At 66.1% G+C, this 111,954-nt stretch carries 107 protein-coding genes, 1 tRNA gene and 1 riboswitch (2 of these 109 cut by a window edge); of the genes, 59 read left to right on the top strand and 49 right to left on the bottom strand.

Going from position 1 to position 111,954, the window contains the following annotated elements:
• The 11 genes from AC6IY7_RS01685 to AC6IY7_RS01635 all read right to left on the bottom strand — a co-directional run.
• Window positions 1-314, bottom strand: partial view of a PIN domain-containing protein gene (locus tag AC6IY7_RS01685; protein WP_497781275.1) — the 5' portion only. Its footprint begins 106 nt before the window's first position; only the first 314 of its 420 coding nucleotides appear in the window; the start codon lies at window positions 312-314; the stop codon falls past the left edge of the window.
• Complete coding sequence (locus AC6IY7_RS01680; protein ID WP_497781273.1) at window positions 311-562, bottom strand: FitA-like ribbon-helix-helix domain-containing protein; 252 nt, start codon at window positions 560-562, stop codon at window positions 311-313. The genes AC6IY7_RS01685 and AC6IY7_RS01680 overlap by 4 nt, the downstream gene beginning before the upstream one ends.
• 66 nt (window positions 563-628) lie before the next feature.
• Window positions 629-2,131: an amidophosphoribosyltransferase gene (gene purF, locus AC6IY7_RS01675; RefSeq protein ID WP_497781271.1), complete on the bottom strand. Its 1,503-nt coding sequence runs from the start codon at window positions 2,129-2,131 to the stop codon at window positions 629-631.
• Between the two features lie 39 nt (window positions 2,132-2,170).
• Complete coding sequence (locus AC6IY7_RS01670) at window positions 2,171-2,851, bottom strand: CvpA family protein (RefSeq protein ID WP_497781269.1); 681 nt, start codon at window positions 2,849-2,851, stop codon at window positions 2,171-2,173.
• A gap of 530 nt (window positions 2,852-3,381) precedes the next feature.
• Window positions 3,382-3,657, bottom strand: coding sequence for a hypothetical protein (locus AC6IY7_RS01665; protein WP_196409193.1), 276 nt, complete (start codon window positions 3,655-3,657; stop codon window positions 3,382-3,384).
• A gap of 389 nt (window positions 3,658-4,046) precedes the next feature.
• Entirely contained in the window at window positions 4,047-5,465 is a 1,419-nt protein-coding gene (gene radA / locus AC6IY7_RS01660; protein ID WP_497781265.1) for a DNA repair protein RadA, read from the bottom strand.
• Window positions 5,458-6,678, bottom strand: a complete 1,221-nt coding sequence (locus tag AC6IY7_RS01655; protein WP_497781263.1) for an MFS transporter — start codon at window positions 6,676-6,678, stop codon at window positions 5,458-5,460. The genes radA and AC6IY7_RS01655 overlap by 8 nt, the downstream gene beginning before the upstream one ends.
• 70 nt (window positions 6,679-6,748) lie before the next feature.
• Entirely contained in the window at window positions 6,749-7,144 is a 396-nt protein-coding gene (locus tag AC6IY7_RS01650) for an integration host factor subunit alpha (RefSeq protein WP_497781262.1), read from the bottom strand.
• Between the two features lie 232 nt (window positions 7,145-7,376).
• Entirely contained in the window at window positions 7,377-8,366 is a 990-nt protein-coding gene (locus AC6IY7_RS01645) for a beta-ketoacyl-ACP synthase III (protein WP_497781261.1), read from the bottom strand.
• On the bottom strand, window positions 8,363-9,412 hold the full coding sequence (gene plsX, locus AC6IY7_RS01640; RefSeq protein WP_497781260.1) for a phosphate acyltransferase PlsX: 1,050 nt from the start codon (window positions 9,410-9,412) through the stop codon (window positions 8,363-8,365). Before plsX ends, AC6IY7_RS01645 begins: the two co-directional genes overlap by 4 nt.
• A gap of 249 nt (window positions 9,413-9,661) precedes the next feature.
• On the bottom strand, window positions 9,662-10,324 hold the full coding sequence (locus AC6IY7_RS01635) for a YceD family protein (RefSeq protein WP_497781259.1): 663 nt from the start codon (window positions 10,322-10,324) through the stop codon (window positions 9,662-9,664).
• A 250-nt stretch (window positions 10,325-10,574) separates the two neighbouring features.
• On the opposite strand from AC6IY7_RS01635, the gene AC6IY7_RS01630 reads away from it, so the two are divergent.
• On the top strand, window positions 10,575-11,036 hold the full coding sequence (locus AC6IY7_RS01630) for an outer membrane protein assembly factor BamE (RefSeq protein ID WP_497781257.1): 462 nt from the start codon (window positions 10,575-10,577) through the stop codon (window positions 11,034-11,036).
• Between the two features lie 370 nt (window positions 11,037-11,406).
• Window positions 11,407-12,369, top strand: a complete 963-nt coding sequence (locus AC6IY7_RS01625) for a transglycosylase SLT domain-containing protein (protein WP_497781256.1) — start codon at window positions 11,407-11,409, stop codon at window positions 12,367-12,369.
• Window positions 12,370-12,433: 64 nt separating this feature from the next.
• Here the strand turns inward: AC6IY7_RS01625 and AC6IY7_RS01620 are convergent, their stop codons facing one another.
• Window positions 12,434-12,685, bottom strand: a complete 252-nt coding sequence (locus AC6IY7_RS01620) for a helix-turn-helix transcriptional regulator (RefSeq protein WP_497781253.1) — start codon at window positions 12,683-12,685, stop codon at window positions 12,434-12,436.
• A 273-nt stretch (window positions 12,686-12,958) separates the two neighbouring features.
• Window positions 12,959-14,050 carry an AraC family transcriptional regulator gene (locus AC6IY7_RS01615; protein WP_497781251.1) on the bottom strand — a complete coding sequence of 364 codons (1,092 nt, stop codon included), beginning with the start codon at window positions 14,048-14,050 and terminating at the stop codon, window positions 12,959-12,961.
• Between the two features lie 103 nt (window positions 14,051-14,153).
• Between AC6IY7_RS01615 and AC6IY7_RS01610 the strand changes: the two genes are divergently transcribed.
• Complete coding sequence (locus tag AC6IY7_RS01610) at window positions 14,154-15,347, top strand: DUF3047 domain-containing protein (protein WP_497781250.1); 1,194 nt, start codon at window positions 14,154-14,156, stop codon at window positions 15,345-15,347.
• Here the strand turns inward: AC6IY7_RS01610 and AC6IY7_RS01605 are convergent, their stop codons facing one another.
• The 4 genes from AC6IY7_RS01605 to uvrC form a co-directional block, all read right to left on the bottom strand.
• Window positions 15,348-15,806: a molybdenum cofactor biosynthesis protein MoaE gene (locus AC6IY7_RS01605; RefSeq protein WP_497781248.1), complete on the bottom strand. Its 459-nt coding sequence runs from the start codon at window positions 15,804-15,806 to the stop codon at window positions 15,348-15,350.
• Between the two features lie 60 nt (window positions 15,807-15,866).
• The gene (gene moaD, locus AC6IY7_RS01600) at window positions 15,867-16,118 is read right to left on the bottom strand and encodes a molybdopterin converting factor subunit 1 (RefSeq protein ID WP_497781246.1); all 252 of its coding nucleotides are present in this window, start codon (window positions 16,116-16,118) and stop codon (window positions 15,867-15,869) included.
• Window positions 16,115-16,735, bottom strand: a complete 621-nt coding sequence (pgsA, locus tag AC6IY7_RS01595; RefSeq protein WP_497781245.1) for a CDP-diacylglycerol--glycerol-3-phosphate 3-phosphatidyltransferase — start codon at window positions 16,733-16,735, stop codon at window positions 16,115-16,117. Before pgsA ends, moaD begins: the two co-directional genes overlap by 4 nt.
• A gap of 180 nt (window positions 16,736-16,915) precedes the next feature.
• Window positions 16,916-18,898 (bottom strand): excinuclease ABC subunit UvrC, encoded by a 1,983-nt coding sequence (gene uvrC / locus AC6IY7_RS01590; RefSeq protein ID WP_497781243.1) that lies wholly within the window; start codon window positions 18,896-18,898, stop codon window positions 16,916-16,918.
• A 100-nt stretch (window positions 18,899-18,998) separates the two neighbouring features.
• On the opposite strand from uvrC, the gene AC6IY7_RS01585 reads away from it, so the two are divergent.
• The 5 genes from AC6IY7_RS01585 to AC6IY7_RS01565 all read left to right on the top strand — a co-directional run bounded on the left by AC6IY7_RS01585 (window position 18,999) and on the right by AC6IY7_RS01565 (window position 23,198).
• Window positions 18,999-20,303 (top strand): TAXI family TRAP transporter solute-binding subunit, encoded by a 1,305-nt coding sequence (locus AC6IY7_RS01585; RefSeq protein WP_497781240.1) that lies wholly within the window; start codon window positions 18,999-19,001, stop codon window positions 20,301-20,303.
• 55 nt (window positions 20,304-20,358) lie between these two features.
• On the top strand, window positions 20,359-20,862 hold the full coding sequence (locus AC6IY7_RS01580; protein WP_497781237.1) for a GFA family protein: 504 nt from the start codon (window positions 20,359-20,361) through the stop codon (window positions 20,860-20,862).
• A gap of 112 nt (window positions 20,863-20,974) precedes the next feature.
• A complete protein-coding gene (locus AC6IY7_RS01575) occupies window positions 20,975-22,147 on the top strand; it encodes an AI-2E family transporter (protein ID WP_497781235.1) in 1,173 nt (390 codons plus the stop codon).
• 169 nt (window positions 22,148-22,316) lie between these two features.
• On the top strand, window positions 22,317-22,535 hold the full coding sequence (gene infA, locus AC6IY7_RS01570) for a translation initiation factor IF-1 (protein WP_018266249.1): 219 nt from the start codon (window positions 22,317-22,319) through the stop codon (window positions 22,533-22,535).
• Window positions 22,536-22,544: 9 nt separating this feature from the next.
• Entirely contained in the window at window positions 22,545-23,198 is a 654-nt protein-coding gene (locus AC6IY7_RS01565; protein ID WP_497781232.1) for a Maf-like protein, read from the top strand.
• Between the two features lie 377 nt (window positions 23,199-23,575).
• Here the strand turns inward: AC6IY7_RS01565 and alr are convergent, their stop codons facing one another.
• Together alr and AC6IY7_RS01555 are read right to left on the bottom strand one after the other, a co-directional pair.
• Window positions 23,576-24,721 carry an alanine racemase gene (alr, locus tag AC6IY7_RS01560; RefSeq protein WP_497781231.1) on the bottom strand — a complete coding sequence of 382 codons (1,146 nt, stop codon included), beginning with the start codon at window positions 24,719-24,721 and terminating at the stop codon, window positions 23,576-23,578.
• A 97-nt stretch (window positions 24,722-24,818) separates the two neighbouring features.
• Entirely contained in the window at window positions 24,819-25,550 is a 732-nt protein-coding gene (locus tag AC6IY7_RS01555; RefSeq protein ID WP_497781230.1) for a response regulator transcription factor, read from the bottom strand.
• A gap of 518 nt (window positions 25,551-26,068) precedes the next feature.
• Between AC6IY7_RS01555 and sdhC the strand changes: the two genes are divergently transcribed.
• From sdhC to AC6IY7_RS01515, 8 genes are all read left to right on the top strand, one after another.
• Window positions 26,069-26,482 carry a succinate dehydrogenase, cytochrome b556 subunit gene (gene sdhC, locus AC6IY7_RS01550; protein WP_497781229.1) on the top strand — a complete coding sequence of 138 codons (414 nt, stop codon included), beginning with the start codon at window positions 26,069-26,071 and terminating at the stop codon, window positions 26,480-26,482.
• 107 nt (window positions 26,483-26,589) lie between these two features.
• Complete coding sequence (gene sdhD / locus AC6IY7_RS01545; RefSeq protein ID WP_497781228.1) at window positions 26,590-26,982, top strand: succinate dehydrogenase, hydrophobic membrane anchor protein; 393 nt, start codon at window positions 26,590-26,592, stop codon at window positions 26,980-26,982.
• Window positions 26,983-27,018: 36 nt separating this feature from the next.
• Window positions 27,019-28,848, top strand: a complete 1,830-nt coding sequence (sdhA, locus tag AC6IY7_RS01540) for a succinate dehydrogenase flavoprotein subunit (protein WP_497781226.1) — start codon at window positions 27,019-27,021, stop codon at window positions 28,846-28,848.
• Window positions 28,849-28,898: 50 nt separating this feature from the next.
• Window positions 28,899-29,102, top strand: a complete 204-nt coding sequence (locus tag AC6IY7_RS01535; RefSeq protein WP_497781225.1) for a FitA-like ribbon-helix-helix domain-containing protein — start codon at window positions 28,899-28,901, stop codon at window positions 29,100-29,102.
• On the top strand, window positions 29,099-29,956 hold the full coding sequence (locus AC6IY7_RS01530; protein ID WP_497781224.1) for a type II toxin-antitoxin system VapC family toxin: 858 nt from the start codon (window positions 29,099-29,101) through the stop codon (window positions 29,954-29,956). The genes AC6IY7_RS01535 and AC6IY7_RS01530 overlap by 4 nt, the downstream gene beginning before the upstream one ends.
• 9 nt (window positions 29,957-29,965) lie before the next feature.
• The gene (locus AC6IY7_RS01525) at window positions 29,966-30,748 is read left to right on the top strand and encodes a succinate dehydrogenase iron-sulfur subunit (RefSeq protein WP_497781223.1); all 783 of its coding nucleotides are present in this window, start codon (window positions 29,966-29,968) and stop codon (window positions 30,746-30,748) included.
• 136 nt (window positions 30,749-30,884) lie between these two features.
• Window positions 30,885-31,244 carry a hypothetical protein gene (locus AC6IY7_RS01520; protein WP_497781222.1) on the top strand — a complete coding sequence of 120 codons (360 nt, stop codon included), beginning with the start codon at window positions 30,885-30,887 and terminating at the stop codon, window positions 31,242-31,244.
• Between the two features lie 158 nt (window positions 31,245-31,402).
• A complete protein-coding gene (locus AC6IY7_RS01515) occupies window positions 31,403-32,437 on the top strand; it encodes an aspartate-semialdehyde dehydrogenase (protein WP_497781221.1) in 1,035 nt (344 codons plus the stop codon).
• Here the strand turns inward: AC6IY7_RS01515 and AC6IY7_RS01510 are convergent.
• From AC6IY7_RS01510 to AC6IY7_RS01490, 5 genes are all read right to left on the bottom strand, one after another.
• Window positions 32,412-34,166: a SulP family inorganic anion transporter gene (locus AC6IY7_RS01510; protein WP_497781220.1), complete on the bottom strand. Its 1,755-nt coding sequence runs from the start codon at window positions 34,164-34,166 to the stop codon at window positions 32,412-32,414. The genes AC6IY7_RS01515 and AC6IY7_RS01510 overlap by 26 nt on opposite strands.
• Window positions 34,167-34,278: 112 nt before the next feature.
• Window positions 34,279-36,564, bottom strand: a complete 2,286-nt coding sequence (locus AC6IY7_RS01505; RefSeq protein WP_497781219.1) for a TonB-dependent receptor family protein — start codon at window positions 36,562-36,564, stop codon at window positions 34,279-34,281.
• Between the two features lie 74 nt (window positions 36,565-36,638).
• Window positions 36,639-37,523, bottom strand: a complete 885-nt coding sequence (locus AC6IY7_RS01500) for a hypothetical protein (protein WP_497781218.1) — start codon at window positions 37,521-37,523, stop codon at window positions 36,639-36,641.
• Between the two features lie 48 nt (window positions 37,524-37,571).
• On the bottom strand, window positions 37,572-37,706 hold the full coding sequence (locus AC6IY7_RS01495) for a hypothetical protein (RefSeq protein ID WP_497781217.1): 135 nt from the start codon (window positions 37,704-37,706) through the stop codon (window positions 37,572-37,574).
• Window positions 37,703-38,176: a copper uptake system-associated protein gene (locus AC6IY7_RS01490; RefSeq protein ID WP_497781216.1), complete on the bottom strand. Its 474-nt coding sequence runs from the start codon at window positions 38,174-38,176 to the stop codon at window positions 37,703-37,705. The genes AC6IY7_RS01495 and AC6IY7_RS01490 overlap by 4 nt, the downstream gene beginning before the upstream one ends.
• 171 nt (window positions 38,177-38,347) lie before the next feature.
• Here AC6IY7_RS01490 and AC6IY7_RS01485 point away from each other — a divergent pair, with 171 nt between their 5' ends.
• From AC6IY7_RS01485 to phbB, 3 genes are all read left to right on the top strand, one after another.
• Window positions 38,348-38,881, top strand: a complete 534-nt coding sequence (locus AC6IY7_RS01485) for a TetR/AcrR family transcriptional regulator (RefSeq protein WP_497781215.1) — start codon at window positions 38,348-38,350, stop codon at window positions 38,879-38,881.
• Window positions 38,882-38,992: 111 nt separating this feature from the next.
• Entirely contained in the window at window positions 38,993-40,168 is a 1,176-nt protein-coding gene (locus AC6IY7_RS01480) for an acetyl-CoA C-acetyltransferase (protein WP_497781214.1), read from the top strand.
• A gap of 72 nt (window positions 40,169-40,240) precedes the next feature.
• Window positions 40,241-40,966 carry an acetoacetyl-CoA reductase gene (gene phbB, locus AC6IY7_RS01475; protein ID WP_497781213.1) on the top strand — a complete coding sequence of 242 codons (726 nt, stop codon included), beginning with the start codon at window positions 40,241-40,243 and terminating at the stop codon, window positions 40,964-40,966.
• 173 nt (window positions 40,967-41,139) lie between these two features.
• On the opposite strand, the gene AC6IY7_RS01470 is transcribed toward phbB, so the two are convergent.
• The 3 genes from AC6IY7_RS01470 to AC6IY7_RS01460 all read right to left on the bottom strand — a co-directional run bounded on the left by AC6IY7_RS01470 (window position 41,140) and on the right by AC6IY7_RS01460 (window position 46,838).
• Complete coding sequence (locus tag AC6IY7_RS01470; protein ID WP_497781212.1) at window positions 41,140-43,266, bottom strand: PAS domain S-box protein; 2,127 nt, start codon at window positions 43,264-43,266, stop codon at window positions 41,140-41,142.
• 191 nt (window positions 43,267-43,457) lie between these two features.
• Complete coding sequence (locus AC6IY7_RS01465; RefSeq protein WP_497781211.1) at window positions 43,458-45,524, bottom strand: elongation factor G; 2,067 nt, start codon at window positions 45,522-45,524, stop codon at window positions 43,458-43,460.
• Window positions 45,525-45,755: 231 nt separating this feature from the next.
• Window positions 45,756-46,838 (bottom strand): DUF2332 domain-containing protein, encoded by a 1,083-nt coding sequence (locus AC6IY7_RS01460; RefSeq protein WP_497781210.1) that lies wholly within the window; start codon window positions 46,836-46,838, stop codon window positions 45,756-45,758.
• Window positions 46,839-47,055: 217 nt separating this feature from the next.
• Here AC6IY7_RS01460 and AC6IY7_RS01455 point away from each other — a divergent pair, with 217 nt between their 5' ends.
• From AC6IY7_RS01455 to rdgB, 3 genes are all read left to right on the top strand, one after another.
• Entirely contained in the window at window positions 47,056-47,775 is a 720-nt protein-coding gene (locus AC6IY7_RS01455; RefSeq protein WP_497781209.1) for a superoxide dismutase, read from the top strand.
• Between the two features lie 95 nt (window positions 47,776-47,870).
• Entirely contained in the window at window positions 47,871-48,584 is a 714-nt protein-coding gene (gene rph / locus AC6IY7_RS01450) for a ribonuclease PH (RefSeq protein ID WP_497781208.1), read from the top strand.
• On the top strand, window positions 48,581-49,207 hold the full coding sequence (rdgB, locus tag AC6IY7_RS01445; RefSeq protein ID WP_497781207.1) for an RdgB/HAM1 family non-canonical purine NTP pyrophosphatase: 627 nt from the start codon (window positions 48,581-48,583) through the stop codon (window positions 49,205-49,207). The genes rph and rdgB overlap by 4 nt, the downstream gene beginning before the upstream one ends.
• Window positions 49,208-49,229: 22 nt before the next feature.
• Here rdgB and AC6IY7_RS01440 read toward each other — a convergent pair whose 3' ends face one another.
• Complete coding sequence (locus tag AC6IY7_RS01440; RefSeq protein WP_497781206.1) at window positions 49,230-50,456, bottom strand: OmpA family protein; 1,227 nt, start codon at window positions 50,454-50,456, stop codon at window positions 49,230-49,232.
• Window positions 50,457-50,614: 158 nt separating this feature from the next.
• Here AC6IY7_RS01440 and hemW point away from each other — a divergent pair, with 158 nt between their 5' ends.
• Window positions 50,615-51,784 (top strand): radical SAM family heme chaperone HemW, encoded by a 1,170-nt coding sequence (gene hemW / locus AC6IY7_RS01435; protein ID WP_497781205.1) that lies wholly within the window; start codon window positions 50,615-50,617, stop codon window positions 51,782-51,784.
• Window positions 51,785-51,794: 10 nt separating this feature from the next.
• On the opposite strand, the gene AC6IY7_RS01430 is transcribed toward hemW, so the two are convergent.
• The gene (locus AC6IY7_RS01430) at window positions 51,795-54,317 is read right to left on the bottom strand and encodes a TonB-dependent receptor (protein WP_497781204.1); all 2,523 of its coding nucleotides are present in this window, start codon (window positions 54,315-54,317) and stop codon (window positions 51,795-51,797) included.
• A 236-nt stretch (window positions 54,318-54,553) separates the two neighbouring features.
• On the bottom strand, window positions 54,554-55,342 hold the full coding sequence (locus AC6IY7_RS01425; RefSeq protein ID WP_497781203.1) for a tRNA1(Val) (adenine(37)-N6)-methyltransferase: 789 nt from the start codon (window positions 55,340-55,342) through the stop codon (window positions 54,554-54,556).
• Between the two features lie 170 nt (window positions 55,343-55,512).
• On the opposite strand from AC6IY7_RS01425, the gene AC6IY7_RS01420 reads away from it, so the two are divergent.
• Window positions 55,513-55,803 (top strand): YARHG domain-containing protein, encoded by a 291-nt coding sequence (locus AC6IY7_RS01420; RefSeq protein WP_497781202.1) that lies wholly within the window; start codon window positions 55,513-55,515, stop codon window positions 55,801-55,803.
• A gap of 130 nt (window positions 55,804-55,933) precedes the next feature.
• A complete protein-coding gene (locus AC6IY7_RS01415) occupies window positions 55,934-56,950 on the top strand; it encodes a polyprenyl synthetase family protein (protein WP_497781201.1) in 1,017 nt (338 codons plus the stop codon).
• A gap of 79 nt (window positions 56,951-57,029) precedes the next feature.
• Here AC6IY7_RS01415 and AC6IY7_RS01410 read toward each other — a convergent pair whose 3' ends face one another.
• Window positions 57,030-57,533, bottom strand: a complete 504-nt coding sequence (locus AC6IY7_RS01410) for a Spy/CpxP family protein refolding chaperone (RefSeq protein WP_497781200.1) — start codon at window positions 57,531-57,533, stop codon at window positions 57,030-57,032.
• A gap of 188 nt (window positions 57,534-57,721) precedes the next feature.
• Here AC6IY7_RS01410 and acuI point away from each other — a divergent pair, with 188 nt between their 5' ends.
• Window positions 57,722-58,708, top strand: a complete 987-nt coding sequence (gene acuI, locus AC6IY7_RS01405; protein ID WP_497781199.1) for an acrylyl-CoA reductase (NADPH) — start codon at window positions 57,722-57,724, stop codon at window positions 58,706-58,708.
• 77 nt (window positions 58,709-58,785) lie between these two features.
• On the top strand, window positions 58,786-59,253 hold the full coding sequence (gene greA / locus AC6IY7_RS01400) for a transcription elongation factor GreA (protein WP_497781198.1): 468 nt from the start codon (window positions 58,786-58,788) through the stop codon (window positions 59,251-59,253).
• Between the two features lie 63 nt (window positions 59,254-59,316).
• On the opposite strand, the gene AC6IY7_RS01395 is transcribed toward greA, so the two are convergent.
• A complete protein-coding gene (locus AC6IY7_RS01395) occupies window positions 59,317-60,195 on the bottom strand; it encodes a division plane positioning ATPase MipZ (protein ID WP_497781197.1) in 879 nt (292 codons plus the stop codon).
• A gap of 228 nt (window positions 60,196-60,423) precedes the next feature.
• Between AC6IY7_RS01395 and AC6IY7_RS01390 the strand changes: the two genes are divergently transcribed.
• The 5 genes from AC6IY7_RS01390 to AC6IY7_RS01370 all read left to right on the top strand — a co-directional run bounded on the left by AC6IY7_RS01390 (window position 60,424) and on the right by AC6IY7_RS01370 (window position 69,292).
• Entirely contained in the window at window positions 60,424-61,734 is a 1,311-nt protein-coding gene (locus AC6IY7_RS01390) for a replication-associated recombination protein A (RefSeq protein WP_497781196.1), read from the top strand.
• Window positions 61,735-62,250: 516 nt separating this feature from the next.
• A complete protein-coding gene (locus tag AC6IY7_RS01385) occupies window positions 62,251-63,108 on the top strand; it encodes an outer membrane protein (RefSeq protein ID WP_497781195.1) in 858 nt (285 codons plus the stop codon).
• A 167-nt stretch (window positions 63,109-63,275) separates the two neighbouring features.
• Complete coding sequence (locus AC6IY7_RS01380) at window positions 63,276-64,589, top strand: efflux RND transporter periplasmic adaptor subunit (protein WP_497781194.1); 1,314 nt, start codon at window positions 63,276-63,278, stop codon at window positions 64,587-64,589.
• 51 nt (window positions 64,590-64,640) lie between these two features.
• Window positions 64,641-67,883 (top strand): efflux RND transporter permease subunit, encoded by a 3,243-nt coding sequence (locus AC6IY7_RS01375; protein WP_497781193.1) that lies wholly within the window; start codon window positions 64,641-64,643, stop codon window positions 67,881-67,883.
• Window positions 67,880-69,292: a TolC family outer membrane protein gene (locus tag AC6IY7_RS01370; protein WP_497781191.1), complete on the top strand. Its 1,413-nt coding sequence runs from the start codon at window positions 67,880-67,882 to the stop codon at window positions 69,290-69,292. The genes AC6IY7_RS01375 and AC6IY7_RS01370 overlap by 4 nt, the downstream gene beginning before the upstream one ends.
• Window positions 69,293-69,414: 122 nt before the next feature.
• Here AC6IY7_RS01370 and AC6IY7_RS01365 read toward each other — a convergent pair whose 3' ends face one another.
• The gene (locus AC6IY7_RS01365; protein WP_497781190.1) at window positions 69,415-70,377 is read right to left on the bottom strand and encodes a trypsin-like peptidase domain-containing protein; all 963 of its coding nucleotides are present in this window, start codon (window positions 70,375-70,377) and stop codon (window positions 69,415-69,417) included.
• 220 nt (window positions 70,378-70,597) lie between these two features.
• On the opposite strand from AC6IY7_RS01365, the gene AC6IY7_RS01360 reads away from it, so the two are divergent.
• Together AC6IY7_RS01360 and AC6IY7_RS01355 are read left to right on the top strand one after the other, a co-directional pair.
• Entirely contained in the window at window positions 70,598-71,293 is a 696-nt protein-coding gene (locus AC6IY7_RS01360) for a hypothetical protein (protein ID WP_497781189.1), read from the top strand.
• Between the two features lie 97 nt (window positions 71,294-71,390).
• Window positions 71,391-71,948, top strand: a complete 558-nt coding sequence (locus tag AC6IY7_RS01355; protein ID WP_497781188.1) for a DNA/RNA non-specific endonuclease — start codon at window positions 71,391-71,393, stop codon at window positions 71,946-71,948.
• Between the two features lie 3 nt (window positions 71,949-71,951).
• On the opposite strand, the gene ruvB is transcribed toward AC6IY7_RS01355, so the two are convergent.
• A complete protein-coding gene (gene ruvB, locus AC6IY7_RS01350; protein ID WP_497781187.1) occupies window positions 71,952-73,001 on the bottom strand; it encodes a Holliday junction branch migration DNA helicase RuvB in 1,050 nt (349 codons plus the stop codon).
• A gap of 73 nt (window positions 73,002-73,074) precedes the next feature.
• On the opposite strand from ruvB, the gene AC6IY7_RS01345 reads away from it, so the two are divergent.
• Window positions 73,075-73,659 carry a Uma2 family endonuclease gene (locus AC6IY7_RS01345; protein ID WP_497781186.1) on the top strand — a complete coding sequence of 195 codons (585 nt, stop codon included), beginning with the start codon at window positions 73,075-73,077 and terminating at the stop codon, window positions 73,657-73,659.
• 194 nt (window positions 73,660-73,853) lie between these two features.
• Here AC6IY7_RS01345 and AC6IY7_RS01340 read toward each other — a convergent pair whose 3' ends face one another.
• On the bottom strand, window positions 73,854-74,495 hold the full coding sequence (locus AC6IY7_RS01340) for a transglutaminase-like cysteine peptidase (protein ID WP_497781185.1): 642 nt from the start codon (window positions 74,493-74,495) through the stop codon (window positions 73,854-73,856).
• 310 nt (window positions 74,496-74,805) lie between these two features.
• Here AC6IY7_RS01340 and AC6IY7_RS01335 point away from each other — a divergent pair, with 310 nt between their 5' ends.
• From AC6IY7_RS01335 to argC, 4 genes are all read left to right on the top strand, one after another.
• Complete coding sequence (locus AC6IY7_RS01335) at window positions 74,806-76,020, top strand: cupin domain-containing protein (RefSeq protein WP_497781183.1); 1,215 nt, start codon at window positions 74,806-74,808, stop codon at window positions 76,018-76,020.
• 158 nt (window positions 76,021-76,178) lie between these two features.
• A complete protein-coding gene (gene rplM / locus AC6IY7_RS01330; RefSeq protein ID WP_331937283.1) occupies window positions 76,179-76,667 on the top strand; it encodes a 50S ribosomal protein L13 in 489 nt (162 codons plus the stop codon).
• 2 nt (window positions 76,668-76,669) lie between these two features.
• Window positions 76,670-77,152, top strand: a complete 483-nt coding sequence (gene rpsI, locus AC6IY7_RS01325) for a 30S ribosomal protein S9 (RefSeq protein ID WP_497781182.1) — start codon at window positions 76,670-76,672, stop codon at window positions 77,150-77,152.
• 88 nt (window positions 77,153-77,240) lie between these two features.
• A complete protein-coding gene (argC, locus tag AC6IY7_RS01320) occupies window positions 77,241-78,161 on the top strand; it encodes an N-acetyl-gamma-glutamyl-phosphate reductase (RefSeq protein ID WP_497781180.1) in 921 nt (306 codons plus the stop codon).
• 48 nt (window positions 78,162-78,209) lie between these two features.
• On the opposite strand, the gene AC6IY7_RS01315 is transcribed toward argC, so the two are convergent.
• Complete coding sequence (locus tag AC6IY7_RS01315) at window positions 78,210-79,310, bottom strand: COX15/CtaA family protein (RefSeq protein ID WP_497781178.1); 1,101 nt, start codon at window positions 79,308-79,310, stop codon at window positions 78,210-78,212.
• Between the two features lie 277 nt (window positions 79,311-79,587).
• Between AC6IY7_RS01315 and AC6IY7_RS01310 the strand changes: the two genes are divergently transcribed.
• The 5 genes from AC6IY7_RS01310 to AC6IY7_RS01290 all read left to right on the top strand — a co-directional run bounded on the left by AC6IY7_RS01310 (window position 79,588) and on the right by AC6IY7_RS01290 (window position 82,581).
• Window positions 79,588-80,223 (top strand): MerR family transcriptional regulator, encoded by a 636-nt coding sequence (locus AC6IY7_RS01310; RefSeq protein WP_497781177.1) that lies wholly within the window; start codon window positions 79,588-79,590, stop codon window positions 80,221-80,223.
• Between the two features lie 67 nt (window positions 80,224-80,290).
• Window positions 80,291-80,368: transfer RNA gene (locus tag AC6IY7_RS01305), tRNA-Pro, on the top strand.
• A gap of 134 nt (window positions 80,369-80,502) precedes the next feature.
• Window positions 80,503-80,730 (top strand): GDCCVxC domain-containing (seleno)protein, encoded by a 228-nt coding sequence (locus AC6IY7_RS01300; RefSeq protein ID WP_497781176.1) that lies wholly within the window; start codon window positions 80,503-80,505, stop codon window positions 80,728-80,730.
• A 318-nt stretch (window positions 80,731-81,048) separates the two neighbouring features.
• Window positions 81,049-81,360: a hypothetical protein gene (locus tag AC6IY7_RS01295; protein WP_497781175.1), complete on the top strand. Its 312-nt coding sequence runs from the start codon at window positions 81,049-81,051 to the stop codon at window positions 81,358-81,360.
• Between the two features lie 123 nt (window positions 81,361-81,483).
• Window positions 81,484-82,581 carry an Mrp/NBP35 family ATP-binding protein gene (locus tag AC6IY7_RS01290; RefSeq protein WP_497781174.1) on the top strand — a complete coding sequence of 366 codons (1,098 nt, stop codon included), beginning with the start codon at window positions 81,484-81,486 and terminating at the stop codon, window positions 82,579-82,581.
• 54 nt (window positions 82,582-82,635) lie between these two features.
• Here the strand turns inward: AC6IY7_RS01290 and AC6IY7_RS01285 are convergent, their stop codons facing one another.
• A complete protein-coding gene (locus AC6IY7_RS01285) occupies window positions 82,636-83,961 on the bottom strand; it encodes an OmpP1/FadL family transporter (RefSeq protein ID WP_497781173.1) in 1,326 nt (441 codons plus the stop codon).
• A 257-nt stretch (window positions 83,962-84,218) separates the two neighbouring features.
• A riboswitch (TPP riboswitch) is annotated at window positions 84,219-84,320 on the top strand.
• A 75-nt stretch (window positions 84,321-84,395) separates the two neighbouring features.
• Between AC6IY7_RS01285 and thiC the strand changes: the two genes are divergently transcribed.
• From thiC to cysG, 8 genes are all read left to right on the top strand, one after another.
• Entirely contained in the window at window positions 84,396-86,228 is a 1,833-nt protein-coding gene (gene thiC / locus AC6IY7_RS01280) for a phosphomethylpyrimidine synthase ThiC (protein WP_497781172.1), read from the top strand.
• Between the two features lie 228 nt (window positions 86,229-86,456).
• The gene (locus AC6IY7_RS01275; protein WP_497781171.1) at window positions 86,457-86,699 is read left to right on the top strand and encodes a hypothetical protein; all 243 of its coding nucleotides are present in this window, start codon (window positions 86,457-86,459) and stop codon (window positions 86,697-86,699) included.
• 348 nt (window positions 86,700-87,047) lie between these two features.
• Window positions 87,048-87,590: a molybdopterin adenylyltransferase gene (mog, locus tag AC6IY7_RS01270; protein ID WP_497781170.1), complete on the top strand. Its 543-nt coding sequence runs from the start codon at window positions 87,048-87,050 to the stop codon at window positions 87,588-87,590.
• Window positions 87,591-87,711: 121 nt separating this feature from the next.
• A complete protein-coding gene (gene dapB / locus AC6IY7_RS01265) occupies window positions 87,712-88,527 on the top strand; it encodes a 4-hydroxy-tetrahydrodipicolinate reductase (protein ID WP_497781169.1) in 816 nt (271 codons plus the stop codon).
• Window positions 88,528-88,566: 39 nt separating this feature from the next.
• Entirely contained in the window at window positions 88,567-89,187 is a 621-nt protein-coding gene (locus AC6IY7_RS01260) for a 2,3-bisphosphoglycerate-dependent phosphoglycerate mutase (protein WP_497781168.1), read from the top strand.
• 32 nt (window positions 89,188-89,219) lie between these two features.
• Window positions 89,220-89,843, top strand: a complete 624-nt coding sequence (locus AC6IY7_RS01255) for an alpha-ketoglutarate-dependent dioxygenase AlkB family protein (protein ID WP_497781167.1) — start codon at window positions 89,220-89,222, stop codon at window positions 89,841-89,843.
• 165 nt (window positions 89,844-90,008) lie between these two features.
• A complete protein-coding gene (locus AC6IY7_RS01250; protein ID WP_497781166.1) occupies window positions 90,009-90,404 on the top strand; it encodes a cytochrome c-554 in 396 nt (131 codons plus the stop codon).
• A gap of 209 nt (window positions 90,405-90,613) precedes the next feature.
• Complete coding sequence (cysG, locus tag AC6IY7_RS01245) at window positions 90,614-92,020, top strand: siroheme synthase CysG (protein WP_497781165.1); 1,407 nt, start codon at window positions 90,614-90,616, stop codon at window positions 92,018-92,020.
• Window positions 92,021-92,025: 5 nt separating this feature from the next.
• Here the strand turns inward: cysG and recQ are convergent, their stop codons facing one another.
• Window positions 92,026-93,828 carry a DNA helicase RecQ gene (gene recQ / locus AC6IY7_RS01240; protein WP_497781164.1) on the bottom strand — a complete coding sequence of 601 codons (1,803 nt, stop codon included), beginning with the start codon at window positions 93,826-93,828 and terminating at the stop codon, window positions 92,026-92,028.
• Between the two features lie 305 nt (window positions 93,829-94,133).
• On the opposite strand from recQ, the gene AC6IY7_RS01235 reads away from it, so the two are divergent.
• A complete protein-coding gene (locus tag AC6IY7_RS01235; protein WP_497781163.1) occupies window positions 94,134-96,374 on the top strand; it encodes a multicopper oxidase family protein in 2,241 nt (746 codons plus the stop codon).
• Here the strand turns inward: AC6IY7_RS01235 and AC6IY7_RS01230 are convergent.
• Window positions 96,299-96,976: a thioesterase II family protein gene (locus AC6IY7_RS01230; protein WP_497782761.1), complete on the bottom strand. Its 678-nt coding sequence runs from the start codon at window positions 96,974-96,976 to the stop codon at window positions 96,299-96,301. The genes AC6IY7_RS01235 and AC6IY7_RS01230 overlap by 76 nt on opposite strands.
• Before the next feature lie 315 nt (window positions 96,977-97,291).
• On the opposite strand from AC6IY7_RS01230, the gene AC6IY7_RS01225 reads away from it, so the two are divergent.
• A complete protein-coding gene (locus tag AC6IY7_RS01225) occupies window positions 97,292-98,842 on the top strand; it encodes an NAD(P)H-hydrate dehydratase (protein ID WP_497781162.1) in 1,551 nt (516 codons plus the stop codon).
• Window positions 98,843-99,094: 252 nt separating this feature from the next.
• A complete protein-coding gene (locus AC6IY7_RS01220) occupies window positions 99,095-99,616 on the top strand; it encodes a DUF1269 domain-containing protein (protein WP_497781161.1) in 522 nt (173 codons plus the stop codon).
• Between the two features lie 73 nt (window positions 99,617-99,689).
• On the opposite strand, the gene AC6IY7_RS01215 is transcribed toward AC6IY7_RS01220, so the two are convergent.
• Together AC6IY7_RS01215 and AC6IY7_RS01210 are read right to left on the bottom strand one after the other, a co-directional pair.
• On the bottom strand, window positions 99,690-100,466 hold the full coding sequence (locus AC6IY7_RS01215; RefSeq protein ID WP_497781160.1) for a glycerophosphodiester phosphodiesterase family protein: 777 nt from the start codon (window positions 100,464-100,466) through the stop codon (window positions 99,690-99,692).
• A 3-nt stretch (window positions 100,467-100,469) separates the two neighbouring features.
• Complete coding sequence (locus tag AC6IY7_RS01210) at window positions 100,470-100,955, bottom strand: RidA family protein (protein ID WP_497781159.1); 486 nt, start codon at window positions 100,953-100,955, stop codon at window positions 100,470-100,472.
• 268 nt (window positions 100,956-101,223) lie between these two features.
• Between AC6IY7_RS01210 and AC6IY7_RS01205 the strand changes: the two genes are divergently transcribed.
• Window positions 101,224-102,087, top strand: a complete 864-nt coding sequence (locus AC6IY7_RS01205; protein WP_497781157.1) for a cell envelope integrity EipB family protein — start codon at window positions 101,224-101,226, stop codon at window positions 102,085-102,087.
• A 423-nt stretch (window positions 102,088-102,510) separates the two neighbouring features.
• On the opposite strand, the gene AC6IY7_RS01200 is transcribed toward AC6IY7_RS01205, so the two are convergent.
• From AC6IY7_RS01200 to AC6IY7_RS01190, 3 genes are all read right to left on the bottom strand, one after another.
• On the bottom strand, window positions 102,511-103,089 hold the full coding sequence (locus AC6IY7_RS01200; protein WP_497781156.1) for a beta-class carbonic anhydrase: 579 nt from the start codon (window positions 103,087-103,089) through the stop codon (window positions 102,511-102,513).
• Between the two features lie 108 nt (window positions 103,090-103,197).
• Entirely contained in the window at window positions 103,198-104,835 is a 1,638-nt protein-coding gene (locus AC6IY7_RS01195) for a CopD family protein (RefSeq protein WP_497781155.1), read from the bottom strand.
• A 3-nt stretch (window positions 104,836-104,838) separates the two neighbouring features.
• Entirely contained in the window at window positions 104,839-105,210 is a 372-nt protein-coding gene (locus AC6IY7_RS01190; protein WP_497781154.1) for a copper resistance CopC family protein, read from the bottom strand.
• Window positions 105,211-105,360: 150 nt separating this feature from the next.
• On the opposite strand from AC6IY7_RS01190, the gene AC6IY7_RS01185 reads away from it, so the two are divergent.
• Complete coding sequence (locus AC6IY7_RS01185) at window positions 105,361-106,287, top strand: glycine--tRNA ligase subunit alpha (protein WP_497781153.1); 927 nt, start codon at window positions 105,361-105,363, stop codon at window positions 106,285-106,287.
• 247 nt (window positions 106,288-106,534) lie between these two features.
• On the top strand, window positions 106,535-106,939 hold the full coding sequence (locus AC6IY7_RS01180) for a hypothetical protein (RefSeq protein WP_497781152.1): 405 nt from the start codon (window positions 106,535-106,537) through the stop codon (window positions 106,937-106,939).
• Window positions 106,940-106,943: 4 nt separating this feature from the next.
• On the opposite strand, the gene AC6IY7_RS01175 is transcribed toward AC6IY7_RS01180, so the two are convergent.
• The 4 genes from AC6IY7_RS01175 to AC6IY7_RS01160 all read right to left on the bottom strand — a co-directional run bounded on the left by AC6IY7_RS01175 (window position 106,944) and on the right by AC6IY7_RS01160 (window position 110,577).
• On the bottom strand, window positions 106,944-107,501 hold the full coding sequence (locus tag AC6IY7_RS01175) for a gamma-glutamylcyclotransferase (protein WP_497781150.1): 558 nt from the start codon (window positions 107,499-107,501) through the stop codon (window positions 106,944-106,946).
• A gap of 108 nt (window positions 107,502-107,609) precedes the next feature.
• Window positions 107,610-108,905, bottom strand: a complete 1,296-nt coding sequence (locus AC6IY7_RS01170) for a KpsE/RkpR family capsule polysaccharide export protein (RefSeq protein WP_497781149.1) — start codon at window positions 108,903-108,905, stop codon at window positions 107,610-107,612.
• Between the two features lie 88 nt (window positions 108,906-108,993).
• Window positions 108,994-110,028 carry a hypothetical protein gene (locus AC6IY7_RS01165; RefSeq protein WP_497781148.1) on the bottom strand — a complete coding sequence of 345 codons (1,035 nt, stop codon included), beginning with the start codon at window positions 110,026-110,028 and terminating at the stop codon, window positions 108,994-108,996.
• Between the two features lie 291 nt (window positions 110,029-110,319).
• Window positions 110,320-110,577: a hypothetical protein gene (locus tag AC6IY7_RS01160; RefSeq protein ID WP_497781146.1), complete on the bottom strand. Its 258-nt coding sequence runs from the start codon at window positions 110,575-110,577 to the stop codon at window positions 110,320-110,322.
• A gap of 329 nt (window positions 110,578-110,906) precedes the next feature.
• Here AC6IY7_RS01160 and phaR point away from each other — a divergent pair, with 329 nt between their 5' ends.
• Entirely contained in the window at window positions 110,907-111,521 is a 615-nt protein-coding gene (gene phaR, locus AC6IY7_RS01155; RefSeq protein WP_497782760.1) for a polyhydroxyalkanoate synthesis repressor PhaR, read from the top strand.
• Window positions 111,522-111,575: 54 nt separating this feature from the next.
• Here phaR and AC6IY7_RS01150 read toward each other — a convergent pair whose 3' ends face one another.
• On the bottom strand, window positions 111,576-111,954 hold the 3' end of the coding sequence (locus AC6IY7_RS01150; protein ID WP_497781145.1) for a putative bifunctional diguanylate cyclase/phosphodiesterase. It continues 1,415 nt past the right edge of the window; 379 of the gene's 1,794 nt are visible here — the last part of the coding sequence; the start codon falls outside the window, past its right edge — the gene reads right to left on this strand; it ends in the stop codon at window positions 111,576-111,578.

Raw genomic sequence — 111,954 nt, 5'->3', positions numbered from 1 at the left:
GTGTCGCGGTGGTCCACCGTCGTTCCGCTGCGGCGGCGTGAGGCTGCGAGCCGTCCGGCCGCTTCCGCCGCCCTCGCGTCGAAAGGCGCTATGCGGTCGCCGAATGTCGTTTCCGCCAGCCGGGCGAGCGCAGCGGAGAGTTCCGCCTTCTTTCTGCTCGGGTCGAGAAGCTCCGAGCCGAAATGCAACTCCATCACCGAAATCGAGGATATCCAGACCGAAGAGAGAGGATGGCGATCGAGCCACGCCAGGACCGATGGATGAGGTCTCGCTTTCACGAGCTCGGAGACGACATTCGTGTCGAGCAGGATCACTCGAATTCGGCCGGCCGCGCCGCTCCGCGGAGCTCCAAAGCGGTCGCCTCGTCATCGGAGAAGCCGAATTCGGAGAATTGCGCGGAGAGGCGAGAGGCCCATCCATAGTCTTCGGCCCCTTGGCCGCCGACTGCCGCCTCTATGATGCGGCGCGCCTCTTCCTCCATGCTGCGCCCATGCTCCGCCGCGCGGCGCCGAAGCTTTTGCTTCACGTCGTCGGCGAGATTGCGTACGAGCAACTGAGCCATGCGGAATGCTCCGATGATATCAACGATATCATAGCGCGGCCCGCAGAGGCGTCAATTCATTTCCGTTCAGCTCGCCTCCGCCAGCAGCGACAGCTGCGTGCGCACGCGCTCTTCGGTCACATCGGTGAGCGTCGTCGGATAATCGCCCGTGAAGCAATGGTCGGTGAATTGCGGCCGCACGGGGTCGCGCTTCTCCTCGCCCATGGCGCGGTAGATGCCGTCGATCGACAGAAAGGCGAGGCTGTCCGAGCCGATATACTGCCGCATCTCCTCGAGCGTATGCGTCGCGGCGAGCAGCTTCTCCTTCTGCGGCGTGTCGATGCCGTAATAATCGGGATTGGTGATCGGCGGCGAGGAGATGAGGAAATGCACCTCGCGCGCGCCGGCGTCGCGCATCATCTGCACGATCTTCACCGAAGTGGTGCCGCGCACGATCGAATCGTCGATGAGGATCACGCGCTTGCCGGCGACGACGGAGCGATTGGCGCTGTGCTTCAGCCGCACGCCGATCTCGCGCACCGATTGCGTCGGCTGGATGAAGGTGCGGCCGATGTAGTGATTGCGGATGATGCCGAGTTCGAAGGGAATGCCGGACACTTGCGCATAGCCGATGGCGGCGGGCACGCCCGAATCGGGCACCGGCACGACGACGTCGGCCTCGATCCTCTGCTCGCGGGCGAGCTCGGCGCCCATGGCCTTGCGCACCTCATAGACGGGCCGGCCATGCACGATCGAATCGGGGCGTGCGAAATAGATATATTCGAAGATGCAGGGGCGCATCTGCTGCGGCGGGAAGGGCTTGACGCTCTCGAGCCCGTCCTCCGAGATGATGACGACCTCGCCATTCTCCACATCGCGCACGAAATGCGCGCCGATGATGTCCAGCGCGCAGGTCTCCGAGGCGAGAATATATTTGCCGTCGAGCTCGCCGATGACGAGCGGGCGAATGCCGAGCGGATCGCGCGCGCCGATGAGCTTCTTGTTGGAGAGCACGACGAGCGCATAGGCGCCCTCGATCGAGCGCAGCGCCTCGATGAAGCGCTCGACCAGCCGCGTCTTGCGGCTGCGCGCCACCAGATGGAGAATCACCTCCGTGTCGGAGGTCGATTGGAAGATCGCGCCTTCCTCGATCAGATCGCGGCGCAGCGTATGGGCGTTGGTGAGATTGCCATTGTGGCCGATGGCGAAGCCGCCGGTGTTGAGCTCGGCGAACAGCGGCTGGACATTGCGCAGGATCGTCTCGCCGGTCGTCGCATAGCGGACATGGCCGATCGCCGAATTGCCGGGCAGGCGCTTGATCGTGCTCTCATGCGAGAAATGATCGCCGACGAGGCCGAGGCGGCGCTCCGAGTTGAAGCGCTTGCCGTCGAAGGCGACGATGCCCGCCGCCTCCTGGCCGCGATGCTGCAGCGCGTGCAGTCCGAGCGCGGTCAGAACCGTCGCCTCGGGATGGTCGAATATGCCGAAGACCCCGCAATATTCGCGGAGCCGGTCGCCGTCGAGATCGTCGTCCGACGTGTTCGACATGGAAGGACGCCCGCCGCCGCCGTCCAAGTCCGAACCGCTCATTCGCTTCTCTCCTCGGGCGTCACGCCCACTCGCCCACGCTCAGCGCGCTTTTCGCCCGGAGACGAGGGCGTCCAGTTTCTGTTGCTCGTTCGCGCCATATGTGGCGACGGACGGATGATTTGTAAGATCGCCGCGCTTTTCGGGCGCGGGCTCGGCGTCGGGCTTGTCGCTCTCGGGCTCGGCCGGCGGCTCTTCCGCGCCGACGCCGGCCTTCTTGGTCTTGATCTTGGCGACGAGCCCCTCGATGTCGTCGGGCAGATATTCGCGCAGCTTGTCGCCGGAGGCCTGCAGCACCGGCTTGGTGCGCGCATTCTTGATCCACTCCGGCTGGCTCGCGTCCGGCACCAGCCAAGCATAGAACAGGAAGGCCACCACGGCGAGCAGCATCCCGCGCGCCGCGCCGAACAGAAAGCCCAGCGTGCGGTCCAGCGCGCCGATCTTGGAGTCGAGGATGACATCCGAGAGCTTCACGGTGAACAGCGACACGATGACGAGCGTGGCGAAGAAGACGATCGCCGCCGCTGCGAGCAGGGCGATATTGTCCTTCGGCACATAGGGTTTGACATAAGGCACGAGGAGCGGATGCAAGTAATAGGCCGCCGCTGCGGCCGCCACCCAGGACAAAATGGCCAGCACCTCGCGCGTGAAGCCGCGCAGCAGCGCGAGCAGGCCCGAGACCAGCACCACTATGGTGACGGCGAGATCGAGATAGGACGGCATGTGCAAGGCCTCTCGTGTTTCGTCTTCTCTAGACCCGTTTTCGGTCCGATTGGACCAGAAACCGGTCTAAATTCGATTTGGAGCGAATTCGGTTCGCTCGAACGATTCCGTTCGAGCGAAAAGCGCTCTGGCGTGAATCCCTTGGGGCGCGCTCGGCGCTCGGGCGAGGCTCGCGAAGGGCTCCGCCGAAGGTCGAGGCCGGCGCGTTCGTCGTGCCGTCGGAATCTCGACGCCGAGTATAAGGGAGCGGCCATAGTTCGTCACGTCCCGGCGCGGGCGGCGCTGTTTGTCCACAAGCGCGCGCGGCCGGATACAAACCCCGCGATTGCGGCATTTGCGAGAAACGCGGCGGACGAAGCAGGGCGACCGCCTTTTCTCTCGACGCGTTTCCGACGCCGAACCGGCGCCCGCTTCGGCTGGAAACGCCAGAGTCTTTCCCCGTTTCATGGAAACAGGGAAAGACTCTATGTTTTTGACGCGTTTCCAACGCCGACCCGGCGTCCACTTCGGCTGGAAACGCTATAGAGCGCTCAGGCGGCGCGGCGGATCTCGCCCAGCGTGGAGGCGGCGATCATCAGCGCCATGCCGTGGAGGCGCGCTTCGTCGCGGCCCTGCCAGCGGCGCAGGATCACGCGGAAGAGCTCGTCCATCACCGTCTCGTCTATGGCCTCGAGCGAGCGCTCTTCTATATTGGCGCGCCGGGCGAGGCGCACGAGATCGTCGCGCGCGTCCCTCGCCATCAGCGGCTCCCCTTCGAGCAGGCTTCGCCACATGCGGCAATGCTGTCGTCCGAGAGCGTCCCACATCTGCCGACGTCCTCGAAACCAGGTCTCATAGACACTGAATATTCGATCGGCCACTAATGGTTCACTCCAGCGGGCGATTTCTCTGCTCGTCTCCGCAAATTCCCGAGATTGCATCGTTCGGCCTCGTGGAAACTTGAAAAACGCGTGATTCGCTGAATGAAATCATTATTGCTCATGGTTAATTTTCTGCAACCATCCGCGGGCGGCGCTTCACCGATAAATCTGTGTCTACGTCGTCATTCCTGTGAAGAATGTGCAGAGTCGCAAGCAGAAATACGTATTCATCCGGGCCGCGGCTACGTATTCTGCATTTACGGAAAGAGTTCTTTTGACTCGAGCGGAACATGTCGAGCGACGAGAATTCGCGCGAAAACGAAAAATTCGACGGCTCAGGGGCGTCGCGGCGGGCGGCCGCGCTCGCGCGCGCCGACCGAATCTTTGGCGATGTCGGCGACCAGCGAGGCGACATGGCCGCAATGCGACAGGGCGACGCCCGTGCTCTTGTCTTCGTCGGTCGTCTGCTGGGCCTGCGGGAGAACCGCGCGGCGGAAGCCGAGCTTGCCTGCCTCCTTCAGCCGCGCGCCGGCGTGGATGACCGGGCGAACCGAGCCCGAGAGCGCGATCTCGCCGAAAAACAGCAGCTCGGCGGGCAGGGTCGCGCCGGTCAGCGAGGAGACGAGGGCGGCGGCGGCGGCGAGATCGGCGGCCGGCTCGTCCGCGCGCAACCCGCCGGCGACATTGAGATAGACGTCATGCATGCCGAGCTTCAGCCCGGCATGGGCCTCCAGCACGGCGAGAATCATCGACAGGCGATTCGAATCGAAGCCGACGACGGCGCGTCGCGGCGTGCCGAGCGAGGTCGGCGCGACCAGCGCCTGGATCTCGACCAGCATGGGGCGCTGGCCCTCCATGCCGGCGAGCACGGCGGCGCCCGGCGCGGTGGCGTCGCGGCCGGCCAAAAAAAGCGCGGACGGATTGGCGACCTCGGCGAGGCCGGCGCCGGTCATCTCGAAGACGCCGATCTCGCCGGTCGCGCCGAAGCGGTTCTTGGAGGCGCGCAACATGCGGAAATGATGCGCGCTGTCGCCCTCGAAGGAGAGCACCGCGTCGACCATGTGCTCGACGACGCGCGGCCCGGCGACCTGACCGTCCTTGGTCACATGGCCGACGAGAATCACGGTGGAGCCGCTGAGCTTGGCGTGGCGCAGCAGCGCCTGGGCGCTGGCGCGCACCTGCGTCACCGTGCCGGGCGCCGAATCGGCGGTCTGCGTATGCATCGTCTGAATCGAGTCGATGACGATGAGCGCGGCGCGTTTTCCGGTGGAGCAGGTGGCGAGAATATCCTCGACCTGGGTCGCGCCGGCGAGCTCGACCGGGGCGCTCGACAGCCCCAGGCGGTCGGCCCGCAGCCGCACCTGCGCGGCGGCCTCCTCGCCGGAGATGTAGATCACCCTTTCGCCGCGCCGCGCGAGGGCCGCGCAGGCCTGGATCAGCAGCGTCGATTTGCCGATGCCGGGCTCGCCGCCGAGCAGCGCCACCGAGCCCGGCACGAAGCCGCCGCCGGTCACGCGGTCGAACTCCTCTATTCCGGTGGCGATGCGCGGGGCGGGGCTGGCGTCGCCGGCGAGCGCCTCGAGCGCGAAGGGCCGGCCGCGTCCCGCGCGCGCCGCCGGGCCGAAGCCGCCGCCGGCCGCGCCAGTCTCCTCGACGATGCTGTTCCACTCGCCACAGGCTTCGCAGCGGCCCTGCCAGCGGCTCGTCGCCGCGCCGCAGCTCTGGCAAACGAAGGTCTGGCGCGTTTTAGCCACGGTGGGCGTCGCCTCCGCGCGCCATGGCGGGGATGAGCGCCAGCGGCGCCAGCGCGGCGACCGCGGCGCAGCCATAGGCGAAGCCCTGGCCGCTCGTCTCGGCCAGCGCGCCGAAGGCGACATTGCCGGCGATCACCGCCACCGCGTTGGCGAGGCCGAAGACGCCGAAGCCGGTGGCGCGCAGATGCGCCGGCGCCGCGCGGGCCACCAGCGCCGAGAACGCCACTTGCGCCAGCGCGATATGCAGGCCCCACAGCGCTATTCCCGCAAAGACGACGGCGATGTCCGATGACGCCGCGAGCACGGCCTCCGAAATCGCCAGCGTCACGCTCGCCGCGACGAGCAGCCGGCGCTCGCTCCAGCGGTCGACGATCTTTCCCGCCGGATAGGCGGCGAGCATGGCGACGAAGGACATTGCGACGAGGGTGAGCGGCGCGAAGGCGATGCGCAAGCCCGCGCCCGTCGCCCGCAGCACCAGAAACGCCTCGCCGACGCGGGCCGCGGCGAGCAGCGCGCCGAAAGCGAGCAGCAGCCAGAAGGCGCGCGGCAGCTCGGAAAATCCCGCGAGCAGAGCTTTGCGTCCAGAGGCGGGCGGACGCGTCTCCTCCGGCTCATGGACGAAGACTGCGAGCACGAGCACGCAGACCAGCGCCGGAATGCAGGCCATCCAGAAGACGAAGCGCGTGTCGTCATGCGTCGCCAGCATCAGGCCGATCGCCGCCAGCGGGCCGATCACCGCGCCCACCGTGTCGAGCGTCTGGCGCAGGCCATAGGCGGCGCCGCGCTGCTCCGGCGTGGTGACGTCGGCGATCAGCGCGTCGCGCGGCGCTCCGCGCAATCCCTTGCCGAGCCGGTCGAGCATGCGCGCCGCAATGACTTCCGCCGCGCCGCCGGCGAGCGGGAAGATCGGCTTTGTCGCCGCGGCGAGGCCATAGCCGAAGAGCGTCAGCCCTTTGCGGCGGCCGATCATGTCGGAGACGCGGCCGGAGACGACTTTCACAGCGAGCGCCGTCGCCTCCGCCACGCCCTCGATCCAGCCGATCTCGGCGATGGCGACGCCGAGCGTGCCGGCGAGATAGACCGGCAGCAGCGCGTGGATCATCTCGGAGGAGAAATCCATGAACAGAGAGGTGACGCCTAGCGCCCAGACGGCGGAAGGCATATGCGCCGCGCGGCGGATCGTCTGCGCAGTGTCCGGGGCTCGCTCGCTCATGGGATTGCTCATGGGCGCGCTTGTAGGTCGCCGATCACCGCTTCGGCAAGCGAAAGCGAAGCGCGCGCCTCTATTCTTCGGTCGCGCGCTGCCCGTTGATGCGCGCCCGCAGCACATTCGACGCTTTGAACATCACGACGCGGCGCGCGGTGATCGGCGCGGAGGCGCCGGTCTTGGGATTGCGGCCCACGCGCTCGCCCTTGGAGCGAATGTGAAAGGAGCCGAAGGACGAGAGCTTGACATCCTCGCCGGAGATGATGGCGTCGAAAATCTCGGACAGCACGGCTTCCACGAATTCGCCCGATTCCGCGCGCGACAGGCCGATGCGCCGATGCACGGCGTCCGCGAGATCGGCGCGTGTGACGGTGTGATGCGCTTGTGGTGACGGCGCGTTGCTGGAAATGGCGTTTTCCCTGGAAAACTCTTCGACTGCCGGCGCAGCTTTTTCAGAAACATTTTGAGACATGATCGACCTTATGGATTCAAAACGAAAACTAACATCGTCAGGTTCGATTTCTTTTTCTGATTTGTGACAACTCTCGCGGGAGAAGTTTCGTCGCGGTCGATCGCGACAAGCCGCCGCGGGCGCTCATCGCGAGGAGCGAAAAACTCAATTTGCTTATTTTTCAGAAACTACGCAGGAAATCAAGCGCAGGTTGCAGTTTTCGTGACCCGGGCGACAAGGGGCGCCGGGCCGCTCACCAGCGGATGAGCGCCGATCCCCAGGTGAAGCCGCCGCCGACCGCCTCGAGCATCACGAGATCGTCACGGCGAATGCGGCCATCGTCGCGCGCGACCGACAGAGCGAGGGGGATGGAGGCGGCCGAGGTGTTGCCGTGCAAATGCACTGTGGCGACCACTTTTTCGGGCGCTATGCCCAGTTTCGCCGCCGACATGTCGATGATGCGGCGGTTGGCCTGATGCGGCACGAACCAGGTGAGATCGGCCGCGGTGACGCCCGTCGCCGCGAAAGCATCGGTAACGACATCCGTTACCATTCCGACGGCGAAGCGGAAGACTTCCTTGCCTTCCATGCGCAAATGGCCGACTGTGCCGGTGGAAGAGGGGCCGCCGTCGACATGCAGCTTGGCGCGATGGCGTCCGTCCGAGCGCAAATGCGTCGTCAAAATGCCGCGCTCGGCCAGCGAGCCCTCGCTCTCGCGCGCCTCGAGCACGATGGCGCCGGCGCCGTCGCCGAACAGCACGCAGGTCGTGCGGTCTTTCCAGTCGAGAATGCGCGAGAAGGTCTCCGCGCCGATGACCAGCGCGCGCTTGTGCGAGCCCGAGCGCAGGAATTTCTCCGCCGTCGCCAGAGCGAAGACGAATCCCGAGCACACGGCCTGCAGATCGAAGGCGGCGCCGCGCGTGACGCCGAGCGCGGCCTGGATCTGCGTCGCCGTCGAGGGGAAAGTATAGTCGGGCGTCGAGGTGCCGACGATGATGAGGTCGATGTCCTCGGGACCGAGTCCGGCGTCGGCGAGCGCGGCGCGCGCGGCCTTCTCGCCGAGCATGGAGGTCGTCTCGCCCGGCGCGGCGATGTGGCGCTCCTTTATCCCGGTGCGCTGCGTGATCCATTCGTCGCTGGTGTCGACAGTGGCGGCGAGCTCTTCATTGGTGAGGATGCGGCTCGGCAGATAGCTGCCGAGGCCGACGACGACAGAGCGCAGAGGGCGCGAGGAAAGAGTCACTGAGCGGCTTCCTGGTCGTCGCGGCGGCTCGTCGCCAGCATGTCGCGAATCTTCGAGAGCAGGCCTTGATGCGCCATCTCATAGCCGATCTCGACGGCGCGGGCGAAGGCCAGCGCGTCGGCGCCGCCATGGCTCTTGATGACGACGCCCTCGAGGCCCAGGAACACGCCGCCATTGATATTGCGCACGTCGAGCTTGTCGCGCAGCTCGCGAAAGGCGCCGCGCGCCAGCAGATAGCCGATCTTCGCGAGCCAGGACTTGCCGATCGCCTGCCGCAAATAGTCGACGATCTGCGTCGCCGTTCCCTCCGCCGTCTTCAGCGCGATATTGCCGGAGTAGCCCTCGGTGACGATGACGTCGACGACGCCCTTGCCGATCTCGTCGCCCTCGACGAAGCCGTGGTAGTCGAGATCGGGGAGGTCGTACTCCTTGAGCAGGCGCGAGGCCGTCTTGACCTCCTCGACGCCCTTGATCTCCTCGACGCCGACATTGAGCAGGCCGACGCTCGGCCGCTCTATGTCGAACAGCGAGCGCGCCATCGCCGCGCCCATGACGGCGAGATCGACGAGATGGCGCGCGTCCGCGCCGATCGAGGCGCCGACGTCGAGCACGATGGAATAGCCGCGCGCCGTCGGAGCCGGCCACAGGCAGGCGAGGGCGGGTCGCTCGATCTTGGCCATGGTGCGCAGGCAGACCTTGGCCATGGCCATCAGCGCGCCGGTGTTGCCGGCCGAGATGGCGACGTCGGCCTCGTTCTTCTTCACCGCCTCGATCGCCTGCCACATGGAGGAGACGCGGCGACCCGAGCGCAGCGCCTGGCTCGGCTTGTCGTCCATGCGAACGGCGACGTCGCAATGGCGGACCGTCGCGACGCGGGCGAGGCGCGGATGCACGGCGAGCTCGGTCCGGATCGACGCCTCGTCGCCGAACAGCAGGAAGCTGCTGTCGGGGTGGCGGTCGTGAGCGATGGCGGCGCCGGCTATGGTGACCTTCGGACCATGATCGCCGCCCATGGCGTCCACCGCTATGCGAATGGGCTGCGCCATTCTGCCTCGTCTCCCGACCTGTTACGAATCACGAAAGTCCGCGCGGCCAGCTATGTTCCGTCCCACGAGGCCGCCGGTCGCGCGAAAGACGCGGCGAAGCGGAGCCGTTTTGGTCCGCTCGTTCCTCGGTTCCCCGCGATCTTTCGACACGGACCGGGCTCGCCGCCGGCCCAAGGCGCCAGCGGCTGACGAATTGCCATTTGCGCGGCGCCAGCGCAAGAGCAATTCCTGCCGCAGCTCGCGCTTCCTCTAGTTTCCGTCCTCCTTGTCGAGCGCGTCGCGCAGGCGCGCGAAAGGCGAGGCTCTGGTCGGAGCCTGCGGCTCCTCCTCCTCCTCCGGCGTCGCCGCCTCGGGCGCGGCGAAGCGCGCGCCCGGCTTGCGAGGGTAGGGGTCGAGCGCGAGCGCGAAAAATTCGGCCACGATCGCGCCGAGATCGATTCGCCCGTCGACCAGCGGGTCGGGCGCGTCCTCGTCGAGATCGGCGATATGGCTCGTCCGCGGCTCTTTCGGCTCCTCGGGCTCCGCCTCGCGCCGGCGTCGCGACATGCGTTCTTGGTGACGGTCTTGGCGCCGATCTTGGTGACGATCTTGCGCCGGCGGCGCGGCCTCGGGCGCGAAAGAAACCTCGATCGGCTCGACGACGCGCGCGTCGAATTCCTCGAGCGTGACCACGCAGATCTGGTGCAGATCGGCGGCGAGCTCGCCGGCGACGCGCAGCCCGCCGCGCCCCGCGGGCGTCACCCGCAGCTTCGCCTCGAGGCGGTTCAGCGCAGGCAGGCCATCCGCCTCGGCGAGCGCCGCGCGCTCCTTCGCATCGGCGGCGATGGCGAGCTCCAGCCCGTCCTCGGGAACGTCGACCGCGGCGAGCGGACGTGAGAAAGGCGTTTTTGGCAATTGCAGATCGTCGCTCATTCGCCGCTCCTTCTCTCCGACGCGGTCGCGTCGGCCAGCGCTGTATAAATATAGATGGGCGCCGCGCCCATTGGTCGAAGCTTCGCCATTTTCCGGCCATTGATACGGTCGAAGAGGCTCGGACGCCAGCCCGAGGGTTGCGCCGGAGGCGTCGCCGCTTGCTTTCGCGCGGAGCGAGAGTTAGGCAACGTTTCGAACATTGTCGCGATAGAGGTCGGCCTCGAGAGCGAGGCTCAGCGCGGAGACGGAAATGGGGTCTTTGGGTTCGCTCGTCGTCGTATCGCGACACGCCCGTCGCTTCGCCGCCCTCGCGCTGCTCGCGGCGCCGCTCGGCGGTTGCCTCGGCTATGACGGCGTCATCAATCGCGGAGCGGTCATCGAGGAGCGCAAGGTCGCGCAGGTGAAGGTCGGCATGGCGGCGCCGCAGGTGCTCGCTCTGCTCGGCACGCCGTCGACGACATCGACGATCGGCGGCGACGCCTGGTACTATGTCAGCCAGCGAATCGAGCGCGAGCTCGCCTTCCTGCCGTCCGAGGTCGCCGATCAGCACATTCTCTCGGTCTATTTCGACAAATCGAAGAAAGTGCAGCGCATCGCCGACTATGGGCTGAAGGACGGCAAGGTCGTCGATTTCGTCACCCGCACGACGCCGACCGCCGGCGCCGAGTTCAATTTCATCCGCAATATGCTGGGCAAGCTCACGAGCTTCTGAGCATTCGACAAAAAATCGAGCTTTTTCAACCAGAAGCGTGGCTGTGTCGATTTGGCGCCAATGTGGCGGGCGATTCGGCGGCCGCCCTCCGTACGTAGCGGATCGCTTCATTTTTAAGGGCTTGCGGGAATTACGGAGCCCTGCCCGAATGTGACGCTCGCGTGACGCGAGCAGTCGATTTTTCGCCCCTCGCGGTTGCTAGCCTCTGTCTCGTCCAAACAACAGCGAGGAATGAAACAGAGTGTCTTTCGAAGCGATAGCTCCTGCCGTTCGCGGCGAAGCGTCGGCGCCGAAATGGTCGCGCTTTCTGCCCGTGCTCAACCGCGCAGACGCGGACCGCCCCCTCACGGGGGCCGACGGATCCGTTCACATGCTCCTGCGCGCTTTCGCCATAGCGTCGGCTCTCGCCTTCGCTCTGGTGGCTGCGCTGCTGTCTATGCCGGACGGCTGGGGTCGGTTCAGACTGTCGGAGGCTTCGCGCGCCGGCGCGCAAAGCCGGCGGGCGCCGCCGCCTTTGTTCTTCTTGACCAATCGCGGTCTCACCGATCAACCTCTCGACGCCGATGCGGCCGAGGCCATAGGCGAGGCGGTGAAGGCCTGGTCCGGCTCCGCCGACGCGGCGGACGAGGCTCCATCCGGCATGGCCGGCGCGGCGCCGGCGGTGCTGCAATTTGGTCCGGTGCGCGTCGCCCGCGCCATTGTCGAGCATGTCGTGCAGGCGGCCCGCACCACGGGCTCCGATCCGGCGCTGCTGATGGCCATAGCCGACAAGGAGTCGAGCTTCGCGCCCAAGGCCAAGGCCAGCACCTCTTCGGCGAGCGGTCTGTTCCAGTTCATCGATTCGACCTGGCTCAAGGCCGTGCGCATGTTCGGCCGCAGCCATGGCCAGGAAGCCGCGGCGCAGGCGATCGGCGGCGATTATCGCGTCGCGCCGCAGAAGCGCTCCGAAATCCTCGCCATGCGCAACGACCCTTATCTCTCCGCTGTGTTCGCGGCCGAGATGCTGAAGCATGACGGCGAGCGCATCGCCGAGCGCCTCGGCCGGCCGCTGACGGCGGGCGAGACCTATCTCATCCACTTCCTGGGGCCGGACGACGCCGCGCGCTTCATGGCGAAGGTGGAGGAGGCGCCCAATTCGCCGGCCGCCAAGCTGCTGCCGCGGCCCGCCCGCGCCAATAAGCCGATCTTCTTCGCCCGCGAGGGCCGCAAGATGAAGCCGAAGTCGGTGAGCGAAGTGCATGAGGCCTTCGAGACGATGATGGGCAAGCGCTCCGATCGTTACAAAGGCGTGGAGCGGCAATTGCCGGCCGCGGCGCTCGCCTATACCGAGTGAGCCTCGTTCGAGGAAAGTGAGAAAGGCGGCCCGCGGGCCGCCTTTTTCGTGAGAATCCTAGTTATCAATCAGCCATTGAATTCTTTTGACGCGCGTGTCGTTGTTCTGAAGATGACAGTCTGCTTCCGGCAACCAACGAACATTTTTCAGGAAGATTCTCTAGTGCTAGCAGCGCCAGTTGAACCAATGTTGACGGGGGATATTCAGACTTCTCCCAACCAACGACCGTTTGTCTGGAGACGCCCAGGGCTAATGCAAGCGCATCTTGGGTAAATTTGTTCCTGCGTCTCCACTCCCTGATGTCATCGACCAACATGTTTGTTCCCGAACGGTTCGATGGTGGTTGTCGAATCGCTGGCCTCAAATCGGGCTTTGAGAAAGTTGAAACTGAAACTTCGAGCCCTGTGGATAATCCGATGAAAGCCGTTCCTCGCTACGTTTTGAAGAAAGTCCGGATGTTGGATGTCGGGTTTTTGGACATATTTCGCGCTTTTGGTCATTTCACCCTATCCATGATTCAATAAGGGAGCCTGACCATAGGGGATCAAGTGTTAAAAAATAGATAACACCGCAGTGGTCGCGGGCGCTTTTAAACTGCATGCTGCGTCAGTCTCGATTTCGAAAGCGCCTGTCCATCGGCTCTCGCCAATTCGCGCCAGCGGCTGGGCGCGAGGCCGCTCCAGTGCTCGAAGGCGCGGGTGAAATGCGCCGGATCGCTATAGCCGAGCCGGGCGGCGATCTCGGTGATCGAGAGCTCCGGCCGGCGCAGCAGACCAATCGCGCGGCGCTGGAGCGTGTCGCGCAGGAGATCTGCGTAGCTCAGCCCGAGATCGCCGAGCCGACGCTGGAGCGTGCGCTTCGACAGTCCGGCGCGCCGCACGACGGTCTCGAGCGTGGGGCGGCCGCCGAGCAGCTCCAGCTCGATCAGCACGCCGATCTTGCCGGGAAGATCGTCCGGCGCCGGAATGTCGAAGATGCGGGCGATCTCGTCGGCGCCCAGCCCGTCGCCCGCGCCCAGTCGCGGATTGACCGTCATCAGCAGCCGCTGGTCGAAGACGATCGAGCCCGGGGCGTCGCAGAGCACGATGTCGGCGCCCATCTGCTCGCCGATCGATCGTCGCGCGCTCGCCGGCACGCCGCCGAGCATCACGCGGCGCGGCAGCCAGCGCGCGCCGGCGAAATGCCGCACGAGCGCGATCATATACCAGACGGCCAGCATCTCGTTCTGCGGCCGGCCTTCCGTCGCGGGGTCGTCGAGCTCATAGGACCAGACGACCTCCTCGCCCTGTCGTCGTAGGACTAGCCGCGTCGCGCTCTGCAGCATATGTGGCAGGCTCGTCCCGGCGCGATGGATGGCCTCGAGCAGCGTCGGCGCCTGCGTCACCCATTTGCCATAGACGCCGAGGCCGGCGATCGACGTGCGGCGGCCGAGGCGGGCCGCGAAGGCCGTGTCGCCGAGCTCGCGGGAGGAGGCCGCGAGCAGGCTGCAATGATCGCGCAGCGGCAGCAGCGTGTCCGGCGATTCGAGCAGGCCGATAGGCAGCTCGGCGCGGCGAAACACGCGCTCGATCGAGCCGCCGGTAGCGGTGACGACCTCGGCGATCGGCCCCAGCGTGCTCGCGCGTGTGTAGCCGGTTTGTCGCATCTGCCCTCGCGCGCCATGGCCGGGCGTTTTCGGCATGTCCTGGCAAGCGTCGCCAGCGGCCGGACGATAACATTCCCTATCGGCTCACCAAGGCCGATCGATCGGGGGATTTGCCCGAGTTCGGGGAGGATTTTTGGACATGTGCCTCTATTGTCTCGGACGCGCGTCGGCTGGATTGTCTCGGCGCGAGATGCTGCAGATGGGCGCGCTGGGCGCCGCTCTGCCTTTCATCGCTCCGGCCGCGGCGGCCGAGAGCGCCGAGCGCGAGCGCGCCGATTTCAAGCGCGATATGGCGGCGCTGATCGCGCGCGCCCATTCGGGCGAGCTCGTCTCCTATCGATTGTTCGAGATCGATGGCGACGATCTGCCCTGGATCGACCTCGGCCTCACCGCGGCGAAGGGCCAGCAGGTCAGCTTTCTCGTCACTGGCCGCATGTGGATCGCTCGGCCCTATGACCTCTGGTTCGCGCCGGGCCTCGTCTTTCATGCGCGCACGCGTGGCAAGAGGCCGATGTACAGCCCCGGCGTCGATACGGGCACGATGATCGCCGCCCATGACGGCCCGCTGGAGATCGCCCGCTCCGCCGCGCAATTCGCCGATGCGGATGGCAGGCTATGGACGCCCGAGGCGGAGTATCGCAAGCAGGAGGTGAAAATCCTCGGCGTCGCGCTGCTGTGGAAGGGCGATGCGGCTCGGGGTCTCGAGAGCCTCGCCGCGCATGGCGACGTCGACGGGCTGTTGGCGGCGGAGATCGCGCGGCTGCAACGCGGCCGCAAATTGCCGGAAGGCTGGAACGACCTCTTCAGTCTCGGCGGCGGCGCCGAGGTGTTCGGCCGCGAGGCGAATGGCGAGATCGTCTGCGAGAGCGCCGGCTCCGCTTCCATCATAGAGCGCCCGCTGCCGCTCCCTTTCGCCACGCGTCCCAAGCTCGGCTGGCGCTGGAAGATCGATCAGCTTCCTTCGGCGAAAGCGGAGGATGCGCCGCCCTTTCACGACTATCTCTCGATCGGCGTGAAATTCGAGGACGGGCAGGACCTCACCTATTTCTGGAGCGCCGGCCTGCCGACCGGAAAGGTGTTCCGCTGTCCGCTCGCCGGCTGGAGCGCGGTCGAGACTCATATGGTCGTCGATTCGGGCGCGGCGGGCCTCGGACAATGGCGGGAGCTGGAACGCGACGTCGCCGCCGATTACGCCGCCCATATCGGCGGGCCGGCCAAGGCGATCAGTCACATTTGGCTGCTGGCGGTCACGCCCTTCCAGCGCCGTCGTGGCGCCTGCCGCTATGCCGACATTCGCGTCACGACGGCGGATGGGGCTGTGACGAGGCTCTAGCTACTTGCTCCAGCGTTCGGCGGCGGCGTCGTCCTTGGCCTTGGCCTCGACCCAGTCGCCGACGCTGCCGTCGGCGCGATGCTCCTTCTTCCAGAAGGGGGCTCTGGTCTTCAGATAATCCATCAGAAATTCCGCCGCGGCGAAGGCCTCGCCACGATGGCGCGCGGCCGTGACGACGAGCACGATTCTCTCGCCCGGCAGAATGCGCCCGTGGCGATGGATGACAGTGAGCGCCGATAGCGGCCAGCGGGCGAGGGCCTCCTCGGCGACGCGGGCGATTTCGGCCTCGGCCATGCCGGGATAATGCTCGAGCTCCAGGGCGGTGAGCGTCCCGTCCTCGTCGCGGCACAGACCCGTGAAGGTGACGATCGCGCCTATGTCGCGGCGTCCGTCCTCGATCAGCGCGGCTTCATGGGCCGGATCGAAGGGTGCGGATTGGATGCGGATGGTGGGGGTCATGAGCGAATAGCGAGTAGCGAATAGCGAGTAGGACTATTCGCTACTCGCTATTCGCTCCCCTTATCCTCCGGTCATCGGCGGAAAGAACGCGATCTCCCGCGCTCCGGCAATCGGCGTCTCATGGCGCGCATGAGTCTTGTCGAGCGCCGCGCGAATGACGGCGGCGTTCTCGAAGGCGTAGGCGTAGCTCTCGTCCTTGGTCTTCAGCCAAGCGATGAGCTGGCCGACGGTCGCGACCTCCGGGGGAGGGGAGAGATCCTCCTCGGCGCGGCCGATTCGCTCGCGCACCCAGGCGAAATAAAGGGCCTTCATCGCGCCTCATCCGATCCGAAATGCGCCCAGCCGGCTCTCATATAGTCATAGCCGGTGTAGAGCGTCAGCAGCGCGGCGATCCACAGCAGCACGCTGCCGATGTTCACCGTGCCGGGCAGCACCAGCTCGCCGGCCGGGCCGGCGATGAAGAAGCCGAGCGCGAAGAGCTGCAGCGTCGTCTTCCATTTGGCGATGGCGCTGACCGGCAGCGGCACTTTCAGCTCGGCGAGATATTCGCGCAGGCCCGAGACGAGCATCTCGCGGCAGAGGATGATGAGCGCCGCCCAGATGGTCGGGCCGGAGATCGTCTGATCGGCGACCACCATCAGCAGAGTGGCGGCGACCAGCAGCTTGTCGGCGATGGGATCGAGCATGGCGCCGAGCGTCGACTGCTGCGCCCAGGCGCGGGCGAGATAGCCGTCGAAGAAATCGGTGATGGCGGCGGCGGTGAACACGCCGAGCGCGGCCCAGCGCATCCAATGCTCTTCCGGCCATTGCAGCAGACCCGCGACCACAGGCACGGCGACGAGCCGGCCATAGGTCAGAATATTGGGCAGTGAGAGCGCGCGTCCGCGGCGCGGCGGTATGGCCGTCGATGTCATGCCGGGAAGGAACATGGCCAGCGCCTCACTTGTCAATAGAAGAGACGGCCCTCGGCCGGGCGCGCGGCCGTCCTACGGCCGCCCGACCTGTCGAGTCGCGGCGGGAAACTTCGGCAAATCCGGCCTTTCGGCGGGTTGCGCGGGCAGGCGGGGCCGTCGCCGCGCCGCGCACAAATTTTAGACGGGAGGCGAAGATCAGCCGCCGCGTTGGAAATGATCGAAGACGAGCCGCGCCGTCGCCTTGTTCACGCCCGGCACATTCTCGAGGTCGCAGAGCGCGGCGCCGGCCACCGCCTTGGCGGTGCCGAAGGCGAGCAGCAGCGCCCGCTTGCGCGCCGGGCCGACGCCTGCGATCTCGTCCAGCGGATTTTTGGCGAACTCCTTCTTGCGCCGCGCCCGATGCGTGCCGATGGCGAAGCGATGCGCCTCGTCGCGCAGGCGCTGGACGAAATAGAGCGCCGGATCATGCGGCGGCAGGCGGAAGGGCTCACGCCCTTCCACGAAGAACATCTCGCGGCCGGCGTTGCGATCCGCGCCCTTGGCGATGGAGGCGATGGTCACGCCCTCGAGGCCGATCTCCGCCGCGACAGAGCGCGCCGCGTCGAATTGCCCGCGGCCGCCGTCGATGAGCACGAGATCGGGCTTCGAAGGAAACGCGTCTTGCGCCTCCTCCTCCGGCTTTTCGACGTCCTTGGCGATACGGGCGAAGCGGCGCGCCAGCACCTCGCGCATCATGGCGTAATCGTCGCCGGGCGTGATCTCGGCGCTCTTTATGTTGAAGGTGCGGTAATGCGTCTTCATGAAGCCGGTCGGCCCGGCGACGATCATCGCGCCGATCGCCTGTTGGCCGCCCGTATGGGAATTGTCATAGACCTCGACGCGGCGCGGCGGCGTCTCCATGCCGAACATCTGCCCGAGCGCGACGAGCAGCTTCTCCTGGCTCGCGTCCTCGGTGAGCTTGCGCGTCAGCGTCTGCTTGGCGTTGGTCAGCGCATGATCGACCAGCTCGCGCTTCTCGCCGCGCTGCGGCGTCGCGATCTCCACCTTGCGGCCGAGTCTATCGGACAGAGCCTGCGCCAATAGCTCGCGATCCTCGATTCCATGGGAGAGCAGCACGAGCGGCGCCGGCGGATGCTCGCCATAGAATTGCGCGAGGAAGGAGCCGAGCACTTCTTCTTCCGTCAGGCTCTGGTCGGCGCGCGGGAAGTAGGCGCGGTCGCCCCAATTCTGATAGGCGCGGAAGAAGAAGGCCTCGATGCAGAAGCGCCCGGCCTCCTTGGCGATGGCGAAGACATCGGCCTCCTCGACGCTGTGCGGATTGACGCCCTGCGTTCCCTGGATCAGCGACAGCGCCGATATGCGGTCGCGCAGCCGCGCGGCGCGCTCGAATTCCAGGCGCTCCGCCGCCGCGGTCATCTCCGTCGCGAGCTGCTCGCGCACGGAGCGGCTCTTGCCGGTGAGGAAGTCATGAGCCTCCTGCACCAGCACGGAATAATCCGCGATCGAGATTTCGCCCGTGCAAGGCCCGGCGCAGCGCTTGATCTGATAGAGCAGGCAGGGCCGCGTGCGATTTTCGTAAAAAGAATCGGTGCAGGAGCGCAGCAGAAAGGCCCGCTGCAGCGCATTGAGCGCGCGCCCTACTGCGCCGGCGTTGGCGAAGGGGCCGAAATAATCGCCTTTCCGCGCCCGCGCGCCGCGATGCTTGGTGATCTGCGGCGCATCATGGTCGCGCGCGATGAGAATATAGGGAAAGCTCTTGTCGTCGCGCATCAGCACGTTGAAGCGCGGCTTCATCTGCTTGATGAGATTGGTCTCGAGCAGCAGCGCCTCGGTCTCGGTCTCGACCGAGATGAACATCATCGAGGCGGTTGCCGAGATCATGCGCGCGATGCGATTCACATGGCCGGCGAGGCGCGTGTAGCTGGCTATGCGCTTTCTGACATTCTTGGCCTTGCCGACATAGAGCACCTCGCCATTCTCGGCGATCATGCGATAGACGCCCGGCCCGTTGGGGGCGTTCCTCCAATAGGATTTGATGACGCCGACGCCGCGCTTGACGCTCTCGGGCGTATCGGCGGCGAGCTCGGGCGCGGCGGCGCCTTCGGCCTCTTCCGCGAGGTCCTCTTCGCGTTCCTCTTCCGGGTCGAGGGTTTCGGGGAGGTCGGGCGTATCGCTCATGCGCCGAGATTTATGCCCGGCGCGCGCGAATGGGAAGAGCGCGCGAGGGCCGTGGGCTCTGGCGCGCCGCGGCCTATTTCCTCCGGACGGAGGAGGTCCCATGTCCAAAGGCCATGCGCCGCGCGCGATCTTCTGGGTCGCGGTTCTGCTGTTCGTCCTCGCGGCGGCGCTGTCGCTCTTTTATTATCTGTCCCCGCGAGCGACGCTGCGCATCACCACCGGGCCGGCCATGTCGCCCGCCCAGCGCGCGATCTCGACCTTCATTCATGTCGTCTCGGGGACGCATCCTTTCATTCGCATAGAGGAGGTTCCGGTCGCCGATCTCGAGGCCAGCGCCAAGGCGCTCGAGGAGAAGAAGGTCAATCTCGCGATCGTGCGCGCCGATGTCGCGCCGCCCTCCAATGGCCAGACCATCGCCATTCTGCGCCGCGACGTGGTGGCGATCGTGCTGCCGCATGGCTCCTCGATGAAGGACGCCGCCGGCCTCGCCCGCAAGACCATCGCCGTGCCGGAGGGCTCGCTGCAGACGGAGAATCAGCGCGCGCTCGATGATATCCTCGTCTATTTCGATGTGCCGACCGGCAGCGTGAAGCGCCTCGTCCTGCCGCTCGGCGAGGTCGGCCCGGCCATGCGCGCGGGCCGCGCGGCGGCGGCGCTGGCGGTCGGGCCGATCGGGCCGGGGCAGGCGGTCGATGTCGTCTCCGCCGTGGCCAAGGCCATGAAGAGCCCGCCCTCGCTCCTGCCGATGGATCAGGCCGACGCGATCGTGAAGCGCTTTCCGGGCTTCGAATCTGTGGATATTCCGGAAGGCGCCTTCAAGGCGCATCCGCCCGTGCCCGACGATACGGTGAAGGGCCTCGCCGTCACCTATCGGCTGGTGGCGCCTTTTTCGATGCTGAATGTGGTCGCCGGGGCGGTCGGCCGCTCCATCTTCAAGACCAAGGCCAAGCTCGCCGCTCTGTCGCCGGGCGGCGCGCAGATCGAGGCGCCCGATCTCGACGCGCAGAATCCTCTGCTCCCCGTTCATCCCGGCGTCGCCGCTTATCTCGCGAGCGGCGACCAGAGCTTTTTCGATTCGCTCCAGCAATATTTCTACATTATCGGCATTCCGCTCAGCCTTCTGGGCTCGCTGATCGCCGTGCTGATCGGCCTGTGGAACAATCGCCGCCTCGTCGAGGATCAGAATCGCGTCTTCCGCTTGCTGAGCCTGGCCGACGAGGCGCTCGCGGCCGACGGCGCGGGCCTCGAGCGAATCGAGAAGGAGTTCCGCGACATCGTCGCCGATTGCGTGAACAAGCTGGCCGAGGGCGAGGCGGGGACGGACCAATATCCCGTGTCCTCGCTGGCGATCGACCATGCGCGCCGCTCGATCGAGCGGCGGAAGGACGGTTTGCGGGCGGGGTGACCTTTGCGCCGTCCCCGGTAGAATGATCGCTTCGTTTCATGCTGGGGATTCGACCATGCCATCGCCCTCCCGTGTTTTTTCCTGCGCCTGCGGGCGTGTGCGCTGCGAGGCGGTCGGCGCGCCGATCGTGAGCGCGGTCTGCTATTGCTCCGACTGCCAGGAGGGCGGCCGCAGGATCGAGGCGCTTCCCCATGCGCATCTCCTGCGCGATCCCGACGGCGGCACGCCCTATCTCACCTTTCGCGACGACCGTTTTCGCTGCCTCGCCGGCGAGGAGCTGCTCGAGGATCATAGGCTGAAGCCGGATTCGCGCACCCGCAGGGTGGTCGCCTCCTGCTGCAACACCGGCATGTTCCTGAAATTCGATCCCGGCTTCTGGGTCTCGACCTATCGGCTGAGATATGACGGCGAGCTGCCGCCGATCGAGATGCGCACGAAGATCGAGCGTCGCCGCTCGGACTTGCCGCTGCCGCAGGACGCGCCGAGCTATCGCGGCTTTCCGCTGCGGCTCATCGGCCGGCTGATCGGGGCGCGGCTCGCCATGGCCTTCGGGCGATAGGGTATGACGCAGGCGCGGCCGCAGGCGTGAAACCATTCCCGATCCGCGCTATGTTGTCGCGGGGGAGGCGCGTCGGCAGGCGAGGCGCGATAAAATTTCGAGGAAAGCTCGGGTGGGCGAGGACCAGCGCGAAGCATCCGGCCGCAGGCGGCTGAATGCCACACTCATCGATTTGATCGTCCGGCTCGGCGCGCTCGGCGCGCTGGCCTATTGGTCGCTCTTGCTGGTATGGCCCTTCGTCACCATCGTGACCTGGAGCGCCATTCTCGCCGTGGCGCTCTATCCCGTGTTCGAATGGATGGCGGTCCGGCTCGGCGGAGGGCGGCGTCTGGCGGCCGCGGCCATCACTTTTCTAGGCCTGCTCTTCGTCATCGGGCCGGCGACCTGGCTCGGCCTCGGCGTCGTCGACGGATTGCGCGCGCTCGCCGATCGCATCGACGCCGGCGGCGTCTGGGTGCCGCCGCCGCCAGAGACGCTGCGCAGCTGGCCGTTCATCGGCGAATCGGCCTATGAATTCTGGGAGCTGGCCTCCACCAATCTGCGCAGCGCGCTGGCCCAGGCGTTGCCGCAGCTCAAGCCCTATGGCGAGATCGCGCTCGACGCCACGAAAAACGCCGGCGCCGGAGTCTTCAAATTCCTGATATCGGTGATTATCGCCGGCTTTCTGTTCGCGCCCGGCCCGGCGCTGGTGCAGGCCATCAAGACGGCGGTGACGCGTATCGATTCGAAGCGCGCCGAGCATTTCGTGGAGCTCTCGGGCTCGACGATCCGCACCGTCTCGCGCGGCGTCATCGGCGTGTCGCTGCTGCAGGCGGCGATCGGCGGGCTCGGCCTGCAGCTCGCGGGCGCGCCCGGCGCGAGCCTGCTGACGCTGTGCATATTGGTGCTGGCGATCGTCCAGATCGGGCCGCTGCTCGTCGTGGTGCCCTCGATCCTCTGGGCCTGGACCGAGATGAACACGCTGCCGGCTTTTCTCCTCACCTGCTGCATGTTGACGGTGACGCTGGTCGACAATGTGCTGAAGCCCATCGTCATCGCGCGCGGGCTCACGACGCCGCTGCTGGTCATCATTGTCGGCGTCATCGGCGGCGTGCTGGCGCATGGAATCATCGGCCTCTTCGTCGGCCCGGTGGTGCTGGCCGTCGCTTGGGAGCTGCTCAGCGCCTGGGCGGGGGAGGGCGGGGCGGGCCGCCTCGTCCCGACGGCGCAGGCCGCCGCGCCCGAGCCGCGCGCGATCGAGCCGCCGGCCGCGACCGGCCCGGTCGCCCCTATGCCGGATCGCTGAAGCGCGCCGGAGCGCGAAAGCCCCGGTTCACAAATCGGCCGTACTCGATTAGGGTCCCGCGCGGATTTGCGCGTCCCGGCTTCGATCCCATATTGATGAGCGCCCGCTTCGTCAGCGGGCCTTTCGCTATCCGAGGTCCGCTTCAGCGGCCCTCTGAAGAAGGAACCACATGGCCAAGGAAGAACTGTTGGAATTTCCCGGAGTCGTCACCGAGCTGCTGCCCAGCGCGATGTTTCGGGTCAAGCTCGAGAACGAGCACGAGATCATCGCCCATACGGCCGGCAAGATGCGTAAAAACCGCATCCGCGTGCTCACCGGGGACAAGGTTCTCGTGGAGATGACGCCCTATGACCTCACCAAAGGGCGGATTACCTATCGTTTCAAATAATTTCGATTTATGGCGGAGTCGATCGTGACGTCCCACCCGACTGATGCGCGGCCCAAGCTGGTGCTGGCCTCGGCCTCGCCCCGCAGGCTCGAGCTCCTCCAGCAGATCGGCCTCGACGCCGACGCCCTGCTGCCGACCGACATAGACGAGACTCCGCAGCGCAACGAGCTGCCGCGCAGCCTCGCCCAGCGCCTCGCCGGCGAGAAGGCCGCCGCCGCCATCAAGATCAGGGCCTATCAGCCCCAGCTCGAGGGCAGTTTCGTGCTGGCCGCCGACACTGTGGTGGCGGTGGGACGGCGAATCCTGCCCAAATGCGAGGACATAGAGCAGGCCGAGGATTGCCTGCATCTGCTCTCGGGACGGCAGCACCGGGTTTTTACCGGCGTCACGCTGATCACGCCGCGCGGGGCCGAGCGCCGCCGCCTGGTCGAATCGCGCCTGCGCTTCAAGCGCCTCGGCTCGACCGAGATCGACGCCTATCTCGCCTCCGGCGAATGGCGCGGCAAAGCGGGCGGCTATGCGATTCAGGGGCTCGCGGGCGCTTTCGTGGTGCGGCTCATCGGCTCCTATTCGGGCGTCGTCGGCCTGCCGCTCTATGAGACCGCGGCGCTGCTCGCCGGCGAGGGCTATCCGGTGCTGACGCCCTGGTTCGAGCGGGCGTGAGCGCCGCTGGCCGCGCGCCTATGCTGTGGCGGCTCGACGCCCTGCTCTGCCTTTTGACGCTCGCATCTTGCGCTTATGAGCGGAAATGGGCGTTGAGCTTGCGTCACAGCGCCGCTTTGTCCTTGGCGGCGCTGCAGGCCGCGGCGACGGCACGCATTTCGGCGAGACGCTTCGGAACTGCGTCGCCGCGAACGACCCGGACGCTCTGAGCGATCTCGACGCGGGGTGAGCCTATCCGATCTCGGAGCCTTCGGCGAAGCCCGTGCAATTGCGGGCGGTGATGCGCTGCATGAGGGAAAAAGGATGGGAGGCCGGACCCGTGACCCTCTACGGCTTCTGATCCGAGGAGCGACGCGGAAGCGGTCGGCCGCATTCGCTCATCCGCCGATATAGACCCGCTCATAGCGCCGCCCGAGCCGGGTCAAAATCTCATAGCCGATCGTCCCGCAGCGCTCCGCCAGTTCGTCGACGCCGATCGTTTCGCCCAGAAGCTCTGCGGTCTGGCCGCGATAGACCGCGCCCTCGGGAATGTCGGTCACATCCAGCATGACGAAATCCATCGACACGCGCCCGACGATCGGACAGCGCCGTCCGGCGACGATCGCCTCCGGGGCGGGGCGGCCGGGGCCGGCGACGGCCGCCGGAAATCCGTCGCCATAGCCGAGGCCGAGCGTCGCCAGCCGCGTCGGGCGCGCCGCCGTCCACATGCCGTCATAGCCGACGCTCTCGCCCGCCTCGATCCAGCGCGTCGCCAGAAGGGGCGCCTCGAGCCGCGTCACGCTGCGCATCGGATTGGGCGCGCCGGGCGTCGGATTGCCGCCATAGAGGGCGTAGCCGGGCCGCAGCAGATCGTAATGCGGCTGCTGGCTCAGGAAAATTCCCGAGGAATTGCAAAGCGACGCGGGCGTGCCGGGGAAGGCGCGCCGGGCCTCCTCGAAGGCGGCGATCTGCCGGGCGTTGCGCGGGTCTTCCGCCCATTGGGCGCAGACGAAATGGCTCATCGTCAGAGTGAGGTCGATATCCTGCGCCGCGACGGCCGCGGCCTCGGCGTCGCGTAGCGAAAGTCCCAATCGATTCATGCCGGTGTCGAACTGCAGCGCGGCCGGGAGACGGCGGCCGATGGAGCGGCCGAACGCCGCCCATTCGCGGATCTCCTCAAGCGAAGCCAGAACAGGCCGCAGCCGCGCGGCCGCGAGCGCGCGGGCGCCGCCGCTCGGCAGGCCTTCGAGCACATAGACGATGGCGCGCGGCGCAACGCCGCGAATGCGCTCGCCTTCTCCCGCCGTGGCGACGAAAAAGCTACGGCAGCCGGCGGCGGCCAGCGCCCGCACGGCGGGCTCGGCCCCCAGGCCATAGGCGTCGGCCTTGACCACGGCGGCGCATTCGCTCGCGCTCGCGCGTGCGGCGAGCTGCCGCCAATTGGCGACGAGCGCGGAAAGGTCGATGGTGAGAGCCGTCCCTGCGCGCGCCTCGGCGGGGGCGGTCTCGTTCACAGGCGCTCGGGCCGATCGATCGAATCTCATAAGACATTATTCTAGCGCCGGAGCATGGCGTTCGCATGGCCAATCGCATGCGCCATGCTCCGGCGTCATTAATTTTGCCGATCGTCGCGGCGATCGGTCAACGGCGGGTCGCGGTCACGCCCGGCTCGACGAGCTGCCGCGGGGCCGGGGCCGGCGTCCCGAGGCGGGCGGCCGGATCGGCGGACCGCGGGGCCGGGGTCCCGAGGCGGACGGCCGGATCGGGTCGCGGCGCGCCGAGCGAGATGCGGACGAGATCCGCGACGCTCTTGACCCGCATCTTGGTCATGATGTGGGAGCGGTGCGTCTCGACCGTGCGGGCGCTGATGCCGAGCTCATGGGCGATGACTTTGTTGAGCTTGCCCTCGACGAGGCCGGCGAGCACGTCGTTCTCACGGTTGGTGAGCGTCGCCAGCCGGCCGGGCGTGGTCCGCGCGCGCCCGCGATAGGCCCGGTGATCGACGCGGCGGGTCAGCGCCTGCTGCACAGAGGCGAGCAGCTTCGCCTCATTGACAGGCAGCTCGAGCAGATCGAACGCCCCTTCCTTCATCACCTGGATCGCGCCCCGAACATTGGCCTGCGCGGTGATGACGATGATCGGCAATTCGATCCGCCGCGCCTTGGCGTCTCTGAGCAATTCGATCCCGATCATCTCGGGCATGTCGACATAGATGATGACGCAGCCGCGGCTGTCGGTCTCGACGGCTTCGAAGAAGCGTCCCGCGTCGTCATGGAGGCGAAGGTGATAATCCGCCTTGTCCAGCGTGCTCGTCAAAGACGAGCGAATGATCGGATCGACGTTCAAGATATGGATGGTTTCACTGTAATTCATAGATCGCTCGCGAGATGAGTTGACGAAAAAGTCAATCGACGAGACCAGCAAACTCTCGCCGCCGACGAAATAGTCGGCGGTCCGACGTCACGACGAAAACGACGCTACTTTCGAGAACCGACGCGACAAGGACGCCTCCGACGCGGACCAACCTCGACGCTCACGCTACTCGACACGTTCGCAACCGGTGGAGAAAAAGCCGGCTCCGAACGACGATGCGCCGGCTGGTCCCGGGCAACGTCGGCGAATGCATGTTAACAGATCGTAACGCGCACGCCACGTTTTTCGACTCGAAACCTACGCATCGGCGCATCCGATTGCGCCCGGAGCCCCTACGCGTTACGTAAGTTATGCCTCCGATCGCCGCTCTTGCGAGAGGGCGGCCCGCGCCGCGAAGGCCGTCGCGGTAATTATCCGGGAAGGCTCGTGTCCGGGAAGGCTCGTGTCCGGAACGCTTGTTGCAGCGACGACGCGATTGAACTATCAGTCCAGCCGAGTCTCGAGCGGAGAGAAACATCATGGCCGACGCCGATCCCGTGAGCGAGAGCCTCGCCGCCGCGCGGCCGCTCTCCCCCCATCTTTCGATCTACAAGCCGATCTTCACCATGGTGATGTCGATCGCGCATCGCATCACCGGAGCGGCGCTCTATGTGGGCGCGCTTCTGCTGGCGCTCTATCTGCTGGGGCTCGCGCTCGGGCCGTCCGCCTTCGGCGCCGTGTCCTGGATCGCGGATTCTCTCATTGGCCGCGTCTTCGTGCTGCTGTTCAGCTGGGCGCTGTTTCATCATCTGCTCGGCGGCGTGCGTCACGCGATATGGGACCGCGGCCTCTATCTCGATCGCGAGGGCCGCGAGCTGCTCGCCAAGGCGAGTTTGGGCGGCGGATTGGCGTTGACCGCGCTGTTGTGGATCGCATCCTCGCTCTGGGGCTGATAGAGAGCCGGCGAGCAGAGCGTCATCGCGCTCACATGTTCGCACGCGAGTTTGCGATTGGGCGCGATGCGAGCGACGCCATCGAACAAGGTTAATGGAGAACGGATATGTCGACATCGACGTTCCAGAGCGGCCGCAGCGGCAAGGGAGACGCCTTCGTCTCCGACCGCTCGGGCTCGCTGCATGCGCTGGCCATGCGTCACAGCGCCAGAGCGCTCGCTCCGCTGGCGCTGATCGCGATCTGGCATATCGTCGGCCTGGTCGGCAAATCCTATGAGGCCGCGCGCGCCGAGATCGGCCGTCCGTTGCCGGCGATAGCGCTCATCGCCTTCATCGTCGTCGTCGCCTATCATGCGCGGCTCGGCGTGGAGAATATCATCGAAGATTACGTTCACGACAAATCGCTCAAAGCGACGGCGCTGCTCATCAACAAATGGCTGGCGATCGCGATCGCCGCGGTCTGGACGCTCGCCATCATGCTCATCGCCGCGCCGCGCTAAAAAGCGGTAAGGGCGCTCTTTCGACGAGGATTTGGAATGGCTGCGAACGGCAAGACGACGGTGAATATCGGGGGCAGGGCCTATCCGATCGTCGATCATACATTCGACGTCGTCGTCGTCGGCGCGGGCGGCGCGGGACTGCGCGCGGTCGTCGGCTGCGCCAAGGCGGGGCTCTCCGCCGCCTGCATCACCAAAGTGTTTCCGACGCGTTCGCATACGGTCGCGGCGCAGGGCGGCGTCGCCGCGGCGCTGGCCAATATGGGGCCGGACGATTGGAAATGGCATATGTACGACACCGTCAAGGGCTCCGACTGGCTCGGAGACCAGGACGCGATCGAATATCTCTGCCGCAACGCGCCCGAGGCTGTCTATGAGCTCGAGCATTGGGGCGTGCCCTTCTCGCGCACCGAGGACGGACGCATCTATCAGCGGCCCTTCGGCGGCATGACCACCGATTACGGCAAGGGCCCGCCGGCGCAGCGCACTTGCGCCGCCGCCGACCGCACCGGCCATGCGATGCTGCATACGCTCTACGGGCAGGCGCTGCGTCACGACACGCAATTTTTCGTCGAATATTTCGCCATCGATCTCATCGTCGATGCGGAGGGCGCCGTGCGCGGCGTCATCTGCTTGAAGCTCGACGATGGCACGATCCATCGTTTCCGCGCCGCGCTCACAGTGCTGGCGACGGGCGGCTATGGCCGCACTTATCTCTCCGCCACATCGGCGCATACTTGCACGGGCGACGGCGGCGGCATGGCGCTGCGCGCCGGCCTGCCGCTACAGGATATGGAATTCGTGCAATTCCATCCGACCGGCATTTATGGCGCGGGCTGCCTCATCACCGAGGGCGCGCGCGGCGAGGGCGGATATCTCACCAATAGCGAGGGCGAGCGCTTCATGGAGCGCTATGCGCCTTCGGTGAAGGATCTCGCGCCGCGCGACATGGTCTCGCGCGCGATGACGGTGGAGATTCGCGAAGGCCGCGGCGTCGGCAAATTGAAGGATCATATTCATCTGCATCTCGAGCATCTCGACCCGGCTATTTTGCACGAGCGCCTGCCGGGCATTTCCGAGAGCGCGAAGATTTTCGCCGGCGTCGATGTGACGCGCGAGCCCATTCCGGTGCTGCCGACCGTGCATTACAACATGGGCGGCATACCGACGAATTTTCACGGCGAGGCGCTGCGCCGCATCGGCGACAATCCCGATGTCGTCGTGCCGGGGCTGATGGCGATCGGCGAGGCGGCCTGCGTCTCCGTGCATGGCGCCAATCGCCTCGGCTCCAATTCGCTGGTCGATCTCGTCGTCTTCGGCCGTGCGGCGGGCCAGCGCGCCGCCGAGCTGGTGAAGCCCGGCCAGGCGCAGCCGGAGCTGCCCGCCGATTCCGCCGAGCTCGCTCTGTCGCGTCTCGATGCGCGGCGTTTCGCCTCCGGCGCGCTCGCGACCGCCGATCTGCGGCTCGAGATGCAGCGCGTGATGCAATCGCATTGCGCCGTCTATCGCGCCGGCGAGGTGCTGGAGGAAGGATCGCAGGCGATCCATGCGGTGTGGAAGAAGAGCGACGACGTCAAGGTTTCAGACCGCTCGCTGATCTGGAACTCCGATCTCGTCGAGACGCTGGAATATGACAATCTCATCGTGCAGGCGGTGGTGACGATGGATTCGGCGAAGAACCGCACCGAATCCCGCGGCGCTCACGCCCGCGAGGATTTCCCCAACCGCGACGACGCCGATTGGATGAAGCACACGCTCTCGACGATCGACGAGGCGGCCAAGAGCGTGGCGATCGACTATCGCCCGGTGCACAGCTACACGCTGTCCAATGAGGTGGCTTATATAGAGCCGAAGGCGCGGGTGTATTGAGGGGCGCCTAACGGAGCTGCGACATGGGTAAATTAGCGATCGACGATGACGTGCTCGACGAGGTCGCCGCGGCCGCGCGCGCGCGAGGCGTTTCGAGCGAAAGCTTTGCTCGGGAGCTGCTCTTGGAAGGGCTGCGCGGCCGAAAATCCAAGGAATCTCTTCGACAGCTGATGGAATCGATCGCATCGATGACGCCGCGTGACGTCGAGCAAACGGACTCGGTCGAGCTACTCCGAGAGGATCGCGACCGTTGATCGTCATCGATGCTTCCGTTGCGGTCAAATGGATTGTCCGCGAGGCGCATCATGAGCGCGCGCTCGATGTTCTCGACCAGGAATGGGAGCGGATCGCTCCCGATCTGATACTTCCGGAAGTGGCCAAGGTCCTCAGGAAAAAGCTGAAAAATAGAGAAATTTCTCAGGATCAGATGCCTATCGGACTGGAAAGCGTATCCGTGGCGATTCCGCGCCTTGTTCCATCGAGTGAATTGGCCAACGACGCGATGGCGCTTTCTCTGGAACTCGATCATACGGTCTATGATTGCTTTTATCTCGCCTGTGCATTGGGACGAGGCGTTCTCTTGTCGTCCGACCTGCGGTTCATTCGCAAATGCGTCGAAAGAGGATATGGCGAATCTGTTGCGATTCTCGATGAAGTGGATTTCAAACAGATCGGGGCGCGTATTTCCGTTTCTTCGGTGAAGCAGAACGCGTTCGAATCGATTGAACGACTATCGAAAAAAATTGCAGATACAATCGAAGCATTGATCAATGCCGCGCGGCCGTCCGGCGCTGCACGGATGAGCATAATCAGCCCGGAGACCGTCAAACCTATATTCAGTTCTCCCGCCTATCGGCGTCTCGCTAACGAACTCGAGCGGCTCGACGTCGACCAGTTGGCGGTCATCGTCGCTCCGGGATGGCTGGGCCGGGGTCATTCGGCGACCGAGTGGGTGAACTTGTATGAGAATGCGCGTCATATGACGGCTCGCGGGTTTGGCGCGCATCGCGCCTACTTCATGGCCCAAATGTCGAATGTCCCGGCCGGATTGACAAAGTTGAAGACATATCTTCAAGACGCGTCGTCTGCAGGCCGCAACGGAGCTTGAGGATCGATCATGGTCGAATTCGTCCTTCCCAAATCCTCCCGCCCTGTCGAGGGCAAGGTCTGGCCGAAGCCCGAGAGCGCGAGGCTCAAGGAGTTTCGCATCTATCGCTTCGATCCGGATGAGGCGTCCAATCCGCGTATAGACACTTATTTCGTCGATCTCGACGATTGCGGGCCCATGGTTCTCGACGCGATCATCTGGATCAAGAACAATATCGATCCGACGCTGACTTTCCGCCGCTCCTGCCGCGAGGGCATTTGCGGCTCCTGCGCCATGAACATAGACGGGCTCAACACGCTCGCCTGCACCAAGGGCATGGATGAGATCGAGGGGGCGATAAAGCTCTATCCGCTGCCGCATATGCCGGTGGTGAAGGACCTCGTCCCGGACCTCACCGATTTCTACGCCCAGCACGCGGCGATCGAGCCCTGGCTGCAGACGGTGACGCCGGAGCCTCAGAAGGAATGGCTGCAGGCGCCGGATGATCGCCGCAAGCTGGATGGGCTCTATGAATGCATTCTCTGCGCCTGCTGCTCCACCTCCTGCCCGAGCTATTGGTGGAATTCGGATCGGTTTCTGGGCCCGGCGGCGCTGCTGCAGGCCTATCGCTGGGTGGTGGACAGCCGCGACGAGGCGACGACCGAGCGCGTCGCCTATGTCGACGACGCTTTCCGCCTCTATCGCTGCCATACGATCCTGAACTGCTCCAACGCCTGTCCGAAGAGCCTGCTGCCGGGCACGGCCATCGCCGAGCTCAAAAATCTGGCGATCGCACAAACGACGGGCGAGTGACGACAGGCGAGAGAATCGGGGCCGGCGCCGCAATGGCGCCGGGTTTGTCTCACAATCTTCGCCGCAGATTCGCCGGAACTTGTCTTTTTTCCGGCGTGGGGGCATTTTGGAGCCCGATGCTCGAGGAGTAGCCGCCATGCGATTGCGCCCGCTTCTTCTGGTCGCCGCTGTTTTCGCCTTTTCATCCGCGCTTCCGCTCACCGCGGGAGCGGAGGATACGCTCGACCCGAGCCGGCTGGACCTGTCCGCCGCCGGAACCGCCAAGGCGAAACCGAAGAAAAACAAACAGCAGCAGGCCGCGGCCGGCCCGGCTGCAGCGCCCGGCAAGCCGCCGGCCAAGGCCGAGAACCGCCAATTCGGCGAGCTCGAGGGCTGGTCCCCGGGCAAGTCTCCGCCCAAGAAGGAAAAGAAGGACGACGAGACGCCGCGTTTCGGCGGCCGCGCGCCGGTGAGCATGGGCAATAACGGCAATATGGCGGTCGGAATGCCCTTCTGAGGTCGAGCCCCGGCGCAGAGCCGGGCTCGTTCACAAAGTAGAAGCGAAGCCGTCTCCGGGCCGCCTTCGGCCCGCGGGATTGCTTCGCGCGTTCGATTCTCCCGGCTCGACAAAAGGCGCGCCCGTCGGCATAAGCGGGCGAAAAAGGAGTTCAATCCATGGGTTACAAGGTCGCCGTCGCGGGCGCCACGGGCAATGTGGGTCGCGAAATGCTCGACATTCTGGCGGAGCGCCGCTTTCCGGTCTCGGAAGTCGTCGCCCTCGCCTCGTCGCGCTCCATCGGGACGGAAGTGTCCTTCGGCGACAAGATTCTCAAATGCCGCCATCTCGACACGTACGACTTCTCCGACACGGACATCTGCCTGATGTCGGCCGGCGGCGACGTCGCGCGCGAATGGGCGCCGCGCATCGGCGCGCAGGGCTGCATCGTCATCGATAACAGCTCCGCCTGGCGCATGGACCCGGATGTTCCGCTCGTCGTGCCGGAGGTCAACGCCGATGCGGCGGCCGGTTTCCGCAAGAAGAACATCATCGCCAATCCCAATTGCTCGACCGCGCAGCTCGTCGTGGCGCTGAAGCCCTTGCATGACGCCGCCAAGATCAAGCGCGTCGTCGTCTCGACCTATCAATCGGTCTCGGGCGCCGGCAAGGAGGGCATGGACGAGCTGTTCTCGCAGACGCGCTCCGTTTTCGTCTCCGATCCGATGGAATCGAAGAAATTCCCCAAGCGCATCGCCTTCAACCTCATTCCGCAGATCGACGTCTTCATGGAGGACGGCTTCACCAAGGAAGAGTGGAAGATGGTGGTGGAGACGAAGAAGATTCTGGACCCCAAGATCAAGCTCGTCGCGACCTGCGTGCGCGTGCCGGTGTTCATCGGCCATAGCGAGGCGATCAACATCGAGTTCGAGAATCCGCTCTCGCCGGACGAGGCGCGCGATATTCTGCGCGAGGCGCCGGGCGTGCTCGTCATCGACAAGCACGAGCCCGGCGGCTACATCACGCCGCATGAGGCGGCCGGCGAGGATGCGACCTTTGTCTCGCGCATTCGCGACGATCCGACCGTGGAGAACGGCCTGGTTCTGTGGTGCGTCTCCGACAATCTGCGCAAGGGCGCGGCGCTGAATGCGGTGCAGATCGCCGAAGTGCTGGCCAATCGCAAGCTCATCACGCCGAAGAAGAAGGCGGCGTGAACGCGCGGCTCTTGCGCGGGACGAGCGGGGCGGCGGCGTCTATCTTCAGCGCGACGGCGTTCGGCGCGAGCGCTCGCGTCGCCTCGTCGACGCTGCGAAAGAGCCGCCCTTCGCCGAGCGTCTTGGTCACGCCATAGCGCGCGAGCGCCTGATGCGCGCGCACGGATTCGAGCCGCGCGATCGCGAAATCCGCGCCCGCCGCGCGGCAATCCAGGATCGCATTGTTCAATATGCGCGCCGCCGTGTAATCGATCTCGACGATATTGCTCGCTTCGAGCACGACGAGCTTCGGCTTCTCGTCGCCCGTCTCGATCGCCTCGCGCAGATCGCGCTGGAAACCATAGGCGTTGAGGAAAGACAGCGGCGCCTGAAAGGCGGCGACCAGCACGCCCGCCAGCCTCTCGCCGCAAGGCTCGTCCCCGACGGTCGAGCAGGGCCACCAGATCGAGCTTCCCGGCGCGCGCGCGAAAGTGATGAGGCGCGAGCGCGTCGTCGTCCATACGCCATGCAGCAGCGACGCCAATATTGAGAGCGACACGCCGGTCTGCACCGGCAGCGCCACGACGGCGGCCATGGTCAGCGCGACCAGCGCGAACTCGCCGCGCGTCTTCGAATAAATATCGCGCATCACATGCAGGCGGAAAATGCGCGTGGCGATGAACAGCAGCACGCCGGCGAGCGCGGCGTTGGGCACATGCTCGAGCAGCGAGGCGCCGAATCGCAGCAACGCCACAATGACCAGCGCCGCGAAAATGGAGGAGAGCTGCGAGCGTCCTCCGGTCGAGGTGACGATGGCCGTGCGCGGCGGCGAGGCGTCGACGGCGAAGGCGCCGACGAGGCCGGCCAGCACACAGCCGGCGCCGACGCCGAGATAGTCGCGATCGACATCGGGCGCGCGCCCTTCCTCATTGGGAAAGGAGCGCGAGGTCGCCGCCGTCTGCACCATGATCACGACCGCGATGATGATGGCGAGGCTGACGATATGGGGAACGTCGGCGAGCGCGATCTCGGGGAAGCGCGGATGCGGAAATTCCGTCGAGACGGCGCCGAGCACGGCGACGCCGCGCGCCTCGAGATCGAAATAGCGCACGGCGAGAGCGGAGCCGGCGAGCGCGACCAGCGCTGCCGGCAGCTTGGGGCTGATCTTCTCGCCGATGACGATGGTCGCGAGCGAAGCGACGCCGATGGCGAAGGTGACGGGATTGGCGTCGCGCCAATGCTTCGCCATTTCGTCGACGCGATAGAATTCGCTGCCCTCGACGCTCGGCAGGCCGAGCAGCGCGGGAAGCTGCGAGATCAGAATGTGAATGGAAATGCCGGCGAGAAAGCCGGTCGTCACCGGAACCGAGAGGAGATCGGCGATCCAGCCGGCGCGCAGCAGAAAGCCGAGAATCAGAATGCCGCCGACGAGCAGAGCGAGGAAGGAGGCGAGCGCCATGAATTGCGGCGAGCCGCGCGTCGCCAGCAAAGCGAGAGCGCCGGCGAAGATCGGCGCGATGGTCGAATCCGCGCCCGAGGAGAGGAAACGGTTGGAGCCGAAGGCGGCGAAAGCGAGCGAGCCTGAAAGAAAGGCGAAGAAGCCGATCTGCGGCGGAAAGCCGGCGAGCCGCGCCGTGGCCATTTGCTCCGGTATGGCGATGGCGGCCAGCGTCAGCCCGGCCGCGAGGTCATAGCGCCAGAAAGCCTGAGGCAGGGACGCGAAGATCGGCCAGGAGCGTTGCTGCGGCATGAGGAGCGATCCCAAATCGGGCTGCTTCTCATCTAGGGCGCGGCGTTCAAAATGGAAGAGCGTGAGCGTCGCGACGAAGCGATCCCGACGGATCGCTTCGCGGCAATGATGTTCAAAACGCCCATTTCATGCCGGCATAGACCGCGCGGCCATAGCCCGGATAGAAGGCCGCCGGATTCGACGCCCGCGCGTCGATCACCGTCGTCACATCGCTGATGTAACGCCGATCGGCGAGATTGCGCGCGTCGACATAGAAGATCAGTCCGTACGGCAGCTTCATGCCGGCCTGCATGCCGATCAGCACATAGCCCGGAGTCTGCAGCGTGTGCATGTAATCGACATAGGAGCCTTCCGGAACCCAGTCGATCGACGGCGCGAGATAGAGCCCGTCCGGCCGGCTATAGGCGAGCGTCGTGCGCAGCACATGGCGCGGAATTCCAGCGAGCGGATTATTCCCGTAGTTCGCATCATTCACGAAGCGGAAGTCGCTCCAGGCCCACACTTGCGTGAGCTTCAAGAGATCGCCCGCGCCCGGCGCCGTGATGTCGCGCCAAAGATCGACGCTGCCGGCGAATTCGACGCCCTGATGCATGGTGCGCTTGGCGTTGAAGGTCGTTGCCGGAACGCCCGCGCCGGGGTCGGTGTTGAACTTCAACAGCTCGTCCTGAAGCTCGGTGTGATAATAGGTCACGTCCCAGGCGAAGCGGTCCCATTTGCCGCGCGAGCCGATCTCGCCGGTCCAGGCCTTTTGCGAAGCGAGCGGCGTGAAGGAGGCGCCGGGCGTCGGCGGGAAGAAGCCCTGTGTCAGATCGATGAAATCGGGAACGTCGCGGCTGCCGGTCATATCGGCGAAGAATTGAATGTCCGGCGTCGGCTGGAACATCAGGCCGACTTTGGGATCGATCCCGCGATAATTCTGCTCCCTGTGGTTGGCGAGCGGCTCATAGGGAATTCCGCCCAGCGCCGAATAGCGCCGATCGTCGCTGAAGATTTTCGCGCCGAACATCAGAGCGAGCTGTGGCGCGATATAGAAGCGATCCTCGAAATAGGCCTCGAGATTGAGCGCCGCCATGCGATTGTTGCGGATCTGCGCGCTCAGCCCCGGATTGATGAAGGTTCCGCAGAAGCCGAAGCAGGAGCCCGCGGCGCCGAATTGCGCGAGGCCGTTGAAGGAATAGGGCGGAAAGGAGAAGGCCGCATTGGCGAAATTGGCCGGTATCGCGCCATAGGGATTGAACTTCGCGCCATTGTAATTGGAATACCAATTGTCGGTGGAGCCGCCGCCCCACACGCGCCCGCCGACGGTCAGCTCGTTTTTATGGCCGGCGATCTCGAATTTCGTCGTCAGCTTGGGCGCGACGCCCCAGCTCTCGCCTTCCTGCTCGATGACGACGAAGATCGGATGATAGAGGTAATTGTGGATGAACCAGCTGTCGACGTCGATGCGGCCTATGCCCGTTTCGAATGTCGTCTTGTTGGAGATGCGCTGGTTGCGGACATTGCGCGCCTGATCGGCGCCGAAGCCATCCGCGCCGAAGCCGGCGATATAGGGCAGCGTCGCGAGCATCGGATTGCTGCGCGCATTATCGAGCGTCAGCGTGCCGGGCAATTGCTGATTTGTGTCATAGACGCCGAAGTAGAAGCGCGTCTCGATATTATTGGAGAAGCGATAGCCGAGATTGCCGTTGATCTGCACATAGTCGGATTGCGAATGGGTGCGGAACCCGTCCGAATGCGAGAAGGTTCCGTTGACGAGGAAATCGAAGTCGCCGATGACGCGTGAGACTTGCGCCTGGCCGCGGATGGAGCCGAAGCTGCCGCCGTCTATGGCGAGAATATTGGGCGCGAGCGCGGTATGCGCCGTGGGCGAGACGAAATTGATCGCTCCGCCTAACGTCGAGGAACCGAAGGCGAGCGCATTGCCGCCCTTATAGACTTCGATCGAGCGGAAATATTTGGGGTCGATCTCGTAGAAGTCGCCGCCGCCGTCGGCGTAGTTCATCGGTATGCCGTCCTGCAGCAGCTCGAAGCCGCGCAGATGGTAATCGCGCGTGAGATTGGAGCCGCGCATGGAGAGGCGCAGCTCTTGCCCATAGCGCGTGTCGACGAAGACGCCGGGCACGTCCTTCAGCGCGTCGCGCAGATCGGCGATATGGCGCGTCTGCAGTTCCGGCGAGGCGGCGTCGACGAAGGCGACCGAGCCGACAGTCTGCTCGATGCGGCGCTTTTGCTCCGCGACCGAGGGAGCGGTGAGCGAGCCCGTCTGCGGCGCCGCATTGGCGGAGCGCGTGTCGGCGCCGATGTCGATCGGCGGCAGCGCCGATTGCGCGAAGGCTGCGGGATCGGCGAGAAGAAGCGCGCCGGCGGCGACGCCGCGCGAAAGAAGGCTGCGATACATGGAATGTCTCCTGAGACGGCGTCGCGCTGTTCGAAGCGAAGTCGGAACGCGGCTTTCGCCGCATGGCGTTGCTGTCAGGAGAAGCGTGGCGGCGCGCGTGACGACCAGGATGTCGTCCAGCCGATCGACGCATGTCGCGGGCGATCTGCGGTCGCGCGGATCGGCGTCGCCTGCGCGTCGGCGTCGAGAGCTGTGACGATGAAGGAGCCGATGACGGCGACGCCGTCGCGCAGGCTCCATTCGCAGAGCAGGCAGCAATGCGAATGCGCGCCTTCGCCGTCGGGCGCTTGGCGATGGTCCTGCGTCGCGCAATCGGGCGCGGCGAGCGCGATTTCGGCTCGCGCGCTCGTCGCGAGGGCGAAAGGCGCTGCCGTGAACAGCAATTGCAGCAGCAACGGAAGAACGGCGAGGATCGTGGCGAGCGCGTGCGAGCGGCGCGCCGCTCCTCGGCTTGCTTCGATCACCCGTTTCGCCTGGTTCATTCGCCTCTCGCGCCGCGCGAACCGTCGCTCGGTTCCACTTTCGCTGTCTTGGTAACTGACCAATAATCGCGAGGCAAGCCGAAGCGGCCGCCTGCGGCTGCTCGTTACGGAGATTTCCGAGGGTTGTGACCTCGAGGACACAGTCAGGCGCGTCCGAGGCGCAGGCCCGGCGGCGAAGGATTCGATCGCCGCGGCGACGACATCCTGCCGATCGACGGCGACGAAATGGCGGGCCTCGCGCAAGAGCAGGACGGAGGCTTTCGGCGCTTTGGCGAGCAGGTTGGCGTAAAAGGCCGATATCTCTTCTTCGGCGCGGCCCGAGAGATAGGACTCGGTCGCCGCCAGAGCGAGCAAAGGCGCATCGAGCCGCGCGAGCTCGGGACGTAGATCGGCCGACAACATCTCGACGACATAAGCGGCGGGATCGCTGCGCGTCGCGCGTTCGGCGAAACCCTCGGCTCGCCGCGAATCGTTCATGCGCGCGGCGAGAAAGCCGCGCCCAAGCGCCGCAGGCGAGGCCTGGGATCAGCAGAAGAGGCTCGCCGGCGCCGCTCGCTCGACGGAGAGAACGCCGAATTGCGTCGCGGCGCCGGCGAGAGCGGGCGCGGCGGCGAGAAGGCTCGTTCCGGCGAGCAGCGCGCGTCGGCTGAGCGGGGTCATGGAATCGGGCGATGATGCGGGTCGAGCGGCGTATGGCCGCCGGCGCTGTCCACGGCGACCACGCCGTCGAAGCGCGACATGCGCTCGAGCAGGGCAGGGGAGAGCCGGCGCTCCGCCGTCGCCAGCGAAGCGGCCAGCGCCTCGGCGCGGGGCCGCGCGAGGCCGAGCTTTTCGAGCGCGGCGCTCTGCTTCAGCGCGTCGCCGGCGCAGAGCGAAATCTCCCATTTGCCGTCCTTGCGGCGCAGCAGCGCCCGGCCGCCCTGCTCACCCTGCGCCCAATCGGCGATGGCGATGTCGTCGTCGACGACGATCGGCTCGACGGCGAGCGGCGAGTCGGGACGGTCGAAGGCCCGCATGAGGAGATGCTTCACCGCCGTTTCATCCTCGCCGCCTCCCGCGACGGCGGCGCCGGCGCCGAGGAGAAGAAAAAAGAGCGCCGCGCTCGATCCGCTCCGCGAAAAAAATCTCATCTCGCTCCCCCATTCCGATCGTCAGAAGGTATTGGTAAGTTACCAATAGCGATTTGGCAAGCGCGCGACGAAAGGTCGAGCCCATGCGAAAGATGGCTCGGGCGCGGGGGCGCATTGCCCAAGCGAGCAGGTTTTTGGTAGGGAGCCGTGTCGCGCTCGGAAAGACATGAAGTGACGGCCGAAATCAGCGTCAGACAGCGGATATTGAACGCCGCGCTCGATATCGTCGAACAGGACGGCGTCGAGGCGCTGACCCAGCCGCGCGTCGCCAAGGCCGCGGGCGTGCGGCAGTCGCATCTCACTTATTATTTCCCGCGCAAGGCGGATCTCTTCGTCGCTCTGCTGCAGGCTTCCCATGATCGCGCCGAGCGCGAGCCGGCCGGCGCCGATGAGGAGGATTTGCTCGACACGCTGCGGAACCTGATGCTCGGCCGCGGGCGGATGCGCTTCTTTCTCGCCATTGTTCTGGGGGCGAGCGAGGAGGAGGAGCTGCGGCCAATCCTCGCCGCCCATGCGCAGGGGTTGACGCGCCGCGTCGCCGCCTATTTCGGGCGAGAGGCGGACGACCCTGCGGCGGCCGGCTTCGTCGATCGGCTGCGCGGCCTCGGCCTGCGGGCGCTGCTCGAGCCCGGCCTCGCCGAGATCGAGACGGCCGAATTGGAGCGGCTCGCCGCAGAATTCGGCCTCCGCCGCCCGAAGAATTGACGCGCTGCGTCAACGATGCCCGCGTCCGGCGCTTGACGAGCCGCGACTCAAAATGCTCAACGTGCGCGAGCGGCGTCCGCCGGCGCCAGCCCGACCAATCAGGAGAACGATATGACGACGGAGATCGTGATCGTTTCCGCGGCGCGCACTGCTGTGGGATCGTTCAACGGAGCTTTCGGCTCGACGCCCGCCCATGAATTGGGCGCGGTCGCTGTCAAGGCCGCTATCGAGCGCGCCAAATTGGAGGCCGCCGACGTCGACGAGGTGATCCTGGGTCAGGTCCTCGGCGCGGCGCAGGGACAGAATCCCGCGCGTCAGGCCGCCATCAAGGCGGGCGTGCCGCAGGACAAGACCGCTTTCGGCGTCAATCAGGTGTGCGGCTCCGGCCTGCGCGCCGTGGCGCTCGCCGCTCAGCAGATTCAGGCGGGCGACGCGAGCATCATCGTCGCCGGCGGCCAGGAGTCCATGTCGCTGTCGCAGCACTCGGCTCACATGCGCGCCGGCACCAAGATGGGCGATGTGAAGTTCGTCGACACGATGATCGTCGACGGCCTCACCGACGCCTTCAATAATTATCACATGGGCATCACGGCGGAGAATGTCGCGGCCAAGTGGCAGATCAGCCGCGCCGAGCAAGACGCTTTCGCCGTCGCCTCGCAGAACAAGGCCGAGGCGGCGCAGAAGGCCGGCAAGTTCAAGGACGAGATCGTTCCCTTCACCGTCTCCACCCGCAAGGGCGATGTGATCGTCGATCAGGACGAATACATCAAGCATGGCGTGACGCTCGAGAGCGTCGCCAAGCTGAAGCCGGCCTTCATCAAGGAGGGCACGGTGACGGCGGCCAACGCTTCCGGCCTCAATGACGGCGCGGCGGCGCTCGTCATCATGACGGCGGCGGAAGCGGCCAAGCGCGGCCTCACGCCGCTCGCCCGCATCGCCTCCTGGGCGACCGCCGGCGTCGATCCGACGATCATGGGCTCCGGCCCGATCCCGGCGTCGCGCAAGGCGCTGGAGAAGGCCGGCTGGAAAATCTCCGACCTCGATCTCATCGAGGCCAATGAGGCCTTTGCGGCGCAGGCTCTGGCCGTGAACAAGGACCTCGGCTGGGATCCCGCGATCGTCAACGTCAATGGCGGCGCCATCGCCATCGGCCATCCGATCGGCGCCTCGGGCGCGCGCGTGCTGACGACGCTGCTCTACGAGCTCGGCCGTCGCGGCGGCAAGCGCGGCCTCGCCACGCTCTGCATCGGCGGCGGCATGGGCATCGCTCTGACGATCGAGCGCTAAATATATAAATTGGACTGCGAGCCTCACAGGCTCGCGGTCCAATTCTTCGAAAATTCGATGAAGGAGGACGAGGTGGGCAGAACAGCGGTTGTGACGGGCGGCACGCGCGGCATCGGCGAGGCGATTTCCAAGGCGTTGAAGGCCGCCGGCTATAATGTCGCCGCGACCTACGCCGGCAATGACGAGGCGGCGAACAAGTTCAAGGCGGAGACCGGCATTCCGGTCTATAAGTTCGACGTGTCGGACTATGACGCCAGCGCCGCCGCCATCGCGCAGATCGAGAAAGATCTCGGCGGGGTCGAGATTCTCGTCAACAACGCCGGCATCACCAAGGATCGCCTGTTCCACAAGATGGAGCTGGCGCAATGGCGCGCGGTGATCGACACCAACCTCAACTCGCTGTTCAACGTCACCCGTCCGGTCATCAACGGCATGCGTGACCGCGGTTTCGGCCGCATCATCGTCATCTCGTCGATCAACGGCCAGAAGGGCCAGGCCGGCCAGACGAACTACTCCGCCTCCAAGGCCGGCGACATCGGCTTCGTCAAGGCGCTGGCGCAGGAGAGCGCCTCCAAGGGCGTCACCGTCAACGCCATCGCGCCCGGCTATATCGCCACGGAGATGGTGAAGGCCGTGCCGCAGGACGTGCTCGACAAGCACATCATCCCGTATATTGCGGTCGGCCGCCTCGGCGAGCCGGAGGAGATCGCGCGCGCCGTGGTGTTCCTCGCCTCGGACGACGCCGGCTTCATCACCGGCTCGACGCTGACGATCAATGGCGGCCAGTATCTGACCTGAGCGCTCTCCGCTCGAACGAGCTCGTTCGAGCGGTCGGAGTTCGCTTTAAAAAAAAACGGCCTAGCGTCTTTCCATATTTCATTGAAATACGGAAAGACTCTAGGCTTTTGTTTTGACGCGTTTCCAACGCCGAACCGGTGTCCACTTCGGCGGGAAACGCTGGAGAGGCCGTCTCACTCTCCGTCGGCCGGCTCCTCGAGCCGGTCGTCGGCGAGCGGCAGAGTGAAGCTCAGCCTGGCGCCGCCGCCGGGATTCTGCTCCGCCCACAATTGCCCGTAGTGGGCCTCCACGATCGCGCGAGAGACCGGCAGGCCGACGCCGAGTCCATGCGTCTTGGTCGTGATGAAGGGCTCGAACAGCACATTCACGACATCTTCCGACAGACCTGCGCCTGTGTCGACGATGTCGGTGCGGATCATGCCGCCCTCGACGAGACGGGTCGAGATGACGAGCTCGCGTTTTTCGGCGCCTTGCATCGCCTCTATGGCGTTGCGCTTCAGATTGACCAGCACCTGACGGATCTGAATGCGGTCGACGATCACACAATCGTCCGCCGCTTGGAGATCGAGCGTCGTCGTGACCTTGACATTGCTGCGCGCCATATCGGTGAAGGCGCAAGCGTCCTTGATGACGTCGTGCAGCCGCTGCAACGTCTTGTCGGGCTCGGCGCGGGTGACGAAGCCACGCAAATGGCTGATGATCTGCGCCGCGCGCGTCACCTGCCCGACGGCGCTGTCGAGGATCGCCTCTATGTCCGTCGGCCCTGGCGCGCCGCGGCGCAGCACGCGGCGCGCAGCGCTGAGATAGGTGGCGATGGCCGAAAGCGGCTGATTGATCTCATGGGCGACGCTCGCCGCCATCTGCGCCATCAGATCGAGACGGTCGGCGCGCAGCTTGCGCATCTGCGCCTCCGCCCGTCGACGGTCGGTGAGATCGCGCAGGAACAGCACGAACAGCCGATCCCCGTCCTCGGCGGCTTCGCTGATGGAGAGCTCCAGAGGAAAGACCGAGCCGTCCTTGCGGCGGCCGAGGCGTTCGGGATCGCATTCGGCGGTCGCCGTCTCGTCGGCGCGGAGCCGCTCGAAACGCGCGTCGCGGAGCGGCTCCGGGAACAAAAGGTCGATCGGCAGCCCGATCGCCTCCGCCGCTGCGTGGCCGAAGATCCGCGTCGCCGCGGAATTCAGGGCCTGAATGACGCCCTTTTCGTCGATGATGACGATTGCGTCGACCGCGCCTTCGACGATCGCGCGCAGGCGCGCCTCGCCGGCCCGGCGCTCCTGCTCGGCGCGTGACTTCTCGCTGAGATCGCTGATCATGACGGCGTAGCCGTAGAGATTGTCGGCGTCGTCGCGGAGCGCGGCGATCCGTTCCTCGGCGGGGAAGATCGAGCCGTCCCGGCGTCGGCGCGCGTCCTGGCGCTTGATGACGCCGCGCTCCGCGACGACGCCGGGCAGCGCTTCGTCTCGCGTGTCGGTGGGATGGAGGACCGACAGACGGCGGTTGAGAATCTCGTCTTGGCGCCAGCCGGTGACGCGCTCGGCCGCCTCGCTCCAGGCGACGATGCGTCCCTGCGGGTCCAACGAGAACACCGCCGAGGCCGGCGCGCCCTCGGCGAGCAGACGGAAATACTCCTCGCTCTGCCGCAGCGCCTTGCGCGCGCGTTCATAGCCGAGGCTCTTGATCGTCTCCCAGCGGCCGCCGCGGCGGATCAGCGCGAATTCATGGCGGGCGATCACCTCGACGATCTCGGCGGCGCCGATCAGCCGCAGTGAATAGGAGCAGAGCGTCAACATGCGGCGGGAGCCGTGCATGGCTCCGAGCCCGTTCTCATAGGCCATGAAGAGCGGCCAGTCCGAGGCGTCGAAGTCGAAGGCGTTGCCGCAGGCTCTCAACCCGTCGAAACCATCGCGCAGAGCGGCGTCATGGGCCGCGCGCAAATCCTCGACCAGTCGGTCGCTATCCACTTTTCCGGTACGAAGATACCAATCGTCGCTGGTCACGATATCGATACGGCCGCCAGCGAGATCGGCCTCGAGATCGAGAACCAGCGAGGACAGACGCGCCTTCGCAGCGGCCACCGTCAAAGGCGGTGAAACGATCCACAGGCAGCGCTCATTGGCGCCGAGTCCCGCCGCGAAATAGGGAGCGACAATGTCGAGAAGATCATCGACATCGTCAAAGAACTGGCAGAAATGCGTGCCCCACGGCAATTCTCCCGCGCCTTCTATGCCGGAAGGACGCGACAGCCGCTCGCTCCGCGACCGATGAGTCACGAATTCCGTCGCGGTCTCAGCCTGCATTTATTCATTCCAGTATGGACCGCCGCCGTCTCCGGTCTGCAGGGCGCGAGCCCGCTCGCCTTCGATCCGCCAATCGGATAGGACCAAATGCGAACATTGCCAAAATGGGACAATGCTTCGTCGTCACCTGTGCCGGATCAAGAACCGCGCCAGGAAAGCTCGTCCCGAAACGAAGCGGAGCGGCGCCGTCCTCAGTGGCCGGCGGCGCTGCGCGCGGCGACGACCTCATGCGCCTGGCGGCCGACCATCTCCGTGAGATGATCGAAGGACGCCGCGAAAAATCCGGCGCCCGAGGTGGCCGAGCGCAGCTCGACGATGAGATCGCCGATCTCGGCCTCGGGAATGAGCGCGTCGAGCTCGTCCCAGCCGTCCCAATCCGGGCGCGGCCCGAAGCCCAAAATCTGCCCGCGCCGGGCGGAAACTATGCCGGTGGCGCGGGAAACCGCCTCGCTGGGCGCGAAAATCGACACGGCGAGCATAGGCTCGAGCAGCACGGGCTCGGCCTTGCCCAGCGCCTCGGCCATGCCGATGCGCGCCGCCGTGCGGAACGCCATGTCGGAGGAATCGACGCTGTGATAGGAGCCGTCGACGAGGACGGCCTCCACATCGACGACCGGAAAGCCGAGCGGCCCGCGCGCCAGCGCGTCCCGGCAGCCGGATTCGACCGAGGAGAAGTATTGTTTTGGCACAGTCCCGCCGTGGACGCGCTCGGCGAAAGCGAAGCCTTCGCCGCGCTGGCGTGGCGCGATCTCGAGCACCACATCGCCGAATTGGCCATGGCCGCCCGACTGTTTCTTGTGGCGCCCGCGCACGGTGACCGGATGGCGGATCGTCTCCTTATAGCCGATAGCGGGAGCGTGAGTGGAGACAGTCACCCCATAGCGCGTGGCGAGGCGTTCCAAAGCGACGCGAATATGCATCTCGCCCTGGCCGAGCAGCTTCATCTCGCCGAGCGCCTGATCATGGACGAAGACGAGCGAGGGGTCTTCGTCGATGAGCTTGGCCAGAGCGGCGGCGAGACGCATCTCGTCCTTGCGGTCGCCGACCGAGAGCGCCAGCGCATAGACCGGGCGCGGCGCCGCGATCGCCGCCGGGGCGTCGGGCGCGCTGGCGCGCGCGTCCTGCAGCGCGTCGCCGGCGGCGACGCCGTCGAGCCGGCCGAAAGCGACGGTCTCGCCCGCTTCCGCTTTCGCCTGCCGCATCGTCGTGGCGCCGAGCAGCGACGACACGCCGCTGATTTTCTCTTCGGCGCCGGAGGAGCCCATGACCGACTGTCCGTCGGCGAAGGAGCCGCGCAGCACGCGCGCGAGCGAGAGCTTGCCGCCGTGCAGCGTATGGATCGAGCGGAACACATGCGCGAGGGCGGGCCCGGTCTCGGCGATTCCGAGCCGGGCCCGTGTCGCGGCGACGCTCGGCGCCTCGTGGCGCAGCGCCTTGAGCAGCCGCGTCACGCCGGCGCCGCGCTCCGCCGCGCCGATGAAGACCGGCGCGACATGGCCGAAGCGCAGCTCCTTGGCGAGATCGTCGAAAATCTGGTCGCGCGGCGGCTCTATATCGGTGAGCAGCTCCTCCATCAGCGCATCGTCGTAATCGGCGAGCCGCTCCAGCATGGAGTAGCGCGCCTCTTTCTCAGAGGGCGCTTCGCCGGCGGGCATGTCGACGACCTCCGAGGGCGCATGCTCGCGATAGACATAGGCGCGCTCCAGCGCGAGATCGATGAAGCCGACCGCAATGCCATTGTTCCAGAGCGGGATCTGCCGCAACAACAGCGGCGTGCGCGAGGCCGTCTGCAGCAGCGCGAGCGAGTCTCGCAGATTTCCCGCAGCGGCGTCGATCTTGTTCAGGAACAGAAAATGCGGAACGCGCGCCTCCTCCACCGCGCGCAGCGCGAGCTGCAGCGCCGGCAGCTTGCGCGGATCGGAGTCGGCGACGACGATCGCGGCGTCGGCGACGGAGAGGACGCGGCGCTGCTCATGCGCGAATTCGACGGAGCCGGGACAATCGACGAATGTGTAACGGTCGCCGAGATAATCGGCTCGGCCGATGTTGCATTCGACGCTCATCGCATGGGCGCGCGCTTCCGGCGAGGCGTCGCCGACGCTGGTGCCGTCGCGCACAAAGCCTTGCCGCTGCACGGCGCCGCAGCGCGCGAGGAGAGTTTCGAACAGGCTCGTCTTGCCGCTCTGAAAGGGGCCGACAAGCGCGATCAGTCGCGCGCCTTCGGCTCGCGCCGCGCCGGACGTTCTCGTTTCACTCATGTCCTGCTCCCGTTCCCGGCGCCGGCGAGTGGAAACCTGTCGGCTCCGTCGAGGATGATGCTCCCACCACATGGGTCGGCGCGCAAGCGGCGAAAAGCGCTGCGGCGCCGCATAGCGCGCCGAGCGCGAGCGAGAGCGCGTTCCGATCGAACGGTCTCGTTCGATCGATCAGAATGCGCTCCAGAGAGAGAAAGCCTAGAGCCTACCCGATCCACTCGGATCGGGTAGGCTCTAGGCGGGGCGTTGCGGGAGGACGCCGCTCCAGTCGATCCAGCGCCCATGAAAATCCGCGCGGCCCAGCGCAAAGCTCTCGCCGCCGGGCCAGAGCGTCAGCGTGAGCGCGGCGGAGCGCGTGTCGCCATCCGCCTCCATCTGCAGCCGGGCGAGCGGCGTCTCGCGCGTCGCTGCGGCGCCCGCGGCCTCGAGCGCCGCCATGGCGCTCTGCTTCGTCGCGAGCGGCAGATATTGCCAGACGACCGTGTGATAGACGAAGCGCGCGACGCCTGCCGCCGGCGGCGCCGAAAGACGCGCCGCGAGCCAATCGCCTGCGTCGGCGCGCTCGACGCGCTCGGGCCGCGCGGCGGCGAAAGCGAGCGCCTTCTCCATGCGGGCGAGACGCTCCATCTGATCGGGCCAGACATAGGCGAGCAGGCGCGCGCGATGCTCGGCTTCGCCCGGATCGAGCGGATCGACGTCGCAGCCGGCGCGAGAGATGATCCGCAATGCGGCGTCGAGCGCGGGCGGCGCGCCGCGCCAGTCGCAGGAGAGGCGAAGGGCGGCCGAAGGATCGCCGAAAGCGCCGATGCGAAGATCATAAGCGTAGCGATCGAAATAGAGATTGAGGCCGGCGCTGGCGCCGATCTCGAATGTCTCCAAAGGCAGGCCCGTCGCTGCTGCGACGATCAGCGCGCCGCCGAGAATGACGCTGGAGCGCCCCGCCTCATTGGTCTGCGGCGGACGATCGAGAAAGCCCGCGAGAAAATCGTCATGCGTTTCGATCGCGCGTTCGATCTCGCTCGCGAGCGTCGCTGCGTCGAACGCATGGGGCGGATAGGCGGCGGCGAGCCCGGGCGCTTCGCCCGATCGCGCGAGAAAATGCAGAGCGCCGGCCGCGCGCAGCGCCAGCGCATCCGCCTTGGCGCGCGCGCCCCAGGACGAAATCCGTCGACCGAAGGCGCTGTTCTCGTCGAGGCTCTGCGCGAGAGCCGCGCAGACGGCGGCGGTGAAGGGCGAGGCGAGGTCGCGGCAGGCCTTCGCCTGAAAAGCGAGCGCCTCGGAGATCTCGTCGGGCAGGTGCGGGGTGGAACGCGTCATCGCTCTCGGCCTCCTCTCGCATTCTTCGAATACGGCCGCATCGATGTTCGGCCTTGCGAAAATTCGACGGCAATAAATTCGTCGCCGCTGCAGTCTATTCTGCGATAGCTTTACTTAGACCGGATTCGGGTCGGAATCCGGTCTCGTATTTCATTCGGGGCGCAGAGCGCTCCGGCGCGGAAGGCGAGCGATCGTCGGCCGCTCGAGGAGGTCGAGAATGACGCGTGATTTTCATCGCAGACAATTTCTGGGCGCCGCCGCGACGAGCGCCGCATTGGTCGCCGGCGCTGCGCGGGCGGAGGAGCGCGCGCAGGAGAAAGCCGCCGCAGCGAAAAGCGCCGCGATCGTCCACAAGCCGAAACCGATGGCCTTCGATCCCCAGCGCGTCGAAGGAATGTCGGAGAAGATCCTCGTCTCGCATTACGAGAATAATTACATCGGCGCGGTGAAGCGACTGAACGCGATCGTCGACCAGCTCTCCGGCCTCGATTTCGACAAAGCCCCCGGATTTCAGATCAACGGACTGAAGCGCGAAGAGCTGATCGCCGCCAATTCCATGATCCTGCACGAGGTCTATTTCGACGGGCTCGGCGCCTCCGGCAAGCCGGGCGCGGCGCTCGCCGCGGCGCTCGACCGCGATTTCGGCTCCTTCGACCGCTGGCGCGCCGAATTCGTCGGCATGGGAAAAGCGCTCGGCGGCGGCTCGGGCTGGGTCGTTCTCGCGTACGACAAGCATGGCGGACGGCTGGTCAACAGCTGGGCGAACGACCATACGCAGTGTCTGGCCGGCGGCGATCCGATTTTCGTGCTCGACATGTTCGAGCACGCCTATCAGATGGATTTCGGCGCGAAAGCGGGAGATTACATCAAGATCATCATGGCGGCGGCCGGCTGGTCGAACGCCGATCGTCTCTACGAGAAATACAGCAGAGCCTGACCGGCGGGCCGGCGCCCGCAGGCGCGTCCGCCGGCCCGGCTTCCACTCGCGGCCGAACCGCGTTACTAAGGCTCCCTCTCGAACAAGGAGCCTTCATGCGGCCGAGCAAACGCGCGCCAGACGAAATGCGTCCCGTCAGCTTCGAACGGGGCGTCGCCCGCTACGCCGAGGGCTCGTGCCTCGTCAAATTCGGCAATACGCATGTGTTGTGCGCCGCGACGCTCGAGGACAAGCCGCCGCCGTGGCTGCGTGGGCAGGGGCGCGGATGGGTGACGGCCGAATACGCCATGCTGCCGCGCGCCACGCACACGCGCACGCGCCGCGAGTCGAGCTCCGGCAAGCCGTCTGGCCGCACGCAGGAAATTCAGCGCCTCATCGGCCGCTCGCTGCGCGCCGTCACCAATCTGCCGGCGCTCGGCGAGCGTCAGGTGGTCGTCGATTGCGACGTGATCCAGGCCGATGGCGGCACGCGCACGGCGGCGATCTCCGGCGCCTGGCTGGCGCTGCATGATTGCTTCCAATGGATGCGCTCACGCTCCATCATCAAGGACAATCCGTTGCGCGACCATGTCGCCGCCGTGTCCTGCGGCATGTGCAATGGCGATGCGGTCATCGATCTCGACTACACTGAGGATTCGACCGCCGAGACCGACGCCAATTTCGTCATCACCGGCTCGGGCGGCCTCGTCGAGGTGCAGGCGACGGCGGAAGTCGCCGTCTTTTCCGAGGATAATCTCGGCGCCATGCTGGCGCTCGCGCGCTCGGGCGTCGACAGGCTCGTGCAATTGCAGAAGGCGGCGCTGGCGTGACGCGCAGGATCGAGGGGCGTCTCGTCATCGCGACGCATAATCCCGGCAAGCTCTGGGAGCTGCGCCAGCTCCTGGAGCCGCATGGCGTCGCCGCCGTCTCGGCCGGCGATCTCGGCGTGACGGAGCCGGAGGAGACGGAGACGACCTTCGCCGGTAATGCGCTTTTGAAGGCGCGCGCCTCTTGCGCGGCGACGGGCCTGCCGGCCTTCGCCGACGATTCGGGTCTCTGCGTCGATGCGCTGGACGGCGCGCCGGGCGTCTATTCGGCGCGCTGGGGCGGCGAGAACCGCGACTTTTCCGCGGCGATCCGCCGCGTCGAGCGCGAGCTGCGAGAGCGCGGCGCGACGGGGCCGTTCACGGCGCATTTCATTTGCGCTCTGGCGATCGTCTGGCCGGACGGACATACGGAAGAGTTCGAGGGCCGCGTCGACGGCGTGCTGGTGTTTCCGCCGCGCGGCGAGAAGGGCTTCGGCTATGATCCGATCTTTCTCCCCGATGGGCTGGATCGCACATTCGGCGAGATGATGTCGGCGGAAAAGCACGCGATGCCGGACGACGGCTCGCGCGCGTTGTCGCATCGCGCTCGCGCCTTTCAGGCGCTGGCGCGGGCGTGCCTCGCGTAAGCGGCATCCGGCGCGAAGACCGTCACCGCACCAGCAATTCCACCCGCCTATTCTCCGCCCGGCTGGCGGGATCGTCGCCCGCGACGAGCGGCTGCTCGTCGCCGAGGCCGGCGCTGGTCAGCTTCTCGCGCGGGACGCCGATGCGGCGCAGATGCTCGAAGACCGCGCGGGCGCGGCGCTGCGACAATGCGCGCTTGTCGTCGGGCGAGCCCTGCGCATCCGCATGGCCGCGGATGTCGAGCGTCGCGTCGGGGCATTGCTTCAGCGGTCCGGCGAGGCGGGCGAGGAATTTCTCCGCGCCCGCGCCGAGCGCCACGCTCTTTGCCGAAAAGCGGATTTTTTCCGAGGCCGCGAGAGCGGCGAGCGCGGCGTGGCAGGGCGACGCCTCCGCCTCGGCGGCGGGAGGCGGCGGGCCCGGCCCTTCCGGCGCGGGCAGGGTCGGGTCCTCGGGGATGTGCCAGACCAGAGCCGCAGGCGGCGGCTCCGCGGCGGCGAGCGGCGGGCGTTCGGCCGAGCGGCCTTCGGCGATCTTCTCCTTGCGGCCCTTTTTCACGGCGGGCGGCGGCGCCTCGGCGCGGGGCCGCGCGGCGAGGGCGGCCACGCGCTCCTGCTCGCGCTGCATCCAGGCGGATTCGGCGGCGCGATGGGCGGCCTGCTCGGCGGAGGCGGCGGCCAGCGCCTCCTCGCGCTGGGCGGCGGCCGGCGGCGACAGAGAATCGACGCGCCAGACGATGCGCACGCCCGAGGCGCTGGCGAGCCGCTCGGCCAGCGCCCTGTGGCCGGGAGCGTCGGCCGGCAGAAAGACGTCGCGGCCGCTCACCTCGAAATTCAGCGGGTCGCCGCCCTCGCGCTGCACCAGCGAGCCGAGACGATGCTCGAGCGCGTCCTCGAGGCTGCGCGCCGCCTCGCTATTGGCGATGATGGCGATGAGCGCGACGGCGCCGGCGCCGATCCGCCATGCGTCGGCGCGGTCGCGCGAGACCGGCCCGGCCCACAGGACGACCGCGCCGACGCCGGCCAGAAAGGCCGCATAGAGCGCGAAAACGCCCTCGAGATAGAGCGCGAAGCGGCCGAGCGCGGCCTTGGCGAGAATTATGGCGAGACACAGCGCCAGCGCGAGAAAGAAATCTCCCTCGCGCAGCAGGGCGGGGTCGTCGCCCGCCCGGCGCAGGCCGCCGAAGCCCGAAAGCGCGCCGACGAGAAAGGCGATGGCGAGCCACAGGCCGTAAAAGCTGAGAAAATAGGTCATGTCCGGCGATGATCTCGAGCGGGACACGACCCCGCGAAGCGGCAATTAACGCCGTTTCGTCGGCTTTCAATGCGGCGATGAGAAACCATGGCGGCGGCGAAGCTCGAGACGGCGTTTCCGCAGCGTGACCTTCTCGGCCGGCCGTGGCATAAAGCCCCATGGCTGCGACGATTCGAAACGCGTTCGACCCGGGCTTCGGCGTCTATGTGCACTGGCCGTTCTGCCTGTCGAAGTGCCCTTATTGCGACTTCAACAGCCACGTCCGCAAGGGCGAGGTCGATGAAGATCGCTTTGTCGACGCCTTTCGCGCGGAGATCGCCCATCGCGCCGCGCTGGCGCCGGGACGCGAGGTGCGTTCGGTGTTCTTCGGCGGTGGCACGCCCTCGCTGATGCTTCCCTCCACGCTTGAGGCGATCCTGCGGGCGATCGCCGATCATTGGCCGATGGCGCCCGATGTCGAGATCACGCTGGAGGCCAATCCGACCAGCGTCGAGGCCTCGCGCTTCCGCAGCTTCAAGGCGGCCGGCGTCAATCGCGCCTCGCTCGGCGTGCAGGCGCTCAACGACATAGAATTGCGCGCGCTCGGCCGACAGCATTCGGTGGCGGAGGCGCTCGCGGCGCTCGATATCGCCAATAAGATTTTCGAGCGCACCTCCTTCGATCTCATCTATGCGCGGCCGCAGCAGACGCCGGCGGCCTGGCGCAAGGAGCTGGAGCTGGCGCTGGCGCGCGGGACCGAGCATGTCTCGCTCTATCAGCTCACCATAGAGCCGGAGACGATGTTCGAGCGCATGGTCGACGCCGGCAAGCTCGAGCTGCCCGACGTCGACACGCAGCGCGCGCTGTGGGACGTCACGCAGGAGGTCACGGCGCGAGCGGGGCTGCCGGCCTATGAGGTCTCCAATCATGCGCGGCCGGGCGCCGAGTGCCGGCACAATCTCGTCTACTGGCGCTATGGCGAATATGCCGGCGTCGGCCCCGGCGCGCATGGGCGGCTGATCACGCCGCGCGGCCGGCGCGCCCAGGCCACCGAGAAGCATCCCGAGATGTGGCTCACCTGCGTCGAGACGGAGGGCCATGGCCTCATCGAGGATGAATTGCTCTCCGCCGAGCAGGAGGGCGACGAGTTTCTGCTGATGGGCTTGCGTCTGCGCGAGGGCATCGACCCGACGCGTTTCTTCGCGCTCACCGGCAAGAAGCTGTCGCAGTCGCGCGTCGCCGAGCTCATCGGCGACGGGCTCGTCGAGCTGACGCGCGACAATCGCATTCGCGTGAGCTCGGAGGGCTTTCCCGTGCTCGACGCGGTGGTGGCCGATCTCGCGGCCTGAGGCCTCTGCTTCAATACAGCTTCACCAGCAGGCTGCCGCCGAAGCTGCGCGGCTGATTGGTGAAGGCGACAGTCGCCGGCGTCGTCGCGGAGCCGGGCGACCAGCCGTTATTATTGTTGGCGGCGTTGGTGTTGGTGGAGGTCGTGGCGTTGGTGACCTCGCGGCGATCCAGCAGGTTCTTCACCCAGAAGGAAATGCTCCAGCGCTCGTCGTCGCTGCGCAGTCCGAAGCCTGCGTTGAGCAGTGTGAAGGGCGCTTGCCAATAAGTGTTGGTCGCGACCGGGCTGGTGAAGAGAGTCTTGTCCGACCAGCTTGCATTGACATAGCCGAAAACAGTGACCGGCTGCTTGGTCCACTCGGCCCATTCGCCCCATTCGGCGAATGCGGCGCCGAGCGGATGCTCGTAATTCGCGCCGATGTTGAAGGCCCAGATCGGCAGATTTTCCCAGCGCGTGTCGGAGCGCGAGAGGGTGAGCGGCGGCCTCACGCCGTTGATATTGGTGGTCCAGATCCAATCGGCCGGCGGCGCGGCGTTGGGATAATCGACATAGCGCGCCTCGGTGAAGGCGCCGGAGGCGTTGATCCACAAGCGCTCGATCGGATTCCAGCGCCCGTTGAATTCGACGCCTTTCAGCCGCACATGGGGGACTGAGCCGAGATAGGTCGAGCGGATGGGCGCGCCGGTCGAGTCGACATAATTTGTGTCGGTCTGATTGGCCTGGAAATTATAGAGATCGTTCCAGTAGAGATTGATATTGGCGATGAGCTTGCCGTCGAGCCAATTGGTCTTGGCGCCGATCTCATAGTCCCAGGAGACTTCGCGCTTGGTGAGGATCGGCTGAAATCCCTTGAAGGCGTTGGTCGAGTCGTAGATCGGAACGGCGAAATTGACGGCGGCGGCCTTCTCGCCGCGTCCGACGAGCCCATAGACCAATATATTGTCGTTGTAGCGATAGGACGGATTGAAGATTCCAGTCAGCAGATTTGCGCCTTTCGACGTTCCGCCGGTGTCGAAGAATTGCTGTGTCGAGCTCGCCCCGCGCACGGCGTTGGCCAATTGCTGCAAGGTGAAATTGCCGCTGAGATAGCCGGGCTGTATCCAGCCGAAGTTCGAGCCCTCCTTCACCTCATAGCCATTGCGCAGACCCAAGGTCAGCGCGAGCTGCTCGTCGACGTGATAGGTGGCCTGTCCATAGGCGGCGCCGTTGATCGTCAGCGCCTTGCCGTCCGTATGATAATCGACGCCCCAGAGCAGCCCCTTGCTCGTCGTCGGCGCGCCGAACCATTGCGCGGCGTCCGAGCCATATTCTGTTTCGCTGTAGTTGAAGACCTTCTCATAGAGGCCGAAGAGTCCGACGCTCCATTCGAGCGGCTGATCCTTGGGCGAGGCGAGGCGAAACTCCTGCAGAAATTGATCGGTCCATTGATTGGTGTGGCTGTCGCTGATGTCGATCTCCTGATTGCCCGTATTATTGTAGGGCAGCAGGCGGAACTCGCCCCAGGCGGAGATCGAGGTGAATGTGTTCTCGCCGATCTGCCAATTCAATTCATTGGAGGCGGTGATCGCGCGCGAGCTCAGCGTGCCGAGATGCGTGTAATAGGGCTTGTAGACGTCGAAGGAGAGGATCGGGCGGCCGAGGCGCTTGAACACGGTCGACGCATAGCTCGCAGCGACCGTGCCATTGGCGAAAATCTGCAAGGAATCGGAGAAGGGGCCGTTGTTGTTGTTGTTGTATTCCGCCGAGCGCGCATAGCTGAAAATGAGCCGGTCCGTCACATTGTCGCCGACGTAATATAATTGTCCGCGCGCGCCCCAGCGGTTCGAGTCGGAAATGCCGGCGCCCGTGACCTGGTCTTTCACGAAGCCATTGTCCTTGTCGTAGAAGAAGGTGACGCGATAGGCGAGCGTATCGTCGATGATCGGCCCGGTCACATTCAGCTTCTCGATGAGATGCGTGTGATTGCCGAAGGAGGTCTCGAACGTCGCCTTGCGCTCGAAGGACGGCAATTGCGTGCGCACGATGATATTGCCGACGGTGGTGTTCTTGCCGCCGGCCGTGCCTTGCGGTCCGAGGCCGAGCTCGAAATTCTCGATCTCGACGAAATCCGCCCATTGGAAGCCGACCGCCTTCCAGAACACATTGTCGATGATGAAGCCGGTGTCGTTCTCCGAGCCATTGCCAGTGCCCGCGCCCTGGCCGACGCCGCGGATGGCCGGCCGCGAGGTCTGCGGATTGCTGATATTGGGACGATAATTGGGAACGAGCTGCGAGAAATCCGACAGCCGCTCCAAATGCTCGACCTGCGCTTTCTGGCCGCTGACGAGATCGGCTGCGCGCGGCGTCTTGACGAGAACCTTCTCCTCCTGACGGGTGAGGCCGGCGTCATTGACCTCGGCGCCGACTCTCACGTCCTGGATTTGCGCATTCTCCTCGGTGCGCGCCTCCTTCGAGGCGGAAAGGGCGAGAACGAGCGCGAGGACGAATTTCGAAGTCTCGAGAGATCGGGCAGACCCGGCGTGGGGGAGAGTCATGAACGCGCCTCTTTCCTACTAGTTTTATGTATTAAAATCTGTGACATTGGTGCGATGTCAACAATTTACCTAAGAATAATCACCTAACTGCAAAGGCTGCGCAATCACAAATCTAGCTGTGGTATATACTTACGCGAAATCGCGTGTTCGCCGGAAAAGCCTTCCCGCCCGCTGTCGGATGCGACGAAATATCTCTCCGCCCCTCCGATCTCGGACCGACTTCGCGCGTGATCGGGTCAGGGGAAGAGGATCGGCGGCCAGGGCAATTCGCCTTCGCCGCGATGGAGCGCCTCCGCGCGCGGCGTGAAGGCGCCGTCCGCCGCGTGCAGCACGAGCGGCGGGAGCAGCGACAGCGGCGCCTTGGAGCCTTTGACGCCGCGCAGCAGAATGCGCGTCGCCGCGTCCCCCTCGCGCGGAGCGATCGGCAACAGGCTCAGCGCGCCGAGCCGCGCGCCGAGGCCAGCGAGACACTCCTGCAACGCGTCGGCGCGATGGATCATGACGAAGAGCCCGCCCGAGCGCAGCAAAGCGAGGCAGGCGCGCAGCCAGGGCTCGAGCCCCGCCGCGCTCATATGAGCGAGGGCGCGACGCGGATCCGGCGAGACGCGCGTGCGGCCCGGCGTGAGATAGGGCGGATTGGTGAGAAGGACCTCGGCGCTCTCATTCTCGAGCCCGCCAGCCCGACGCGCCGCGATCGAGAGGAGATCGGCCTCGTGGACGCGGATGCGCGCCGCGAGCGCGTTGTCCGCGATATTCTCGCGCGCCAGCGCGCAAGACTCCGGGTCGATCTCGACGAGGCCGAGGGTGGCGGCGGGCGCGCGCAGCGCTGCGGCGAGGCCGACGGCTCCGGTTCCCGCGCCAATGTCGAGAATGAGCCCGCGCGTCTGCGCCGGCGCCGCCGCCGCGAGAAGGACGGCGTCGGTTCCGGCCCGATGGCCGCGCGGCATTTGGCGCAGACGCAAGCGTGCGCCGAGAAAGGCGGCGGCCTCCGACCGTTTCTCCTTTGTGTTCGGGGGAACGTTCATTCGCGGGAAACGTTCATCGCACTGAAAAAATGTCACAGCTTCTCGCATCGAGCAAGTTCTCGTCTCGAGCAAGCTCTCGCATCGAGCAATCAGCTTCCGCTCTTTTGGAAACGGCCTGAACGAATCGGGCGATGCGAGCTCGGTCGCGTCGTCGTCGAGGAGGAGATGCGATGAAATCGATGAACGCCATGATCCGTATTCTCGCCGCAGGGGCGATCTTGTCGGCCTTTGCCGAAATCGGCGCGCCGGCGCCCGCGCTCGCGCAATCGGGCGCTTTCTCCTGCGACCAGCTCTGGCGAGAACGCAACGCCATCTATGCGCGCGCCGGGCATTGCTTCCAGACCACGCGCGGGCGCTCGGTTTTCGGCGGGGGCTGCTTTCCGCCCTATGGCCAGCTGAGCGGCGCCGAAGCCCGACGGGTTCGGCAGCTCCAGTCCTTGGAGCGCCGGAACGGGTGCTGAATTCTCACGCAGAACAGCGTCGGATTGGCCAGGGGAGGGCTCGCCGGGAGGCGCGCTCCCCTGGCTTGCCGCGCGCGCTCCGAAGCCTTAAGTTCGCCCCAGCATTCCAAGACAAGCCAAAGGGGTCTACGTGGGCATCGTCATTCCGCTGGAAGAAAAGGAAAAGAAGTCCGCCAGCCTCGATACTCTCCTTTCGTTGATCGGCCCCGACCTGCAGCGCGTCAACCAGCTGATCCTGCAGCGCACGGGCTCGGATGTGACGACGATCCCCGAGGTCGCCAACCATCTCATCTCTGCGGGCGGCAAGCGCCTTCGCCCGATGCTCGTGCTCGCCACCGCCGGAATGTGCGGCTATCAGGGCGACGGCCACATCAAATTCGCCGCCGGCATCGAGTTCATGCACACCGCCACTCTGCTGCATGACGATGTGGTGGACGAGAGCGACATGCGCCGCGGCAAGATCGCGGCGCGCATGCTCTGGGGCAATGAGACCTGCGTTCTGGTCGGCGATTTTCTGCTCGGCCACGCCTTCAAGATGATGGTGGAGCCCGGCGTGCTCTCCTGCCTCTCCGTCGTCTCGACAGCGGCCGCCGTCATCGCCGAGGGCGAGATTCTCCAGCTCAACGCCGCCAAGGACACGCAGACGACCGAAGACGCCTATATGGCGGTCATCCGCTCCAAGACGGCGGAGCTGTTCGCCGCTGCGGCCGAGGTCGGGCCCATGCTCGCCGGCCGCTCCAAGGCGGACGAGGCCGCCTGCCGCAGCTATGGCATGAATCTCGGCGTCGCCTTCCAGCTCATCGACGATGCGCTCGACTATGGCGGACAATCGTCCAAGCTCGGCAAGAATGTCGGCGACGATTTCCGCGAGGGCAAGATCACTCTGCCCGTCGTGCTCGCCTTCCGCCGCGGCAGCGAGACGGAGCGCGAATTCTGGCGTCGCACGCTGGAGAAGGGCGAGATTCACGACGGCGACGTCGAGGCGGCCTGCGCGCTGATGAAGAAGCACGAGGCGATCAAGGACACGGTCGAGCGGGCGGGCCATTATGGCGCGATCGCGCGTGACGCGCTGGAGATATTCCCCGCCTCGCCGTGGAAGTCGGCGCTGCTCGAGGTCGTCGACTTCTGCGTCGAGCGCGCCTATTGACGCGAAAACGCCCCGCAGGCGTCGAGCCGGCGGGGCGTGAGGACGGGGGCCTCTGAAGCGTCAGGGGCCTTTCGAAGCGTCAGTCGTGCTCCGGACCTTCATGCGGACCGCCGAATTCATGCTCGTGATGCGGGCCCTTGGCGATCGTATGGAGCAGAATGGCGAAGCGGCGCTTCTGCGCGTCGTCGAGGCTGTCGAACAGCGGCTTGGCCGCCTCGGCGAGCTTCTCCGTCTCGACAGCTTTCGCGGCGAGCGCCTTGGAGCGCAGCTGCAGGCCTTCGATCACGCTGCGATGCTCGTGGATTTCCTTGATTTTGTCCTTGGCCTCGGCGAAGCGCGCGGCGCGCGCCTTGGCGATGTCGCGCAGCGCGGTCTCGACCGCCGGCCAGTTCTTCTCCTGGGCGGGGGTGAGCTTGAGGCCGGCCTTCAGAGCGGCGACCTTGGCGTCGGTGAAGGCGGCGTGATCCTCCGCCGAGAATTGGGGATGATGATGCTCCGCCGGCGCCTGCTGCGCAAAGACTCCGGCCGAGAGCGGGAGGGTGAGAGCCACAGCGGCGGCGGCGGCGAGGAGATGTTTCTTCATGAGCGTTCACCTGGGGGGAATGGGTGGACTTGACGCTCCGACAATTCGTTCTCGAGGGCCGAAAAGCAACTTAATGTTTGGTAATGTCCCGCTTCAGAAACCTTTCGTTTACATAAGCTTTTACGTATTGGACCGGATAGCGGCGCGCATCGCGTCGCGTCGCGTTTCGAGATGAGGGGACCGAAAGAGTGAGCGCATTCACCGCCATACGTATCGACAAGGACGAGGCGGGCTATCGCGCCGCCTATGCGGAGCTCGACGAGAGCGAGCTGATGGACGGCGACGTCGACGTCGAGGTGACGCACAGCACCGTCAATTACAAGGACGGCCTCGCGGTGACCGGCAAGGCGCCGGTGGTGCGGCGCTTTCCGATGATTCCGGGCGTCGACTTCGCCGGCCGCGTGACGCGCTCCGGCCATCCGGATTTTCAGCCGGGGGACCAGGTGATCGCCGGCGGCTGCGGCCTCGGCGAGCAGCATTACGGCGGTTTCGCGCAGCGCGCGCGGGTCAGCGGCGACTGGCTGGTCCATTTGCCGCAGGGGCTGACGCCGGCGCAGGCGATGGCGATCGGCAGCGCCGGCTATACCGCCATGCTCTGCGTGCTGGCGCTGGAGGGCCGAGGCCTCGAGCCCTCGCGCGGGCCGGTCGTGGTGACGGGAGCGGCGGGCGGCGTCGGCTCGGTGGCGGTGGCGCTGCTGGCGGCGCTCGGCTGGCGCGTCGTCGCCTCCACTGGACGTCCGGAGGAGGAAGCCTATCTCAAAGATCTGGGCGCGGCGGAGATCGTCGATCGCGCCGAGCTCTCCATTCCCGGCAAGCCGCTGCAGAAACAGCGTTTCGCTGGCGGCGTCGACACGGTGGGCTCGGTGACGCTCGCCAATGTTCTGGCGCAGACCGCGATCGACGGCGTCGTCGCGGCCTGCGGCAATGCGCAGGGAATGGAGCTGCCGACGACGGTGGCGCCCTTCATTCTGCGCGGCGTCTCTCTCATCGGCGTCGAGAGCGTGCGGCCCAATCTGCCGCTGCGGCGCACCGGCTGGGAACGGCTGGCGCGCGATCTCGACAAAGGGATTCTCGCGCGCATGACGCAGACGGCGCCTTTCGCGCAGGCGCTGGAGCGCGCGCGGTCGATCGTCGCCGGCAAGATCAGAGGCCGGCTGGTGATCGAGATCGGTTGACGCGCGGTCTCCTCGGGCGTTCGAATGAACGTCCGAAAGATCGGCGATTCTCGAGGCGTCGGACAGGACGTGATGACATGAGCAGCGCCTTCACCAAAGAACAGGACGACGACGAGCTTCGCGAAGAGCTTCCCGATCGTCCGATCAGCCCGCATCGCAATCTCGTCACGCCGGAAGGCTTCGCGCAGATCGAGGCGGAACTCGCGCGCCTGCATGTGGAGCTCGATGCGGCGCAGGCGAAGGACGACAAGCGCGCGGTGGCGCGGGCGGCGCGCGATCTGCGCTATTGGACGGCGCGCCGCGCGAGCGCGGAGATCGTGCGGCCGATCGCCGATCACGAGCAGGCGCGCTTCGGCCATCGCATCGTCATAGAGGACGAGGCGGGCAAGCAGCAGAGCTTTCGTCTGGTCGGCGAGGACGAGGCCGATCCCGCCAAGGGGCTGATCCCCTATGTCGCGCCGCTCGCCAAGGCGCTGCTCGGCAAGAGCGTCGGCGACGGCGTCGAGGCGATCCATCACAGCGCCAGGATCATCGAGATCGGCTGACGCCCTCGGCAGGACCGCGTCGGGAGGAACCGCGCGTGAAACCCGCGCGGTTCGTCTTATTTTTCACGCCGCCTTGCGGACCGCGGGCTTGGCCTGCGGCTTGGCGGGTTTTTCCGCGGCGGGCGCGGGCGCAGGAGCGGCGGCCTGCTTGCGCGCGGGCTGCGGCTCTTGCTTGGACGCGACCTTGGGCGCGATCTTGCCGGCGACCTTGCCGGCAGCAGGCTTGGCCTCGATCTTGGCCTCGACCTTGGCCGCGGGTTTGGCCTCGACCTTGGCTTCCGCCTTCGGCTCCGCCTTGACGGCCGGCGCCGGGGCCGCGCCCTTCTTGAGGCGGCGCTTCACCGATTGCCACAATTCGCGCATCTCCTCGGCGGCGACGCCCTCCGGATTGAGCTCGCAGACGCCGAGGCCGAGGCGGGCGGCCTCCTGATAGTCGACGCGGGCCGAGACGAGCGGCGCCAGCAGCGCGCCGATCGACTGCAGCGCCTGGGCGCCCTGGTCGACGCGGGCGTTCTGCTGAGCGGGCGGGCACTGGTTGAGAAGAAAGGCGTAATCCTTCTTCTTGTCCTTGATGCTGGCGCGGGTGAGCTCGCAGGCCCACAAATCGAAGACATTGGGACGCGCCGGGATGATGCAGAGATCGGCCGCGCGAATGGCGGCTTCCGAATATTCGCTGTCGGCGCCCGGCGCGTCGATGACGACGAGCGTGACGCCCTTTTTCTCGAGCGCGGCGAGCGCCTTGCCGAGCTTGGCCGGAGGCACGTGCTCGACCGGGACATCCGTCGCCTCGCGCGCCTTCGACCATTTGACCAATGATTGGAGCGGATCCAAATCGATAATGAAAACACGCTCGCCCGCGCAACTGGCGGCCACGGCGATGCTGCTTGCGAGCGTGCTCTTTCCGGCGCCGCCCTTCTGCGTGACGAATGCGATAGTGCGCATGCTGATCGACCTGTGTTTGAAAGTTAGGCTCCTACGCCGCCGGGACGCCACCAGAAAGAACGCCACGAGAGAACAGGGAGGGTCGGTAAAATTTTACAGAATCGTAATACTCCCCCAATGGTTAACCGGCGGTTAAATCGGCTCGGCAAAGGTAAAGGTTCGGAAAATACGAACTACTGGAACATGGGTCGGCGCGCCCGCCACGCCGATCGGCTATAATGATCCCCCATGAGTGATTTGTTCGCCGCCGCCGGGCTCGATCGCAACGCGCCGCATCCGCTCGCCGACCGACTGCGTCCGCAAAAGCTGGAGGAGGTCGCCGGCCAGGACCATCTCGTCGGTCCGGGCGGGGCGCTGACGCGCGCGATCCGCTCCGGCTCCATCGGCTCGCTGATCTTCTGGGGTCCGCCCGGCACCGGCAAGACGACGGTGGCGCGTCTGCTGGCGCATGAGACCGAACTCGCCTTCGTGCAAATCTCGGCGATCTTCACCGGCGTCGCCGATCTCAAGAAGACATTCGAGGCGGCGCGCGCCCGGCGCGCCATGGGGCAGGGCACGCTGCTCTTCGTCGACGAGATTCATCGCTTCAATCGCGGCCAGCAGGATTCCTTTCTGCCGGTGATGGAGGACGGCTCGGTCACGCTCATCGGCGCGACGACGGAAAATCCCTCCTTCGAGCTCAACGCCGCGCTTTTGTCGCGCGCCCGCGTGCTGGTCTTCAAATCGCTCGACGCCGAGGCGATCGAGAAGCTGCTGCAGCGCGCCGAGCAGAGCGAGGGCCGACCCCTGCCGCTCGACGCGGATGCGCGCGGCGCTCTGGCGACGATGGCCGATGGCGATGGCCGCGCGGCGCTGACGCTCGCCGAGGATGTCTGGCGCGCCGCCGGGGAGGGGGAGGTCTTCGACCGCGCCCGGCTGGCGGAGGTGGTGCAGCGGCGCGCGCCCATCTACGACAAGGCGCAGGAGGGCCATTACAATCTCATCAGCGCGCTGCACAAATGCGTGCGCGGCTCGGACCCGGACGCCGCCCTCTATTATTTCGCGCGCATGCTGGTCGCCGGCGAGGACCCGCTGTTTCTCGCGCGCAGAATCGTCCGCATGGCGGTCGAGGACATAGGTCTCGCCGATCCGCAGGCGCTGGTCGTCGCCAACGCCGCCAAGGACGCCTATGATTTTCTGGGCAGTCCAGAGGGCGAGCTGGCGCTGGCGCAGGCGGTTCTCTATGTGGCGACCGCGCCCAAATCCAACGCCGCCTATGTCGCCTATAAGGCCGCCCGCCGCCTCGCCGAGGAGGGCGGCTCGCCGACGCCGCCCAAGACCATCCTCAACGCGCCGACGAAATTGATGAAGAGCGAAGGCTATGGCGAGGGCTATCGCTACGATCACGACGAGCCGGACGCCTTCTCCGGCCAGGATTACTGGCCCGAGGCGCTCGGTCGGCAGAGCTTCTACCGGCCGGCGGAACGCGGATTCGAGCGCGAGATCGCCAAGCGGCTCGACTATTGGGAGCGGCTGCGCCGCGAGCGGCGCAGCTCCTGACGCGCGCGCGAGCGACGCAACTCCGATCCACGCAAGTCGTTGAAGAAGATTCGGTTTCGCGCGTCGAATCGTCGCTGCGACATGCCGTCTGCGCAACGAATGCTTGTCGCCTCGCCTCTCATCTTTGACAGATTGCTTGGCTCGACGCCGCGACGCCTCGTCGCGAGGCCGCCGACGGGCCCCTCGCCAATGGCTCTGCGGCGATCGAAATTCGAATTATATTATTGATTTTACATTATAAATACGACAATGGCGGCGGCTGCCGATTCGCTTTTCGTCCGCAATTCTCTCGCCGAGTCAAGCGTCTAATTTCGAGAAGCGAGTATTTACTGTCGCTCATTTGTCACAGTGTGAATAAAAACGCTTTCGAGCCCAGCAGGCGGAGCGTCGAGCGTTGACGTAGCTTTGCGCCGAGGCGTAGTACACGCTGGATCGGCAACACCGAGCGGCTGCTCGGACTATTCGGCGTCGGGGGGCGCCGGTCGCGACGGCCGCATTGATCGAGTGAGGAAATCCATGAAGACATTTTCCACTGTCGGCGCGCTGGCGCTGGCTCTCGCCGCGACTCCGGCTTTCGCCGCCGACCTTCCGTCGACCAAGGGCGCGCCGGCCTTTGTCGCTCCCCTCGCTCCCGCCTTCAGCTGGACCGGCCTCTACGCCGGCGTGAACATCGGCTACGGCTTCAACGCCGGGGGCAACGCCACTGGATCGCTCTTCTCGCCGCTCGCGACTCCCAGCGTCTCCGTTTGGAGCCTCGGCCAGAACCTCGAGGGCGTCACCGGCGGCGGCCAGATCGGCTATAATTATCAGGTCAATCCCTGGCTCGTGGTCGGTCTCGAGGCCGACTTTCAGGGATCCGACATCAACTCGAGCTCCAGCGCCTTCGTGAAGGGCTTCTTCCTCGGCGACGTCACCGGGATTTCCTCGACGAGCAGCCTCAACTGGTGGGGCACGGTCCGCGGCCGCGTCGGCGTCACGCTGCCGTCCGTGCCGAACGTGCTGGTCTACGGCACCGGCGGCTTTGCTTACGGCGAGGTCGACAAGTCCGTCAGCGTCCTGAACTTCCCGATCCCGCCGGCCGGCTCGTCCCAGTTCGGCCGCTCGGCGTTCAGCCAGACCGCGACGGGCTGGACGGCCGGCGGCGGCGTCGAGTGGGCGCCCACGGCCTTTCCGGGATGGTCGGTCAAGGTCGAATATCTCTACACCGACCTCGGCGCGACGAATCAGTCCTTCGCCAGCTCCGCCATCGGCGTCGGCGTTCCCTTCGTCGCCTCCCACGCCTCGCCGACCCAGTTCCATACGGTCCGCGTCGGCCTGAACTATCGCCTGAACCTGTTCGGCGCCGCGTCCGCCCCGGTCGTCGCGAAATATTGAGGTCTCCGCCGCTCGGAGAGAGGCGCCCGGCGCGTGTCGCCGGGCGTTCTCGTTTTTCGGGCGCCGGCGCGCTCGAGATCGGCGCGCTCGAGACTTGGGCGCGGCGCCCGCTTTTCCGGCGCGCCGGCGTGGACGCGGCCGGTCGTACGGGTTAAAGAAGTCTCGAAATGCGCGCGCGAGACTTGGCCAATATCCTCCGCCGCCTGGCGGTATCGGACGTCGTTCCGACCGATGCAGGGGAACGACGGCCGAGCTTCGCTTCCGTTTGGAGCTATTCTAATTCGGCGCGCTCGCGCGCGCTGCGCTTGGGCGCGACGCTGCTGGCGGGCGTCATGCTCGGCTCGCTCTTCCCGCAAGTCTCCCTGCCGATCCGGGCGCTGTTCGGCGCCGGCGAGAAAGCCGCCGAGATCGCCGACGCCAAAGGCGCGGACGGGCTCGTCAGGCTCACCGCCGAACAGATCGCCGCCGCCAAGATCGCCACAGTCGCGGCGGCGCCCGGCGTGCTGACGCGCGATGTCGTCGCGCCGGCCGTCGTCGCCGTCGACCCCGACCGCATCGGCCGCGTCGCCGCCAAGGTCGTCGGCGTGGTCGCCGAATTGCGCAAGAAGCTCGGCGATCCGGTCGAGAAGGGTGAGGTGATCGCCATCATAGAGAGCCGCGAGGTCGCCGACGCCAAGAGCGACTATCTCGCCGCCAGAGTGGGGCTCGATCTGCAAACGGCCTTGTTCCAACGCGAGAAGGGGCTGTTCGACAAGAAGATTTCCGCCGAGCAGAGCTTTCTCAAAGCGCGCGGCGCCTATGAGGAGGCCAAGCTCCGCGTCGAGCTGGCGCGTCAAAAGCTCGCCGCGCTCGATCTCTCCGAGACGGAGATCGCCGCTCTTCCGAGCCAGCCGGTCGGCGAGCTGCGCCGCAAGGAGATTCGCGCGCCGTCCTCCGGCAAGGTGATCGAGCGCCGCGCCGATCTCGGCCAGCCGGTCGGCGGCGATGCGCAGCTCTATGTCATCGCCGATCTGTCCACCGTCTTCGCCGAGATCGCCGTCGCCATCGCCGATCTTCCCTCCGTGCGCGAGGGGCAGGGCGTTCGCCTGTCGCATGACGGCGAGGAGGAGGCCGAGGGCCGCATCGTTTTCATCGGCCCCATGCTCGATCACGAGACGCATTCCGGCCGCGCCGTCGCCGCTTTCGCCAATGCGGATTTCGGCTTGCGGCCTGGCACGGCGATGACGGCGCGCGTCGCGCTCGAGGAGACGCCGGCGCGCCTGCGCCTGCCGCGCTCCGCCCTTCTCGCCTTCGAGGGCGAGACGGTCGTCTTCGTGCGCGCGCCGGAGGGCTTTGTGAAGCGCAAGGTGGAGACGGGCGCGAGCGACAATGAGGCGATCGAGATTGTCTCCGGGCTCGAGGAGGGGGAGCAGGTGGCCGCGACCAACGCTTTCGTCTTGAAGGCGGAGCTCGGCAAATCGCGGCTCGAAGGTTTGGACTGAGCGCGCGCCTCGTCGATGACGGCGGCGCGCGACGGGGATGTGTGACAGTAGATGATCGAGCGTTGCATCGCCTTTTCGGTTCGCCAGCGTTGGCTCGTCGCGCTGCTGACTCTGCTCGCCTGCCTCATCGGCGCCTGGTCGCTCGATCGCCTGCCGATCGACGCCGTGCCGGACATCACCAATAATCAGGTGCAGATCAACGCCATCGCGCCGGCGCTGTCGCCGACCGAGGTCGAGAAGCAGATCACCTTTCCGATCGAGAACGCGATCGCCGGCATTCCCGGCCTCGAATATACGCGCTCGCTCTCGCGCAACGGCTTCTCGCAGGTGACGGCGGTGTTCGCCGAGAAGCTCGATATTTATTTCGCGCGCCAGCAGGTGAATGAGCGGCTCGCGGAAGCCAAGGAGAATTTCCCGGTCGGCGTCGAGGCGCGCATGGGGCCGATCGCGACGGGCCTCAGCGAAATCTATATGTGGGCGATCCGCTATGCGCCGAAGACGCCGGGCCGCAAATATCTGGACGGCGAGCCGGGCTGGCAGAATGACGGCTTCTATCTGACGCCCGACGGGCAGCTCTTGCACAACGAGCTCGAGCGCGCCGCCTATCTGCGCACGGTGCAGGATTGGATCGTCAAGCCGCAGCTCAAAACCGTGCCCAATATAGCGAGCATCGATTCGCTCGGCGGCTTCGTGAAGCAGTTCGACGTCCGGCCGGATGCGATGAAGCTCTATTCGCTCGGCCTCTCCTTCGGCGATGTGGCGACGGCGCTCGAGCGCAACAATCAGAGCCGCGGCGCCGGCTATATAGAGCGCAATGGCGAAGGCTATGTGGTGCGCAGCGGCGGAAGGCTGGAGACGATCGACGACATAGAGCGCGTCGTCGTCTCGACGCGCAATGGCGTGCCTTTGCGCGTGAAGGACATAGCCGAGGTCGGCGTCGGCCGCGAGATGCGCGTCGGCAGCGCCAGCATGGATGGCGAGGAGGTCGTCATCGGCACGGCGCTGATGCTGATCGGCGGCAATAGCCGTTCGGTCTCCGCCGCCGTCGGCGCCAAGCTCGACGCCATTCGCGCCTCGCTGCCGCCGGGGATAGAGGCGAAGACGATCCTCGACCGCACCGTGCTCGTCGACGCGACGATCCGCACGGTCGCCTCCAATCTCGCGGAGGGCGCGCTGCTGGTCATATTGGTGCTGTTTCTGCTGCTCGGCAATTTCCGCGCGGCGCTCATCACCGCGCTGGTGATTCCCGTCACCATGCTGCTGCTCGCCACCGGCATGGTCTATGGCCGCATCAGCGCCAATCTCATGAGCATGGGCGCGCTGGATTTCGGCCTCATCGCCGATGGCGCGGTGATCGTCGCCGAGAACAGCCTGCGCCATCTCTTCGAGCGCCGCCATGCGCTCGCGCGCGCGCTCTCGCTCGAGGAGCGATTGCAGACGGTCATCGCCTCGGCGGTCGAGATGATCCGCCCGACCGTCTATGGCCAGGCGATCATCATTCTCGTCTATGTGCCTTTGCTGTCCTTCTCGGGCGTCGAAGGCAAAATGTTTCATCCCATGGCGATGACGGTGATTTTGGCGCTCGCCGCGGCCTTCATTCTCTCGCTCACCTTCGTTCCGGCGATGATCGCCATTCTCGTCTCCGGCCGCGTCGAGGAGAGCGAGAACATATTCATCGCCGCGTTGAAGCGCGCCTATCTGCCGCGTCTCCACGGCGCCATCGCCGATCCGCGCAAGCCCATCGCCATCGGCGCCGGCGCTTTTGTGCTGGCCTTGCTGCTCGTTTCGCGCCTCGGTCAGGAGTTCATCCCGACGCTGGACGAGAAGAATCTCGCCATGCAGGCGGGCCGCATTCCGAGCGCCTCGCTCACCCAGTCGCAGGCGATGCAGAATGACGTCGAGAACGCCATCCATCGCGCGGACGAGGTCGCCTATGTCTTCTCCAAGACCGGCACGGCGGAGGCGGCGACCGATCCCATGCCGCCCAATCTCACCGACACTTATATTTTCTTGAAGCCGCGCGAGGAATGGGCCGATCCCAAGCTCCCCAAGGAGGAGCTGATCCGCCGCATAGACGCAAATGTCTCCAAGCTCCCCGGCAATCTCTATGAATTCTCGCAGCCCATTCAGCTGCGCTTCAACGAGCTGCTCGCCGGCGTGCGCGGCGATGTGGCGGTGAAGGTGTTCGGCGAGGATTTCGAGCCCATGCTCAAGGAGGCCGAGCAGATCGCCGGCGTGCTGCGCGGCGTCTCCGGCGCCAAGGATGTGAAGGTCGAGCAGATCGCGGGCCTGCCCTTCCTCGAGATCAAGATCGACAAGACCGAGATCGCCCATCTCGGCCTCAGCGTCGCCGAGGTGCAGGACGTCATCGGCGCGGCGGTGGGCGGCCAGCGCGCCGGCGTCGTCTTCGAGGGCGATCGGCGCTTTCCCATCATCGTGCGGCTGAAGGACGAATTGCGCCGAGACATTCGCGCGCTCGAAAATCTCCCCGTCTCCGTGCGCGGGCATGATACGGGGCAGATGCGCACCGTGCCGCTGAAGCAGGTCGCCGCCTTCTCCTTCCATGAGGGGCCGAACCAGATCTCGCGCGAGAATGGCAAGCGTCGCGTCGTCGTCACCGCCAATGTGCGCGGGCGCGACATCGCCTCCGTCGTCGGCGAGGCGCAGGAGCGCGTGAAGGCGAAAGTCACACTCGCGGCAGGCGATTGGCTCTCCTGGGGCGGGCAGTTCGAAAATCTCGCCGCCGCGCGACAAAAGCTCGTCGTGGTCGTGCCACTGTGCTTCTTCCTCATCTTCCTGCTGCTCTATTCGGCGCTGGGCTCGGCGCGCGACGCGCTCATCGTGTTCAGCGCCGTGCCTCTGGCGCTGTCGGGCGGCGTCGCGGCGCTGTGGCTGCGCGGCATGCCCATGTCGGTTTCCGCGGCCGTCGGCTTCATCGCGCTCTCCGGCGTCGCCGTGCTCAACGGCCTCGTGATGCGCAGCTATATTCTACAGCTGGTGCAGCAGGGGCGCGCGCCGCGCGAGGCCATCGTCGAAGGCGCGATGACGCGTCTGCGTCCGGTGGCGATGACGGCGCTCGTCGCCTCGCTCGGCTTCCTGCCCATGGCCTTTGCGACCGGCACCGGCGCGGAGGTGCAAAAGCCCATCGCCACAGTCGTCATCGGCGGCCTCGTCAGCGCGACCATTCTGACGCTTTTCGTGCTGCCGGCGCTCTATGCGCTGTTCGGCCGCGACGAGGCGGTTCCTGCGCCTGTGGACGATGTGGTCGTCGAGCCGCAGGGCGCCGACGCATGAGACGCGTTTCGTTCCTCGCATTGGGGCTCGCGCTGCTGGCGCCCGCCGCCGCCGCCGGCGAGACGCTCGCCGGCGCGCTGGCGCGCGCCTATGAGCTCAATCCGACGATCAATTCCGCGCGCGCCGGCCAGCGCGCCAATGACGAGAATGTGCCGCGCGCGCTCTCGCAATTCCGCCCGAGCGTGCGGACCGACGCGTTTCTCGGCGTCGAGCGGCGGCGCTCGGTGCAGAAATCTTTCGAATACGACAATGGCAATTATCTCGAGCCCCTCTCGGTCGAGAGCATTCAGAACAATCGCGGCGGCGGCCCGCCGCGCTCCGCCGTGCTCAGCATCGAGCAGCCTTTGTTCGACGGGTTTCGGACGCGCAACGCCGCGCTTTCCGCGCAGACCAATGTGCATGCGGGACGCGAGCGTCTGCGTCTGCTCGAGCAGCGCGTGCTGTTCGAGGCGGTCTCCGTCTATATGAATGTCTCGCGCGACACGGCGGCGCTGCGCCTGCAGCAAAATCACGTCGCCGTGCTCGAGGAGCAATTGCGCCAGACCAAGGAGCGCTATGCGGCCGGCGAGATCACGCCGACCGATATTGCGCAAGCCGAGGCCCGCCTCGCCGCCGGCCGCTCGCAAGCGGCGACGGCGCGCGCGGAATTGGACGCGAGCCTCGCGCGCTATGCGCAGATCATGGGCGCCGAGGCGAAGCGCCTCGCGCCGGCCGAGCCGATTGATCGCCTGCTGCCGAAATCGCGCGAGGCGGCTGAGCGCATCGCGCTCACCGAGCATCCGGTGGTGCGCGCGGCGCAGCATGACGCCGAGGCCGCCGATCTCGACATAAGGGTGATCGAGAGCGATTTTTTGCCGAGCGTCTCCATGGTCGGCAAGGTGTATACGGAGTCCGATATCGACGGTCGCGGCAATCGCGCCCTCGGCGCGCAATTGCTCGGCAAATTATCGGTGCCGATCTATTCCGGCGGCGGGACCTCGGCGCGGCTGCGCCAGGCCAAAGAGACCGCGGGGCAGAAGAAATTCGACGTCGACGCCGCGCGCGCCGAGCTGATGGCGCTGATCCGCGCCAATTGGGGAGGGCTGCAGGCCGCCAAAGCGCAGATCGCCGCCGCCAGCGCGCAGATCGCCGCCGCCGAGCGCGCGCTCCTCGGCGTGCGCGAGGAGGCCAAGGCCGGCAAGCGCACGACGCTGGAGATTTTGAACGCGCAGCAGGAGCTGCTCGGCGCACGTCTGGCGCAGGTCGTCGCGCAGCGCGACCGCGTCGTCGCCTCTTACGCCGTGCTGGCGGCGATGGGCCGATTGTCGGCGCAGCAGCTCGGTCTCGCTGTCGCCGCCTATGATGCTTCCGCGCATTTCGAGGCCGTCAAGGACTCATTGGGCGGAATCGAAACGCCCGGCGGCCGCTGAGAGCGACGCCGGGCGTTTTGAATGCGTGGCGCGGGATGCGAGCCGGAAGGCTCGCGGTCCGGCGCGCGGCCAAGCCATGAACTTTGGACCGCGAGCCTTCAGGCTCGCAAATCCCTTTCCCGTCAGTCGCGGCCGGCGGAGCGACGCTGATCGCTCTCCGCGGCGGCCTTGTCGCCTTCGGCCGCCTTGTCGCCGGCAGGCGCGGCGTTCGCCGTGGCGGGAGCGCCCTCATGGCCGGCGGCGGCCAGCACCGCCTGGCGGAAGGCGCCTTCGACCGAGACGACGAAATTGTAATTCGTCGTGGAATAGGGGCCGATATGCGAGGGATCGTTGCTGCGCCAGCCGACCAGAATGGCGCCGAGCTTGGCGCGCTGATCGCCCGTGAGAACCGCGCCGCCGGAGGCGCCGTCGCCGGTGCCGCAGTCGAATGCGAATTCGCGCGCGCCGCCCTTCAGCTGATTGGTCTGCGCGCGCAGGCGGCAGGCCTCGAAGGACATGGTCTCCGCGTCGCGCCAATCGGAATGGCCGCGCGAGACGAACTCCACCGTCTGCTCGACGGCGAGTTGATCGGCGAGATCATAGGGCTTCACATCGTCGAGCGGCTGCGAGAGCCGCGCCACCGCCCAGTCGTTGACCGCCTTGACCGCATAGGGCTTGGAGGCGCCGGCGACGATCGACGACATATCCACCGCTATGCGGCGCTTCTTGCCCTCGACCTCGGTGACGAATTGGCAGCTGCGCGCGCGCTTGGCGCCGCGCTCGTCGAAGAAGACATGCGCCGCAGTGGTGATGACATTATTGGCGAGGGTGAGCTGCCCGGCGCCATGCGCTCGGCCGCATTGAATGAGGCCGGAGGCGGCGTGCGCCTGTTTCAGCGAGCCGGCGTCGAGCTTTTGATGCGTGGCGTATTGCTCGGCGTTGGCGCGACGCTCGGAGCCGAGCACTAGAACCTTCGTCGGCTCGAGCCGCGCGGCGGCCGAGATCTTCGCCTGCTGAGTGACTCCGGCTTGCGCCGAGGAGGTGGTAAGTGGCGCAGCCGCCAAGCAAAGGGCGGCCGCGAAAAGACGATATTCGACGTTCTTCATCGCGTCCTCTTGTCTTGTTCGAGACTAGGACTATGCGAGGCCGTTGCGGTTCACAAGCTTGGCAGTAAGCAAAAACACGGACTTCGCCGGAATACCTTCGAACCGTCACAGAGTCGCCACGCCCGAACGCGGCCGCCGCGAAATCGCCGTCGTTCATGGCGCGCGACAGGCGCGCCGTCTTGCATTATTCACTCGGGCGACGAAGGCGAGGAGCGTTTCGATGCGAAGGATGATGAGGCGAACGGCTTTCGCGGGGCTCGCCCTTCTCTCCGCCGCGGCGCCGGCAGGCGCGCGCGCGCCCTGGCCGGATGATTTCATCGGCCGTCTCGAGGCGCTGGCGCTGGTCGAGACGCTGAACGCGGAGCTGCTTGCCGGCCGCAGCGCGACTTTGGTGCTGGAGAAATGGTGCGCCGATCATCATATGGCCGCGGAGCCGAAGATCGTCGCCCATGTCGCCGCCGGCGCCGTCGCGCCGCCGAGCGCGGAGCAGCGCGAGCGATTGCAGATCGGCGCCGATGAGCCTGTAAAATATCGCCGCGTCGCGCTCGCCTGCGGCGCGCATACGCTGTCGGAAGCCGATAATTGGTATGTGCCCTCGCGCTTGACGCCGGAGATGAACCGCGCGCTGGAGACGAGCGACACGCCTTTCGGCAAGGTGATCGCGCCGCTGCGGCCGTTCCGCCGCACATTCTCGGTGGAGATGCGCTGGTCGCCCCTGCCCGCCGGCTGGGAAGGCAAGACGCGCGAGACGCTCATGAGAGAGCGGCCGAAGGGAGAAGAGCTCGATGCGCCGCATGCGCTGTTCGAGCATCGCGCCATCGTGCATGGCGGCGACGGCAAGCCGATCTCGGAAGTGCGTGAGACTTACACCAATGAGCTGCTGGATTTCGACGCTGCGGCCGTGCGGGAGCGGTGAGGCGCTCGAGAGAAAGCAGAAACTCGACGCTCGAGACACGGCTTGGCGCGTCGCGCGAGACGAACTATGATCGCCGCATTATTGCGAGGATAGTTCTATGGCGGTTTATCCATCGATCGATAAATTGCTGGCCGGCGTCGATCCGACCGGACCGGGCGGCGGTTTCGACAAAGATGTCGTTCCTTATCTCATAGATGTCTGGCTCGACGACTATGCGCAGGATTTCGACGCTTCGAATATCGTCGAGACGTCATCGTCCGAATTCTCCTATCTCTTCGACATCACCGCTGAACGACTGATCGCCGCCTGGGGCGTCAGCCGCGGACGGCATGGCGGAGCGCGCGACGCGACGCGCATGCGCGGGCATCCTCTGAGCGCGGGCGCGCACTATCACCGGGGGCATGCGATCGCCCATACGCTCGGCGGTCCGACGGACATTAATCTCGTGCCGCAGGCGGCCAATGTGAATGTCGGCGCTTTTCGTCCGCTCGAGCGCCGCGCGGTCGCGACGCCGGGCTCCTTTTACTTCAGCTATTGGAGCTATCGCGGCGCGGCGCCGGCGCGCGACGGCGGAGCCGGCCAGACGCCGACGGGGGTCGATCAGGGTCTGCTGATCCCCGGACAGAAAGCCGATATACGTCAGCACGGCAATTGAGCGTCAGCTGTCCACTTCGTCTTCGCCGAACAATCCGAATTGCGCCGTCGGCTGCGCCGGCTCGGCGAGGCCCAAATGGCGGAAGGCGTGCGGCGTCAGCAGCCGGCCGCGCGGCGTGCGCTGCAAAAAACCCTGTTGCAGCAGGAAGGGCTCGATAATGTCCTCGATCGCGTCGCGCGGCTCGGAGAGCGCGGCGGCGATCGTCTCTATCCCCACCGGGCCGCCGCCGAAATTGACCGCCACCATTTCCAGATAGCGGCGGTCCATCACATCGAGCCCGATGCTGTCGACCTCGAGCAGAGCGAGCGAGCGGTCGGCGAGTTCGCGCGTGATTTGTCCTGCGTTCTCGACGATGGCGAAATCGCGCACGCGGCGCAGGAGCCGCCCGGCGATGCGCGGCGTGCCGCGCGAGCGCCGCGCGATCTCGCGCGCGCCATCCTCGGTCATAGCGACGCCGAGCACGCGCGCGCCGCGCCGCACGATCGATTCCAGCTCTTGCGCCGTATAGAAATTGAGCCGCACCGGAATGCCGAAGCGGTCGCGCAGCGGCGTCGTCAGCAGGCCGGCGCGCGTCGTCGCTCCGACGAGGGTGAATTTGGCGAGATCGATCTTCACCGAGCGCGCCGCCGGGCCCTCGCCGATGATGAGATCGAGCTGGAAATCCTCCATGGCGGGATAGAGGATTTCCTCCACCGCCGGATTGAGCCGGTGAATCTCGTCGATGAAGAGAACGTCGCGCGGCTCGAGATTGGTGAGCTGGGCGGCGAGATCGCCGGCCTTGGCGATGACCGGGCCGGAGGTGGAGCGGAAGTTCACGCCGAGCTCGCGGGCGACGATCTGCGCCAGCGTCGTCTTGCCGAGGCCGGGCGGGCCGACGAACAGCACATGGTCGAGCGCCTCGCCGCGCGTCTTGGCCGCCTCGATGAAGATTTTGAGATTTTTGCGCGCCGCCTCCTGGCCGGTGAAGTCGCCGAGCGAGAGCGGACGCAGCGAGAGGTCCGGATCGTCGTCGCGTTGTTCGGGCGTCACCAGCCGGCGGGGAGGGGTGGTCAAAGAATCGGGCTCCAATTGTGTCGGATGCGCGGGGCAGGGCGTTATGCTAGCCTATCGCCGAGGAGAAAAGCCCGTGAGCCGCCTCTCGTCGCAATATGAGTATATGTCCCTCGACGATTTCGAGGAACTTCTCGCCGACAAGCCCGCCGATGAAAAATGGGAGCTGATCGGCGGCCGCGTCGTGCGCATGATGGTCGGCGCGCGATGGGAGCATAATTACATCATTCAGAACCTCTCGACCGGCCTTCGCGAGAGGCTGCGGGCGAATGGGTCGTCCTGCCGGACCTTGATCGAGAGCTTCCGGCTGCGCGACGCCTCGATGGAATCGTCCATGCTGCCCGATGTGATCGTGCACTGCCGCCCGCTGGACCCCGGCGCGACGTCGCTGAACGACCCGACCGTCCTCGTCGAGGTCATGTCCGAGGGCAGCAAGGCGCGCGATCGTTTCGAGAAATGGGCGGTCTATCAGAAGCTGCCGAGCCTGCGCCATTACGTGCTCGTCGAGCGCGACCGGGCGCATATAGAGACCTTCGACCGCGTGGGCGAGGTCTGGTCAGGCGTGCGCATTCTCGACGGCCTGGAGGCGGAACTCGATCTGCCGGCGATCGGTGTGAGCGTGCCGCTCGCGGAAATCTATCGGGATGTGATCTCTACATGACGGCGCGTTCCTTCTCCCGCCTGCGGGAGAAGGTGGCCCTCGCGTCAGCGAGGGTCGGATGAGGGCCCGCGCCCGTTAGCAACCTTCTCGAAAGCCGCCCATTACGTCCCGCGCCGCCCGAGAACCGCAGCGGCCCTCATCCGACCTCGCTTCGCGAGGCCACCTTCTCCCACAAGTGGGAGAAGGTGCGGGGGCTAGCGCGCGCCCACCCGCCGCCGTGTCTCGATCGTGACCCACACATTCGGGTCCTCCTGCGACTGCCGCTTGACGAAGCGATAGCCGGTCGCCTCCCACGGCTTCACCTCATCGGTGAGATTGTCGAGGATGAAATCGCCGCGGCTCGTTCGCGCGGTCAGAACGGCGTGGCCCTGGTCGTTCTTGTCGCGCACGATCGTCATCAGCAGCGCCTGACGCGGAAAGCCCATTTCGATCAGCAGCCGGCGCTTCTGCAGCGCATAGATCTTGCAGTCGCCCTTGCCGTCGGTCGGATAATCCCAATGATCGGCCATCGTGCCCCAATGCTCGAGATTGGAGAGCGGCTGGATCGAAGCGTTCACCGCGCGATTGATCTCGTTCAACCGCGTCCACGCCTCGCGGGAAAGATCGAGATCGGCCGCGGGCAGGATCGTTTGCCGGCACTCCTGCGGCTGGCGGCCGCAGAAATCCATCCAGCCATAGGGAATGGAGGTGGGCTCGCCGGCGCCGGCGAAGCTCGCACGCGGGATATCGGCCCTGGCGGCGGAGCCGCCGCCGAATTCGGCCTTTGCGGCGGAGGCGCCGAAGACGATGAACGCCAGAGCGAGCGGACTCAAGACGCGAATGAGAAAATAGACCACGCGACCCCCCGAAACCCCGGCGGGAGCCTGCGGAGAGCGCCTCGCCATCGGGAGTGACAATGCGCGCGGGGTTTTGCCCGGCCGCCAATTCGAATGCTCGCATTTTATCGATCGCGCGCTTTTTGCCGCGCCGTTGACCCTCGCCCGGTCGGCGCAATCTGAGAGGAGCGGTCGCCTTCCCCTTAGAGCGCGTTCCAATCGAACGGAATCGTTCGATCGATCAGAATTCGCTCCAATGAAAGAAAGCGAGAGCGCCATCCGATCCTACTGGATCGGATGGCGCTCTAAGTCCCAGCGGAGAAAGAACCACATGGCCACTGCATCGAAGCGCGAGACGCTCGCGAGACGCCCGGTCCCCTCCTTTGGCAATCCCGACCTTCCGCCCCAGGGCGCGATCAACGCCCAGAACAAGGCGAGCCTCACCGATCCCGGCCCGCGCAGCGAGGCGATCGGCGGGCAATTCCCTTCGGCGCAGCTTCCGCCTCCCACCGACGTCAGCGACATGCCCATGTTCTGGGCCTCGTTCAACAATGCCCCCAAGCGCGTGCAGAACGGCGGCTGGGCGCGGCAGGTGACGCAATATGATTTCGCCATCGCCGAGGAGATTTCCGGCGTCGATATGCGGCTCACCGCCGGCGGGATAAGGGAGATGCATTGGCACCTCGCCGCCGAATGGGGCTATGTCTCCTATGGCTCCTGCCGCGTCACCGTGCTCGACGATCAGGGCCGCGCCTATGTCTCCGATGTGAAGGAGGGGGACATATGGTATTTCCCGGCCGGCCAGCCGCATTCGCTGCAGGGGCTGGGGCCGGACGGCTGCGAGTTCCTGCTCTGTTTCGACGACGGAAAAGCCACCGAATACAATACACTGCTCGTGACCGACTGGATCGCGCACACGCCGCCGGAGATTCTGGCCGCCAATTTCGGCCTACCGGCCGAGACCTTCGCCAATATCCCGCTGAATCAGCTCTATATTTTCCAAGGGGAGGTTCCCGGCCCCCTGGCCGCCGATCAGGCATCCGCCGCGGGAGCGGAGGGGGCGCCGCCCTATCCCTATACGTTTTCCCTGAAAGCGAGCGCGGCCGCCAAGCAGACGAAGGGCGGCGAGGTGCGCGTCGCCGACAGCGACAATTTCAAAGTCTCCTCGACCATCGCCGCGGCGCTGGTCACGCTCGCGCCCGGCGCGCTGCGCGAGATGCATTGGCATCCCAATGGCGACGAATGGCAATATTGGATCAAAGGCCATGGCCGCATGACCCTCTTCGACGCCGGGCCCAAGGCCGTGACCCAGGATTTCCACGCCGGCGACATCGGCTATGTGAAGCGCGCGCATGGGCATTACGTGCAGAATGTCGGCGATGGCGAACTGCAATTCCTGGAGGTGTTCCGCGCCGCGCATTTCCGCGACGTCTCGCTCGTCGATTGGCTGACCCATACGCCGCCGGCCATGGTCGCCCAGCATCTGAACATAGACGAGGCGACGATCGCCAAATTCCCACGCGGCAAGCCGATCGTCATGCCCTGAGATCGCGGGTATCATAATACCTATTGCGGCTATAGCCGGGAAATGCTGGGGTTTGGGGCGCTCGCGGGCGCCCGATTCCGTTTGACAGGGAGGCGCGGCTCGCTTATCACGCCCCATCCCACGGGCGTGGACCCGAGAAGAACGGAAATAGCTCTCCCATGTTTGGCAAGACCTATTCGGCGAAGGCCGCCGAAGTGCAGAAGAAATGGGTGCTGATCGACGCCAAGGGGCTCGTCGTCGGTCGCCTCGCCAGCCTGATTGCGCTGCGTCTGCGCGGCAAGCACAAGGCGACTTTCACCCCCCATGTCGACGATGGCGACAACATCATCGTCGTGAACGCCGACAAGGTGATCCTGACCGGCCGCAAGCGCGAGCAGAAGGTCTATTATCACCATACGGGCTTCCCGGGCGGCATCAAGGAGCGCTCGGCCAAGTTCATCCTCGACGGGCGTTTCCCGGAGCGCGTCGTCGAGAAGGCGGTGCAGCGCATGCTGCCGCGCGGCCCGCTCGGCCGCAAGCAGCTCGGCAATCTGCGCGTCTACAAGGGGCCGGAGCATCCGCATGTCGCGCAGACCCCGGAGCCGCTCGACGTCGCCGCCCTCAATTCCAAGAATGCCCGCAACGGCAAGAACGCTAAGAGCGCCTGACCATGGCCGAGACCACGCTTTCCTCTCTCTCCGAGCTCAATCAGGCGACGGTCGCGGCAGCTTCCGACGCGCCGAAATATGAGCAGAAGCTCGACAAATACGGCCGCGCCTACGCCACCGGCAAGCGCAAGAACGCCGTCGCCCGCGTGTGGATCAAGCCCGGCACCGGCAAGATCACCGTGAACGGCCGCGACATCACCGTCTATTTCGCGCGTCCGGTGCTGCGCATGATCCTTCAGCAGCCGCTCGGCGTCGCCAATCGCGTCGGCCAATACGACCTTGTCGTCACGGTCGCCGGCGGCGGCCTCTCCGGCCAGGCCGGCGCGGTGCGTCATGGTCTTGCAAAGGCGCTCACCCATTATGAGCCCGAGCTCCGCAGCGCGCTGAAGCGCGAGGGCTTCTTGACCCGCGATTCGCGCGTGGTCGAGCGTAAGAAATACGGCAAGCGCAAAGCCCGCCGCAGCTTCCAGTTCTCGAAGCGCTGATTATCTCTCGATCGGCGATACGACGACAACGAAGGGCGGCGCGAGCCGCCCTTTTTATTTGTCTCCTCGGGGATCGGAACGAAGACCAATGGCGAAAATCTTCATCGACGGCGACGCCGGCACCACGGGCCTGGAAATTCGCGAGAAGCTCGCGGGCGAAAAGACTATCGAGCTCGTCTCCATCGCGCCGGAATTGCGCAAGGAGGTCTCCGCCAAGCGCGACATTCTCGCGCGCGTCGATGTCGCTATCCTCTGTCTGCCGGACGCCGCCGCCAAGGAGACGGTCGCGCTCGCCGATGAATTGGGAGAGGCTGGTCCGCGCATTCTCGACGCTTCGACAGCGCATCGCGTCGCGCCCGGTTGGACCTATGGTTTTCCCGAGCTCTGCTCCGGTCAGGCGGAGGCGATCCGCAAGGCGCGTCGCGTCGCCAATCCCGGCTGCTACGCCACGGGCGCGATCGCGCTGCTGCGGCCGCTCGTCGATGCGGGGCTGATCGCGCCCGAGCAGAAGCTCGCGATCAACGCCGTCTCCGGCTATTCCGGCGGCGGCAAGCAGATGATCGAGGCTTACGAGAAAGGCGAGGCGCCGGCTTTCGAGCTTTATGGCCTTTCGCTCGAGCACAAGCATTTGCCGGAGATCGCCGCCTATTCGCGCCTTATTTCGGCGCCCTTGTTCGCGCCTTCGGTCGGCAATTTTCGACAGGGCATGCTGGTCTCGATTCCGCTCTCGCTCGACGCGCTCGCTGCGCGGCCGCGCGCGGTCGATCTCGAGGCGGCGCTGGCGCGTCACTATGCCGGCGCGACGCATGTGCGCGTCATGCCGGCGCCGAAGTCGGGACGGCTCGATCCGCTCGCCTTGAACGGAACCAATGATCTCGAAATCTTCGTCTTCGCGCATGAGGAGCGCAGACAAGCGCTGCTCGTCGCGCGGCTCGACAATCTCGGCAAAGGCGCCTCCGGCGCCGCCGTGCAGAATCTGTCGCTGATGCTGTCGGAGCGCGTGAGCTGACTTCATCCGACCGCGCCGAATGATAGGCGCAGTTTCGAATGTTCGACGTCAGTCGTCGTCTGCCGCGGTCTCGGCCGTGCGCAGGCGACGCGCATGCAGCGTCGCCACAGCCAGCACGCCCATCGCCAGCGCCTGATGCGCGAGCCCGGCCCACAGCGGCACGACGAGCAGAAGCGTCGCAATGCCGAGCACGACTTGCGCGCTCACATGGCCGAACAAAAGCCCGGCGCCGCGCGCGGCGCGGCCGCCCGTCGCGGCGGCGGCGTCGATGAAATGAAACAATGACAGCGCGAGCAGCGCGTAAGCGATCATGCGATGGTCGAATTGCACGAGCGCGACATTGTCGACGAGATTGCTCCACCAGGGCGAGAGCCGCAGCAGCTCATCCGAGGGTGGAATGAAACTGTCGTCCATCAGCGGCCATGTGTTGTAGGCGTAGCCGGCGCGAAGCCCCGCGACCAGCGCGCCGGCGCCGACCTGCACGAAGACGAGGACGAGCAGCAAAGTCGCAAAGACGGAGAGACGCCGGCGCCCGCTCGCGACGATGATGCGCGTCCCATAGCCGAGCCCGCCCGCGACCCACAGACATGCGGAGAAGATGAAGGCGGCGAGCAGCAGATGAATGGCGAGCCGCTCCTGCGCCACCTCGACGCGATTGACGAGGCCCGAGGACACCATCCACCAGCCGACGCCGCCCTGCAGCGCGCCCAGCGCCAATATGCCGACGAGCTTCGGCTTGACGCTCTTGGGCAGGCATCCGCGCAGCCAGAACCAGGCGAGCGGCAGAGCGAAAGCGAAGCCGATGACGCGGCCGAGCAGACGATGGCTCCATTCCCAGGCGAAGATCGTTTTGAACTGCGCGAGGTCCATGTTCGGAAACATCTCGCGATACTGCGGGATTTTCTTGTAATCCTCGAAGGCGGCGGCCCATTGCGCCTCGGAGAGCGGGGGAAGAACGCCCGTTACCGGCTTCCATTCGGTGATGGAGAGGCCCGATTCGGTGAGCCGCGTCGCGCCGCCCACCACCACCATGGCGAAGACGAGCGCGGCGATGATCCACAGCCACAAGCGCACATCGGTGGCGCTCTCCTCGCTCGGCGGCGCGACGATGGCGGGCGTTTGAGCAGGAAACTGGATCCAGTCGGTCATGGGCGCGGCTCGAGGTGAGAGGCTCTAGAGCGCTTTCCGATCGAACGGAATCGTTCGATCGATCAGAATTCGCTCCAATGAAAGAAAGCTAGAGCACGATCCGATCCGATCGGATCGTGCTCTAGCGAGCCAATTAAGGGGAGCCGCGCGCCCTTGTCCACGGGGCTGCGGAGCGGAAACGGCGGCGGCGTGAAAATTCCGGCTGAAAAACGCCACGTCAGGGAGGAAAATAGCAGCGCGCGAATCGTCGCGCGGGCAGGGAGCGGAGCTAAAGACTTTGACCGGCAAGACCGAGACCGGCAAGACCGACGGCGCCTTCCGCACGATCGGCGAGGTCGCGGAGAGCCTCGACCTTCCGCCGCATGTGCTGCGCTTCTGGGAGACGCGCTTCTCCGAGATCGAGCCGGTCAAGCGCGCCGGCGGGCGGCGCTATTATCGGCCGCGCGATGTCGAGCTGGTCGCGGCGATCCGCCATCTGCTCTATGGGCGCGGCTATACGATCAAAGGCGTGCAGCGCCTGTTGCGCGAGCAGGGCGTGCGCGCGGTGATCGAGAGCGCCCGCGGCCCGGGCGCCGGCCTCGAGCGCGCAGAGCGCGACACGGATTTCGACGAGCGCGAGCTGCCGGCGGCCGAGGTCTCGCTTTTCTCCTATGTCGATTCGCCGACGCCAGAGGCGCGGGGACAAGCTCCGGCCTATCTGCGCGAGATCGCGGAGGAGGGGGAGGCGCGGGAGCCGGCCACATCACTGGTCGCGCTCGCTCCGCGCGAGCCGCCGCCCATGCTGACGCTGCCCGCCGTGCGGCTCTCGGAGGCTCCGGCCGTGGGTCTGCGCCCGCAGGACGAGCGGCTTCTGCGGCAGGCGCTGGCCGATCTCGCCGAATGTCACCGCATGTTGGAGCTGACGCGGCGGTGAATTCCTCGCTTCTTCTGTGTGCTGATGCGTTGCCAGCGGCTTCGGCGGCCTCTATAAGAGCGGCCATCGGAGTGTAGCGCAGCCCGGTTAGCGCACTTGTCTGGGGGACAAGGGGTCGTGGGTTCGAATCCCGCCACTCCGACCATTGCTCATCTCGAGCATGTGACTTTCGAGAGTATGAGTGGATAGAGGCCAGCTCGGTCTCCCGAATCGTCCCCCGCCGTCAATCGAAAGTGAGCGCGCGTCGGCGCATGTCGGTCGGCCATATAAGGCAATCCGATGCATCTCGTGTCTACGATATCCTGTCCATTCTGCGGCCATAAATCCGCTGAAACGATGCCGGCGGACGCTTGCGTTGTCTTCTACGAATGCCAGAAGTGCAAGGCGACGCTGCGGCCAAAGGCCGGCGATTGCTGCGTATTTTGCTCTTACGGCGACGCGCCGTGCCCTCCGATTCAGAGATCGACAGAAAGTGCGGATAACGATCCGTGCTGTTCTCGCGGATAGCGCGCGATCGGCGCCGGTCGCAGGGGCCGCTCGACTCGACCGAGCGCACATGTTTGTCGACGATGGGCTCGTCGACGAGCGCCTGCTGCGTTTCTGCTGGTCGCCATTCCGGCAAGCAGGTCGGCGGTCCCGTCGCTTCCCGATCACTCCCCTACGCCGAGAGCCGAGATGGCGAGCGCGGGCCTGTGGGCGGTTCACGCTCGAGCCAGGAGCCCGCGACGAGAGCAATATGCCGCTGTCGGTCCCGGCAGGGTTGATAATCCGCCATCGCGCGCAAGTTCGTTACGGTCGTAATTCGTTAACGGAAAGGCGCAGCCCATGTCGGAGACGCTCATCAATCTCATCATTCAGCTCTTCTCTGGAGCGGCCGGCGGCTCAGGTATCGCAAAGGCCAATAAGAGCTTCGATCTCGGCCCCGTCGCCAACGCCATCATCGGCGCGCTCGGCGGCGCCGGCGGCGGCTCGCTCCTCACCTCGCTCATTCCGGCGCTCGCCGGGGCGGCGGGCAATGGCGGCTTCGACATCGCCGTCTTCGCGGGCCAGCTCGTCGGCGGCGGCGTCTCCGGCGCGATCGTGACCGCCATCGTCGGCCTCATCCGCAACGCTCTCGTTCAGAAGCAGAGAGCGTAGTCGGCCTCGCACGAGCCCGTAGACGCATCGGCCGAATATCGGCATACCGATTGCGTAGAACGCTTCCAAAGACGCCCTCGTAAGAGGGCGTCGGAAAGCGGGTTCGTGCGAAAGGCGAAGACAGTGGCCGATGAAGCATCAGTCTTGAAAGCGCTGGAGAGCGTCGCCGGTCCGGACGGCAAATCGATCGTCGCGGCCGGCCTCGTCAGCGGAGTCAATGTGTCGGGGGCCAAGGCCTTCGTCTCCCTCACCGGCGATCCGGCGCGGGCCAAGGAGCTCGAGGTGCTGCGCGTCGCCGTCGAGGGCGCCGTCAAGACCGTGCCCGGAATCGAGGCGGCGATCGTGACGCTCACCGCGGAGCGCGCTCCGCAGGCGGCCCCGGCCGCGCCGCCGCCCGGTCAGGCGCCGCAGCGGCGGCCCATCGCCGCGCTGGAGAAGATCAAATATATCGTCGCCGTCTCCTCGGGCAAAGGCGGCGTCGGAAAATCGACAACCTCCGCCAATCTGGCGCTCGGCCTCGCCGCGCATGGGTGGCGCGTCGGCCTGCTCGACGCCGACATCTATGGCCCCTCCGCGCCGCGCCTGTTCGGCCTCAGCGGCAAGCCCGAGGTCGTCGGCAACAAAATGATCCCGCTCGAGGCCTATGGGATCAAGATCATGTCCATCGGCTTTCTCGTCGAGGAGGACGTGCCCATGGTCTGGCGCGGCCCCATGGTGGCGCAGGCGCTCGGCCAGATGCTCGGCGAGGTCGCCTGGGGCGAGCTCGACGCGCTCGTCGTCGACATGCCGCCCGGCACTGGCGACGCGCAGCTCACAATGGCGCAGCAGGTGCCGCTCGCCGGCGCGGTCGTCGTCTCGACGCCGCAGGATCTGGCGCTGATCGACGCGCGCCGCGGCGTCGCCATGTTCCAGAAAGTGTCGACGCCCATTCTCGGCATCGTCGAGAATATGAGCTATTTCCTCTGCCCGCATTGCGGCGGCCGCACCGACATCTTCTCCCATGGCGGCGCGCGGCAGGACGCGGAGGCGCTGGGCGTGCCCTTCCTCGGCGAGGTGCCGCTCGATCTCGCCATCCGCCAGACCTCGGACGCCGGCACGCCGGTCGTCGCCTCCGCGCCGGACGGGCCGCATGCGGCGATCTACAAGGATATCGCCGGCAAGGTGAAGAATTTGCTGGAGACGCAGACGCGCCGGGCGCCGCCCAAAATCGTCGTCGGATGACGCAAAAAGGCCGCGGCCGCCGCTCCGGCGGGCCGCGGCCTTCGCGTCTCGTCCTCAGAGATGGGTCGGGATCAGAGAATTGTCGCCGAGGTCGAATTTATAGGTCCAGCCGACCGAGACCTCGAGGCCGCGCAGCCAGAGATTGACATTGGCGGCCGGATTATAGGCGCCGAAAGGCGTCGCCGCCGTCTGCGGCAGCGCTTCGGGACCACGCACATTGTTCTTGAAGGCGTAGACGACGGCGAGGTCGAGCGTCGAATTCTTGGTGACGGCGTAGCTGAGGCCGCCGCTGATGTGATGCGCGTTGATGATCGGCGCGAGTATGTTCAGCGTCACCGAATTCGTCGGGATCGGGTTGGTCACGTAATGATAGCCGGCGCGCAGCGCAAAGCCCGGATCCACGCGCCATTCGACGCCAAACGACGCCGAATCCGTGTCCTTCCATCCGAAGCCGGGGCCGCCGGCCGAGCCGAGCGACCGAACCAGCACGGGGAAGCTCGAATTGGATACGGTCCCCACGCCCGAATAGAAGATATGGCGCCAGTCCGCCATGACGGTCAGGTCCGGCGTCAGATCATAGGCGACGCCGGCGGTGAGATTGGCCGGAATGTCGAAGCTGCCGCCATCGGCGAAAAGACCCGAATATTTGCGGAAGCGGGTCATGAACATCGGCGTCGAGCCGGCGACGCCGATGCGGAACTGGTCGGTCACGCGCCATTGCAGGCCGAGCCGCACGCCGCCGCCGAACGACCAGTCATATCCATTGTCGGACAGGCTGTACATATCGGACGAATAGGGCGAGAAGGATTTGAGGCCCTGCAGATTGATCCTCTGCACCGCTATGGTGGGCGCGACGCCGATCGCCAGCGCGCCATATTTGCGCGCATAGCCGAAGCTGGTGAAGGCCTGCTCGAGATCGACGCCCGCATAGCCGCCGCCGAAGGGGCCGCCGAACGGCGGGTGGTAATGGCCGAAATCGAAGGAAGTGTCGATGCCGCCATTGGCGTAGGAGGCCGTGCCCCAGGCCGAATCCGCGTCGATCGGCGCGGCGTAGGCGTCATTGGGGATGGGGAAGATCGGCCGCCCGCTGCGGACATCGCCCGGCGCGAGGACCTTGGGCAGGCCGTCCGTCGAATAGCCGCGCTCCGGGAACAGAGCGGTGATGCCCACCTGCATCTGCCGCTCGAGATCGACGAGCCCAGCCGGATTGATCGACAGCGACATGGCGTCCCGCGAATCGGCGACGCCCGCGCCGCCCAGCGCCTTCTGACGCGGGCCATAGCCGATCAGAAAATAGCCGTCCGCGGCGAGCGATGGAGTTGCGAGAGAAACCGTGAGAGCAGCCGCCGAGGCGAAAGTACGCCAGGAATATCCGTTCATTATCTATCGCCCCGCCTCAGATCGGTCGCCGTTCACACGCCATTCAGAAGCACTCGGCAACCCGGCGGCGTTCGTATCTCACGACTCACTCTTACCCAAGAATCTATCAGAGAATCTACCAGAGCGGGCGGCGTGAGACAGCGTTCTCGCTCGGACGCTCGTGAATATTTCCGGCGCTGTCACGTTTTTGCCACAGCGCTCGCACGCCGGGCACGAACGCCGGGCTTGCCGCGATCGGGGGGCGCGGATAACATCCGCCCCTTGGCGAGGGGCGCCTCTCCGATGAGGAGCGGCTGAGAAGCACCCATCGAACCTGATCCGGGTAATGCCGGCGCGAGGGAAGGCCAGAGGGACGCGTCGTCCGATGTTTCGGACGACGTCGCCCGACTTCATCGCCTGCCGCCCATCCATCCTCGAGACAAGGGAGCGCGACGATGAACGTGCAGGACAAACGCCCGACGACTCCCCAGAGCGTGACCACCGGCCCGATCGGCGGGTCGCGTAAGCTCTATGCCTCCCCGCGCGGGCGGGAGGACATTCGCGTCCCCGTGCGCGAGATCGCGCTTCATCCTTCGGCTGGCGAGGCGCCGCTGCGCGTCTATGATCCCTCCGGCCCCTATAGCTGCGCGGAATTCGTCCCGGACCTTTCGGCGGGCTTGCCGGCGGCGCGCCGCTGGCTCGAGAGCCGCGCCGGCCTCGAGGCCTATGACGGCCGTATGGTGAAGCCGGAGGACAATGGCTTCGTCGGCGAGGATCGGCTGGTTCCGCCCTGTCCCGCCCCGCGCGCGATCCGCCGCGCCGCCGGCTCCGCGCCGGTGACGCAGCTCGAATATGCGCGCGCCGGCGTGATCACCGAAGAGATGATCTATGTCGCGCATCGCGAGAATCTCGGCCGCGAGCGCGCCTTCGCGCAGGCGGCGGAGCGGATCGCGGCGGGGGAGAGCTTCGGCGCGGAGATTCCGGCTTTCGCGACGCCGGAATTCGTGCGCGACGAGATCGCCCGCGGGCGCGCCATCATCCCCGCCAACATCAATCATCCGGAAGCCGAGCCGATGATCATCGGCCGCAATTTCCTGGTGAAGGTCAACGCCAATATCGGCAATTCGGCCATCACCTCCTCGGTCGCGGAGGAGGTGGAGAAAATGGTGTGGGCGATCCGCTGGGGCGCCGATACGGTGATGGATCTCTCCACCGGGCGCAATATTCACAATATTCGCGACTGGATCATCCGCAATGCGCCCGTTCCGATCGGCACGGTGCCGATCTATCAGGCGCTCGAGAAGGTCGGCGGCGACGCGACAAAGCTCGATTGGGAGGTGTTCAAGGACACGCTGATCGAGCAGGCGGAGCAGGGCGTCGATTACTTCACCATTCATGCGGGCGTGCGCCTCGCCCATGTGCCGCTCACCGCGGAGAGAGTCACCGGCATCGTCTCACGCGGCGGCTCGATCATGGCGCGCTGGTGCCTCTCGCGACACAGCGAGAGCTTTCTCTACGAGCGCTTCGACGAGATCTGCGACATCATGCGGCGCTATGACGTGTCCTTCTCGCTCGGCGATGGATTGCGTCCGGGCTGCAGCGCCGACGCCAATGACGCGGCGCAATTCGCCGAGCTCGAGACGCTCGGCGAATTGACGAAAATCGCCTGGGACAAGGGCTGCCAGGTGATGATCGAAGGCCCCGGCCATGTGCCGATGCACAAGATCAAAGTGAATATGGAAAAGCAGCTGCGCGATTGCGGCGAGGCGCCCTTCTATACGCTGGGCCCGCTCGTCACCGACATAGCGCCCGGCTATGATCACATCACCTCGGCCATCGGCGCCGCGATGATCGGCTGGTTCGGCACGGCGATGCTCTGCTATGTGACGCCCAAGGAGCATCTCGGCCTGCCGGATCGCGAGGATGTGAAGACCGGCGTCATCACCTATCGCATCGCAGCGCATGCCGCCGATCTCGCCAAGGGCCATCCCGCAGCGCAAGAGCGCGACGACGCGATGAGCAGAGCGCGTTTCGATTTCCGCTGGGAGGATCAGTTCGACATCGGCCTCGATCCCGATACCGCGCGCCGCTATCACGACGAGACGCTGCCCAAGGAGGCGCATAAGGTCGCGCATTTCTGCTCCATGTGCGGGCCGAAATTCTGCTCCATGCAGATCACGCGCGACCTGCGTGAGGAGGCGACGGCGATCGCCGAACGCGACAAGGGCTTTGCGGAGAAGAGCGCGGAGTTCCTGGAGAAAGGCGCGAAAATCTACGTCGCCGAGTGAGCGGCGCGCGCGGCCGCGCTCGTCTTTGCGCGGCCGGTCGGGAAACGGTCTTTTACTGCGGCGCAGCAAGACCTTACGCGGCATGAATTTTGCCGTTGGCGCCCTCGACAACAAAATGTCACTTACATTGACAGCCGCAGCAAAAACAGCCTATTTGCGCGTGGGACGAAGCGCCCTGGACAAAAATACGGGACTATGATCCCGGGTTCACAAAGAGGGAAACGGCAAATGAACTTTCGCGCCATTATGACGGCCGCGGCTCTGTCGATCGGCATGATCGGTCCGTCTTTCGCGGGATGCGACACCAAGGATGAAGACAAGCAGGGCGTCTGCGTCGACAAGTGCTACTTCGAGTACATCTCCGTCAAGAATCGCTTCTCGTCGACTCCCGAGTCCATCGAGAAGGCCAAGGAGGCGAAGGGCGCCTGCTATCAGAAGTGCGGCTGCGAGCCGGCTTCGGTGAAGGAATAATCTTTTCGGACCGACGCGAACCCGGTGGGAGAGACTCCCGCTTTCGCGATCGTGACGCCGCCGCCGGGCGCGCGATATTTCGCGCGCCCTGGAGGGCTCCGCATCGACGGGGCTGCGAGCCGGCAGCGTTCGAATTTCATACAGTCGTAGCGTGATCGATCCATCGCCGATGGGCAAAATGATTTCGATCGACGAGTCAATTCGAGCGCCGTTCCACGGGCCGCCGGCGCGATCGTGAATTGTCACGCGATTGGGCGGGCTGTCCTTGCGCGCCGGCCGATTCCCTGTTGCGATCTGCGTCATTAGCTTTCGGTTGTCTCACGCCTCGGACCCGCTATTGTGCGGGGCATGATCGAGAAACAGAAAGCCGTCATCGGCGTCGTCACGGCCTCCGACCGCGCCAGCGCCGGCGTCTATGAGGACATCAGCGGACCCGCCATCGCCGCCTATTTCGAGAAGGTGCTGACGACGCCCTTCCGCATCGAGCGGCGCCTCATTCCCGATGGTTTCGAGAGCGTGCGCGACACGCTCATCGATCTCGCCGATAATATCGGCTGCGATCTCGTCGTCACCACGGGCGGGACGGGGCCGTCGCCGCGCGATCTGACCCCCGAGGCGACGCTCGCCGCCGCGCCGCGTGAATTGCCCGGCTTCGGCGAGCTGATGCGCAAAGTGTCGCTGGCGCAGACGCCGACGGCGATATTGTCGCGGCAATTGGCCGCTCATCGCGGCAAATGTCTCGTCATCAACCTGCCCGGAAAGCCTGCCGCCATCGAGCTCTGCCTCGACGCGGTGATGCCGGCCGTGCCCTATTGTCTCGATCTCATCGGCGCCGCCTATATAGAGACCGATCCGGCGCGCGTCGCGGCGTTTCGTCCCAAAGGCAAATAGCCGCCCGATCGGGCAGGGCGTCTCCCCTTCTCATTCGCGCATCGGGGCTGTATAGACTGGCCGCCGGCCTGCGTGAGGCGGCGTGAATCTTGTTGGGGGCGAGCGTTATGAGCCGAGCGTTATGAGCGATGTGCGGCTGGTCGTCGTCGGCGCCGCCGGCCGCATGGGCCGGATGCTGATCGCCGCGGTGGGCGAGACGAAAGGCGTCGTGCTGACCGGAGCGGTCGCCTCGGCCGATTCGCCCGTCCTCGGCGAGGACGCCGGCATGCTGATCGGGCGTCCCGCCAATGGCGTGCGCCTTTCCGCCGATGCGGCGGCCGCGCTGGCGACGGCCGATGTGGCCATTGATTTTTCCACGCCGGCGACGACCGTGACGCTGGCCGGGCTCGCCGCGGCGGCCGGGGTCGCGCATGTCATCGGCACGACCGGATTCTCGGGCGAGGATCTCGCCGCTCTCGCGGCGGCGGCCGAGCGCGTCCCTGTGGTGCGCTCCGGCAATATGAGCCTCGGCGTCAATCTTCTCGCCGTTCTGGTGGAGCGCGCCGCAAAGGCGCTCGGCCCCGCCTGGGACATAGAGATCGTCGAGATGCATCATCGCATGAAGGTGGACGCCCCCTCCGGCACGGCGCTGCTGCTGGGCGAGGCGGCGGCGCGGGGGCGGGAGATCGCGCTCGGCGAGCACAGCGCCCGCGCCCGCGACGGGCTCACCGGCGCGCGGCGGGAGGGCGACATAGGCTTCGCCTCGCTGCGCGGCGGCACGGTGGTCGGCGAGCATTCGGTGATTTTCGCCGGGGCGGGGGAGCGCATCGAGCTCGCCCATCGCGCCGAGGATCGCGGCATTTTCGCGCGGGGCGCCATCGCCGCCGCTATTTGGACGCGAGGCCGGCCGCCCGGCCTCTATTCTATGGCCGATGTGCTCGGCCTCGCCGGCGCCTGAGCGCGCGCCGCATCGTTCGATTCGAGGGACATAGTTCGCATGGACCGCATTCTCGTCCTCCTCCGCCATGGCGAAAGCGAGTGGAACGCCAAGAACCTGTTCACGGGCTGGAAGAACCCCGATCTGACGCCCAAGGGGATCGAGGAGGCGCGCCGCGCCGGACGCGAGCTGAAGCGTATCGATCTGCGCTTCAACATCGGCTTCACCTCGCTGCTGCTGCGCGCCCAGCACACGCTCGATCTCACCTTTCAGGAGCTCGGGCAGAAAGATGTGCCCGTCATCCGCAGCCGCGCGCTCAACGAGCGGCACTACGGCGACCTCTCCGGCCTCAACAAGGACGAGGCGCGCCAGCAATGGGGCGAGGAGCAGGTGCGGCTGTGGCGGCGCTCCTATGATGTCGCGCCCCCCGGTGGCGAGAGCCTCAAGGATACGGTGGCGCGCGTGCTGCCCTTCTATTGCCAGGAGATTTTGCCGCGCGCCCTGCGTGGCGAGCGCGTTCTGGTCGCCGCCCATGGCAATTCGCTGCGGGCGCTGGCCATGGTGCTCGATCGGCTGACGCCCGAATCGGTGTCCTCGCTCGAGATCGCCACCGGCGTGCCGATCGTCTACCGGCTCAATTCCGATTCGACCGTCGCCGCCAAGGACGTGCTCGACCGGTGACGAGCGGCCGCTCCCCGCGGGACGGAGCGACAATGTCGGAGCTGGAGCCGGGCGTTCGCCTCTATCGCGGCTATTTCGACACGGCCGCGCAGACCGCTCTGCTGCGCGAGCTGGAGAGGGTCGTCGACCGCGCGCCCTTGTTCACGCCGACCATGCCGCGCAGCGGGCGGCCATTCTCGGTGCGCATGACCAATTGCGGCCCGCTCGGCTGGGTCAGCGATCAGGCGCGCGGCTATCGCTATGAAGCGCGCCATCCCGAAACCGGCGAGCCCTGGCCGCCCATGCCGCCGACGCTGCTGGAAGCCTGGGAGGCGCTGGCGGATTATCCGCATCCGCCGCAGGCCTGCCTCGTCAATTTCTATGCGCCGGAGGCGCGCATGGGGCCGCATCAGGATCGCGACGAGGCGGATTTCTCGGCGCCGATTCTCTCCGTTTCGCTCGGCGCCGATTGCCGATTCCGTCTCGGCGGCGTCAAGCGCTCCGATTCGTCGCGCATCTTCGCGCTGTCGTCCGGCGATGTGCTGACGCTCGGCGGACCGGCGCGGCTACGCTTCCATGGCGTCGATCGGCTGCTGCCCGAGCTCGCGCCGAAGCTGGCCTCGCCGCTTTTCGCCGCGGGCGGACGCATCAATCTGACGTTGCGCCGCGTTACCTGACGACGTTTCAGGCGCTGTTCAGCAAGGGGAGCATATTGTCACCAATAGCGCTCCGATATAGTTTCCCGGCCGCGGGATGAACGATCGGCGCTGGCGTTGAGCCCGGGCCGGCAGAACAAAGACAGTCGGTTCCCAGGGGACGACGCTTCGAGGAAAGGAACGAGGATGAAATCTGTGACCAGACTGGCGCTCGCTGCGGGCGTCTTCGCCGCCATGGCCGGCCAGGCGATCGCCGCCGGCGATCCCGCGGCGGGCGAGAAGGTCTTCAACAAGTGCAAGGCCTGCCATCAGGTCGGCGAGACCGCCAAGAACGCAGTGGCTCCGGAGCTGAACGGCATCAACGGCCGCAAGGCCGCGACGGTCGAGGGCTACACCTATTCCGACGCTCTCAAGGGCTCCGGCATCACCTGGGACGAGGCCGTCTTCAAGGAATTCGTCAAGAATCCGAAGGCCAAGGTCGCCGGCACCAAAATGGTGTTCCCGGGCCTGCCCAAGGACCAAGAGCAGGACGACGTCTGGGCCTATCTCAGCCAGTTCGGCGCGGACGGCAAGAAGAAGTAATCCGGACCTTTTGTTCGGTTGGCGAAAGCGGCCCCAGCGGGCCGCTTTTTCTTTTGGCGGATCGGGGCTAAATGCGCAGGTGATAGGGTTTCCGACCGAGCATTTCGGCGCCTTCCCCCTCTCCCCGTTTGCGGGGAGAAGGTGAGGATGAGAGCGCAGCGCGAGCCGCTCGGCCGGAAACCCTATGACGGTGTGGAAAGAGAGCCGAGTTGACGCGCAAGCCTGACGAAGTCCCAGCCGAGCTGATGCAGGAGCTCGCGACGCTCCCGGTGTTCTACGCGCTCGAGGGGCGGCGCGTCGTCGTCGCCGGCGGCTCGGATGGCGCGGCCTGGAAGGCCGATCTCGCCGCCGCCGCGGGCGCCTTTGTCGAGGTCTTCGCCGCGTCGCCTTCGCCGCGGCTCGAAGCCGTCGCCGCCGCGCGCGCGCGCCTCACGCTGATCGAACGCAACTGGCGCGCGGAAGATCTTGCGGGCGCGGCGATGGCGCTCGCCGTCATAGAGGAGGATGCGGAGGCGCAGGCCTTTCGCGACGCCGCCAAGGCGCAGGGCGTTCCCGTCAATCTCACCGATCGGCCGGGGCTCAGTGATTTCATGATGGGCGCGATCGTCAATCGCTCGCCCCTCGTCATCGGCGTCTCCACCAGCGGCGCGGCGCCGGCTTTCGCGCAGGCCGTGCGTGCGCGCGTCGAGACGCTGATTCCATCGAGCTTCTCCGCCTGGACCAAGGCGGCGCGCGCCTGGCGTCCTCATGTGATGGCCTCGGGTCTCGATTTTTTCGCACGCCGCGACTTTTGGCGGCGCTTTACGCGCGAGGCTTTCGCGCGCGTCGAGCATGCGCCGCAGGACGAAGATCTCGACGCGCTGCTCGAGGAGACGCGCCGCGCCGATGAAGCCTCCGCGCGCGGCCGCGTGACGCTGGTCGGGGCAGGGCCGGGCGATCCCGAGCTGCTGACGCTGAAAGGGCTGCGCGCGCTGGTCGGCGCCGATGTCGTTCTCTTCGACGATCTGGTGCCGGCCGCGGTGCTCGATCTCGCGCGGCGCGAGGCGACGCGCATCAATGTCGGCAAGCGCGGCTATGCGCCTTCGGTGAAGCAGGAGGAGATCACCGCGCTGCTGGTGAAGCTCGCCAAGGAAGGCAAGAATGTCGTGCGCCTGAAGGGCGGCGATCCGATGATCTTCGGCCGCGCCAATGAGGAGCTGAGCGCCATTCGCGCAGCGGGCCTCGAGGCGGAGGTCGTGCCGGGCGTGACGGCGGCGCTCGCTGCGGCGGCGGCGCTCGAAGTCTCGCTCACCAATCGCGACACGGCGCGCCGCGTGCAATTCGTCACCGCGCATACGAGCGACGGCAAATTCCCCGAGGACATAGATTGGCGGGCGCTCGCCGACCACCGCGCGACGACCGCCGTCTATATGGGCAATCGCACGCTTCCCGCTTTGTCGAAGCGTCTGCTCGCCGAAGGCATGGACCCATCGACGCCGGCCTTTCTCATCGAGCGCGCGAGCACGCCGCAGCAGCGCATCGTCGCCGGCACGATTGGTGATCTGCCGGAGCGCGTGGCGCAGGAGACGCTCGAAGGGCCTTGCCTAGTGCTGATCGGCGCGACGCTGCGCGGATGATCCGTTCAGCGCAGCGCGTCCGTCAGCGCCTCGAGGAAAGCGTCGCCATATTGCGCCAGCTTGTGCTCGCCGACGCCCTGCACCCGCCGCATCTCGTCGAGAGTCGCTGGACGGCGCGACGCCATCTCGATCAGCGTGCGATCGGGGAACACCATATAGGCCGGCAGGCCCGCTTCGCGCGCGAGCTCCAGGCGCTTTTTCTTCAGCGCCGCGAGCACGCGCTCTTCCTGCTCGTCCAGCGCCTGCGCGCGTGGCGCCTCGCCGCGCTTGCCGCGCGCTTTGGGCGTCAGCGGATCGCGGCGCAACGAAATCGGCGTGCGGCCGAATAAAATCTCCTCGCCCTTGGGCGTCAGGCGAAAGCCGCCGTGCTCGGTGCTCGCCAATGCGCGCGCGGCGAATAATTGGCGAATGATCGCGCTCCAATCCTGCTTGGAGCGATCCTTGCCGACGCCGAAGGTCTTGATGCCGTCATGGCCGTTGCGGCGCACCGCCTCGCTCGCCTCGCCGGTGAGAATATCGGCGAGATAGCCGGCGCCGAAGCGTTGGCCTGTGCGCATGGCGGCCGACAGCGCCTTTTGCGCGTCAATGGCGCCGTCATAGACCTGCACCTGGCCGAGACAGACGTCGCAGCGGCCGCAGGGCGGACTCTCCTCGTCGAAATAGGCGAGCAGCGTCTGGCGCCGGCAGGAGGGCGTCTCGCACAGCATGGCGAGCGCGGAGAAGCGATCATGCTCTATGCGCTTGCGCTCCTCCGGCACCTCTTTCTGATCGATCTGCCGACGGCGGAAGGCCATGTCGTCGAGGCCGTAGAGGGTGAGCGTGTCGGCCGGCAATCCGTCGCGGCCGGCGCGGCCGATCTCCTGATAATAGGATTCGACGCTCGACGGCATGTCGGCATGGGCGACGAAGCGCACATCCGGCTTGTTGACGCCCATGCCGAAGGCGATGGTGGCGACGGCGATGATTCCGTCCTCCTGCAGGAAGCGATCCCCATTGCGGTTGCGCTTCGCCTGCTCGAGCCCGGCGTGGTAGCAGATCGTCTCATGGCCCTGCTCGGCGAAAAAGGCGGCGAGCTTCTCCGTCGCGTCGCGCGAGGAGCAATAGACGATGCCGCTCTCGCCGCGATGCTTGTCCAGGAAGCGCAGCAGCTGGCGGCGAGGGCTGTCCTTGGCGGCGAAGTTGAGCGCCAGATTGGGCCGGTCGAAACTATGCAGGAAGACATGCGGCTCCGTCTGAAACAGGCGCTTCGCTATGTCGGCGCGCGTCGCGCTGTCGGCGGTGGCGGTGAGGCCGACGACCTGCGCGCCGAGCGCCTTCGCCGTCGCGCCGAGCTCGCGATATTCCGGGCGGAAGTCGTGGCCCCATTCGGAGACGCAATGCGCCTCGTCTATGGCGAGGCGGGTCGCGCCGGCGCGGGAGAGCTCGGCGATGAGGCCGGGCATGACCAGCCGCTCCGGCGAGACGAACAGCAGCCGTAATTCGCCGGAGCGTATGCCGCGGCGCGCCTCGTCATTCTCGGCGGCGTCATTCATGGAATTGAGCGTCGCCGCCGGCACGCCATAGGCGCGCATCTGCCGCACCTGATCGCGCATCAGCGCGATGAGCGGCGAGACGACCACTGTGAGCTTGCCGTCGACGAGGGCGGGCAGCTGATAGCACATGGATTTGCCGCTGCCCGTCGGCATGATGGCGAGCACCGGCTCGCCGGCCAGCACGGCGGCGATGATCTCCGCCTGGCCGGGCCGGAAATCCTCATAGCCGAACACGGATTTGAGCAGAGCGCGAGCCTGCGGCGGAAGCGATGGCATGGGGATGGGGTAGCACGGCGAAAGGCAGGGCGCGAGGGGCGGCGCGCGAGGGCGGCGCTGGCGCAGCGGGCGAATCGGGTGACGCTTCCATCATTCAGAGGAGAGCTCGAAGGAGGAGGGAGCGTCTGCGTCGCCTGATGGAACGCCCCCTCGTGTTTCGAGACGGCTGCTGTGGAGCCTTTCGGATATCCTGATTTCCGCCGGGCGAGGAGACGATCCGTCACATTGTTCGCCACAATATGGGCGATCATTCTGCGGTCCGCGGTTTCGCGTTCGATTTCTTTGTCTCTCGAGGACTTTGTTTCATGCTGATCAAATTCGACAATCACCTGCCGCTCGCCACCCTCGACATCATCGGCGCCGGGCAGAGCGGCGGCTGGGGGAAAATCGCGATTTCGGTCGAAGCGCGCAGCGTCAAATATACCGACGCGGTCGCCGCGCCCGCCGCTCCCAACGCCTGGTGCTATATTCGTCAGGGCTCGCCGCAGGAGCGCGTCGCCAGCCTCGAGAATTATCTCGGGCCCATCGTCAATGTCACGCGCGGGCGCCCGCTCGAGGTGGTCTGGATCAATCGAATCGGCTCCATGCCGGCGGAAAAGCCCGGCGACGCGCGCTCGCTCGCCATGCCGCCGATCGACCCGCCGCCAATGGACCTCGCCGAGGACATAGACCAGTATAAATCGATGAATTATCCGGTCGGCGTCGTCGCCCATCTGCACGGCGCCAAGGCGCGGCCGGATTCCGACGGCTGGCCGCTGAGCCCGGCGAGCTTCGAAGGCAATCCTTATGGAATGCCGGCTTATCGCTCCTATTGCTATCCGAACGACCAGCGCGCGGCCATGCTGTGGTTCCATGATCATGGCATGGACAACACCGCCGTGCAGGTGCACGCCGGTCTCGCCGGCGTCTATTTCGTGCGCGACAATTCCGACGCCGAGCTGTTCCATCTCATCGGCGACGAGACGCAGGAATTGCCGCTCGTCATTCAGGACCGCTGCCTGAACGCCGACGGCGCCGGAGTGAGCTACAGCAAAGGCGTGCCGATCGAGAAGGACCCGACGACCGGCAAGCGCGTCTTCATCCGCCCGGAGTTTCTGGGCGACACGATCCTGGTCAACGGCCGGCCGTGGCCGCACGCCCATGTCAATCCGAAGATCTATCGGCTGCGCATTCTCAACGGCTCCAATGCGCGGAGCTATGCGCTGACGCTCGCCGATCCGAACGGCAAGATCGGCGGCAAAATCTGGTATGGCGATCTCCTCACCGCCATCGGCAATGACGCGGGCCTATTCACCCGCGGCGAGGCGCTCGAGGAGAAAGACTATCTGCTGCTCGCGCCGGGCGAGCGTCTCGACGTGCTGGTCGATTTCACCCAGATCGACAATGATGTCCTCGGTTCCCTTCATCTCGTCAATCTGGCGATCGCCGGCTATGATTCGACGCAGCCGGAGCAAGAGCCGATCTTCCAGAATGACGCGGATTCGGTCTTCGCGCCGGGGACGCCGGAGGCGCTGAAGGCGATCTCCTTCACGCAAAAGAGCGACGGGCCGCACGCCGATCTGCCGCTGGCCAATGTGATGGAGTTCCGCATCGTCGACGCCGCGCATACGCATGGCGCGGCGGCTCCCGCCATGCCGGCGATGGTGCATGCGGCCGCGCATCCGCCGCTCGATCGCGCGACGCTCGACAAGATCCTGCTGCGCTACGCCGACGACGAGAGCTTCCGCTGGGACGCCAGCAAGCCGGCGCTGACGCGCGCCAACGCCGACGCGCCGATTGTGCGCAATCGGTTCGTGCTGCTGATGAACGACACCGCCGGCAAGGTGGATGTGGAGCCGGTCAACGCCATCACCGGCGGGCCCTGGCGTGATACGCAAATGTGGGAGCTGCGGCCCTCGACGGCGCCCGCGGGCGATCAGAGCGCCTTCGTCGTTCCCTTCGACGCCCGTCTGGCGACGCCATGGGAGGAGGGCCAGCCTGCGGCCGGCGTCGCCTATCAGGTCTCGCGCGCCTTTTTCTTCGAGCCCGCGGACCCCAATCCGCCCTATGCGCGGCGCAGCGCCGATCCGCTATGGCCGCTCGCCACCGACAATGTCGATCCCGCCGGCTATCCGCCCATCTACCGCTACGCGCATCTCTACCGGCACAATCCGGCGGCGGGGCGCGCCGTTATCCGTCCGCGCGAGGGGAGCTATGAGCGCTGGTATGTGGCCAATATCGGCAATGATCAGGCCGATCTCGCCGGCGGGACGCCCGACATGCATCCGTTCCATATGCATCTCGTCAATTTCGTCGTGCTGCGGCGCTTCCGCCTGCACAAGGACGCGTCCGAGAAATCGGTCTTCGCGCGCATAGAGCGGCGGCTCGATTTCGACGGCGTCGTGCGTCACGACACGGTGCGCATCCAATCCAATGAGCTCGTCGAGCTCTTGGTGCATTTCCCGCGCGGCTATACCGGCGTCTATCCCTATCACTGCCATCTCGTGGAGCACGAGGACATGGGCATGATGCTGCATTTCGACGTGCAGCCGCAGGGCGCGCCGTGACAAAGCTTCGCGCGGCGCCTGTTCCGGCGCCGCGCCGAGACGTTCTCGCTCAGCTGAAAGCGCGTCGGCTCTCGCGTTCGGCGGGCGCGAAGCCGCGCAGCACATTTCGCAGGCTCGCGAGTATGCCGCTCTCTCGGTCCCTGATGACGAAATGGCCGCCGCCGAATACATGCAGGTCGAGGTCGAGCGGCGCGCGCTCGAAACGTCGAAAGCTCGAGCAGACGCCGACATCGGCCCGCAGAATATCGCGTCAGCCGCAGCAGCTCGGGATGCTCGAACACATCCGTCGGCGTGCCGTTGAGGTCCTTCAGCTTCTGGAGCAGCGCCGCGTCCGTGCTCAGCCGCGCGAGCCTTTCCTCGTCGCGTTGCGTCGGCGCCGCGCAGCAGGCGAGAATCGGCGCTCTCGCGCCTCGCTCGCGCAGACGATGCGCGCAGCCATAGGCCAGCAGAGCCCCCATGCTGTGGCCGAAGAGCACATAATTCGTCGGCAGCGCCCCGGCGAGCTCGTCGGTCATGCGATCGACGAGCGAATCGTAATCGTCGATGAGCCGTTCCGCGATGCGCGCGCCGCGCCCGGGCGGCTCGACCGGCTCGACGCCTATCCAATCGGGCGGCAGCCTGCGCTAGCGCAAATAGGTCGCGGCGCTGGCGCCGGTGCAGGGAAAGCAAAATAGCGTCAATGGTTTGGGTTCGATGAGCATAAGCGGTTTCGTCCTGTCGTCTCGCGTGACGAAACGCGCCGCGCGCGTCCCGGGGCGACCCCGACGCGCGCCCTGACGGCGCCGCGCCGCGAGAACCAGAGAGAGGAAGAGCCTCGCCGGCGCGGAACGCGTCAAAAAAGCGCGGGCTTCGGCCGCAGCCGGGCGCCGCTCGGAAAAGGCGTTGCGGAGGCAAGCGCCTTCGGCCACCATCGCGCCATGCCGCTCGGACCCTATCCGCCCGAACTCCTGACCACCGCGCAAATGGCGCGCGCCGACCGCCTCACCATAGAGAGCGGCGTCGCCGGCATGGCGCTGATGGAGAAGGCCGCCGCCGCCATCGCCGCGGCCGCCACGGCCTTTCTGGTGAAGACGGCGGGGCGGCGCGTGCTGGTGCTGTGCGGGCCCGGCAATAATGGCGGCGACGGCTATGTCGCCGCGCGCATATTGCGCAGCCAGCGCTTCAAGGTGCGCGTCGCCGCGCTCACGCCGCCCGACACGCTGCATGGCGATGCGCGCGAGGCCGCGGCAAGCTGGGACGGCCGCGTCGAGGACGCCGCCATTTGCGATTTCAAGGGCGTCGATCTCGTCATCGACGCGCTGTTCGGCACCGGCCTCGCGCGCGACCTGGAGGGGCCGGCGGCCGAGTTGATCCTGCGCCTCAACGTCTGGCGCGAGGAGACCAAGCAGAAGATCATCGCCATCGACATTCCATCCGGCGTCGACGGGACCAGCGGCGCCATTCGCGGCGTCGCCGTGCAGGCCGATTCGACCGTCACATTTTTCCGCCTGAAATGCGGGCATTTGCTGCTGCCGGGCCGGCTGCGCTGCGGGACGATCTCCTGCGCCCATATCGGCATAAGGTCGAATGTGCTGGAGAAGATCCAGCCGCAGACTTTCGTCAACGAGCCCGCCGCCTGGCGCGACGCTCTGCGCCTGCCGAGCGTCGAGGGCCATAAATATGCGCGCGGCCATGCGGTGGTGGTCTCCGGCGGCGCCTCGCATACGGGCGCGGCGCGGCTCTCGGCGCTGGCGGCGCTGCGCGCCGGCGCCGGGCTCGTCACCCTGGCGACGCCGCAGGAGGCCTTCGCCATCAACGCCCCGGCGCTGACCGCGGTGATGCTGCGCGTCGCCGACGGGCCAGTCGGCCTCTCCGCGCTGCTAGAGGACAAGCGCAAGAATGTCGTCGCTCTGGGGCCGGGCCTCGGCGTCGGCGAGACGAGCTGCGCTCTGGTCGAGACCGCGCTCGCGCCTTCGCCGGAACGCCGCGCCGCAGTGCTCGACGCCGATGCGCTGACGAGCTTCGCTCCGGCGCCCGATCGCCTGCGCGAGGCGATCCGCACGGCGCCGGGGCCGGTGGTGCTGACGCCGCATGGCGGCGAGTTCGCGCGGCTCTTTCACGGCCAGCGCTGGGAGAGGACGATCAGCGGCGCGCCCATCTCCAAGCTCGAGCGCACGCGCGACGCCGCCCACGAGATCGGCGCCGTGGTCATCTTCAAGGGGCCGGACACGGTCGTCGCCGCGCCGGACGGGCGCGCCTCCATCATGCCGGCGGCCTCGCCCTGGCTCGCCACCGCCGGCTCCGGCGACGTTCTCACCGGAATCGTCGCCGGCCTGCTGGCGCAAGGAATGGAGCCTTTCGCCGCGGCCTCCTGCGCCGTCTGGATGCACGCCGCCGCGGCCGATGATTTCGGCCCGGGCCTCATCGCGGACGATATCATCGACCGATTGCCGGCGGCCTGGCGTCGGCTGCTTGCGATTCAGCCCTAGAGTCTTTCCGTGTTTCATTGCAACACGGAAAGACTCTCGGCTTCTGTTTCGACGCGTTTCCAACGCCGAACCGGCATCCACTTCGGCTGGAAACGCTCTAGATAAAAAGCAGCGGAAACGATGCGCTCCGTCGCGCGTTTCGCCGATTGGCGGCGGAGCGCGCGTCGTCGCCTCGCATTCGCGCAGTCGTCGCAACGACACGTTCACGCGCTTCAATGAGGATGCGCGTCGTCCGACAAGAGGAGAGCTTTCATGTCCGATCTCGTTGTCATCGTCTATCCGACCGAGGCCAAGGCCGAGGAAATCAGGCAGAAGCTGTTCGATCTGCAGAAGGAATATGTGATCGAGATCAGCGACGCGGTCATAGCGGTGAAGGAGCCGAGCGGCCATGTGAAGCTGAATCAGCTCATCAACACCACCGCGGCCGGCGCCGTGAGCGGCACATTCTGGGGCGCGCTGATCGGGCTCATCTTCCTCAATCCGCTGCTCGGCGCGGCGATCGGCGCGGGCGCGGGCGCGCTCAGCGGCGCGCTCACCGATTACGGCATCAATGATGCTTTCATGAAGCAGCTCTCGGAGACGCTTCAGCCCGGCAACGCCGCTCTCTTCGTGCTGATCCGCAAGCTGACGACCGACAAGCTGCTCGATGCGGTGAAGGGCACCGGCGGCGTCGTGCTCAAGACCTCGCTGGATCACAGCAAGGAGCAGGCGCTGCGCGACGCGCTCGCGGCGCATGTCTCGACGCCGGCGGTGACCGCGCCGTCGACTCCGTGAGTCGACGAAGCGCTCCGTCCCTCACCCTCTCCCGCGAAGCGACGCGCAGCGGGGGAGGGCTGGGGAGGGGGCGCTACGGCGTAAATCCCTCGAAGACGATCTGATCGGCGAAGGCGAGCGCCGCCTTCGCCTGTTCCGCGTCGCGCACGGTCCATGTGGTGACGGGAATGCCGCGCTCCTCGCGGCAGCGGCGCGGAATCTCATGCGGCAGATCGGCGACGTTCCAGGAGAGAAAATCCGGCCGCGTGCGCTCGACATGAGAGAATTGCGTCAGCTCCTCCCGTTGCGCAGCGGTGAGAAAGCTCCAATCCGCCCCTTCATAGGAGGCTTGCGCGACGATCCCGAGCGGCACGCCCGCTATGCCGAAAGCGTCGAAATGCGCGCGCAATTCGGCGATCGGCGCCGGATCGAAGCTCTCGATCGCCGCGACGCCGTGATAATGCGCGACGATCTCCGCGACATTGCGGGCGAGGGCGAGATCGCCGTCGAAACGGCTCTTGATCTCGATGAACAGCGGAACATGTCCGCCGATCGTCGCGAGGAAATCGCGCAAGGTCGGCACGCCCTCGCGCGTTCCGCGCAGCGTCAAGCGCGCGATCTCATAATGGTTCAGCGCGTCGAGACGCCCGGTTCCGTCGGTCAGCCGCTCCAAGGTCTCGTCATGAAAGACGACGACCTCGCCATCGGCGCTCGCCTGCACGTCGCATTCTATGGCGTAGCCGGCGCAGGCGGCGGCGCGCGCCGCCGACAGCGAGTTCTCGACGATTGCGAGCGCGGGATCGTGCAGGCCTCTATGCGCGATCTCATGTTCCGTGAGCCAGTGATAGGGAACGCCGCCGCCGCGCGTCATCGCCTACTCCAATATTTCGAAGGTTCCATCCACTTCCACGGCCGCGTCGAGCGGAAGCTGAGCGACGCCGACGGCGAAGCGCGCATGGCGGCCATTCTCGCCGAGCACTGTGGCGACGAGATCGGAGGCGCCGTTCAGCACTTGCGGGAGCTGGCCGAAATCGCCGGCGCTGTTGATGAAGCCGCCGAGACGCAGCGCGCGCAGCCTGGCGAGATCGCCGCCCGCCGCCGCGGCCGCCTGCGCCAGAAGATTGAGCGCGGCGACGCGCGCGGCGGCCTGGCCGGCCTCGAGCGCGACGCCCGCGCCGAGCTTGCCCTTATGCGCGGGATCGATCGCGCCGCCGGGACCGACGGGCAATTGTCCGGAGACGAAGACGAAATTGCCGGAGCGCGTCCAGGGGACGTAATTGGCGACCGGCGCCGCCGGGGTGGGGAGGGTGAGGCCAAGGGCCTCGAGCCGGGCCAGCGGCGTCTGCGCTGTGTCGGTCATCGCTCGTTCCTTTCCGAATCTTACGAGAATCCTGCGTCTTTGCCCCCGACCGTAATTTGGCCAAGGTCGGGAGGCAATGCGTCCGGCGAGACTTCGCCTCGACATCTCGTTCGCCCGAGATAGAGTGGTCGAGTGAGCGCGGCGCGCGCAGCTACGACAGCCGGAGCGAAGAGAGGCCCCCTCCAGCCGCTGTCGTCGTCGACGCGAAGCGCCCGGGAGACGCCGGACCATAGCCAACTCGAGCTCGACAGAGGGAGAAAGACCCCACATGGCTCTGAAACACATCATCGGCGCTGCTCTCGCCTGCGCCTCCGTCCTCGCGCTGGCGCCGCATCTGGCGCAGGCCGACGCCGCCGCCACAGTGGCGGCCGTCGCCGCTCAGCCGCAGCTCGCGCCGCATCGCGCCGTCTATGATCTGACGTTGGGGCAGGCCTCCGGCAGCAAGGCCCCGACCGCGGCGCGCGGCCGCATCGCCTTCGACTTCACCGGCTCCTCCTGCGAGGGCTGGGTGCAGAATTTCCGCCAGATCACCGAATTGCAGCCCGCGGAAGGCCCGCCGCGCCTCTCCGACATGCGCTCGGCGACCTTCGAGGCAGGCGACGGCAAGGATTTCCGCTTCCGCATCGAGACCAAGCTCGACAATGTCCAGGCCGAGGATATCGACGGCAAGGCCAAGAAGAAGACCGGCGCCTCGCTCTCGGTCGATCTCGCCCGGCCCAAGCAGTCGACGCTCTCGCTGGACGGCGGCGCGCTGTTCCCGACCGAGCATTTGCGTCACATACTCGGCGCGGCGCTTTCCGACGAGCGCATTCTCGAGGCCAAAGTGTTCGACGGCTCCGGCGACGGCGAGAAGGTTTTCGACACATTGAGCGTGATCGGCAAGCCCACCAATGGCGCGGTCACCGAAAAGGCCGCGCAGCTCAAGGAGCTGGCGGGGCTGAAGCGCTGGCCGGTGTCGATCTCCTATTTCGAGCCCGGCAAGCGCGACGAGCAGCCGGTCTATGTGCTGTCCTTCGATCTCTATGAGAATGGCATCTCGCGCGCGCTGAAGCTCGACTATGGCGATTTCGCGCTCACCGGCGAGATGACCGAACTCTCGCTGCTGCCGAGCGCCGCCAACTGCAAGATGTGACGAAGTTTTCGTTCTTCGCCTTTCCCCCGCGAGCGGCTATCGAATGCACATCCTCGCCCCACGACGTCATGGCCGGGCTCGTCCCGGCCATCCACGCCGACACGCTGCGGCTTCTCGGATGGTTGGTGTGATGTCGAAGCTCCGGCGACCCTATCGGGCCCTGCCACGAACCCGCCCGACGCAAGCCGAAATCTGTCGATTTCCTCAAATTTCTCAGCTGCTTGGCGTGGATGGCCGGGACAAGCCCGGCCATGACGGCCGCTGGGTTTCGCTATGTGTGCATCCGATAGCCCGCGAGCGGAGAGAGGGGGAGAGCGTCCGGGTGATTTTCTGTGCGGATAAACGCCCCAGGCTCCTCATCCTCACCTTCTCCCCGCCAGCGGGGAGAAGGAAGCGGCAAGGCAGCGCGAAGCGGCTGTCTCGTCAGGCGGCGCGGCCGGCCTCGGTCGCCTTGGGAACCTCGATCAGCTTCCCGCTCTTCACATCATAGATGAAGCCGTAGATCGGAATGTTTTTCGGCGCCAGCGGATGCTCGCGGATGCGCTTCACATCCTGATAGACGCTCTCCTCCTGCGATTCGATGGTGAGCCATTTCACGAAATGGCCCGCCGTGCAGCCGCCGCCATGCTGCGGATTGGACCAGGCCGTCCCGTCGAAGGCCGCCGTCGCCAGGCTGTCGTCCAGAAGATCCGCCATCACCTCGTCGCAGAACAGCTCCATGCCGCAGTCGGAATGGTGGATCACGAACCATTCGAGCGTGCCGAGCAGCTTGTGCGAGATGACCAGCGAGCGAATGGCGTCATCGGAGGCGCGCCCACCGGCGTTGCGGATCACATGCGCGTCGCCTTCCGAGAGGCCGGCGTATTTGGCCGGGTCGAGCCGCGCGTCCATGCAGGTCAGTATCGCGAAGCGCCGCGCCGGCGGCAGAGCGAGCTGCGCCTTGTCTCCGAAATCCGCGACATATTTGTCGTTCGCCGCCAAGACTTCTGCGAGAATCGTCATTTGTTCCTCCCGATCGGCTTTTCGCCGTTCGGAATTTCTAAGGCGCGGGCTTTCCGGGTCGGAAATGCAGAATTTTCATGACCTCATTTATGGCGTTCATGAGTAGTTTCACGCTTCCCGATAGGCGAGCAGCATCAGCCCCGCCAAAGCGAAGGCGATCGGCCAGACGATCCCGGCTATGCGCGCACCGCGGCCGGGGAGGCGAATCTCCAGCCAGCGGGCGGAAGAGGCGAGCAGGCCCACCAGCGCCAGCGGCGTATGGGTGATTTCGATCAGAAACTCTTCCCTTATATTGGCGAGGCCGTGCGAATGGGCGAGCAGCAGCGCGCCGCCGACGCCGGTGATGAAGGGGAAGGCGAGCGGCGCCCATTGCGCCTTCACGCGCCGTGTCCGCACGCGCCATTCGAAAATGCCGAAGCCGATGATGAGCGCGAGGAAGATGCGGTGCTGCGCGATCTCCGGATCGCGCAGGCTCTCGATGAGGCCGAGCTGGCCGAGCGGCCACACCGCCTCGTCGGCGCGCAGGAACAGGAAGCCCGCGAGGCCCAGCATCAGCATCGGCCAATGGCGCGCGAAGGGGGAAAGGCGCGGCCAATGCTCGAGCAGCGCCAGCAGGCCCATCGCCGCGACGAACAGGCCGGCGATATGGTGATTATATTCCGACCAGGCGATGTCCTCGGCGTTGCGCTGCGCGATCACGGAAGCCGTGACGGCGTCCGTCGGCGGCGCGTCATCGGCGCGCGCGGTCTGGATCGGCGGCAGCGAGGTGGAGAGCGCGGCATGGTCGGGGCTCTCGAGGCGGGGCGGCCAGCGCGGCGTCACCCGCTCGACGATCTCGGCGAAGCTCACCCGGTCGCGCGCGAGATCGACCGCCGGCGGCAGCGAGGACAGCGAGGCGGCGGCGAAGACGACCGTCCATCCGACGCCGATCTCCACTTCCGCGAAACGACGCAGCCGCGTGACGGCGCCGCCGTCGGCCGGCGAGCGGCGGACGGCGAGGAAATTGAGCGCGCCGAGCGACAGCAGACCGGCGAAGAGCACGGTCTTCGCGCCGACCATGACACCATAGGAGACGCCGTAGAAATTCTCGACAGAGCCGATATAGACGAGCGCCATCGCCGCGCCGCCGGCGGCGATCATCGCCACGGCCGCCATAGCGAGATGTGAAAAGCGCAGGCCGATGGCGCGTTGCGCCTCGCCGTCCGGCGCGCGGGCGAGCGCCGTCAGAAAATAGGGAATGCCGCCGATCCATAGAGCGACGCCGGCCAGATGGGCGAGCTCCGCGGCCGCGAGGCCGGGCGGATTGTCGAGCCGGCTCACCGCATGGGTCGCGCCGAGCCGCGCGCAGACGAGCGCCGCCGCGCAGACGGCGAGGGGCAGGGGGCGGAGGTCGGGGCCGCGAATGGCGACAGCGAGCGCCAGGGCCGGCGCCGCAGCGAGTGCGTCCGCCTTCACCGCATCGGCGGTCAGCGCATCGGCGAAGGAGAGCTCCAGGGCGCCGACCAGCATTGTGGCGAGCGCCGCGGCGTCGAGGGCGACGAGACAGGCGAGCGCGACGGCGCTCCAGAACACGATGGCGCGCGCACGCTCGGCGATCGTCTGCGCCGAAGCGCCGAGTTGCGGCGCGAGCGGCCGGGCGACGAGCAGAAGAAAGGCGACGCCGCCGATGGCGAGCGACAGCGCGCTCGAAATGGAGCCGCGCAGAATGACGCTCAGAAAGCCATAGATTTCGATGAACTGCTGCATGGCTCAGCGGCCGACGCGAAAGGAGATGTCGCCGCGGGTGATATGGCCGTCGACGCTCAGCACCTGCCAGTGCAGCCGATAGGCGCCGTGTCGAAGATCGTGGAGCGCGGCGCGCAATTGGTCCGCGGCCCCGGCTTCGAGCAGGGGGAGAACCGTCCCATGCATGTCCGGCGCGATCAGCAGCAGCCGCGAGCGACGCGCGTCGATGCGGCAGTTGAAACGAAGCCCCACATCGAGATCGGGACCAGAGACGATCTGAGCCTCTCGCGGCGTCGATTCCGAGAGGACCGCATGCGCTTTCGCGGGCGGCGCCCCCTCTATCCAAATTGCCGTCGCCGCCCCGCCGATCGCCAAGACGATGTCACGCCCCCTCATGCCCGCCTTGCACTCCCTCGTTGTCGCCGGCGGCGTGACAATAGCGCGGCGGGCGGCCCGGCGCGTGGCTTTTTTGCGGGCGCCCCCGCCTCGTTGACCGGCGCTCGCGCGGCGACTAGCTTGCCGGCCGCAGCATAGGGACCGATGCAAATGACCGCGCCAGACAGACTTTCGCCTTCCCGCTCATTCCAGGGCCTCATTCTGACCCTGCAGAATTTCTGGGCGGCGCAGGGGTGCGTCATTCTGCAGCCTTACGATATGGAAATGGGCGCCGGCACGTTTCACCCGGCCACCACGCTGCGGGCGCTCGGCCCCAAGCCCTGGAAGGCGGCCTATGTGCAGCCGAGCCGGCGCCCCAAGGACGGCCGTTATGGCGAAAACCCAAATCGTCTCCAGCACTTCTATCAGTATCAGGTGATACTGAAGCCCTCGCCGCCGGATTTGCAGTCGCTCTATCTCGCCTCGCTCGAGGCGATCGGCGTCGACACCAGGCTGCATGACATTCGCTTCGTCGAGGATGATTGGGAGAGCCCGACGCTCGGCGCATGGGGGCTCGGCTGGGAGTGCTGGTGCGACGGCATGGAGATCTCGCAATTCACCTATTTTCAGCAGGTGGCCGGCTTCGATTGCGCGCCCGTCGCCGGCGAGCTGACCTACGGCCTCGAGCGTCTCGCCTGCTATCTGCAGGGCGTCGATTCGATCATGGAGCTGAATTTCAACGGCGGCGACGAGGATAAGGTCACCTATGGCGATGTCTTCCGGCAGGCTGAGCAGGAATATTCACGGCATAATTTCGAGGCCGCGAATACGGAGAAGCTCTTCTCCGATTTCCGCGCCGCTGAAGCCGAATGCCGCGCTCTGCTCGCCTTCGGCGACAAGGGCGAGGGCGAGCGGCATCTGATGGCGCTGCCCGCCTATGACCAATGCATAAAGGCCAGCCACGCCTTCAATCTGCTGGACGCGCGCGGCGTGATCTCGGTCACCGAGCGGCAGAGCTATATTTTGCGCGTGCGCGAATTGGCGCGCGCCTGTGGCGCCGCCTGGCTGCGCACAGAGGGCGGCTCCGCGGCGGCATAGAGAGAAGCCACGCTTGAAAGATGTCGGCTCGTTAGCCCGAGTTCGGAGCCTCATCCGGCACGCAGGGCTCCGAATCCAGGTTAACAAACCCTTCATAGCCACGTCATGGCCGCGACGAGCGCGGCATGACGCTGGAACACGTCTGCTCGCTAACCCGAATTCGGAGCCCTGATCCGCCTCGATTCATGTTTGACAAAAGTTCTTTTTATGTTCTATTTTTGTTCTTGTCTTCCTTTGAGTCCTTTTCGTGAGGGTCGTCATGTTCGTGGTCGATCGGGTCGAGCGCCGGGATAGGAGACCGGCGGAAAAGTCCATCATTCGCGGCCGGGAATTGGCGGCGCTGGATAAAACGTCGCTGCGGGAGCGCTTCTATTCCTGGCGCGCGGCCGATGGCGAACATTATGTATGCACGATCTTTCCCGCCGAGGAGGAGGCGCTGGTGGCGGGTTTCGCGCGCGCCGTCGTCATTGGCGTGGCGTGCGACGGCGGCCAGCGCCGTCCGGTCTGCGTATTGCTGGCGGAGGAGCTCGATACGCCGAGCGGGCGGCATGCGCGCGCCGCCGCCGGCGCGCTCGGCGTGAATGAATGGCATGTGCGCTTTTGCGCGCTGCCCGAGGTCGCGCGCTGTCTCGCCAGAGCCTTGCTGAACTGATCTGTCAGGCGCGCTCGGCGAGCCGAGCGGCGGGCGCGGAGAGCCGGCGCACGATCTCGGCGAGAGCCGGGTCGTGAATGTCGAGCTGCTGGAGATGCTCGTGCGTGTTGCGGACATAGGAGGGATTGTCGCCCGAGGCGCCGACGCCGCCCTCCACGAGCCGCGTCATCTCGTCGATCGACAGGCGCCCCGCATATTGCTCATGGCCGCGGTCGACGATGAAGGCGAGCGCGCGGGCCGAGCCGCCCTCGGCGAAGCGCAGCCCCACTATGCGCTCGACATAGACGGAGGTCACCAATTCACGGGCGCGAAGATAGGCGATGGTCTCGTCGCGCGCCGGGCCGGCGACACGAAAGGCGACGCCGAGACAAGAGCCGCCATAGTCGAGGCCCAGCACCAGGCCCGGACGCTCGCGCGTTCCGCGGTGGACATGGGAGAAGACGCAGAGCGATCGGTGGTAGCCATGCACCCAGGCGAGGGCGCTTTCGAGAAATTCGAAACCCGGCCGCCACATCAACGAACCATAGCCGAACACCCAGAAATCGCCGTCCATCGTCGCCATCGATCGCAGACCTCTCCTTTCGCGCTCCAGATTCGTTCGATTCCGTCGCCGGGTAAAGTTATTTGTGACGCCGCGACGCGCGGCCCGGCGTTCAACTCGTTCGATTGCTCAGAGCCTGTGGTCCTCGATGGTGGCGATGAGCAATGCGACGATGCCCCACACGATGGCGAAGCCGAGGAAGATCAGCAAGGGGAATGTCACCCGGTGTGGATAGCGCGAGATCTCCGGGGGCGCGGGGGGAACAAAGACGGTGAGATAGATGCTCTGCCGATTGGCGCGCAATTGCGCGCGGTCGAGATCGGCCTTGGAGAGCGCGTAGAAGCGTTCGGCCATGGCCTTGCGGACCTCGAGCTCCTCGAATTTCGCCAGAATTCCGGCCAGGGTGGAGCCGGAGGCGCCTATTCCGTCATTGGAGGTGAGCTTCCCCTTCAGCTCCTTGATCTGTCGTTCGGTGGAGTCGAGCTGCTCGCGCAGAACCCGCACCGTCGGCGCGTCGGGCGACAATTCATGGCCGGAGACGAAAAGCTCGCTGTCGAGCTTGATCTTCTGCGCGACGAGCGGCGCGAGCAGACGGCCGATCTCGGTGCCGGTCAGGGTCGGGTCGATCACGCCGAACTCGTCGCGGAATTTGTGGAGATCGGCCAGCGCCTCCTGCACGGCTTCGAAGGAGCGGCGCACGTCCTTCTCCGCCATTGCTGTGGCGTCGCGCCGCGCCCGCACGGAAATGCGATTGACCAGCGCCTCGCTCGCCGCGACGATGGCGGAGGCGAGCGCATAGGCGTCCTCCTTGCGGAAGGCGCGGACATCGACGGTGACGAGGCTGGAATTGGCGTCGACGGTGGTCTCGACCATGGACTGCCAATAGTCGGTCAACTCGTCGATCGTCGCATTGCGCGGCAGGCGGGTCAGGAAATCGGCTTCCGGCCGGCGGTAGATCGCGCGCAGATCGAGCTTGGCCATGACATCCGTGACGATCGCCCGGCTGCGAATATAGCTCGTCACTATGTGGGCGTTCTGGCCGGAGGGCGTGAAGGTGAAGGTCGCAGACTCGCCCTTGGGCGTCGCGACCGCCTCCAATTCGATGGCGCGCACCGCAAATCGCGTCTCGACGGAAAATTGATCGGCCGCGAAAAAGGCGAAATAGACCGCCGCCGCGAAAGAGGGGACGATCACGAAAGCGATGAAGCTCAGCCAGATCGGCGGAATTTTGGTGCGGCTCTCGAGCGCGCGATTGGCTTCCGCCGCGATTCGCTCGACCTGCTCGGCGAGCTGACGCGCGGCCTCCGGCGCATGGGCGAGCGGCCGCAACCATGCGGCCGGAACGAGCGAGCGCGAGGGACGCGCGACCTGCCGCAGGCCGACGCGTTCGTCCTGCTCGTCGAGCGGGGGTTTGGTCTCGATCATCGGGGCCTTCCGATAATTCGCGCAGAATGCGGCGAGCGCGAGGCGGCCAGGGCCGCGGCGTCATGCGTCGTATTCAAGTCGTGCGTCGTCAAAAGGCCTCCTCGATCGCCGCTTTGGCGGTGTGGTAGATTTCGAGGTCCTGCTCCAGCAGCAGCTCGACCTCCGGCAACCGGCGCAGCTCCCGCGCCAGCTCGCCCACGGCCGCGAAATGGGGAATCATCGGCAGCGTCGCGGGCTCTATGTCGAGCAGAGCTTCGATCTCCTCGAGAAAGCGGTCCTGATTCTCCCGCAGTCCGACCACGGTGAAGCTGGCCAGAGCGGCGAGCGCCTTGGCGACGCCGTTCTTGGGCGGCGGCTCGTCCAGCGATTCGGCGGCGAGCTGCCGCGTCAGCGGATTGGCGAATGCGCCGATGACGTCGCGCGGCATGGCGTCGAAGGCGCGCCTCAGCCCGGAGCCGTCCGGCTCGATCTGCTGCGCGAATTCGATCGCCCGCTGGTAGGAGATCATGTCTCTCGCCCCCAGCAGCTCGTCGCCGAAGCGCGACACATGCTTCAAGGTCAGCAGCCGCTCGGCGAGCTCGAGATAGGGATCGTGTATCAGGATGATGGTCTTGAACTTTTCGTGTATGTAATTGAAATAGGTGTTGAATGTCAGCCGACCGCTCACATAGAGCGAGGAGACGTTGTCGAGCAGGAACACTTGGAGCGCGGTCTCGCGCCCATGCCGCTCGACGCCCTTGTGGAAGAATTGAAACCTGTGCTCGACCTTCTCGTCCAGCCGCCACAGCGGAAAGAGATGCGTCTCCAGGCGAAAGACGCGCCGATGCGTGACCTCCGAGCCATTGCGCCGCCGGTAGATCATGATCCCCGACTTGGCCTCGCGGATCTCGAGGCTCTGATTCAGGGCGAGATCGGGAACGATCGAATCGTCGACGGTGAAGCCGCAGAGACCTGTCGCATGCCGCCCCGCGGCCACCAGCGATGGCCGCGCCTCGCGGCAAGGCAGCTCCGCGATCTCTATGCCGCTCTGGGTGATGCGAAGCGTCGGCGAGGCGGAATAATCGTCTGGAACGACATAGCCGACGATCTGGTCGCCGCGGTCGGCTTCGATGCTGAACAACATGAGCCCAATTCCGTTTCCGGCCGGTCTCGCTCTCGCTGGCGTCCTTCGGCGCCCATCGGGGCCGGGACGCCGATTCGTCACGAATCGGCCGCTGCGCGCGCCGCTTTCGCGCGCTGTCTCGCATATAGGCGGGCCCGCCTCAAGCGCGCGGCTCTCGGCCGGGCTCGCCTTACGCATGCCTCTCTTACCGTATTGCTGCGCTGCGGGAAACGGCGTGCCGCATTGCGGTAGAAAATCGCAATATCGCCCGCTCTCCGTCCGATTTTCGCCGGGATCGGTGGGCTTTGGCGCTCACCACCAGCCGCGGCCCCAATAATAGCCTCGCGGTCCGAAACCATAGGGGGTGTCGTAGCGGGAGGCGCGCCGATCGGCGGAACGATCGAGGTCCACTTGCAGAAGGCATTTGGAAAACGGGTCGGATCCGGGTCGGAATCCGTAGCTTCGGCAGCGCGTCTCGTCGGCGGCGCGTTGCTCGGCCAGGCTCGTGGTGTTGCAGGCCCCGACGAGGAGCGCCGCGGCCGCCGCGATCAGCAGCTTGGTGATCGGCATGTCGTCCTCCTGTCCGCCTCCGGGCTCTCGGGCGGTTGCGCGCGTGATGTGGACAATATAGCCGAGGCCGCGGCGCGGATCGAGAGGCGCCGGCGTCCAGAATCCGCCGCAGCGCGCCGAAAAAACCATTTCTCGACGAATTCATTGCGGGATGCGTCCGGTTGCGGCTATCGTTCGGAGAGAGTTGCGGCGCCAATGCGCGCCGCGGGACGAGAAACGAGGATATTTTGCTACGCACGCCGAAATATGAGAAGGGAACCGGCGCTGAGCCTGCCGGAGCCGAGAAGATCGTGGCGGCGCGCCAGGACGACGGAGGCGGCGGGCGGAAGATGGCGACCGAAAAAAAGCCGACGACGATCAAGAAATACGCCAATCGTCGTCTCTACGACACCGGCACGAGCACCTATGTCACGCTCGAGGATCTCGCCGCCATGGTCAAGCGCGGCGAGGATTTCGTCGTCTGCGACGCCAAGACCGGGGAGGACATCACCCGCCCGGTGCTGACGCAGATCATCTTCGAGCAGGAGGGCAAGGACGGGCAGAGCCTCCTGCCCATCGCGTTTCTGCGTCAGCTCATCCGCTTCTATGGCGATTCGATGCAGATGCTGGTGCCGAGCTATCTCGAGTTCAGCATCGATCGGCTGACGCGCGACCAGCAGAAGTTCCGCGATCAGGTGTCGCAGGCGCTCGAGGGCGCGCCCTTCGGCGCGCCGACCCGTCAGGCCTTTCAGTCGCTCGAGGAGCAGGCGCGCAAGAATATGGCGGTGTTCCGCCATGCGCTGACGATGTTCAATCCCTTCGGCCTGCCGGCCGAGCCGCCCGCCGCCTCCAGCGAGGCCACGGCGGCCGCGGAGGCGCCGCCGCGCTCCGATCTCGACGAGATGAAGCGCCAGCTCGACGAGCTGAACAAGCGCATCGACCTTTTGTCGAACAAGAACGGCTGACGCACGCCGGCTTCCGCTCGAACGATCCCGTTCGAGCGGAAAAGCCTCTCGGCCTCAGGCCCGGCGGGCGAGGCCGTGCGCCTCGCCGGGCGAGGACGCCACCACCGCGGAGCCGAACAGCGAGCCCTGGAAGAAGTCGACGCCCCAGCCGCGCAGCAGCTGCGCGGTCGCTTCGTCCTCCACCCATTCCGCGACGATCTTCAGCCCGAGATGCTTGGCGAGATCGGTGAGGGTGCGCACGAAGAAGCGATCGTCCTCCGATTTGATGATGTTCTGGATGAAGACGCCGTCGATCTTGACGAAGTCGAAGTCCAGCAGGCGCAGATTGCGGAAGGATGTGTGTCCGGCGCCGAAATCGTCCATGGCGAATTTGATGCCGAGGCGCTTGCAGTCGCAGATCAGCTGCCGCGTCTTGTCGAAATCGTCGATCAGC

Source organism: Methylosinus sp. is20ea, from assembly GCF_059718135.1.
This window is presented reverse-complemented; position numbering and strand designations above follow the sequence as displayed.

Coding starts and splice junctions, on each gene's coding strand:
- AC6IY7_RS01625 (WP_497781256.1), top strand. CDS start 11,407: ATGCTCCTGCGCGCTTTCGCCATAGCGTCGGCTCTCGCCTTCGCTCTG.
- thiC (WP_497781172.1), top strand. CDS start 84,396: ATGAACGTGCAGGACAAACGCCCGACGACTCCCCAGAGCGTGACCACC.
- AC6IY7_RS01520 (WP_497781222.1), top strand. CDS start 30,885: ATGCGATTGCGCCCGCTTCTTCTGGTCGCCGCTGTTTTCGCCTTTTCA.
- AC6IY7_RS01250 (WP_497781166.1), top strand. CDS start 90,009: ATGAAATCTGTGACCAGACTGGCGCTCGCTGCGGGCGTCTTCGCCGCC.
- AC6IY7_RS01255 (WP_497781167.1), top strand. CDS start 89,220: ATGTCGGAGCTGGAGCCGGGCGTTCGCCTCTATCGCGGCTATTTCGAC.
- AC6IY7_RS01490 (WP_497781216.1), bottom strand. CDS start 38,176: ATGAGATTTTTTTCGCGGAGCGGATCGAGCGCGGCGCTCTTTTTTCTT.
- AC6IY7_RS01185 (WP_497781153.1), top strand. CDS start 105,361: ATGACCGCGCCAGACAGACTTTCGCCTTCCCGCTCATTCCAGGGCCTC.
- AC6IY7_RS01470 (WP_497781212.1), bottom strand. CDS start 43,266: ATGCAGGCTGAGACCGCGACGGAATTCGTGACTCATCGGTCGCGGAGC.
- AC6IY7_RS01190 (WP_497781154.1), bottom strand. CDS start 105,210: ATGAGGGGGCGTGACATCGTCTTGGCGATCGGCGGGGCGGCGACGGCA.
- rplM (WP_331937283.1), top strand. CDS start 76,179: ATGTTTGGCAAGACCTATTCGGCGAAGGCCGCCGAAGTGCAGAAGAAA.
- AC6IY7_RS01285 (WP_497781173.1), bottom strand. CDS start 83,961: ATGAACGGATATTCCTGGCGTACTTTCGCCTCGGCGGCTGCTCTCACG.
- AC6IY7_RS01360 (WP_497781189.1), top strand. CDS start 70,598: ATGCGAAGGATGATGAGGCGAACGGCTTTCGCGGGGCTCGCCCTTCTC.
- AC6IY7_RS01200 (WP_497781156.1), bottom strand. CDS start 103,089: ATGACGATTCTCGCAGAAGTCTTGGCGGCGAACGACAAATATGTCGCG.
- AC6IY7_RS01525 (WP_497781223.1), top strand. CDS start 29,966: ATGGTCGAATTCGTCCTTCCCAAATCCTCCCGCCCTGTCGAGGGCAAG.
- AC6IY7_RS01555 (WP_497781230.1), bottom strand. CDS start 25,550: ATGAATTACAGTGAAACCATCCATATCTTGAACGTCGATCCGATCATT.
- sdhC (WP_497781229.1), top strand. CDS start 26,069: ATGGCCGACGCCGATCCCGTGAGCGAGAGCCTCGCCGCCGCGCGGCCG.
- AC6IY7_RS01335 (WP_497781183.1), top strand. CDS start 74,806: ATGGCCACTGCATCGAAGCGCGAGACGCTCGCGAGACGCCCGGTCCCC.
- AC6IY7_RS01615 (WP_497781251.1), bottom strand. CDS start 14,050: ATGCCGAAAACGCCCGGCCATGGCGCGCGAGGGCAGATGCGACAAACC.
- AC6IY7_RS01385 (WP_497781195.1), top strand. CDS start 62,251: ATGAAGACATTTTCCACTGTCGGCGCGCTGGCGCTGGCTCTCGCCGCG.
- AC6IY7_RS01275 (WP_497781171.1), top strand. CDS start 86,457: ATGAACTTTCGCGCCATTATGACGGCCGCGGCTCTGTCGATCGGCATG.
- greA (WP_497781198.1), top strand. CDS start 58,786: ATGAGCAGCGCCTTCACCAAAGAACAGGACGACGACGAGCTTCGCGAA.
- AC6IY7_RS01220 (WP_497781161.1), top strand. CDS start 99,095: ATGTCCGATCTCGTTGTCATCGTCTATCCGACCGAGGCCAAGGCCGAG.
- AC6IY7_RS01680 (WP_497781273.1), bottom strand. CDS start 562: ATGGCTCAGTTGCTCGTACGCAATCTCGCCGACGACGTGAAGCAAAAG.
- AC6IY7_RS01665 (WP_196409193.1), bottom strand. CDS start 3,657: ATGTGGGACGCTCTCGGACGACAGCATTGCCGCATGTGGCGAAGCCTG.
- infA (WP_018266249.1), top strand. CDS start 22,317: ATGGCCAAGGAAGAACTGTTGGAATTTCCCGGAGTCGTCACCGAGCTG.
- AC6IY7_RS01620 (WP_497781253.1), bottom strand. CDS start 12,685: ATGTTGGTCGATGACATCAGGGAGTGGAGACGCAGGAACAAATTTACC.
- AC6IY7_RS01420 (WP_497781202.1), top strand. CDS start 55,513: ATGAAATCGATGAACGCCATGATCCGTATTCTCGCCGCAGGGGCGATC.
- alr (WP_497781231.1), bottom strand. CDS start 24,721: ATGAGATTCGATCGATCGGCCCGAGCGCCTGTGAACGAGACCGCCCCC.
- argC (WP_497781180.1), top strand. CDS start 77,241: ATGGCGAAAATCTTCATCGACGGCGACGCCGGCACCACGGGCCTGGAA.
- sdhD (WP_497781228.1), top strand. CDS start 26,590: ATGTCGACATCGACGTTCCAGAGCGGCCGCAGCGGCAAGGGAGACGCC.
- pgsA (WP_497781245.1), bottom strand. CDS start 16,735: ATGTTCCTTCCCGGCATGACATCGACGGCCATACCGCCGCGCCGCGGA.
- AC6IY7_RS01160 (WP_497781146.1), bottom strand. CDS start 110,577: ATGCCGATCACCAAGCTGCTGATCGCGGCGGCCGCGGCGCTCCTCGTC.
- AC6IY7_RS01460 (WP_497781210.1), bottom strand. CDS start 46,838: ATGACGCGTTCCACCCCGCACCTGCCCGACGAGATCTCCGAGGCGCTC.
- AC6IY7_RS01565 (WP_497781232.1), top strand. CDS start 22,545: ATGGCGGAGTCGATCGTGACGTCCCACCCGACTGATGCGCGGCCCAAG.
- mog (WP_497781170.1), top strand. CDS start 87,048: ATGATCGAGAAACAGAAAGCCGTCATCGGCGTCGTCACGGCCTCCGAC.
- AC6IY7_RS01430 (WP_497781204.1), bottom strand. CDS start 54,317: ATGACTCTCCCCCACGCCGGGTCTGCCCGATCTCTCGAGACTTCGAAA.
- AC6IY7_RS01605 (WP_497781248.1), bottom strand. CDS start 15,806: ATGACCCCCACCATCCGCATCCAATCCGCACCCTTCGATCCGGCCCAT.
- recQ (WP_497781164.1), bottom strand. CDS start 93,828: ATGCCATCGCTTCCGCCGCAGGCTCGCGCTCTGCTCAAATCCGTGTTC.
- AC6IY7_RS01495 (WP_497781217.1), bottom strand. CDS start 37,706: ATGACCCCGCTCAGCCGACGCGCGCTGCTCGCCGGAACGAGCCTTCTC.
- AC6IY7_RS01175 (WP_497781150.1), bottom strand. CDS start 107,501: ATGGCGACGATGGACGGCGATTTCTGGGTGTTCGGCTATGGTTCGTTG.
- AC6IY7_RS01165 (WP_497781148.1), bottom strand. CDS start 110,028: ATGTTGTTCAGCATCGAAGCCGACCGCGGCGACCAGATCGTCGGCTAT.
- AC6IY7_RS01505 (WP_497781219.1), bottom strand. CDS start 36,564: ATGTATCGCAGCCTTCTTTCGCGCGGCGTCGCCGCCGGCGCGCTTCTT.
- AC6IY7_RS01370 (WP_497781191.1), top strand. CDS start 67,880: ATGAGACGCGTTTCGTTCCTCGCATTGGGGCTCGCGCTGCTGGCGCCC.
- AC6IY7_RS01395 (WP_497781197.1), bottom strand. CDS start 60,195: ATGCGCACTATCGCATTCGTCACGCAGAAGGGCGGCGCCGGAAAGAGC.
- AC6IY7_RS01425 (WP_497781203.1), bottom strand. CDS start 55,342: ATGAACGTTCCCCCGAACACAAAGGAGAAACGGTCGGAGGCCGCCGCC.
- AC6IY7_RS01365 (WP_497781190.1), bottom strand. CDS start 70,377: ATGAAGAACGTCGAATATCGTCTTTTCGCGGCCGCCCTTTGCTTGGCG.
- AC6IY7_RS01585 (WP_497781240.1), top strand. CDS start 18,999: ATGTCCAAAGGCCATGCGCCGCGCGCGATCTTCTGGGTCGCGGTTCTG.
- purF (WP_497781271.1), bottom strand. CDS start 2,131: ATGAGCGGTTCGGACTTGGACGGCGGCGGCGGGCGTCCTTCCATGTCG.
- moaD (WP_497781246.1), bottom strand. CDS start 16,118: ATGAAGGCCCTTTATTTCGCCTGGGTGCGCGAGCGAATCGGCCGCGCC.
- AC6IY7_RS01655 (WP_497781263.1), bottom strand. CDS start 6,678: ATGAGCGAGCGAGCCCCGGACACTGCGCAGACGATCCGCCGCGCGGCG.
- AC6IY7_RS01440 (WP_497781206.1), bottom strand. CDS start 50,456: ATGACCTATTTTCTCAGCTTTTACGGCCTGTGGCTCGCCATCGCCTTT.
- AC6IY7_RS01205 (WP_497781157.1), top strand. CDS start 101,224: ATGGCTCTGAAACACATCATCGGCGCTGCTCTCGCCTGCGCCTCCGTC.
- hemW (WP_497781205.1), top strand. CDS start 50,615: ATGGCTGCGACGATTCGAAACGCGTTCGACCCGGGCTTCGGCGTCTAT.
- rph (WP_497781208.1), top strand. CDS start 47,871: ATGCGGCCGAGCAAACGCGCGCCAGACGAAATGCGTCCCGTCAGCTTC.
- AC6IY7_RS01375 (WP_497781193.1), top strand. CDS start 64,641: ATGATCGAGCGTTGCATCGCCTTTTCGGTTCGCCAGCGTTGGCTCGTC.
- dapB (WP_497781169.1), top strand. CDS start 87,712: ATGAGCGATGTGCGGCTGGTCGTCGTCGGCGCCGCCGGCCGCATGGGC.
- AC6IY7_RS01610 (WP_497781250.1), top strand. CDS start 14,154: ATGTGCCTCTATTGTCTCGGACGCGCGTCGGCTGGATTGTCTCGGCGC.
- AC6IY7_RS01235 (WP_497781163.1), top strand. CDS start 94,134: ATGCTGATCAAATTCGACAATCACCTGCCGCTCGCCACCCTCGACATC.
- AC6IY7_RS01300 (WP_497781176.1), top strand. CDS start 80,503: ATGCATCTCGTGTCTACGATATCCTGTCCATTCTGCGGCCATAAATCC.
- AC6IY7_RS01380 (WP_497781194.1), top strand. CDS start 63,276: ATGCGCGCGCGAGACTTGGCCAATATCCTCCGCCGCCTGGCGGTATCG.
- rpsI (WP_497781182.1), top strand. CDS start 76,670: ATGGCCGAGACCACGCTTTCCTCTCTCTCCGAGCTCAATCAGGCGACG.
- sdhA (WP_497781226.1), top strand. CDS start 27,019: ATGGCTGCGAACGGCAAGACGACGGTGAATATCGGGGGCAGGGCCTAT.
- AC6IY7_RS01480 (WP_497781214.1), top strand. CDS start 38,993: ATGACGACGGAGATCGTGATCGTTTCCGCGGCGCGCACTGCTGTGGGA.
- AC6IY7_RS01630 (WP_497781257.1), top strand. CDS start 10,575: ATGGGGTCTTTGGGTTCGCTCGTCGTCGTATCGCGACACGCCCGTCGC.
- AC6IY7_RS01295 (WP_497781175.1), top strand. CDS start 81,049: ATGTCGGAGACGCTCATCAATCTCATCATTCAGCTCTTCTCTGGAGCG.
- AC6IY7_RS01315 (WP_497781178.1), bottom strand. CDS start 79,310: ATGACCGACTGGATCCAGTTTCCTGCTCAAACGCCCGCCATCGTCGCG.
- AC6IY7_RS01515 (WP_497781221.1), top strand. CDS start 31,403: ATGGGTTACAAGGTCGCCGTCGCGGGCGCCACGGGCAATGTGGGTCGC.
- AC6IY7_RS01355 (WP_497781188.1), top strand. CDS start 71,391: ATGGCGGTTTATCCATCGATCGATAAATTGCTGGCCGGCGTCGATCCG.
- AC6IY7_RS01650 (WP_497781262.1), bottom strand. CDS start 7,144: ATGTCTCAAAATGTTTCTGAAAAAGCTGCGCCGGCAGTCGAAGAGTTT.
- AC6IY7_RS01510 (WP_497781220.1), bottom strand. CDS start 34,166: ATGCCGCAGCAACGCTCCTGGCCGATCTTCGCGTCCCTGCCTCAGGCT.
- AC6IY7_RS01500 (WP_497781218.1), bottom strand. CDS start 37,523: ATGAACGATTCGCGGCGAGCCGAGGGTTTCGCCGAACGCGCGACGCGC.
- AC6IY7_RS01210 (WP_497781159.1), bottom strand. CDS start 100,955: ATGACCGACACAGCGCAGACGCCGCTGGCCCGGCTCGAGGCCCTTGGC.
- uvrC (WP_497781243.1), bottom strand. CDS start 18,898: ATGAGCGATACGCCCGACCTCCCCGAAACCCTCGACCCGGAAGAGGAA.
- AC6IY7_RS01390 (WP_497781196.1), top strand. CDS start 60,424: ATGAGTGATTTGTTCGCCGCCGCCGGGCTCGATCGCAACGCGCCGCAT.
- AC6IY7_RS01670 (WP_497781269.1), bottom strand. CDS start 2,851: ATGCCGTCCTATCTCGATCTCGCCGTCACCATAGTGGTGCTGGTCTCG.
- AC6IY7_RS01260 (WP_497781168.1), top strand. CDS start 88,567: ATGGACCGCATTCTCGTCCTCCTCCGCCATGGCGAAAGCGAGTGGAAC.
- plsX (WP_497781260.1), bottom strand. CDS start 9,412: ATGGCGCAGCCCATTCGCATAGCGGTGGACGCCATGGGCGGCGATCAT.
- AC6IY7_RS01225 (WP_497781162.1), top strand. CDS start 97,292: ATGCCGCTCGGACCCTATCCGCCCGAACTCCTGACCACCGCGCAAATG.
- AC6IY7_RS01215 (WP_497781160.1), bottom strand. CDS start 100,466: ATGACGCGCGGCGGCGGCGTTCCCTATCACTGGCTCACGGAACATGAG.
- AC6IY7_RS01170 (WP_497781149.1), bottom strand. CDS start 108,905: ATGATCGAGACCAAACCCCCGCTCGACGAGCAGGACGAACGCGTCGGC.
- AC6IY7_RS01195 (WP_497781155.1), bottom strand. CDS start 104,835: ATGCAGCAGTTCATCGAAATCTATGGCTTTCTGAGCGTCATTCTGCGC.
- AC6IY7_RS01465 (WP_497781211.1), bottom strand. CDS start 45,524: ATGAGTGAAACGAGAACGTCCGGCGCGGCGCGAGCCGAAGGCGCGCGA.
- AC6IY7_RS01410 (WP_497781200.1), bottom strand. CDS start 57,533: ATGAAGAAACATCTCCTCGCCGCCGCCGCCGCTGTGGCTCTCACCCTC.
- AC6IY7_RS01580 (WP_497781237.1), top strand. CDS start 20,359: ATGCCATCGCCCTCCCGTGTTTTTTCCTGCGCCTGCGGGCGTGTGCGC.
- phaR (WP_497782760.1), top strand. CDS start 110,907: ATGGCGACCGAAAAAAAGCCGACGACGATCAAGAAATACGCCAATCGT.
- AC6IY7_RS01635 (WP_497781259.1), bottom strand. CDS start 10,324: ATGAGCGACGATCTGCAATTGCCAAAAACGCCTTTCTCACGTCCGCTC.
- AC6IY7_RS01455 (WP_497781209.1), top strand. CDS start 47,056: ATGACGCGTGATTTTCATCGCAGACAATTTCTGGGCGCCGCCGCGACG.